Source organism: Allobosea sp. (assembly GCF_035999205.1).
Taxonomy (GTDB): Bacteria; Pseudomonadota; Alphaproteobacteria; order Rhizobiales; family Beijerinckiaceae; genus Allobosea.
Window position 1 is genome coordinate 1,013,694 of sequence record NZ_DASYHA010000025.1, and the last position, 113,856, is coordinate 1,127,549.

At 66.6% G+C, this 113,856-nt stretch carries 103 protein-coding genes and 1 tRNA gene (2 of these 104 running past the window's edge); 32 read left to right on the forward strand and 72 right to left on the reverse strand.

Features of this window, described 5'->3' with window-relative positions:
• Together VGN82_RS20205 and VGN82_RS20210 are read left to right on the forward strand one after the other, a co-directional pair.
• Positions 1–387, forward strand: the end of a protein-coding gene (locus tag VGN82_RS20205; RefSeq protein WP_327528835.1) for a M20 aminoacylase family protein. 786 nt of this gene lie to the left of the window's left edge; the window shows 387 of its 1,173 coding nt (coding positions 787–1,173); its start codon lies beyond the left edge, outside the window; it ends in the stop codon at positions 385–387.
• A gap of 13 nt (positions 388–400) precedes the next feature.
• Complete coding sequence (locus VGN82_RS20210) at positions 401–1,510, forward strand: NAD(P)/FAD-dependent oxidoreductase (protein WP_327528836.1); 1,110 nt, start codon at positions 401–403, stop codon at positions 1,508–1,510.
• Positions 1,511–1,512: 2 nt separating this feature from the next.
• On the opposite strand, the gene VGN82_RS20215 is transcribed toward VGN82_RS20210, so the two are convergent.
• A complete protein-coding gene (locus VGN82_RS20215; protein ID WP_327529189.1) occupies positions 1,513–1,845 on the reverse strand; it encodes a GIY-YIG nuclease family protein in 333 nt (110 codons plus the stop codon).
• Positions 1,846–1,935: 90 nt separating this feature from the next.
• On the opposite strand from VGN82_RS20215, the gene VGN82_RS20220 reads away from it, so the two are divergent.
• On the forward strand, positions 1,936–2,571 hold the full coding sequence (locus tag VGN82_RS20220) for a DUF2239 family protein (RefSeq protein ID WP_327528837.1): 636 nt from the start codon (positions 1,936–1,938) through the stop codon (positions 2,569–2,571).
• Position 2,572: 1 nt separating this feature from the next.
• Here VGN82_RS20220 and eda read toward each other — a convergent pair whose 3' ends face one another.
• The 8 genes from eda to VGN82_RS20260 all read right to left on the reverse strand — a co-directional run bounded on the left by eda (position 2,573) and on the right by VGN82_RS20260 (position 10,984).
• A complete protein-coding gene (gene eda / locus VGN82_RS20225) occupies positions 2,573–3,217 on the reverse strand; it encodes a bifunctional 4-hydroxy-2-oxoglutarate aldolase/2-dehydro-3-deoxy-phosphogluconate aldolase (RefSeq protein WP_327528838.1) in 645 nt (214 codons plus the stop codon).
• Positions 3,218–3,256: 39 nt separating this feature from the next.
• Positions 3,257–3,946, reverse strand: a complete 690-nt coding sequence (locus tag VGN82_RS20230) for a 6-phosphogluconolactonase (RefSeq protein ID WP_327528839.1) — start codon at positions 3,944–3,946, stop codon at positions 3,257–3,259.
• Entirely contained in the window at positions 3,946–5,448 is a 1,503-nt protein-coding gene (gene zwf, locus VGN82_RS20235) for a glucose-6-phosphate dehydrogenase (protein WP_327528840.1), read from the reverse strand. Before zwf ends, VGN82_RS20230 begins: the two co-directional genes overlap by 1 nt.
• A gap of 207 nt (positions 5,449–5,655) precedes the next feature.
• Entirely contained in the window at positions 5,656–6,408 is a 753-nt protein-coding gene (locus tag VGN82_RS20240; protein WP_414644337.1) for an ABC transporter ATP-binding protein, read from the reverse strand.
• Positions 6,405–7,256, reverse strand: coding sequence for an ABC transporter ATP-binding protein (locus VGN82_RS20245; RefSeq protein ID WP_327528843.1), 852 nt, complete (start codon positions 7,254–7,256; stop codon positions 6,405–6,407). Before VGN82_RS20245 ends, VGN82_RS20240 begins: the two co-directional genes overlap by 4 nt.
• Before the next feature lie 4 nt (positions 7,257–7,260).
• Positions 7,261–8,172, reverse strand: a complete 912-nt coding sequence (nikC, locus tag VGN82_RS20250) for a nickel transporter permease (RefSeq protein ID WP_327528844.1) — start codon at positions 8,170–8,172, stop codon at positions 7,261–7,263.
• 10 nt (positions 8,173–8,182) lie between these two features.
• Complete coding sequence (locus VGN82_RS20255; RefSeq protein ID WP_327528845.1) at positions 8,183–9,229, reverse strand: ABC transporter permease; 1,047 nt, start codon at positions 9,227–9,229, stop codon at positions 8,183–8,185.
• Positions 9,230–9,394: 165 nt separating this feature from the next.
• Positions 9,395–10,984, reverse strand: a complete 1,590-nt coding sequence (locus VGN82_RS20260; protein WP_327528846.1) for an ABC transporter substrate-binding protein — start codon at positions 10,982–10,984, stop codon at positions 9,395–9,397.
• A gap of 246 nt (positions 10,985–11,230) precedes the next feature.
• Here VGN82_RS20260 and VGN82_RS20265 point away from each other — a divergent pair, with 246 nt between their 5' ends.
• The 4 genes from VGN82_RS20265 (at position 11,231) to pobA (ending at position 19,320) form a co-directional block, all read left to right on the forward strand.
• Entirely contained in the window at positions 11,231–14,626 is a 3,396-nt protein-coding gene (locus VGN82_RS20265; protein ID WP_327528848.1) for a transglutaminase family protein, read from the forward strand.
• A gap of 19 nt (positions 14,627–14,645) precedes the next feature.
• Complete coding sequence (locus tag VGN82_RS20270; protein ID WP_414644338.1) at positions 14,646–17,165, forward strand: circularly permuted type 2 ATP-grasp protein; 2,520 nt, start codon at positions 14,646–14,648, stop codon at positions 17,163–17,165.
• On the forward strand, positions 17,162–18,040 hold the full coding sequence (locus VGN82_RS20275; protein ID WP_327528849.1) for a transglutaminase family protein: 879 nt from the start codon (positions 17,162–17,164) through the stop codon (positions 18,038–18,040). The genes VGN82_RS20270 and VGN82_RS20275 overlap by 4 nt, the downstream gene beginning before the upstream one ends.
• 107 nt (positions 18,041–18,147) lie before the next feature.
• On the forward strand, positions 18,148–19,320 hold the full coding sequence (gene pobA / locus VGN82_RS20280) for a 4-hydroxybenzoate 3-monooxygenase (protein WP_327528850.1): 1,173 nt from the start codon (positions 18,148–18,150) through the stop codon (positions 19,318–19,320).
• A gap of 9 nt (positions 19,321–19,329) precedes the next feature.
• On the opposite strand, the gene VGN82_RS20285 is transcribed toward pobA, so the two are convergent.
• Complete coding sequence (locus tag VGN82_RS20285; RefSeq protein ID WP_327528851.1) at positions 19,330–19,680, reverse strand: winged helix-turn-helix transcriptional regulator; 351 nt, start codon at positions 19,678–19,680, stop codon at positions 19,330–19,332.
• 100 nt (positions 19,681–19,780) lie between these two features.
• Between VGN82_RS20285 and VGN82_RS20290 the strand changes: the two genes are divergently transcribed.
• Positions 19,781–20,794, forward strand: coding sequence for a zinc-binding alcohol dehydrogenase family protein (locus VGN82_RS20290; RefSeq protein ID WP_327528852.1), 1,014 nt, complete (start codon positions 19,781–19,783; stop codon positions 20,792–20,794).
• A 53-nt stretch (positions 20,795–20,847) separates the two neighbouring features.
• Here VGN82_RS20290 and VGN82_RS20295 read toward each other — a convergent pair whose 3' ends face one another.
• Together VGN82_RS20295 and VGN82_RS20300 are read right to left on the reverse strand one after the other, a co-directional pair.
• A complete protein-coding gene (locus VGN82_RS20295) occupies positions 20,848–22,293 on the reverse strand; it encodes an aldehyde dehydrogenase family protein (protein ID WP_327528853.1) in 1,446 nt (481 codons plus the stop codon).
• A 112-nt stretch (positions 22,294–22,405) separates the two neighbouring features.
• Entirely contained in the window at positions 22,406–23,062 is a 657-nt protein-coding gene (locus VGN82_RS20300; protein WP_327528854.1) for a glutathione S-transferase family protein, read from the reverse strand.
• Positions 23,063–23,243: 181 nt separating this feature from the next.
• Between VGN82_RS20300 and VGN82_RS20305 the strand changes: the two genes are divergently transcribed.
• Positions 23,244–24,458 (forward strand): polyhydroxyalkanoate depolymerase, encoded by a 1,215-nt coding sequence (locus VGN82_RS20305; RefSeq protein ID WP_327528855.1) that lies wholly within the window; start codon positions 23,244–23,246, stop codon positions 24,456–24,458.
• Between the two features lie 30 nt (positions 24,459–24,488).
• Here VGN82_RS20305 and VGN82_RS20310 read toward each other — a convergent pair whose 3' ends face one another.
• Positions 24,489–24,641 (reverse strand): hypothetical protein, encoded by a 153-nt coding sequence (locus tag VGN82_RS20310; RefSeq protein ID WP_327528856.1) that lies wholly within the window; start codon positions 24,639–24,641, stop codon positions 24,489–24,491.
• A gap of 209 nt (positions 24,642–24,850) precedes the next feature.
• Between VGN82_RS20310 and VGN82_RS20315 the strand changes: the two genes are divergently transcribed.
• Entirely contained in the window at positions 24,851–25,339 is a 489-nt protein-coding gene (locus tag VGN82_RS20315; protein WP_327528857.1) for a pyridoxamine 5'-phosphate oxidase family protein, read from the forward strand.
• Positions 25,340–25,353: 14 nt separating this feature from the next.
• Here the strand turns inward: VGN82_RS20315 and VGN82_RS20320 are convergent, their stop codons facing one another.
• From VGN82_RS20320 to VGN82_RS20335, 4 genes are all read right to left on the reverse strand, one after another.
• Complete coding sequence (locus VGN82_RS20320) at positions 25,354–26,028, reverse strand: phosphatase PAP2 family protein (protein ID WP_327528858.1); 675 nt, start codon at positions 26,026–26,028, stop codon at positions 25,354–25,356.
• A gap of 58 nt (positions 26,029–26,086) precedes the next feature.
• On the reverse strand, positions 26,087–26,986 hold the full coding sequence (locus tag VGN82_RS20325; protein ID WP_327528859.1) for a diacylglycerol/lipid kinase family protein: 900 nt from the start codon (positions 26,984–26,986) through the stop codon (positions 26,087–26,089).
• A 76-nt stretch (positions 26,987–27,062) separates the two neighbouring features.
• Positions 27,063–27,956 (reverse strand): transglutaminase-like domain-containing protein, encoded by an 894-nt coding sequence (locus VGN82_RS20330; RefSeq protein ID WP_327528860.1) that lies wholly within the window; start codon positions 27,954–27,956, stop codon positions 27,063–27,065.
• A gap of 233 nt (positions 27,957–28,189) precedes the next feature.
• Entirely contained in the window at positions 28,190–28,585 is a 396-nt protein-coding gene (locus tag VGN82_RS20335) for a PRC-barrel domain-containing protein (protein WP_327528861.1), read from the reverse strand.
• A gap of 294 nt (positions 28,586–28,879) precedes the next feature.
• On the opposite strand from VGN82_RS20335, the gene VGN82_RS20340 reads away from it, so the two are divergent.
• Positions 28,880–29,143: a glycine zipper domain-containing protein gene (locus tag VGN82_RS20340; protein ID WP_327528862.1), complete on the forward strand. Its 264-nt coding sequence runs from the start codon at positions 28,880–28,882 to the stop codon at positions 29,141–29,143.
• A 122-nt stretch (positions 29,144–29,265) separates the two neighbouring features.
• Here the strand turns inward: VGN82_RS20340 and hutC are convergent, their stop codons facing one another.
• Positions 29,266–30,015 carry a histidine utilization repressor gene (gene hutC, locus VGN82_RS20345; protein WP_327528863.1) on the reverse strand — a complete coding sequence of 250 codons (750 nt, stop codon included), beginning with the start codon at positions 30,013–30,015 and terminating at the stop codon, positions 29,266–29,268.
• 5 nt (positions 30,016–30,020) lie between these two features.
• On the reverse strand, positions 30,021–31,388 hold the full coding sequence (locus tag VGN82_RS20350) for a formimidoylglutamate deiminase (protein WP_327528864.1): 1,368 nt from the start codon (positions 31,386–31,388) through the stop codon (positions 30,021–30,023).
• Positions 31,389–31,599: 211 nt separating this feature from the next.
• On the opposite strand from VGN82_RS20350, the gene hutI reads away from it, so the two are divergent.
• The 5 genes from hutI (at position 31,600) to VGN82_RS20375 (ending at position 37,511) form a co-directional block, all read left to right on the forward strand.
• A complete protein-coding gene (gene hutI, locus VGN82_RS20355) occupies positions 31,600–32,823 on the forward strand; it encodes an imidazolonepropionase (protein ID WP_327529191.1) in 1,224 nt (407 codons plus the stop codon).
• Positions 32,820–34,352, forward strand: coding sequence for a histidine ammonia-lyase (gene hutH / locus VGN82_RS20360; RefSeq protein WP_327528865.1), 1,533 nt, complete (start codon positions 32,820–32,822; stop codon positions 34,350–34,352). Before hutI ends, hutH begins: the two co-directional genes overlap by 4 nt.
• Entirely contained in the window at positions 34,349–35,155 is an 807-nt protein-coding gene (gene hutG / locus VGN82_RS20365) for an N-formylglutamate deformylase (RefSeq protein WP_327528866.1), read from the forward strand. Before hutH ends, hutG begins: the two co-directional genes overlap by 4 nt.
• Positions 35,152–36,819 (forward strand): urocanate hydratase, encoded by a 1,668-nt coding sequence (gene hutU, locus VGN82_RS20370; RefSeq protein ID WP_327528867.1) that lies wholly within the window; start codon positions 35,152–35,154, stop codon positions 36,817–36,819. Before hutG ends, hutU begins: the two co-directional genes overlap by 4 nt.
• A 125-nt stretch (positions 36,820–36,944) precedes the next feature.
• A complete protein-coding gene (locus tag VGN82_RS20375) occupies positions 36,945–37,511 on the forward strand; it encodes a HutD/Ves family protein (RefSeq protein WP_327528868.1) in 567 nt (188 codons plus the stop codon).
• A gap of 116 nt (positions 37,512–37,627) precedes the next feature.
• Here the strand turns inward: VGN82_RS20375 and VGN82_RS20380 are convergent, their stop codons facing one another.
• Complete coding sequence (locus tag VGN82_RS20380) at positions 37,628–38,707, reverse strand: citrate synthase/methylcitrate synthase (RefSeq protein ID WP_327528869.1); 1,080 nt, start codon at positions 38,705–38,707, stop codon at positions 37,628–37,630.
• 86 nt (positions 38,708–38,793) lie between these two features.
• Between VGN82_RS20380 and VGN82_RS20385 the strand changes: the two genes are divergently transcribed.
• Positions 38,794–39,951: a citrate synthase family protein gene (locus VGN82_RS20385; RefSeq protein WP_327528870.1), complete on the forward strand. Its 1,158-nt coding sequence runs from the start codon at positions 38,794–38,796 to the stop codon at positions 39,949–39,951.
• On the opposite strand, the gene VGN82_RS20390 is transcribed toward VGN82_RS20385, so the two are convergent.
• The 9 genes from VGN82_RS20390 to VGN82_RS20430 form a co-directional block, all read right to left on the reverse strand.
• Positions 39,909–41,123, reverse strand: coding sequence for a cyclopropane-fatty-acyl-phospholipid synthase family protein (locus VGN82_RS20390; RefSeq protein WP_327528871.1), 1,215 nt, complete (start codon positions 41,121–41,123; stop codon positions 39,909–39,911). The two genes, VGN82_RS20385 and VGN82_RS20390, sit on opposite strands and share 43 nt — an antisense overlap.
• Before the next feature lie 126 nt (positions 41,124–41,249).
• The gene (locus VGN82_RS20395; RefSeq protein WP_327528872.1) at positions 41,250–42,656 is read right to left on the reverse strand and encodes a TRAP transporter large permease; all 1,407 of its coding nucleotides are present in this window, start codon (positions 42,654–42,656) and stop codon (positions 41,250–41,252) included.
• A gap of 7 nt (positions 42,657–42,663) precedes the next feature.
• Entirely contained in the window at positions 42,664–43,248 is a 585-nt protein-coding gene (locus tag VGN82_RS20400) for a TRAP transporter small permease (protein ID WP_327528873.1), read from the reverse strand.
• Between the two features lie 86 nt (positions 43,249–43,334).
• Complete coding sequence (locus VGN82_RS20405; protein ID WP_327528874.1) at positions 43,335–44,306, reverse strand: sialic acid TRAP transporter substrate-binding protein SiaP; 972 nt, start codon at positions 44,304–44,306, stop codon at positions 43,335–43,337.
• 109 nt (positions 44,307–44,415) lie between these two features.
• Positions 44,416–45,195, reverse strand: coding sequence for a FadR/GntR family transcriptional regulator (locus tag VGN82_RS20410; protein WP_327528875.1), 780 nt, complete (start codon positions 45,193–45,195; stop codon positions 44,416–44,418).
• Between the two features lie 142 nt (positions 45,196–45,337).
• Positions 45,338–46,117, reverse strand: a complete 780-nt coding sequence (locus tag VGN82_RS20415; RefSeq protein ID WP_327528876.1) for an ABC transporter ATP-binding protein — start codon at positions 46,115–46,117, stop codon at positions 45,338–45,340.
• Positions 46,114–46,887, reverse strand: coding sequence for an ABC transporter permease (locus tag VGN82_RS20420; RefSeq protein ID WP_327528877.1), 774 nt, complete (start codon positions 46,885–46,887; stop codon positions 46,114–46,116). Before VGN82_RS20420 ends, VGN82_RS20415 begins: the two co-directional genes overlap by 4 nt.
• The gene (locus tag VGN82_RS20425) at positions 46,884–47,384 is read right to left on the reverse strand and encodes a mismatch-specific DNA-glycosylase (RefSeq protein WP_327529192.1); all 501 of its coding nucleotides are present in this window, start codon (positions 47,382–47,384) and stop codon (positions 46,884–46,886) included. The genes VGN82_RS20420 and VGN82_RS20425 overlap by 4 nt, the downstream gene beginning before the upstream one ends.
• A gap of 19 nt (positions 47,385–47,403) precedes the next feature.
• Positions 47,404–48,366 (reverse strand): ABC transporter substrate-binding protein, encoded by a 963-nt coding sequence (locus VGN82_RS20430; RefSeq protein ID WP_414644341.1) that lies wholly within the window; start codon positions 48,364–48,366, stop codon positions 47,404–47,406.
• Positions 48,367–48,595: 229 nt separating this feature from the next.
• Between VGN82_RS20430 and VGN82_RS20435 the strand changes: the two genes are divergently transcribed.
• The gene (locus VGN82_RS20435) at positions 48,596–50,152 is read left to right on the forward strand and encodes an acetolactate synthase large subunit (RefSeq protein ID WP_327528878.1); all 1,557 of its coding nucleotides are present in this window, start codon (positions 48,596–48,598) and stop codon (positions 50,150–50,152) included.
• Positions 50,153–50,309: 157 nt separating this feature from the next.
• Here VGN82_RS20435 and VGN82_RS20440 read toward each other — a convergent pair whose 3' ends face one another.
• Genes VGN82_RS20440 through VGN82_RS20450 form a run of 3 tightly spaced genes read right to left on the reverse strand, consistent with a single transcriptional unit; the run spans position 50,310 to position 53,239 of the window.
• On the reverse strand, positions 50,310–51,353 hold the full coding sequence (locus VGN82_RS20440) for a histone deacetylase family protein (protein ID WP_327528879.1): 1,044 nt from the start codon (positions 51,351–51,353) through the stop codon (positions 50,310–50,312).
• A gap of 60 nt (positions 51,354–51,413) precedes the next feature.
• Complete coding sequence (locus tag VGN82_RS20445; RefSeq protein ID WP_327528880.1) at positions 51,414–52,067, reverse strand: TetR/AcrR family transcriptional regulator; 654 nt, start codon at positions 52,065–52,067, stop codon at positions 51,414–51,416.
• Positions 52,064–53,239, reverse strand: coding sequence for an acyl-CoA dehydrogenase family protein (locus VGN82_RS20450; RefSeq protein WP_327528881.1), 1,176 nt, complete (start codon positions 53,237–53,239; stop codon positions 52,064–52,066). Before VGN82_RS20450 ends, VGN82_RS20445 begins: the two co-directional genes overlap by 4 nt.
• 221 nt (positions 53,240–53,460) lie before the next feature.
• Here VGN82_RS20450 and VGN82_RS20455 point away from each other — a divergent pair, with 221 nt between their 5' ends.
• Together VGN82_RS20455 and VGN82_RS20460 are read left to right on the forward strand one after the other, a co-directional pair.
• Positions 53,461–55,032, forward strand: coding sequence for an acyl-CoA carboxylase subunit beta (locus VGN82_RS20455; protein ID WP_327528882.1), 1,572 nt, complete (start codon positions 53,461–53,463; stop codon positions 55,030–55,032).
• Positions 55,033–55,040: 8 nt separating this feature from the next.
• The gene (locus VGN82_RS20460; RefSeq protein WP_327528883.1) at positions 55,041–57,047 is read left to right on the forward strand and encodes an acetyl/propionyl/methylcrotonyl-CoA carboxylase subunit alpha; all 2,007 of its coding nucleotides are present in this window, start codon (positions 55,041–55,043) and stop codon (positions 57,045–57,047) included.
• 3 nt (positions 57,048–57,050) lie between these two features.
• Here the strand turns inward: VGN82_RS20460 and VGN82_RS20465 are convergent, their stop codons facing one another.
• The 17 genes from VGN82_RS20465 to VGN82_RS20545 all read right to left on the reverse strand — a co-directional run bounded on the left by VGN82_RS20465 (position 57,051) and on the right by VGN82_RS20545 (position 74,986).
• Positions 57,051–57,545, reverse strand: a complete 495-nt coding sequence (locus VGN82_RS20465; protein ID WP_327528884.1) for a hypothetical protein — start codon at positions 57,543–57,545, stop codon at positions 57,051–57,053.
• 99 nt (positions 57,546–57,644) lie between these two features.
• Complete coding sequence (locus VGN82_RS20470; protein WP_327528885.1) at positions 57,645–59,081, reverse strand: amidohydrolase family protein; 1,437 nt, start codon at positions 59,079–59,081, stop codon at positions 57,645–57,647.
• 172 nt (positions 59,082–59,253) lie between these two features.
• Positions 59,254–60,843 (reverse strand): ABC transporter substrate-binding protein, encoded by a 1,590-nt coding sequence (locus VGN82_RS20475; protein ID WP_327528886.1) that lies wholly within the window; start codon positions 60,841–60,843, stop codon positions 59,254–59,256.
• 47 nt (positions 60,844–60,890) lie between these two features.
• Positions 60,891–61,778 carry an ABC transporter permease gene (locus VGN82_RS20480; protein WP_327528887.1) on the reverse strand — a complete coding sequence of 296 codons (888 nt, stop codon included), beginning with the start codon at positions 61,776–61,778 and terminating at the stop codon, positions 60,891–60,893.
• Positions 61,771–62,715, reverse strand: a complete 945-nt coding sequence (locus VGN82_RS20485; RefSeq protein ID WP_327528888.1) for an ABC transporter permease — start codon at positions 62,713–62,715, stop codon at positions 61,771–61,773. Before VGN82_RS20485 ends, VGN82_RS20480 begins: the two co-directional genes overlap by 8 nt.
• Positions 62,716–62,902: 187 nt before the next feature.
• A complete protein-coding gene (locus VGN82_RS20490; protein WP_327528889.1) occupies positions 62,903–64,528 on the reverse strand; it encodes an amidohydrolase in 1,626 nt (541 codons plus the stop codon).
• A gap of 149 nt (positions 64,529–64,677) precedes the next feature.
• On the reverse strand, positions 64,678–64,872 hold the full coding sequence (locus VGN82_RS20495) for a hypothetical protein (RefSeq protein ID WP_327528890.1): 195 nt from the start codon (positions 64,870–64,872) through the stop codon (positions 64,678–64,680).
• A 40-nt stretch (positions 64,873–64,912) separates the two neighbouring features.
• A complete protein-coding gene (locus tag VGN82_RS20500) occupies positions 64,913–65,434 on the reverse strand; it encodes a DUF934 domain-containing protein (RefSeq protein ID WP_327528891.1) in 522 nt (173 codons plus the stop codon).
• Positions 65,421–67,091 carry a nitrite/sulfite reductase gene (locus VGN82_RS20505; RefSeq protein ID WP_327528892.1) on the reverse strand — a complete coding sequence of 557 codons (1,671 nt, stop codon included), beginning with the start codon at positions 67,089–67,091 and terminating at the stop codon, positions 65,421–65,423. The genes VGN82_RS20500 and VGN82_RS20505 overlap by 14 nt, the downstream gene beginning before the upstream one ends.
• Positions 67,092–67,094: 3 nt before the next feature.
• The gene (locus tag VGN82_RS20510; RefSeq protein ID WP_327528893.1) at positions 67,095–67,451 is read right to left on the reverse strand and encodes a DUF2849 domain-containing protein; all 357 of its coding nucleotides are present in this window, start codon (positions 67,449–67,451) and stop codon (positions 67,095–67,097) included.
• A gap of 258 nt (positions 67,452–67,709) precedes the next feature.
• Positions 67,710–68,756, reverse strand: a complete 1,047-nt coding sequence (locus tag VGN82_RS20515) for a sulfate/molybdate ABC transporter ATP-binding protein (RefSeq protein ID WP_327528894.1) — start codon at positions 68,754–68,756, stop codon at positions 67,710–67,712.
• A gap of 14 nt (positions 68,757–68,770) precedes the next feature.
• Entirely contained in the window at positions 68,771–69,676 is a 906-nt protein-coding gene (gene cysW / locus VGN82_RS20520) for a sulfate ABC transporter permease subunit CysW (protein WP_327528895.1), read from the reverse strand.
• A complete protein-coding gene (cysT, locus tag VGN82_RS20525) occupies positions 69,669–70,520 on the reverse strand; it encodes a sulfate ABC transporter permease subunit CysT (RefSeq protein ID WP_327528896.1) in 852 nt (283 codons plus the stop codon). The genes cysW and cysT overlap by 8 nt, the downstream gene beginning before the upstream one ends.
• A gap of 3 nt (positions 70,521–70,523) precedes the next feature.
• A complete protein-coding gene (locus VGN82_RS20530; RefSeq protein ID WP_327528897.1) occupies positions 70,524–71,561 on the reverse strand; it encodes a sulfate ABC transporter substrate-binding protein in 1,038 nt (345 codons plus the stop codon).
• A 214-nt stretch (positions 71,562–71,775) separates the two neighbouring features.
• Positions 71,776–73,431, reverse strand: a complete 1,656-nt coding sequence (cysN, locus tag VGN82_RS20535) for a sulfate adenylyltransferase subunit CysN (protein WP_327528898.1) — start codon at positions 73,429–73,431, stop codon at positions 71,776–71,778.
• A complete protein-coding gene (gene cysD, locus VGN82_RS20540; RefSeq protein ID WP_327528899.1) occupies positions 73,431–74,333 on the reverse strand; it encodes a sulfate adenylyltransferase subunit CysD in 903 nt (300 codons plus the stop codon). Before cysD ends, cysN begins: the two co-directional genes overlap by 1 nt.
• Positions 74,330–74,986 (reverse strand): phosphoadenylyl-sulfate reductase, encoded by a 657-nt coding sequence (locus VGN82_RS20545; protein WP_327528900.1) that lies wholly within the window; start codon positions 74,984–74,986, stop codon positions 74,330–74,332. Before VGN82_RS20545 ends, cysD begins: the two co-directional genes overlap by 4 nt.
• On the opposite strand from VGN82_RS20545, the gene VGN82_RS20550 reads away from it, so the two are divergent.
• Positions 74,979–75,197 carry a hypothetical protein gene (locus VGN82_RS20550; RefSeq protein WP_327528901.1) on the forward strand — a complete coding sequence of 73 codons (219 nt, stop codon included), beginning with the start codon at positions 74,979–74,981 and terminating at the stop codon, positions 75,195–75,197. The genes VGN82_RS20545 and VGN82_RS20550 overlap by 8 nt on opposite strands.
• Positions 75,198–75,633: 436 nt before the next feature.
• On the opposite strand, the gene VGN82_RS20555 is transcribed toward VGN82_RS20550, so the two are convergent.
• From VGN82_RS20555 to VGN82_RS20570, 4 genes are all read right to left on the reverse strand, one after another.
• Positions 75,634–76,131 (reverse strand): hypothetical protein, encoded by a 498-nt coding sequence (locus VGN82_RS20555; protein ID WP_327528902.1) that lies wholly within the window; start codon positions 76,129–76,131, stop codon positions 75,634–75,636.
• 56 nt (positions 76,132–76,187) lie between these two features.
• On the reverse strand, positions 76,188–77,357 hold the full coding sequence (locus VGN82_RS20560) for a DUF937 domain-containing protein (protein ID WP_327528903.1): 1,170 nt from the start codon (positions 77,355–77,357) through the stop codon (positions 76,188–76,190).
• Between the two features lie 541 nt (positions 77,358–77,898).
• A complete protein-coding gene (locus tag VGN82_RS20565) occupies positions 77,899–78,216 on the reverse strand; it encodes a hypothetical protein (RefSeq protein ID WP_327528904.1) in 318 nt (105 codons plus the stop codon).
• Between the two features lie 113 nt (positions 78,217–78,329).
• Positions 78,330–79,250, reverse strand: a complete 921-nt coding sequence (locus tag VGN82_RS20570; RefSeq protein WP_327528905.1) for a LysR family transcriptional regulator — start codon at positions 79,248–79,250, stop codon at positions 78,330–78,332.
• Positions 79,251–79,378: 128 nt separating this feature from the next.
• Here VGN82_RS20570 and VGN82_RS20575 point away from each other — a divergent pair, with 128 nt between their 5' ends.
• From VGN82_RS20575 to VGN82_RS20595, 5 genes are read left to right on the forward strand one after another with little or no spacing between them, the layout of a single operon-like run.
• Positions 79,379–80,428, forward strand: coding sequence for an ABC transporter substrate-binding protein (locus tag VGN82_RS20575; protein ID WP_327528906.1), 1,050 nt, complete (start codon positions 79,379–79,381; stop codon positions 80,426–80,428).
• 29 nt (positions 80,429–80,457) lie between these two features.
• Positions 80,458–81,252, forward strand: a complete 795-nt coding sequence (locus VGN82_RS20580; protein ID WP_327528907.1) for an SDR family NAD(P)-dependent oxidoreductase — start codon at positions 80,458–80,460, stop codon at positions 81,250–81,252.
• Between the two features lie 8 nt (positions 81,253–81,260).
• Complete coding sequence (gene allB / locus VGN82_RS20585; protein ID WP_327528908.1) at positions 81,261–82,712, forward strand: allantoinase AllB; 1,452 nt, start codon at positions 81,261–81,263, stop codon at positions 82,710–82,712.
• On the forward strand, positions 82,709–83,569 hold the full coding sequence (locus VGN82_RS20590; protein WP_327528909.1) for an ABC transporter ATP-binding protein: 861 nt from the start codon (positions 82,709–82,711) through the stop codon (positions 83,567–83,569). Before allB ends, VGN82_RS20590 begins: the two co-directional genes overlap by 4 nt.
• An 11-nt stretch (positions 83,570–83,580) precedes the next feature.
• The gene (locus VGN82_RS20595; RefSeq protein WP_327528910.1) at positions 83,581–84,363 is read left to right on the forward strand and encodes an ABC transporter permease; all 783 of its coding nucleotides are present in this window, start codon (positions 83,581–83,583) and stop codon (positions 84,361–84,363) included.
• 85 nt (positions 84,364–84,448) lie between these two features.
• Here VGN82_RS20595 and VGN82_RS20600 read toward each other — a convergent pair whose 3' ends face one another.
• The 12 genes from VGN82_RS20600 to VGN82_RS20655 form a co-directional block, all read right to left on the reverse strand.
• A complete protein-coding gene (locus VGN82_RS20600) occupies positions 84,449–85,426 on the reverse strand; it encodes a Bug family tripartite tricarboxylate transporter substrate binding protein (RefSeq protein ID WP_327528911.1) in 978 nt (325 codons plus the stop codon).
• A 94-nt stretch (positions 85,427–85,520) separates the two neighbouring features.
• Positions 85,521–86,270, reverse strand: a complete 750-nt coding sequence (locus tag VGN82_RS20605; protein WP_327528912.1) for an SDR family NAD(P)-dependent oxidoreductase — start codon at positions 86,268–86,270, stop codon at positions 85,521–85,523.
• 3 nt (positions 86,271–86,273) lie between these two features.
• Entirely contained in the window at positions 86,274–87,662 is a 1,389-nt protein-coding gene (locus tag VGN82_RS20610; RefSeq protein ID WP_327528913.1) for an MmgE/PrpD family protein, read from the reverse strand.
• Entirely contained in the window at positions 87,659–89,155 is a 1,497-nt protein-coding gene (locus VGN82_RS20615; protein ID WP_327528914.1) for a tripartite tricarboxylate transporter permease, read from the reverse strand. The genes VGN82_RS20610 and VGN82_RS20615 overlap by 4 nt, the downstream gene beginning before the upstream one ends.
• Before the next feature lie 9 nt (positions 89,156–89,164).
• Positions 89,165–89,656 (reverse strand): tripartite tricarboxylate transporter TctB family protein, encoded by a 492-nt coding sequence (locus tag VGN82_RS20620; protein WP_327528915.1) that lies wholly within the window; start codon positions 89,654–89,656, stop codon positions 89,165–89,167.
• A 55-nt stretch (positions 89,657–89,711) separates the two neighbouring features.
• Positions 89,712–90,674, reverse strand: a complete 963-nt coding sequence (locus tag VGN82_RS20625) for a tripartite tricarboxylate transporter substrate binding protein (protein ID WP_327528916.1) — start codon at positions 90,672–90,674, stop codon at positions 89,712–89,714.
• A gap of 90 nt (positions 90,675–90,764) precedes the next feature.
• The gene (locus VGN82_RS20630) at positions 90,765–92,207 is read right to left on the reverse strand and encodes an MmgE/PrpD family protein (protein WP_327528917.1); all 1,443 of its coding nucleotides are present in this window, start codon (positions 92,205–92,207) and stop codon (positions 90,765–90,767) included.
• A gap of 31 nt (positions 92,208–92,238) precedes the next feature.
• A complete protein-coding gene (locus VGN82_RS20635) occupies positions 92,239–92,937 on the reverse strand; it encodes an FCD domain-containing protein (RefSeq protein ID WP_327528918.1) in 699 nt (232 codons plus the stop codon).
• A gap of 606 nt (positions 92,938–93,543) precedes the next feature.
• Positions 93,544–93,619 (reverse strand) — tRNA-Thr (locus VGN82_RS20640).
• A gap of 73 nt (positions 93,620–93,692) precedes the next feature.
• Positions 93,693–94,655, reverse strand: coding sequence for a prephenate/arogenate dehydrogenase family protein (locus VGN82_RS20645; protein ID WP_327528919.1), 963 nt, complete (start codon positions 94,653–94,655; stop codon positions 93,693–93,695).
• A complete protein-coding gene (gene hisC / locus VGN82_RS20650) occupies positions 94,655–95,755 on the reverse strand; it encodes a histidinol-phosphate transaminase (RefSeq protein WP_327528920.1) in 1,101 nt (366 codons plus the stop codon). Before hisC ends, VGN82_RS20645 begins: the two co-directional genes overlap by 1 nt.
• A gap of 172 nt (positions 95,756–95,927) precedes the next feature.
• Positions 95,928–96,761, reverse strand: coding sequence for a chorismate mutase (locus tag VGN82_RS20655; protein WP_327528921.1), 834 nt, complete (start codon positions 96,759–96,761; stop codon positions 95,928–95,930).
• A 200-nt stretch (positions 96,762–96,961) separates the two neighbouring features.
• On the opposite strand from VGN82_RS20655, the gene metX reads away from it, so the two are divergent.
• Together metX and metW are read left to right on the forward strand one after the other, a co-directional pair.
• The gene (metX, locus tag VGN82_RS20660; protein WP_327528922.1) at positions 96,962–98,131 is read left to right on the forward strand and encodes a homoserine O-acetyltransferase MetX; all 1,170 of its coding nucleotides are present in this window, start codon (positions 96,962–96,964) and stop codon (positions 98,129–98,131) included.
• A gap of 4 nt (positions 98,132–98,135) precedes the next feature.
• On the forward strand, positions 98,136–98,807 hold the full coding sequence (gene metW / locus VGN82_RS20665; protein WP_327528923.1) for a methionine biosynthesis protein MetW: 672 nt from the start codon (positions 98,136–98,138) through the stop codon (positions 98,805–98,807).
• Here the strand turns inward: metW and VGN82_RS20670 are convergent.
• Together VGN82_RS20670 and clpB are read right to left on the reverse strand one after the other, a co-directional pair.
• On the reverse strand, positions 98,774–99,382 hold the full coding sequence (locus VGN82_RS20670; RefSeq protein ID WP_327528924.1) for a class I SAM-dependent methyltransferase: 609 nt from the start codon (positions 99,380–99,382) through the stop codon (positions 98,774–98,776). The two genes, metW and VGN82_RS20670, sit on opposite strands and share 34 nt — an antisense overlap.
• 159 nt (positions 99,383–99,541) lie before the next feature.
• Entirely contained in the window at positions 99,542–102,160 is a 2,619-nt protein-coding gene (clpB, locus tag VGN82_RS20675) for an ATP-dependent chaperone ClpB (RefSeq protein WP_327528925.1), read from the reverse strand.
• A 174-nt stretch (positions 102,161–102,334) separates the two neighbouring features.
• Here clpB and VGN82_RS20680 point away from each other — a divergent pair, with 174 nt between their 5' ends.
• Entirely contained in the window at positions 102,335–102,679 is a 345-nt protein-coding gene (locus tag VGN82_RS20680; protein ID WP_327528926.1) for a DUF2293 domain-containing protein, read from the forward strand.
• An 83-nt stretch (positions 102,680–102,762) separates the two neighbouring features.
• Positions 102,763–103,548, forward strand: a complete 786-nt coding sequence (locus tag VGN82_RS20685) for an MOSC domain-containing protein (protein WP_327528927.1) — start codon at positions 102,763–102,765, stop codon at positions 103,546–103,548.
• A 60-nt stretch (positions 103,549–103,608) separates the two neighbouring features.
• On the opposite strand, the gene VGN82_RS20690 is transcribed toward VGN82_RS20685, so the two are convergent.
• From VGN82_RS20690 to VGN82_RS20710, 5 genes are all read right to left on the reverse strand, one after another.
• Entirely contained in the window at positions 103,609–104,580 is a 972-nt protein-coding gene (locus VGN82_RS20690; RefSeq protein WP_327528928.1) for a DUF4167 domain-containing protein, read from the reverse strand.
• 389 nt (positions 104,581–104,969) lie between these two features.
• Positions 104,970–106,172, reverse strand: a complete 1,203-nt coding sequence (gene prmC / locus VGN82_RS20695) for a peptide chain release factor N(5)-glutamine methyltransferase (protein WP_327528929.1) — start codon at positions 106,170–106,172, stop codon at positions 104,970–104,972.
• Positions 106,169–107,254 carry a peptide chain release factor 1 gene (gene prfA / locus VGN82_RS20700; RefSeq protein ID WP_327528930.1) on the reverse strand — a complete coding sequence of 362 codons (1,086 nt, stop codon included), beginning with the start codon at positions 107,252–107,254 and terminating at the stop codon, positions 106,169–106,171. Before prfA ends, prmC begins: the two co-directional genes overlap by 4 nt.
• 69 nt (positions 107,255–107,323) lie before the next feature.
• Positions 107,324–109,591, reverse strand: a complete 2,268-nt coding sequence (gene ptsP, locus VGN82_RS20705; RefSeq protein ID WP_327528931.1) for a phosphoenolpyruvate--protein phosphotransferase — start codon at positions 109,589–109,591, stop codon at positions 107,324–107,326.
• A gap of 233 nt (positions 109,592–109,824) precedes the next feature.
• Positions 109,825–111,354: an alpha,alpha-trehalose-phosphate synthase (UDP-forming) gene (locus tag VGN82_RS20710; RefSeq protein ID WP_327528932.1), complete on the reverse strand. Its 1,530-nt coding sequence runs from the start codon at positions 111,352–111,354 to the stop codon at positions 109,825–109,827.
• Positions 111,355–111,658: 304 nt separating this feature from the next.
• Here VGN82_RS20710 and otsB point away from each other — a divergent pair, with 304 nt between their 5' ends.
• Entirely contained in the window at positions 111,659–112,447 is a 789-nt protein-coding gene (otsB, locus tag VGN82_RS20715) for a trehalose-phosphatase (RefSeq protein ID WP_327528933.1), read from the forward strand.
• Between the two features lie 2 nt (positions 112,448–112,449).
• Positions 112,450–113,856, forward strand: partial view of a glycoside hydrolase family 15 protein gene (locus tag VGN82_RS20720; RefSeq protein WP_327528934.1) — the 5' portion only. 435 nt of this gene lie beyond the right edge of the window; only the first 1,407 of its 1,842 coding nucleotides appear in the window; it begins with the start codon at positions 112,450–112,452; the stop codon falls past the right edge of the window.

Sequence of the window (113,856 nt, forward strand, 5' to 3'; positions counted from 1 at the left end):
CTGACCCCGCAGATGCGCGACCTCGCCGAGAAGCGCGTTACCGAGATTACCGATGGGCTGATGAACGCCTTCGGCATGACCTATAGCTGCGAGTACCATCGCGGCTACCCGGTCACCTTCAACCATGCCGCCCAGGCCGACTTCGTGGTCGGCACGATCGATGCCGCCTTCGGCAAGGGCAAGGTCGATACGAGCGTGCCGCCGACCATGGGCTCGGAGGATTTCTCCTACATGCTGGAGGAGCGTCCCGGCGCCTTCATCAACATCGGCAACGGCGACTCGGCCGGGCTCCACCACCCGGCCTACGAGTTCAACGATGCGGTGATCCCCGTCGGCGTGACCTACTGGGCGAACCTCATCGAAACCGCGATGCCGCGCCAAGCCTGAAAGGTATCCCGGCATGCATGACATCGATTGCCTGGTGATCGGGGCCGGCGTCGTCGGCCTCGCGACGGCGCGGGCGCTCGCGCTCGCCGGCCGCGAGGTCGTTGTGGTTGACGCGGCCGAGGGCATCGGCACGCAGACCTCGGCGCGCAACAGCGAGGTCATCCATGCCGGGATCTACTACCCGCCGGGCTCGCTCAAGGCGCGGGTCTGCGTCGAAGGGCGCAAGCGACTCTACGCCTATCTGCGGGAGCGCAACCTGCCGCACAAGGCCTGCGGCAAGCTGATCGTCGCCACCTCTGCCGCGCAGAAGCCGGCGCTGGAGACGATCATGGCCCGCGCGCAGGCTTCCGGCGTCGATACGCTGCGCTGGCTCGATGCCGGCGAGGCCAAGGCGATGGAGCCGGAGGTGCGCTGCGAGATCGCATTGCTCTCGCCCGAGACCGGCGTCGTCGACAGCCACGCCTTCATGCTATCGCTCCTCGGAGAATGCGAGGCGGCGGGCGGCTCGCTCGCGCTGAACACGCCGATCGCCGGCTGGCGCCGCGAGTCCGACGGCTTCAGCGTCGATTTCGGCGGCGAGGAACCGGCGACCTATTCGGTCAGGACGATCGTGAATTCGGCCGGCCATGGTGCGCCGCGGCTGTTGCACAGCCTTGACGGCTTTCCGGCCGAGCACATCCCGAAGCAGTCCTTCGCCAAGGGCAACTATTTCGCGCTGCTGGGCAAGCAGCCCTTCTCGCATCTGGTTTATCCCGTGCCGGAAGCGGCCGGGCTCGGCATCCATGCGACGATCGACATGGGCGGGCGGGTGAAGTTTGGCCCTGATGTCGAATGGGTCGAGCATGACCAGGATCTCGTCGTCGATCCGGCGCGCGCAGAGAAATTCTATGCCGCAATCCGGACCTACTGGCCGGGCCTAGCGGATGGCGCGCTCGTCGCCGACTATGCCGGCATCCGTCCCAAACTGCACGGACCGACCGAGCCGATGCCTGATTTCCGCATCGACGGGCCGGCAGTCCACGGCGTGCCGGAACTCGTCAATCTGCTCGGCATCGAAAGCCCCGGGCTGACGAGTTCGCTGGCAATCGCGGAGCTCGTCGTGGAGAAGCTGTCGGTCCGCTGATCTCAGATCCGGGGCGCGCCGAGTGCGGCCGCCCAATATGTGAGCCGGTCTTTGAGGGAGCGGTCGCGAAGATAGGGATCGGTCTCCTCCTCGAGCTGCTCGACCGGCTCCAGCACGAAAGTGTCGGCGCCGTGACGCAGCCAGGCCTCCTGCAAGCCGCGGTGGCGATGCGTGCCTTGCTGCAATGTGAACCGGAGGCGGTTCTCGATCTTCTCGAGATTGGGCGCCTGCCCGACCCAGAACTGGCCGCTCGCCAGGCAGCGTATCCGATAAACCCCGGCCACGACCTTGCGTTCCTTGTAGGCGGCGATCGCCGCCTTCCTGTCCAAACCCATCATCGCACTCGCCCAGCTTCATCATTTTCGACTGGACGACAAATATCATCCGGGTATTAATAGGGCAATATTCTACCCGGATCAAAATTCATGACACAGACTCACAGGCCGGAAGGGCCTCACCGCCCTTGCACTGCCTTCCACGGCGACCGCCAACTGGCCCGCGGACCGCTCAGCGAAGTCGCACTTGCGGTTAAGGCAGCAGCAGGCGAGCAGCCGAGCGCACCGATCCTGACGTTCGACGATCAATCCGGCGCCGTCGTCGATCTCGATCTGCGCGGCTCGGCGGCAGAGGTGCTGGCACGGCTGGCGCAGACATCGGAGCCCGCATCAGGCTTCGCGACTGAAATCGACGCGGCCTCGACCGAAACCGGATCGCGCGGACGAGGCCGTCCGAAGCTCGGGGTCGTCGCGCGCGAGGTCACGCTCCTGCCGCGCCATTGGGACTGGCTTGCGACGCAGCCGGGCGGCGCCTCCCCTGCCCTGCGACGGCTGGTGGACGAGGCGCGGCTCCGCGACGGCGGAGAAAGCAGCCGGAGGCTCGCACGGGAGGCCGCCTACCGCTTCATGTCGGCAATGGCCGGCGACCGGGCCGGTTTCGAGGAAGCCTCACGGGCGCTGTTCGCAGGCGATGAAGCGCGGTTTCTGACGCAGGCCGCTGCCTGGCCTGCCGACATCCGCGACCATGCCCATCGACTCGCCTGGAAAGCGGCGCGGCCCGCCTGAACTATCCGCGTGCCGCCTTGAACGCTTCGCTCGCCTCTTTCGCGAGCTGCGTCACGCGCTTCCAGTCGCCGGTCGCAATCGCATCGGCGGGCACGAGCCAGGAGCCGCCGACGCAGATGACCTGCGGCAAAGCTAGGTAAAAGGACAGGTTCGCGAGGCCGACGCCACCCGTCGGGCAGAAGCTCATCTGCGGGAAGGGCCCCGACAGCGCCTTCAGCGCCGGCGGCCCGCCCGCAGTCTCGGCCGGGAAGAACTTGGCGACCGTCCGGCCCGCGGCGACGGCGCGCATGCAATCCGACGCCGTGGCGACGCCCGGCAGCCAGGGCAGCCCGGCCTCCTTCAGGGCGGCATCGACGCTCTCGCTGAAGCCAGGGCTGACGACGGCTTTCGCACCGGCATCCTTGACCTGCGCGACCTGAGCCGGCGTCACGACCGTACCTGCGACCGGCAGCGCCTTCGGCACCGACTTCGCGATGGCTTCGAGTGCCGCAAGCCCGGCCGGACGACGCAGCGTGACTTCGACGACATCGATGCCGCCAGCGACGAGGGCGTGCGCGAGGTCGATGGCGCGCGAGGCGTCCTCGATCACCACGACCGGAATGACGCCACAGGCCTTGAGCCGGGCAATCGCGGCAGTTTCGTCCATCGTCTCGTCTTTCAATCGATTTGATAGGATCGGGGCGGTCTACTCTTTCGCCCAGTAGACGTCGAGCCCCTGCGCGCGCGCCAGCAGCAGATCGACCGGCAACGGCAGGGGGTGCTCGGCAACGGCCGCCAGCACCGCTTCCTTCACAGAGCCGGCGATCAACAGGCTCGCCCAGCCTGCCCCGGTCAGGCGGGCGGGCGACAGCGACAGCCGCGGCGGCAGTCCGGGCGGATGCGCGATGACGATGCCGCTATCGGGTGCCGCGAGAAATGTCGCTTCGCTACCGGGGAATAGCGAGGCAATGTGGCCATCCGTGCCCATGCCGCTGACCAGCAGGTCGAGCGGCGGCGCCTGCGCCAGTTCGGCGCAGAGCACGGCCGCCGCGGCCTCGATGTCGCTGCCATGGCCATGGAAGGAGAGAAAGCCGACCCGCCCATTTTGCAAAGGCGCGAACTGCTCGCGGAACATGCGCTCGTTCGAGGCGACGTCATCGGCTGCTACGAAGCGCTCGTCCGTCGGCATCAGCATCACGTTCTCCCATGGGAGATCGATCGCGCCGAGGGTGGCGAGGAAGTGCGCCGGCGTCGTGCCGCCGGGAACGGCCAGCGAAGCCCTGCCCTGCTCCGCCAGCAGCGCCCGCAGGCGGATCGCGACCGCCTCGGCCAGCGCCTCCGAAGCATCCGGCAGGCTGGCGAAGCGATGCCAGGCGACGGTGCCGCGCGCCTCCATCAGACCAGGTCCGGATCAGCCCAGGAGCGGCCCTCGCGCTCGATCAGGCCGATCGCCTGCGAGGGGCCCCAGGAGCCGGCCACATAGCGATGCGGGTGCGGGGTGTAGTCCTGCCAGCCTGCAATGATCGGATCGACCCAGGTCCAGGCTTGCTCGACCTCGTCGCGGTGCATGAACAGGGTCTGGTCGCCGCGGATCACGTCCGTCAGCAGGCGCTCATAAGCATCGGGCGTGCGTTCATCGAAGGCGGTCGAATAGCGTAGATCGAGCTGGCGCGGCACGACCTTGAGCCGGCCGGAGCCCGGCACCTTCATCATCAGCTGGAGCTGGACGCCGTCATTGGGCTGGAGCCGGATGACGAGGCGGTTGGCATCGAGCCGGTCGCAGGAGCCGCTTCCGAAGATCGAATGCGGCACCGGCTTGAAGGTGACCGCGATCTCGGAATAGCGCTGCGCCATGCGCTTGCCGGTGCGCAGATAGATCGGCACGCCGGCCCAGCGCCAGGTATCGATCTCGCAGCGGATCGCAACGAAGGTCTCGGTGTTGCTGGCATGGCCGAGTTCCTCGGCATAGCCGCGCACGCGCTGGCCGTCGATCTGGCCCGCGACATACTGGCCACGGACGGTGTAGCGCTGGACGTCCGGCCCGACGATCGGGCGCAGTGCCTTCAGGACCTTGATCTTCTCGTCGCGGACAGCGCCCGCCTCCAGCATGTTCGGCGGCTCGATGGCGAAGAGCGTCAGCAGCTGCATGAGATGGTTCTGGACCATGTCGCGCATGTGCCCGGACTTATCGTAATAGCCGGCGCGGCTTTCCAGTCCCACTGTCTCGGCGACGGTGATCTGGACATGGTCGATGTCGCGGCTCGACCAGGAGCGCTCGAACAGCGTGTTGGCGAAGCGCAGCACCAGCAGGTTCTGCACCGTCTCCTTGCCCAGATAATGGTCGATCCGGTAGGTGCGATCCTCCGGCAGGATGCGCGCGACGGCGTCGTTGATCTCGCGCGCCGAGGCGAGATCGCGCCCGAGCGGCTTTTCCAGGATGACGCGCGAGGTCGGCGTCAGGATGCCGGCAGCGGCGAGGTTCTCGCAGATCGGGATGAAGAGGTCGGGCGGCGTCGAGAGATAGAAGGAGCGGACGCGGCCATTGGCCCCCAGTTCCGCTTTCAGCGCCGCATAGGTCTCGGGCTTGACCGCATCGAGCATGACTACGGTGAGGCGCTGCAGAAAGGCGTGGACGTCGTTCTTCGAAAGCCCTTCCTCTGACAGCCGCCTGGCGATCTGCTTCGGCAAGTCCTCGACGTCTTCGGCCTTGCGGACGATGCCGAGGATGCGGCTCTCGCCCGGCAGCACGCCCTCGCGGCTGCGCTGCGCCAGCGCCGGAAAGAGCTTGCGCAAGGCGAGATCGCCACCGGCGCCGAAAATCACCAGATCGAAGGGCGGAACCGGGGTCCGCTCCGGGGCCGTCTCTGGCCGTAACGTGCGATCGGCGATGGCGTCCATGTCTCTTACTTCTCCATGCCCGGCACCAGGCCCAAGCCCGACGGAAAATCCCGGCCCGGCAGTGATTTCCAGGCGACACCTATCAGGACGCCGGGCTTGCGACGAGAATGCGACCAAGGCGCTCGATTGCCAAACGCTTAGATCACAGGGCGGGTGTCACGTGCGGCGCACAGCTCAAGCCTTCGGCGCCCGTCCAGGCGGCGCGGCTCAGCCGCGCCTGAAACCCTCGCTCGCGGTGAGCAGTTGCTGCGCATAGGCCGTCTGCGGGTTGCGGGCCGCCAGCGTCCGCGCCGTCATCTCCTCGACGCCACGGCCGAACTGCATCACCAGCAGGCGCTCGCACATATGCGCCACGACCGCGAGATCGTGGCTGACGAGGATGTATGTGAGCTTTCGTTCCTTGCGCAGCGCCTGCAGCAGATTCAGCACCTCGGCCTGGATCGAGACGTCGAGCGCGGAGGTCGGCTCGTCGAGGAGCAGGATCGAGGGTTCGAGCACGAGCGCACGCGCGATCGCCACCCGCTGACGCTGGCCTCCGGACAGCTGGTGCGGGTAGCGGAAGCGGAAGGAGGCGGGCAAGCCGACCTCCGCCATCGCCCGGCCGATCCGCTTTTCGGCGTCGCCAATGCCGTGAATGGCCAGCGGCTCGGCCAGCGTATCGTCGACCGTCTTCTTGGGATGCAGCGAGCCATAGGGGTCCTGGAAGACCATCTGGACGTTGCGGTAGAAGGCCTTGTCACGGGCCTTCGGCTGCACGCCACCGTCTATCGCGATCATACCGCTCCAGTCGCGATTGAGGCCGGAAAGCACGCGCAGCACGGTCGACTTGCCCGAACCGGATTCGCCGACGATGCCGTAGCTCTCGCCCGATGCGACCGCGAAGGAGAGGTCCTTCACGACGTGGGAATCGCCGAAGGAGACGTTGAGTTTGTCGACCGCAATGGCGGGTTTCGTGCTCATGCCAGCCATGCCGGGTCGCGCTTGAGGGTGGCGAGTTCTGCTCGCGGATGGTCGAGATCAGGCAGGCAGCCGAGCAGCCCCAGCGTGTAGGGATGCCGTCGAGCGCGAGCCGCCTCGTCGGCAAGCTCGGCGGCCGGCAAGGTCTCCATCGCCTTGCCGCCATACATGACGATGACGCGGTCACAGAAGGACTGCACGAGGTGAAGGTCGTGGCTGATGAAGATCAGCCCCATGCCGCGCTGCGTGACGAGATCGTCGAGGATCTTCAGGATCTGGAGCTGCACGGTGACGTCGAGCGCCGAAGTCGGCTCGTCAGCGATCAGGATCTCGGGCTCGGCAATAAGCATCATCGCGATCATGACGCGCTGCCCCATGCCGCCTGAGACCTCATGCGGGTAGAGGTCGTAGACGCGCCCCGGCTCGCGAATCTGGACCTGCTCGAGCATGGCGAGGCTGCGCTCGCGCGCCTCGCGGGCGCCGGCCTTGTGGTGGATGCGATAGGCCTCGGCGATCTGGTGGCCGACGGTCTGCACCGGATTCAACGAGAATTTCGGGTCCTGCATCACCATGGAGATGTGGCGGCCGCGCAGCTTGCGCCGCGCACCCTTGTCCATCGTCGTCAGATCCTGGCCGCGGAACCTCAGGCGATCGGCCGTGACCACGCCGGGATGCGGGATCAGGTCGAGGATTGCGCGCCCGGTCATCGACTTGCCGGAGCCGGATTCCCCGACGATGCCGAGGCGCTCGCGGCCGAGCGTGAAGGACAGGCCCCGAACGGCATGCACGATGCCGGTCGGCGTGTGGAAATCGACGCGCAGATTGTCGAGTTCGAGGAGCGGCTGTTCCATCACCTCACCTCGCATCCATAACGTCGCGCAGGCCGTCGCCGAGCAGGTTGAAGCCGAGCGCGACGACGCAGATCGCGATGCCGGGGAAGGTCGCGACCCACCACTGGTCGAAGATCTGCTCGCGGCCGGCCGAAATCATAGCGCCCCATTCTGGGATCGGTGGCTGGGCACCGAGGCCGAGGAAGCCGAGTCCTGCGGCGGTGAGGATGATGCCGGCCATGTCCAGTGTGGACCGCACGATCAGCGACGGCAGGCACATCGGCACGACATGCTTCATGACGATCCGCCATTGCGAGGCGCCCTGCAGGCGGACCGCCGCGATGTAGTCAGCATTCCGGATCACCAGCGTCTCCGCGCGGGCCACGCGGGCGTAGGGAGGCCAGGCGGTGAAGGCGATGGCGATGACGGCATTCTCCAGTCCCGGGCCGAGCGCCGCGACGAAGGCCAGCGCCAGCACCAGGCGGGGAAAGGCGAGGAAGACGTCGGTGATGCGCATCAACACGGTGTCGACCCAGCCGCCGAGATAGCCGGCGGCACAGCCGATGAGCAGGCCGATCGGCCCGACCGTGACGACGACGAGCAGCACGATGACCAGCGTCACCCGCGTGCCGTAGACGATGCGGCTGAAGATGTCGCGGCCGAGCGAATCCGTACCGAACCAGTAGGTCGCGGACGGCGGCAACAGGCGCTTGTCGAGCGCCTGGGCGATCGGATCATGCGGCGAGATCACCGGCGCGAGCGCGGCGACGACCAGGAGCAGGACAACGATGGCGAGCCCCACCATCGCGGCAGGGTTGCGGCGAAAGGCGAGCCATTGGCGGTAGAGCTGGCCGAGGCGCGCCTGGCGCCGCGAGACCGGGTCGTTCGAGATCAGCCAGTCATGCCAGCTGGTGTGCGCGGTGGTTACATCCGACATCGTCGCCTCCTCAGCGGGTCCGCGGATCGGCGAGGCGGCCGATCATGTCGGAGATGAGGTTGACACCGATGAAGACGGCGCCGACGACCAGCGTGCCACCGAGCACGGCGTTCATGTCCGCGTTCAGCAGGGCGTTGGTCAGGTAGCGGCCGAGGCCGGGCCAGGCGAAGATCGTCTCGGTGAGCACCGAGCCTTCGAGCAGGTGCATGTAGGAGAGCGCGATCACGGTGACGAGCGGGACGATCGCGTTGCGCAGGGCATGCCGCCAGATCACGCCGAACTCCGACACGCCCTTCACCCGCGCGGCGATGACGTATTGCTGCTGCAGCTCGTTGATCATGAAGCTGCGCGTCATGCGGCTGATATAGGCGATGGACAGCAGGCCGAGCACGGAAGCCGGCAGGACGAGATGCGAGAAGGCGTCCCAGAACGCCTCCCACTCGCCCTGCATCGCAGCGTCCAGCATGACGATGCCGGTGACGGGCGTCACATAATCCTGCCAGACGACCGAAATCCGGCCCGGCCCGGAGACCCAGCCGAGCTTGGCATAGAACAGCAGGAGCCCCATCAGGCCGAGCCAGAAGACCGGGACGGAATAGCCGAGGAGCCCGACGATCCGCGCGATCTGATCGGGCCAGCGGCCCTGATAGACGGCTGCGACGATGCCGAAGGGGACACCGAACAGCACGCCGATCAGCGTGCCGAGCGTGGCGAGTTCCAGCGTCGCGGGGAACACGGTCTTGATGTCCTGCGTGACGGTCTGCGCCGTCAGGACGGAGGTGCCGAGATCGCCCCGGAAGACCTTGCCGATATAGATCGCGAACTGGTGCCAGAGCGGCTTGTCGAGCCCGAGATCGAGCCGCGCCTTTTCATAGACATCGGCGGGCGCGCGGTCGCCGACCACGGCCAGGACCGGGTCGATCGGCATCACGCGCGCGATCAGGAAGGTCACGAGCAGGAGTCCGAAGACCGTGATCACGACCGTCGAGAGCTCGCGTGCCGCGATGCGGCTCCAGCCTATGCCCCGTCCGGCCCAGCTTTTGGGTGCTACCGCCATTCAATCAGCCGTTTTGTACGAAATTGCTGCACTGCTGCGCGTCGAATACCAGCCCGCCCGAAAACGCAAGCCCGGCGACGCATCGTCAGCGGCAATTTGCCTCTGGAAAGCAGAAAACCCGCCGCGACCAGGCAGGGCGCGGCGGGTTCGTAACGCCAGGGCGGATCAGCCCTTGGTGATCGGAGCGTAGAAGTTCGTGTCGGAGCTCGGGCCGATGACCCAATCCTTCACGCCCTTGCGCTGCGCGGTGACCTCGACCTGCTGGAACATGATGACGAAGGGCGAGACCTTCTGATGCTCGCGCTGGAGATCGCCATAGACCACGGCGCGCTTGCTCGCATCGGATTCAAGCACGTTCGCCTTGGTGGTCTTGGTCATCTGCGGGATGTCCCAGGTGTTGCGCCAGGCCAGCGTCTTGGACTTCGCGTCCTCGCCATTGTCCTCGTTGATCGCGAAGGTCTCGGCATTGGTGTGCGGGTCGAGATAGTCCGGACCCCACTGGCCGATATAGATGTCGTGGGTACGGGCGCGGTACTTGGTCAGCGTCTGCTTGCCGTCGCCCGGGATGAGCTCGAGCTTGACGCCGGCCTGGCCCCAGGTCGACTGGATCGCCTGGGCGATGTCGGTGATCGGGTTGACCGAGCGGGTATCCATGGTGACCGTGAAGCCGTTCGGCAGCCCGGCCTTGGCGAGCAGTTCCTTCGCCTTGGCGAGATCGAACTTGTAGGGCTTGTCGTCGATCGCGCCGAGGAAGCCGTTCGGCAGGAAGGACTCGTGGTGCTTGTAGGTACCCTCGACGATGTTCTTCTCGATCGAGGTGTAGTCGACGAGGTACTTCAACGCCTCGCGCACCTCGGGCTTCGCCAGGTTCGGGTTCTTCTGGTTCAGACCGAGATAGAGGATGTAGCCCTTGTTGCCCTGGACGACCTGCACGTCCTTGTTGTCCTTGACGCCGGCGAGCTGATCCTTCGAGAGGTTGCGGGCCATGTCGACGTCGCCCTTCTCGAGCAGCAGGCGCTGCGAGGCGGGCTCGGCGACGTGGCGGACGATGACGCGCTTGTTCTTCGGCGCGCCCTTGTACCAGCCCTCATTGGCATCGAGCGCATACTGCTCGTTGGGACGATAGGCGCGGACCTTGTAGGCGCCCGAGCCGGCCGAGTTCAGCTTCAGCCAGCCATTGCCCCAGTCACTGTCCTTCTCGTTCGCCTTGACCAGCTTGGAGTCGACCACCGAGGCGACGCCGGAGGTGAGGCAGTTCAGGAAGAAGGTCGGCGCGAAGGGCTGCGAGACGGTAATGACGACGGTGGAATCGTCCGGCGCCTTGACCTTGTCGAGCACCGTGTCCTTGTTCAAGCCGAACTGGGTCAGGATGAAGCCGGGCGACTTGTTGAGCGTGACCGCACGCTGGATCGAGTAGACCACGTCGGCGGCGGTGAGCGCATTGCCGGAGTGGAACTTCACGCCGGGGCGCAGCTTGAAGGTGTAGGTCAGCTGGTCAGGGCTGACCGTCCAACTCGTTGCGAGCTCGCCGACGATCTTGTTGCCGTTTGCGAGGTCGACGCCGACGAGCTTGTCATAGACATTGGCACCAACTTCCACGCCCGAGAACTCGAAGGCCTCGGCCGGATCGAGCGAGATGATGTCGTCGATCTGCTTGGCCATGACCACCGTGTCCTTCGGCGTCTGGGCCAGGACGGGCGCTGCCATGAGCGCGGTGAAGGCGGATGCCGCGAGCAACTTTGCTACGTGACGCATCGAAATCCCCATCAGTTCAGGTTTGCGGCCGTGATCCCGGCCGTTCGGTCGAATGTGGAACCAATTTGCGGCCTATGTCCAGCAGAGCGGCACCGAAGTCCAGAGGCCGCCTGCTCACTTCTTGTGCACGGCAGGGCTTCCCCGGGTGCAGCGTTGGGCCAGTTGCTCCTTTGCGGGCTTCCCGCGCCTCGCTAACGTGAGGCTGCGCGGCGCTCCGCTGCGCCACGACCTGCAGGTGCTCAGCCCTTGGCCATCATCGCTGCGCTTCACCACGTCACCCACTACCGCTACGATCGGCCGGTCACGCTCGGTCCTCAGATCATCCGCTTGCGGCCGGCACCGCATTGCCGGGCCGCGATCAACAGCTACTCGTTGAAAGTCACGCCGGCCGAGCACTTCGTGAACTGGCAGCAGGATCCGAGCGGCAACTGGCTGGCACGCTATGTCTTCCCCGAGCCGGTGACCGAATTTCGCATCGAGGTCGATCTCGTCACCGAACTGTCGATCATCAATCCGTTCGACTTCTTCGTCGAGACCGACGCCGAAACCTTTCCCTTCTCCTATCCGGACGAGTTGCGGGCGGAGCTCGCGCCCTATCTCGTCACCGAGCCGGCCGGGCCGCTGCTGCAGGCGTTCCTCGCCACGATTCGGCGCGAGAAGACCAACACGGTCAACTTCATCGTCGATCTGAATGCGCGGCTGGCCTCGGGCATCGCCTATGGCATCCGCATGGAGCCTGGCGTCCAGGAGCCGGAGCAGACGCTCCACATCAAATCCGGCTCCTGCCGCGATTCGAGCTGGCTGCTGGTCCAGATCCTGCGCCATCTCGGCCTCGCCGCCCGTTTCGTGTCGGGCTACCTGATCCAGATGAAGGCGGACATCGATCCGCTGGAAGGGCCGCGCGGCACCGACAAGGATTTCACCGACCTCCACGCCTGGGCCGAAGTCTACATCCCCGGCGCCGGCTGGATCGGCCTCGATCCGACATCGGGCCTGCTGACCGGCGAAGGCCATCTGCCGCTGGCGGCAACGCCACATTACCGCTCGGCCGCGCCGGTCTCGGGCGTCGCGAGCTATGCCGAGACCAAGTTCGACTTCGACATGAGCGTGGCGCGCGTCCATGAGGTGCCGCGCATCACCCTGCCCTTCTCCGACGAGTCCTGGCAACGACTCGATGCGCTCGGCGAGCAGGTCGAGGCCGACCTCCAGGCTCAGGATGTGCGGCTGACCATGGGCGGCGAGCCGACCTTCGTCTCTATCGACGACCAGACCGGCGAAGAATGGAACACGGCCGCCGTCGGGCCGACCAAGCGCCATCGCGCCGACGTCATGATCCGCAAGCTGCGCGAGCGTTTCGCGCCCGGCGGCATGCTGCATTACGGTCAGGGCAAGTGGTATCCGGGCGAAAGCCTGCCGCGCTGGGCCTTCGCGCTCTACTGGCGCCAGGATGGTGAACCGATCTGGCGCGATGCGACGTTGATCGCACGCGAGCCCGGCGCACCAACTGGCGGGGACCGCGAACTCGAGGCCGGCGCGACGATCGCCGAGGCCGAGGCGCTGGCGGCCGGCCTCTCCGACAAGCTCGGGCTGGGCGCGGACTTCGTCGTGCCTGCCTATGAGGACACTGGCTACTGGCTGCTCAAGGAGGCGCAGCTTCCCGACAATGTCGACCCGCTCGACCCTCGCCTGGCAGATCCCGAGGAGCGCGCCCGCATGCAGCAGGTCTTCCAGCTCGGGCTCGGCAAGCCGCGCGGCTATGTCATACCTGTCCAACGCTGGCAGGCCCAGGGCGGCGATAGGCGCTGGCGCTCGGAGAAGTGGAAGCTGAGGCGGGGCAAGCTCTTCCTCGTGCCGGGAGACTCGCCGGTCGGCTACCGCCTGCCGCTGGGCTCGCTGCCGGTGGTGCCGAAGGCGGAATATCCGCATATCCATCCGCAGGATCCGATGGAGGAGCGGCCGCCGCTGCCGCGTTCGGCGGGCGGCTTCGGGCCGGCGGCCGACCCGCCCACGCCCGAGGCTCCGATCCGGCCTGAGGCGCCCTCGCCACAGCAGATGTCGCGCCCCGTGGAGGCCGCGGCCGGCTCCGGCGCGCAGGACCGGACCGAGCAGGAGATCGGCGGCGAGCATGTCCGCACCGCGATCAGCCTGGAGATCCGCGACAATGTGCTGTGCGTGTTCCTGCCGCCGGTGGAGCGGCTGGAGGATTATCTCGACCTGATCGCCAGCGTCGAGGAGGTGGCGCGCGAGCGCAACCAGCCCGTCCATATCGAGGGCTATGCCCCGCCGCATGATCCGCGCCTGAACGTGATCAAGGTCACGCCCGACCCCGGCGTGATCGAGGTCAACATCCATCCCGCCCGCAGCTGGAGCGAGGCGGTCGCAATCACCCGCGGCGTCTATGAGGAGGCACGGCAGTCGCGGCTCTGCGCCGAAAAGTTCATGGTCGACGGCCGCCATACCGGAACCGGCGGCGGGAACCATGTCGTGCTCGGCGGCGTCACCCCGCCCGACTCGCCCTTCCTGCGCCGGCCGGACCTGCTCAAGAGCATCGTGCTCTACTGGAACCGGCATCCCTCCCTGTCCTACCTGTTCTCCGGCCTGTTCATCGGTCCGACCAGCCAGGCCCCGCGCATCGACGAGGGACGCCACGACGCGCTCTACGAGCTGGAAATCGCACTGGCGAAGATTCCGCAGCCCGGCGAGCCCGCGATCCCGCTCTGGCTGGTCGACCGGCTGCTGCGCAACCTCTTGGTCGACGTCTCCGGCAACACCCACCGGACCGAGATCTGCATCGACAAGCTCTATTCGCCGGACGGGCCGACGGGCCGGCTCGGGCTGATCGAGTTCCGCGGTTTCGAGATGCCGCCGGATTCCCGCATGAGCCTGGCGCAGCAACTGCTGGTCAGGGCGCTGATCGCGTGGTTCTGGCGCGAGCCGCAAGCGGGCGGACTGGTGCGCTGGGGCACGGCGCTGCATGACCGCTTCATGCTGCCGGAGATGGTCTGGCAGGATTTCAGGGAGGTGCTCGCCGACCTCAACCGCGCCGGCTACGCCTTCGATCCGGTCTGGTTCGAGGCGCAGGCCGAATTCCGCTTCCCGTTCTTCGGCAAGGTCGAACATGGCGGTGTCGAGATCGAGATCCGGCAGGCGCTCGAACCCTGGCATGTCATGGGCGAAGAAGGCGCGATCGGCGGCACGGTGCGCTATGTGGACAGCTCCGTCGAGCGGCTACAGGTGAAGGCGAAGGGACTCGTGCCCGGCCGGCACCTGATCACCTGCAACGGGCGGCGCCTGCCGATGACGGCCGCGGGCACCTCGGGTGAGAGCATCAGTGCCGTGCGCTTCAAGGCCTGGCAGCCGGCCTCCGGACTGCACCCGACGATTCCGGTGCATGCGCCGCTGACTTTCGACATCGTCGATACCTGGGTCGGACGCTCGCTCGGCGGCTGCGTCTACCATGTCGCCCATCCCGGCGGTCGCAATTATGAGACTCCGCCTGTGAATTCCTACGAAGCGGAGGCCCGCCGGCTCGCGCGTTTCGAAGCGATCGGTCATACTCCCGGCGCGCTGGCGATTCCGCCGGAAGAGCGCAGCGCCGAATTCCCGCTCACACTGGATTTGCGGCGTCCCCCCGGATTGTAGAGGTCACCAGACGCAGGCGATGGCATTGCAGGGGCGATCACCATCGACGCGCACCCGAACGGAGCGGCGCAACGCTCTGTTGGCGGGTTATCGGCCGTTGGCAGGCGTGCATGACGAGCTGATCGGCGCGGACGGCCAGGTGCGGCCGCAATGGGAGCCGTTTCTCGCGGAGTGGTGCGCGTTCTCGCCCGACGAGCTGAACCAGCGCTTTGGCCTTGCGGATCGCCATGTCCGCGACACCGGCGTCTCCTATCGCGTCCATGGCGATCTGAACGATGGCGATCCGACTGCGGGCGAACGGTCCTGGCCGCTCAGCCATGTACCGCTCGTCATCACAGGCGCCGAATGGCAGACCATCGCGGCGGGCGTGGCCCAGCGCGCCCGCCTGCTCGGCACGCTGCTGGACGACATCTACGGCCCGGGCGAGATGATCGCCGACGGGCTTTTGCCTGCTTCGGTTGTCACAGGCAGCCCCGATTATCTCCGCCCGCTGCACGGCGCGCCGGGCGGCGGCGCTCTGCAGATCTACGCGGCCGATCTCGGACGCGGGCCCGACGGGCGCTGGTGGGTGTTGCAGGACCGGACGCAGGCGCCTTCCGGTGCCGGCTATGCGCTCGAGAACCGACTCGCCCTGTCGCGTGCCTTCCCGGACATGTTCCGCACGATGAATGTCGAGCGGCTGGCGGCCTTCTTCCAGGGCTTCCGCGCCGGCCTCGTCGCCAGTTCCAGTCGCGTCGAGCCGCGCATCTGCCTGCTGACGCCGGGGCCGCTCAACGAGAGCTACTTCGAGCAAACCTATCTCGCGCGCTATCTCGGCTTCCTTCTGGTCGAGGGCGGCGACCTCGTCATGCGCGAGGGCCGTGTGCATGTCCGCACCATCGCCGGACTCAAGCGGGCCGACGTGATCTGGCGCCGCATCGACGGCGATTTCTCCGATCCGCTGGAATTGAACGCGGCCTCGGCGCTCGGCGTCGCGGGTCTCGTCCAGGCGGTGCGCAGGGGCAGCGTCCATATCGCCAACGGGCTCGGCTCGGGCGTGGTCGAGGCCCGGGCGCTGATGAGCTTCCTGCCGAGGCTCGGCGAGCGCATCCTCGGCGAGGACATGATCCTGCCGAATGTCGCGACCTGGTGGTGCGGGCAGCCACGCGAGCGCGCGGCCGTGCTCGACCGCCTCGACGAGATGAGCATCGCGCCGGCATTCCGCAGCGCGGGCGGCGGCCACGATACCGGCCCGGTGATCGCCGGTGAGTTGCCGGCTGCCGAGCGCGACGCGCTGCGCGCGCGCATCGAAGCCCGTGGCATGGACTATGTCGGGCAGGAGGTGGTGCGGCTCTCGACCATGCCGGTGCTCGAGAACGGCCGGCTGCAACCGCGCCCGATGACGCTGCGCGTTTTCGCCGCCGCCACGCCGGATGGCTGGAAGGTGATGCCCGGCGGCTTCTGCCGCATCTCCGACGAACCCGATGCACGCGCGGTGAGCATGCAGAGCGGCGTGCGCTCCAGCGACGTCTGGGTCACCTCCGACGCGCCGGTCGAGCAGGTGACGCTGCTGCCGACGCCGGACCGAATCCCGATCCGCCGCATCACCGGCACGCTGCCGAGCCGGGCAGCCGACAACCTATTCTGGCTCGGGCGCTATCTCGAGCGGACGGAGGCGACGCTCCGGCTGGTGCGGGCTCTGCTCGGCCGGCTGATCGACACCGACCCGACGCAGGGACGCAACGAGACGTTGCGCCGGCTCGCCAATCTGCTGGTCGCCTGGGGCGCCTCGCCCGGCGGCAAGGCGCAGACATTGCTCGGCCAGGCCTCCGCGGCACTGCATGGGCTGGACCAGTACGGCTCGGCGATCGCCAGCATGCGCGAGGCGCGGCGGACGGCGTCGGTCATCCGTGAGCGGCTTTCGATCGACGCCTGGCGGCTGTTCGGCGACATGCAGCAGCAGCTGACTCTCGAGAACGGACATGAACCGAGCGAAGGCGAGGCCTATGAGATAGCCGACCGCGCGCTGAAGTCGCTGGCCGCCTTCTCCGGCCTGAGTCAGGAGAACATGGTGCGCGGCCCGGGCTGGCGCTTTCTCGACATCGGGCGGCGGCTCGAACGGGGCATCGCGACCTGCCGCTTCGCCCGCCATTTCGCCGAAACCACGGCGCCGATGGACTCGCTCGACGCGTTGCTCGACCTGACGGATTCGCAGATCACCTACCGCTCGCGCTACCTGCTCGGTGCGAGCCTGCAGCCGGTGCTCGATCTGGTGATGCTCGACCCCTATAATCCGCGCTCGGTCGCCTTCCAGGTCGATCGACTCGACACCGAGATCAAGGACCTGCCGTCATTGACCGAGGACGGCATGCTGGAAGCACCGCGTCGGCTGATCCTCAAGCTCGCCGCCGAATGCCGCACGGCGGAAGCCGCACGGCTCGACCGCACCTCGATCCTGCTGTTCGAGCAGCTCCTGATGGGTGTCTCCAGCGCGATCGCAGATCGCTATTTTCTCCAGAACACCGGCCCGGAAGGCTCCAGGCTGACAGGCATCGCGTGATCTACGACGTCCGGCACATCACCACCTACGGCTATAGCCGCCCGGTCCCGTTCGCGCGCTGCATCCTGCGGCTGCAGCCGCGCGACGACGGCGGCCAGCGCGTCGAGAAGAGCGAACTCAGTGTGACGCCGCGCCCGGCCGAACGCGTCGACGGGATCTGCTTCTTCGGCAACCGCATGTCGACCGTGACCATCTCGAAGCCGCACCGCGAGCTCAAGGTCGAGATGCGCGCGCGCGTCGAGGTGCGACGGACGCCGCCGCCCTTCCCCGGCCTGACGCGGACTTGGGAGGAGGTCGGGGCACTCGCGCTGGCCTCCGATAGCCTGGCTCCGGATTCGCCAGCGCATCATCTCTATCCGAGCCGGCTGGTGCCGCCCGTCGCGGCGGTCACGGACTATGCGCGCAGAAGCTTCGCGCCGTCGCGGCCGGTGCTGGAAGCCGCGAGCGAGCTGATGGCGCGCATCCGCGCCGATTTCACCTATGATCCGGAGGCGACGGAGGTTTCGACGCCGCTGGAGGAGGCTTTCCGCGAACGCCACGGCGTCTGCCAGGATTTCGCACATGTGATGATCGCAGGCCTGCGCGGCCTCGGTCTGCCGGCGGCCTATGTCAGCGGCTATATCCGCACCATCCCGCCGCCGGGCGAGAAGCGCCTCGAAGGCGCTGATGCCAGCCATGCCTGGGTCATGCTCTGGTGCGGGCCCGAGACAGGATGGATCGGCCTCGATCCGACCAACGACCTGATTGTTGCCGACGATCACATCGTCACCGCCTTCGGGCGCGACTATGCCGACGTCTCGCCGCTGGACGGGGTCCTGATCGGCCCGGGCTCGCAGAAGGTCGGCGTCGCCGTCGACGTCATCCCCGTCGGCTAGGGCTATCGCGGGACGCTGCCCTGCACAGGAAGCGCTTCCCTTTAATTGGTTGCCATGTCAACTTGTTTCCTGCAGAAGCGCCAGACGGGTGCTCGCCGGGACAATGCATGCGGACGCAGGTCGCCATCATCGGAGCCGGGCCAGCCGGCCTGCTGCTCGGGCAGTTGCTGCACCAGGTCGGGATCGACACAGTCATCCTGGAGCGCAAGAGCCGCGACTATGTGCTGGCGCGGATCAGGGCCGGCGTGCTCGAACAGGGCACAGTCGGCCTGCTCGACCAGGTCGGTGCGAGCGCAAGGCTGCATGCCGAGGGCCTGCCCCATCACGGCGTCGACCTTCTCTTCGGCGAACAACGCCACCGCGTCGCGCTCGACCGGCTGACCGGCGGCAAGCATGTCACCATCTACGGGCAGACCGAGGTGACGCGGGACCTGATGGACCAGCGCGCCGCGCAGGGAGCCGCCACCATTTTCGAGGCCGAGGATGTCGAGCCGCATGGCTTCGACGGTGCCCAACCCTTCGTCACCTATCGCGAGGGCGGCACGTCGAAGCGGCTCGACTGTTACGTCATCGCCGGCTGCGACGGCTATCACGGCATCTCGCGCGCCAGCGTGCCCTCCGAGGCGCTGCGGATCTTCGAGCGGGTCTACCCGTTCGGCTGGCTCGGCCTCCTCGCCGATGTGCCGCCAGTCTCCGACGAATTGATCTACGCCCGCAGCGAGCGCGGATTCGCGCTCTGCTCGATGCGGTCGCATACCCGCAGCCGCTACTACATTCAGTGCCGGCAGGACGAGCATGTCGACGACTGGTCCGACACGCGCTTCTGGGACGAGCTGCGCCGCCGGCTCGACCCCGCGACCGCGGCAGCGCTGACGACGGGCCCGTCTCTGGAGAAATCGATCGCGCCGCTGCGGTCCTTTGTGGCGGAGCCGATGCGGTTCGGGCGGCTGTTCCTGGCAGGCGACGCCGCCCACATCGTGCCGCCGACGGGCGCCAAGGGCCTCAACCTCGCAGCGAGCGACGTGCATTACCTGTTCGAGGCGCTGCGCGAACTCTTCCTCGACAAGTCGGAAGCCGGCATCGACGCCTACTCGCACAAGGCGCTGGCGCGGGTCTGGAAGGCTGAGCGCTTTTCCTGGTGGCTGACGTCGCTGATGCACCAGTTCCCGGAGCAGAGCCCGTTCGAGCAGCGCATGCAGCAGGCCGAACTCGACTATCTCGTCTCCTCCGAGCACGCGATGGCGGCGCTGGCGGAGAACTATGTCGGGCTGCCTTACTGACCAGTGCCGTCAGGCCGCCTGCGCGTCCTGCTGCCGCGCATGCGTCTCACCCCAGGCCTTGAGCGCCATGATCACCGGCTCCAGCGTGCGCCCCTTCGTCGAGAGGCTGTATTCGACGCGCGGCGGCACCTCCGGATAGACGACGCGCACGATCAGCCCGTCGCTCTCCAGCTCACGCAGTTGTGTGGTGAGCATGCGCTGCGTCACGCCCGGCATACGCTTGCGGATGGCGTTGAAGCGCAGCGTTCCGCCCATCAAGTGATAGAGCACGATTCCCTTCCATTTGCCGCCAATGAGGCCGAGCGCGGCCTCGACCGGGCAGCCTTCCGAGCAGAACGGCTCCTGGAAACGCGGCGGCATAACGGTATCCTTTTCGACACTATGAGCGAGAATTGTGCGTTCTTGCGAGGTTTTAGCATAAGGCGCATCTCGCCTGCATCGCAATGCAGGAGAGGTCGCCATGCGCGCCGTCGGATACCGCCAATCGCAAGCAATCACCGCCGAGACCAGCCTGATCGACCTCGAGCTGCCCGCTCCGGTCGCCACGGGCAGGGACCTGCTGGTCCGGGTCAAGACCGTGTCGGTCAATCCGGTCGACACCAAGGTCCGCAAGCGGGCACAACCGGCCGAGGGCGAGGTCAAGGTGCTCGGCTGGGATGCGGCAGGGATCGTCGAGGCCATCGGCCCGGACGTGACGAGCTTCAAGCCTGGCGACGAGGTGTTCTATGCCGGCGCGATCGACCGACCGGGCTCGAATGCAGAGCTGCATCTGGTCGATGAGCGCATCGCCGGGCCCAAGCCGAAGACATTAAGCTTCGCCGAGGCCGCGGCGCTCCCGCTGACCGCGATCACGGCCTGGGAGATGCTGTTCGACCGGCTGCGCATCCGGGACAAGGTGCCTGGCGCGGCCCATGCGGTGCTGATCGTGGGCGGTGCCGGCGGCGTCGGCTCGATCGCGGTGCAGCTCGCGCGCCAGCTCACCGACTTGACCGTCATCGCCACCGCCTCGCGGCCGGAGACGCAGGGCTGGGTGCGCGATCTCGGCGCACATCACGTGATCGATCACACCAAGCCGCTGGCGGCCCAAGTCGCGGCGCTGGGCCTCGGCGCGCCGGGACATGTCTTCTCGACGACGCACACCGACAGCCATCTGCCGGAAATCCTCGAGCTGATCGCACCGCAGGGCCGGCTCGGCTTGATCGACGACCCCGAGACGCTCGACGCAAACCCATTGAAGCGCAAGAGCATCTCCCTGCACTGGGAAATGATGTTCACGCGGCCGCTCTTCCAGACGGCCGACATGAGCGAGCAGGGCAAGCTCCTCGCGGAGGTCTCGCGGCTGGTCGAGGCCGGAACGCTGAAGTCGACGCTAGCGGACCATTACGGCAGGATCGATGCGGCGAACCTCAAGCGCGCTCATGGCCTGATCGAGAGCAACCGTGCGAAGGGCAAGATCGTGCTGGAAGGCTTCTGACGCAAAAGGGCCGCGCCTTGCGGCGCGGCCCTCATGATCTCGATCCCGGAGGATCAGGCCAGGGTGTAGGCCGTCTTGACCGTGGTGTAGAACTCCTTGGCGTAGGCGCCCTGCTCGCGCGGGCCGTAGCTCGAGCCCTTCCGGCCGCCGAACGGCACATGGTAATCGACGCCCGCTGTGGCGAGGTTGACCATCACCATGCCGGCCTCGGCATTGCGCTTGAAGTGCGTCGCATGCTTCAGCGACGTCGTGCAGATGCCCGACGACAGGCCGAACTCGGTGTCGTTGGCGAGGCTGAGCGCCTCTTCGTAATCCTTGACGCGGATGATGTTGGCTACAGGGCCGAAGACCTCCTCGCGCGAGATGCGCATGGCGTTGGTGGTCTCGGTGAAGAGCGCCGGCTGCAGGTAGAAGCCGGGCGTGTCGCGCTTCAGGAGCTCGCCGCCGAAGGCGAGCTTGCCGCCTTCGTCCTTGGCGATCTGGATGTATTTCAGGTCCTGGTCGAGCTGGCTCTGGTCGACGACCGGGCCGATATGCGTGCCGGCCTTCAGCGCATCATCGACGACGACGCCCTTCAGCCGCTCGATGCAGGCCTCGACGAAGCGATCATGGATCCCGGCCTGGACGATCAGGCGCGAAGAGGCCGTGCAGCGCTGGCCGGTGGAGAAGAAGGCGCCCTGAACAGCGCATTCGACGGCGATCTTGAGATCGGCGTCGTCGAGCACGACGAGCGGGTTCTTGCCGCCCATCTCGAGCTGGACCTTCTTCATCGGCGAGGAAGCGATGCAGGCCTCAGCGACCTTGCGGCCGGTCGAGACCGAGCCGGTGAACGAGATGGCGTGCACATCCTTGTGCTGCAACAGCGCCTGGCCGACGACCGAGCCGCGGCCCATGACGAGGTTGAGCACGCCCTTGGGCAGGCCGGCGCGCTGGAGGATGTCGACCAGGGCCCAGGCCGAGCCGGGGACGAGATCGGCCGGCTTGATGACGACGCAGTTGCCATGGGCCAGAGCCGGCGCGATCTTCCAGGCCGGGATCGCGATCGGGAAGTTCCAGGGCGTGATCATGCCGATGATTCCGACCGGCTCACGCGTGATCTCGACGCCGACGCCCGGGCGCACCGAAGGCAGCGCCTCGCCGGCCAGCCGCAGCGCCTCGCCGGCGAAGAAGGCGAAGATCTGGCCGGCGCGACCGGCCTCGCCGATGCCCTCGGCCAGCGTCTTGCCTTCCTCGCGCGAGAGCAGCTTGCCGAGCTCTTCCTTGCGGGCGAGGATCTCGTCCGAGGCCTTCTTCAGGATCTCGTAGCGCTCCTGCGGGCCAGAACGGCTCCAGGCCGGAAAGGCAGCCTTGGCGGCGGCAACGGCGTCATTGAGCTGGTCGACGGAGCCCTGAGCGTATTCGCCGACGACGTCGTTGGTGTTCGACGGGTTGATGTTGCGCGAGGCATTGCCCGACCCGGCCCATTCACCGGCGATCAGGTTCTTGAAGATCTCTGTCATAGGCTGCCTCCCACGGCTTGTCGCATTCGTGGGGGGTTTAGCGCCTTTGACGCCGGAAGACCAATGCCGCTGCGGGATCGCTCGATCCCGTTGGCGCATGATGGCCCGGCGCTCAGAACTCGGCGTCGAGCTCTTCCAGCTCTTCGGGCTCGGCCTTGGCCGCCTCGATCCAGCGCTTGAGAGCCGGCCAGCCGGAGATTGCCTTGCAATAAGCCTGGCTCTGCTCATCGAGCGGGACGTCATAGGTCCGGAAGCGCAGGCAGACGGGCGCATACATCGCGTCGGCCATGGTCAGGGTCTTGCCGAAGAGATAGGGCCCGCCATGGGCCCCGAGGCACTCGCGCCAGATCTCGGTGACGCGGTCGATATCGGCCTGGGCGCCCGCCCAGACCTTGAAGCCGGGATAATGCGCCTTGAGGTTCATCGGCAGCGCCGAGCGCAGATTGGCGAAGCCGGAATGCATCTCGCCGCAGATCGCGCGGCAATGGGCGCGTGCCGCGGCATCCTTGGGCAGGAGCCCCGCCTCGGGCCTGATCTCGTCGAGATAGGCGGCAATGGCGAGCGTGTCCCAGATCTTGATGCCGTCATGCGTCAGGCAGGGCACGAGGAAAGAGGGCGACAGCAGCAGGAGTTCGGCGCGCGCGGAGGGGTCGTCGACCGAAAGCATGTGCTCCTCGATCTCCAGCCCCGCCATGACGCAGAGCAGCCAGCCGCGCAGCGACCAGGAGGAATAATTCCGGCTGCTGATGGTGAGCGTGGCGGCGGTCATGGGCATCGTCCTCGGCCAAGAAGGCTCCAACGTAGCAAGAGATATTCCAAGGCGGGCGCAGCGTAGAAAGATTCTTGCGAAAGACTGATCTTGCGGTGCAGCATGAACCTTGCAGGCAGCCGCCTGACGGCATCGTCGCCGGCAGGCGGCGATGTTTTGCCCGGATCGAGGTCGCAGACTGATGCTCTATCTCGCCTATCAGGCCCAATCCGACTTCATGAATCCGGCCAGGATGCTGGCGCAGGGCGCCCTCGCCACGCTCGGCGCCCGGGCGATGGCAGGCAATCCCGTCGATCTCCGCGCCGCCTCGGCCGCCTACGAGATGGTGACGCGCGCGAGCCTGACCCATGAGCGCCCGTCCTACCACATCGACAGCGTGCGCGACGGCAATCGCGACGTGCCGGTGACGGAAGAGGTCGTGCTCAGCCTGCCATTCGGCAGCCTGCTGCGCTTCCGCAAGGACAGCGACACGCCGCAGGTGAAGGTGCTGGTGGTCGCGCCGATGTCAGGCCATTTCGCGACGCTGCTGCGCAACACCGTCGCAACGCTGCTGCGCGACCACGACGTCTACATCACCGACTGGCACAACGCCCGCGACGTCAGCCTGGAAGCCGGCGCTTTCGGCTATGACGACTATGTCGACACGCTGATCCGCTTCATCGAGACGCTGGGCGACCAGACGCATGTCGTCTCGGTGTGCCAGCCCTGCGTGCAGGTGCTCACCGCAGCGGCGGTGATGGCGCAGGCAGGGAGCGCCTGCCAGCCGCGCAGCATGACGCTGATGGCGGGACCGGTTGACACCCGCATCAATCCGACAGCCGTCAACAAGCTTGCCAGCGACAAGCCGATCGAGTGGTTCCGCAAGAACCTGATCGCTACCGTGCCGTCACGCTATGCGGGCGCCGGCCGGAGGGTCTATCCGGGCTTCGTCCAGCTCGGCGCCTTCATGACGATGAACATGCAGCGGCACATCAACGCCCATATCGACCTCTTCACCCATATGGCGACGGGCGAACTGGAAGAGGCGCAAAAGATCAAGACCTTCTACGACGAGTATTTTGCCGTGCTCGACCTGCCGGCGGAATTCTACCTCGAGACCGTCCAGTGGATCTTCCAGGAGGCCAGGCTCGCCGCGCGGACGCTGACCTATCGCGGCGAGACCGTCGACTGCCGGGCCATCCGAAAGACCGCGTTGCTGACGGTCGAGGGGGAACGTGACGACATCTGCTCGCTCGGGCAGACGTCGGCCGCGCACGATCTGTGCTCAGGCCTCAAGCCGTTCCGCAAGCGCCACCACATGCAGGCCGGCGTCGGACATTACGGCGTGTTCTCCGGCCGCAAATGGGACGGCCAGATCTATCCCATCGTCCGCAACATGATCCTTGCCAACAGCTGAGGCCCGGCAGCCGCCCTACCCGGCCCCGGATCACTTCTCCTTGATCGACAGGCCGTTCTTGCCGACGGAGATCTCGACGCCCTCGGGCTGCTTCTTCTCCTGATACAGCGCGTAGCCGGTTGCTGCGAGACCGGCGACGAGAACCACGACGAGAGCGACGAGCAGATTGCGGGATGCGAGCATCAGGTCTTTCCAAAATTGCAGCCGCAGACGTAGCGGCGCGACCTGAACTGCCGATGTGCCGGATTGTTCCGCGCCGCTGCAGGGCTTCCGAGGCGGATTGTCGCGATTGACAGCCGACCGGGCCGGGACATAGTCGCGGAACGCCCCGCGAGCGTCGGCGTTTCCAGACATGACGAACCGCCGCGACCACATCGCATCAGGAGTGCGCCATGCCGGAAACCGAACTCCAGCAGACAATCTGGAACGCGCTCGAGCGCCGCCCGGTCTGCATGGTGACGACGGCGGCCGACGGCGTCATCAGGACGAGGCCGATGTCCGGCCATGTCGATCGCGACCATCACCGCATCCTGTTCGTAACCCATCGCCATACCGGAGCGCTGGACGAGGCGCTGCGCTCGCCCAGCGTGTCGATCGCGATCAGCGACGAGGACCATAACTTCTACGCCGCCGTGTCCTGCGCGGCAGCCGGCATCGACGATCGCGATCTCATCCGGGCGATCTGGACCCCGCTGACCGGCGCGTGGTTTCCGGGCGGCCCGGACGACCCCGACGCGATGCTGTTGTCGCTGGCCCCGGTCTCCGCGGAAATCTGGAACGGGCCGTCGAGCGGTGTCCTTGTCGCCTTCAAGCTGGCGACGGCCAAGATCCTCGGTCGGCAGCCCGATCTCGGCGTCAACGAGACGATCGACATGCGCTAGGCCGGCGAGGCCCGTCAGCGAGGCGCGCCGGTGCCGGCATCGAGCGGGTCGGCCGCGGCCATCTTGCGCCCGAGCAAGGCGACCGCGAGGCTCGACCAGGCGATCCCCAGGCACCAGCCGCCGATCACGTCGGTGGGCCAGTGAACGCCGAGATAGACCCGGCTGACGCCGATCAGCACGATCATCACCCAGGCCAGCCAGATACAGAGCCGCGTGATGTCGTCCCGGCGCGAGGCGAGGCCGATGAAGCCGGCGATGCTGAGCATCGTCACTGCCGACAGGAAGGCATGCCCGCTCGGGAAGCTGGCGGTGAAGGTCAGTGCGGCGTGCTCGACGATATCGGGCCGCTCGCGACCGATCGCGATCTTGAGTCCGGTGCTGACCAGCGTCGCCGAGAGCACCGTGACAGCCAATCCGACGGCGAGGTGGCGATAGCGGCACAGCCATAATGTCAGGGTTGCAGCGATCGTCATCATGCCGAGCCCGACGAAGCTGCCGAGCGCGGTCACGTCGCGCATCGCCTCGCGAAACCAGGCGGGACCGAGCGGGACCGACGGGTCGCCGCTCTCGCGGAAGAGCAGCACGAGGCTGCGATCGAACGCAAAGCTGCGGCCAGAGGCGATGAAGAACGCGAGCCCGAGAAAAGCGAAGGCAGCGGCCAAGGGGAGGAGAATGCGCGGCTGAAGCAAGGAGGCAGGGTCTCCGGGGCGATGGACCTCGACCGACATAGACACTGCCTCGGCGCTTTCAATGGGCGCGCTCGCGCGCAGCGATTAGCTGAACCGCTCCCGGCAGCAGATTATAGACCAGCGGGCCCGCCTTGCGCTCCACCTCGCCATCGAAGGTGATGTGGCCGCGCCGCTTGTCCCGGCGCGTCAAGGTCACCGCGGATCCCGTGAGGGAAATCAGATTGGCCGAGTTGCGCCATTTCCCCGAAACGACCGACAAAGCGGCCTTGCAGCGTGAGTAGAGCCCGCCAGCATTGAGGATATGAACCTCGAAGACACCGCCGTCCAGACAGGGCCTGCGCCAGTCGGCCCCCTCGAAGCTGTTGACCGTGACCAGCACGGCATCGGCCTCCACCACCCTGCGCTCCGAACCGATCCCGATATCGACGGTGATCGCCCGGGTGAACAGGATCGAGCGCGTCGCGGCCACGAGAAAGGCCACCGCCCGGCTGAACGGAAAGCGGCGGCGCGCGTATTCGCGGTTGCGTGCCATCAGGCTGAAGAAGCCCATGCCCGAGATCGAATGGAACATTCGATCATTGACGCTGCCGACATCCATCACCACGGGCTCGCCCTTGCAGAGCGCGGCGATCTGGTGCTCGAGCGAGCCGGCAAGGCCGAGATCCCGCCCCAGGATGTTCACCGTTCCCAGTGGCAGGATGCCGACCGGTCGCCCCGCCCGGAGCAGCACCGGCAGCACGCCATTGATCGTGCCGTCGCCACCCGCGATCACCGGCACGCTGTCCGCATTCTCGATCGCGAGCGAAAGCGCGTCGTCCAGTTCGCGCGGATGCACCAGCCGGACCTCGGCCGCACAGCCGCCGGCTTCGAACGCAGCCATGATCCGGGCGGCAAAGGCCTCCGGCCCGGCCTCGAGGACCGTTCCGGCGCGGGCATTGACGATCACGGTGTGATGCATGGCGGCACACAGTAGAGGCCGGCTTCGGATCGGGGCAAGCAATGACGCCCCCGATTGCCACGGCCACGGTTGATCGTCAGGGGGCTGCCGGCTCCAGAGGCCGTGAGCTGGCGCGGGTCAATGGCGGCGCCTGCTCCGGAGGGGCCTCCTCGACCTCCTCGGTCGTGACCTCGAAGCGTTGCAGAGTGTGCGGGCCGAAGGAACTGACCATGGCCACATCGGTTGCGTCGCGCCCCCGGGCGATGACGACGCGGCCAATGCGGCGCATATTGTGCCGCGCGTCGAAGCTGTACCAGCGTCCGCCGAGGAAGACCTCGAACCAGGCATTGAAATCCATCGGCGCGGGATCCCGCGGCACGCCGATGTCGCCGAGATAGCCATTGCAGTAGCGCGCCGGAATATTGACGCAGCGGCAGAGCGCGACCGCCAGATGCGCGAAGTCGCGGCAGACGCCGACGCGCTCCTCGAACGCTTCCGCAGCCGTGCGCGTGGGACGGGCGAAGTGGTAGCCGAACGTCAGGTGATTATGGACGAAATCGACGATCGCCTGCACCCGCGGCCAGCCGGCCGGGAGATGCCCGAACAGATTCCACGCCTGGGCCGACAGCTTGTCCGTTTCGCAGTAGCGGCTGCCGAGCAGATAGACCAGCGCCTCGTCCGGCAGACCCGACGGAGGCACCTCGCCGGCCGCCGGATTGACTGGATCGAGCTCGCCTGAGTCGTAAACCAGCCCTTCGGCCCTCAGCGAGATACCGCCGGGAGGCGCGGTGATGCGCCGGCAGATGTTTCCGAACAGGTCGATGAATTGAGCCGTCGCGACCTGCAGCGACGGGTTCAGCAGCGACGTCACCACCATCTCGCCCGGTGCGACGAGGTCATGCCGGCGCGAGGGATGCACATCGAGCAAGGTGATGAGAGGCAGCTCCCGGTCGCAGACGATCTCGATATTGTAGCCGTAGCGGATGCGCATGACGCTCTCATGGGTTCGCATCGAAAGGCTTTCAGCCCTCGATGCCGGACGCGGCGGTCCGGAGCTTGCGGGAGTTACCTGCCGGCCTGAAAAGGCCGCTCGGGGGTCCGTCGACATGTCGGCCGTACGCGCCCTCATAAAAAGGAAGATGCGGGCCTTTCGGCCCGCATCCCGCCGCCACGACGGTTCGGCTGGGGGGATAGCAACCGCCGCGACCAGCAGCTTGGGCTGCCCTACATCATCCAGTAGGGCATCGTGCCGTAGTAATCGTGGACGCGCTTGCCATAGGCTCTGTCGTCCCAGTCGGGTTCGCCCTCGCTGTCATACATGGGCGCCGCCTCAAGCTTTTCCTTGGTCAGCGGAACGACGTAACCTCCGCGATCAGTGTCGAAATCGAGCACGCTCCAGGGAATCGGATGGTACTTCTCACCGAGACCGAGGAAGCCGCCGAAGGACATGATCGCGTAGGCAACCTTGCCGGTCTGCTTGTCCAGCATGACGTCATAGATCTCGCCGAGGTGATCGCCAGCCGTGTTGTAGACGTCGGTGCCGGCAACGCGCGCGCCGGCAATCAGCGGGTTCTTCATGGGCACAGGCTCTGAGAGCGGTGACGTGTCGTGCAGGGTCATATTCGCTTCCCCAGACAGGAGCAGCAGGTCGTGCTGCGGGATTGCCGGAACAACGCGGCCGCCCCGGGAAGGTTCCGCACCCGGACGACCGAATCTGAGCGAATTGTGAGGGCTTCAGCCAAGCCTTGATGGCATCGCACAAGGCCGCCTGGTGCGGGAAAGGGCCGTGGCTCGGAACTTTTGGGACAGGGGGACGTTGGGGTGGGACGGTCGGCCATGGCCGCGCCAGTGCAAATACCCTATTCTGAGTGCGCGCGGTTATCGCCACGCTCTTCAAGCGCCAAGGAAAACACGATGAAAAAGATCATGATCATCGCTGCGATCGCAGCGTCGCTTGGTGCCTGCACCGCCCATGAGGAACGGACCGCCGGCGGAGCTCTGATCGGTGCCGGAACGGGCGCGCTCATCGGTGGCCTTGCAACCGGGCGCGCCGGGGGCGCAGCGGCCGGTGCCGCAATCGGCGGCGTCGGCGGCGCGATCATCGGTTCTGCCACCTCGCCGACCCGCACCTGCGTGGGCCGTGACGAATGGGGCCGCCGCTTCCGCTACGACTGCTGAACGGCGAAACAGTTCCGGAGCCGTCCTCGGGACGGCTCCCTCAAGCCTGGGCGGCGCGAAAGGCGCGGCGCCCAGGCTTTTTTCGTTTTTTGGGGTGGTCCTCCGACGTAGGAAGGACCGGATCAAACCTGGCCGTAGGGGCCGAAGCGCCCGACGAAGCGATGCCGCGTGCCGGGGTAAAGCAGGCGCACCGCCGTGATCGGCGCATCCTGATTCCAGGTGCGGCGCTCGATCAGGAGGCAGGCCTCGCCGGCTTCGATGGCGAGAAGCCTGGCATCGTCGGGCTCGGCTGGAACCGCGCTGATCGCATGCTCGGCCTGAGACCAGAGACTGTTGCTTAGCAGCCAGTCGCCCGGCGGCGTCTCCCGGAAATCTTCATCGGCAGCAGCCGGAACCGCGGCGAGATGGATCACGCGCTCTTCCAGCACATGCGGCTTGCCGTCGGCGCGATGCAATGTGACGAGATGGGCAACCCGCTCGCCGCGCTTCAGGCCAAAACGCATCGCCAGTTCGGCCGAGGGGCGGCCATCCTCGCGTGACAGCACCTCGTGCTCATAGCGTTGGCCGAGCCGCTCGACCTCCTGCGGAATCGAGAGAATATCGAGCATGGCATGGCTCGCCGGTGGGCTGGCGACGATCGTTCCCGAGCGGCGGCGGCGCGTGATCAGCCCCTCGCGGGCCAATTGCACGAGCGCGCGGTGCACCGTCATCCGCGAGGCGCCGAGCTGCTCCATCAGCGCGTGCTCGGGCGGCACCGAGGTTCCGGGCGGCCAGGAGCCGTTCAGCACGAGATCGCGGATCGCGCGCCGGATCTGATCATAGATCGGCCCGGCGCCATCCAGCTTCACCGCAGCGAGTTGTGTCTGGTTCATGGCGTCTACAGCGCCGCCAAAAGCTTGCGCATGACCACGGCAAAACGCGCCTTCACGGTCGCGCGGGCCGGATGCTGCCCATTCGCTACAACCTGCCGCCCGCCGACGAAGACAGCCTGCACCGGCAGCGCGTTGGCGGCGAAGATCGCACTGTCGAGCGCACCCTCACCGGTCTTGCCGAGAATGGCCGGATGGTCGGCGTCGAGCGTGACCAGATCGGCCCGCAGGCCGGGGGCGAGAGCACCGAGCGCGCGGCCGCAGGCCTGTGCGCCGCCGGCTGCCGCGGCGCGCCAGAGTGCGACGCCGGTCGAGACGTCGGCCTCGGCCATGAGAGCGCGGCGACGATCACGGAAACGCTGCGAGTACTCGAGCAGCCGCAGTTCGGAGCCGGCATCGATCTGGATGTTGGAATCGCTGCCGACGCCATAGCGGCCACCGGAGGCACGGTAGCGCACCCCGTCGAAGATGCCGTCGCCCAGGCTGCCCTCGGTGATCGGGCAGAGCCCCGCGACGGCGCCGCTCGCCGCGATCGCGTCGCGCTCGCCATCGTCGAGATGGGTGGCGTGGATCAGGCACCAGCGCCGGTCGAGCTCGATCGTCTCCGCCAGCAGCGCGACCGGGCGGCGCCCCGTGATCGCGACACTATCCTCGACCTCTCGCATCTGCTCGGCGACATGGATGTGGAGCGGAGCATCCGGCCGCAGGGCTGCGAGCCAGCCGAGATCGTCGAGCGCGACAGCCCGCAGTGAATGCGGCGCGAGGCCGAGCCTGGCATCGGGCAGGTGACGAATGGCGGCGGCGCTTGCCTCGACCAGCTTCAGATAGGAATCGCGGTCATTGACGAAGCGGCGCTGGCCATGGACCGACGGCGCCTGGCCGAAATTGCCGAACCGATAGAGCACCGGCAGCAGAGTCAGTCCGAGCCCGGTCTCCTCGGCAGCTGCCGCGATCGCACCACCCATCGCGGCGATGTCCGCATAGGGACGGCCGTCCCTGTCGTGATGCAGGTAGTGGAACTCGGCCAGCGCCGTGAAGCCGCCTTCCAGCATTTCGACGAAGGCCTGGGCGGCCAGCGCCTGGACGTCGTCGGGGTCGAGCCGGTCGAGGAAGCGGTACATCACGTCGCGCCAGGTCCAGAAGGAGTCCTCGGCCGCGCCGCGACGCTCGGACAGGCCCGCCATGCCGCGCTGGAAGGCGTGACTGTGCAGGTTCGGCATGCCGGGAAGGGTGAGGCCGGCCAGCCGCGTATCGCCGTTGCACGCCGGCACACCCGCCTCGACCGAAGCGATCGCCCCGTCCGAGACGGTCATTCTCACATTGTCGGCGAAGCCGTCCGGCAGGAGGGCCTGCTCAAGATGCAGGGTCAGGGTCACGGCATCGCTCCAATCACCGGATCAAGGCACCGAATATCGCATTCGGCTCCTCGATCCAGCCTTCTGTTTCGCATTGGCTTCTTTCGAAAGCCGCATCCGCTCATCGGCCGGCGATCTAATTGCATATGCAATTACCTCTTGCCATTTGCATATGCAATTGGATAGCATGCTCGTTATCAAAGGATAGTCGAGAGGATCTGACGTGGCGACGATGTCCGGCGAGACTGCGGCCTGTGACAGGCTGTGGAACCAGGCGCGGCTGGCGACGATGTCATCCGCCGTCGCCGCCCCTTATGGCGCGGTCGAGGACGGCGTCGTGGCGGCCCGCGACGGGCGCATCCTCTATGCCGGCCCGCGCAGCGAGGCGCCCTCCTTCCGTGCCGCCGAGACGATCGACTGCGGCGGGCGCTGGATCACCCCCGGGCTGATCGATTGCCACACCCATCTCGTCTATGGCGGCGACCGGGCACATGAATTCGAGCTCAGGCTGAACGGGGCCACGTATGAGGAGATTGCGCGCGCCGGCGGCGGTATCCTGTCGTCCGTGAAGGCGACGCGGGCGGCGAGCGAGGACGAGCTTCTCGCGTCAGCCGACCGGCGCCTGGCCGAACTCGTCCGCGAAGGCGTCACCACCGTCGAGATCAAGTCGGGCTACGGGCTGGACACCGAGAGCGAGACCAAGGTGCTGCGCGTCGCGCGTCGCATCGGCCGCGAGCGCGACGTCACGGTTCGCACCACCTTCCTGGGCGCCCATGCCGTGCCGCCGGAATACAAGGGGCGCTCGGACGACTATGCCGCGCTCGTCGCCGGACCGATGCTCGATGCGGTCGTAGCCGAAGGCCTGGCCGACGCCGTCGACGTGTTCTGCGAGGGCATCGCCTTCTCGCCCGAGGAGACGCGGCTGGTGTTCGAGGCTGCAAAGGCCAGGGGCCTGGCGATCAAGATCCATGCGGAGCAGCTCTCCGATCTCGGCGGCGCCAAGCTCGCGGCGCAGATGGGCGCACTCTCGGCCGATCATCTCGAGCATCTCGACGAGGACGGTGTCATCGCCATGGCCCAGGCCGGCACGGTCGCTGTCGTGCTGCCCGGTGCGTTCTATTTCCTGCGCGAGACTGTGAAGCCGCCGATCGAGCTGCTCCGCAGGCACGGCGTGCCGATCGCGCTGGCGACAGACGCCAATCCCGGCACCTCGCCGCTGACCTCGCCGCTGATGACGCTGAACATGGGCTGCACGCTCTTCCGCCTGACGCCCGAGGAGGCACTGGCCGGCATGACGCTCAACGCCGCCCGCGCCCTCGGAATGCAGGACGAGACCGGCACCCTCGAAGCCGGCAAGGCCTGTGACCTCGCGATCTGGGAGATCGAGCGGCCTGCCGAGCTCGCCTACCGCATGGGCTTCAACCCTCTCCACGCCCGCATCCGGAACGGACAATGACCAGCATCTCCCTGAAGCCCGGACGGGCTTCCCTGACCGAATGGCGCGCGGTGCTCGACGGCGCCGCGACCGCGCTCTCCGACGACAGCGCGCGCAGCATCGAGGCAGGGCAGGCCATCGTCGAAGATATCGTCGCGGCCGGAGCTGTGACCTACGGCGTAAACACCGGCTTCGGAAAACTCGCCAGCGTGCGGATCGCCGACGCTGACCTCGCCACGCTCCAGCGCAACCTCATCCTGTCGCATGCGGTCGGCACAGGACCAGCCCTGCCCGACAGCGTCGTGAGGCTGATCCTCGCCATGAAGGCGGCAAGCTTGGCGCGCGGCGCCTCCGGCGTGCGGCCGCAGGTGATCGCAGCGCTGGCGGGTGCGCTCAAGGCGGACGCGCTGCCGGTCGTGCCGGCCAAGGGCTCGGTCGGCGCCTCGGGCGATCTCGCGCCGCTCGCCCATCTCACCGCCGCGCTGATGGGCTATAGCGAAATCCGGCTCAAGGGCGAGACCCTGCCGGCGGCCGAAGCGCTGCAACGCATCGGCCAGACGCCGCTGACGCTCGGCGCCAAGGAGGGCCTTGCCCTCATCAATGGCACGCAGGTCTCGGCCTCGCTGGCGCTGGCGGCGCTCGTCGATCTCGCCCGCGTCTTCGATGCGGCGCTGGTGGCGGGAGCCCTGTCCGTCGATGCGCTTAAGGGCTCGGACACGCCTTTCGACCCGCGCATCCAGGCGCTGCGCGGCCAGCCCGGGCAGATCCGGGTCGCGAAGATCCTGCTCGACCTGATCGCCGGCAGCGCCATCCGCGAAAGCCATCGCCACGGCGACACGAAGGTGCAGGACCCCTACTCCCTGCGCTGCCAGCCGCAGGTGATGGGCGCGGTCGCCGATCTCTTCGCCAACGCCGCCGCGACGCTTTCCATCGAGGCCAACGCCGTCACCGACAACCCATTGGTACTGGGGCCAGGCGAGATCGTCTCTGGCGGGAATTTCCACGCCGAGCCGGTCGCCTTCGCCGCCGACATGCTGGCGATGGGCATCTGCGAGGTCGGCAACCTGTCGGAGCGGCGCATGGCGCTGCTGGTCGACCCGGTGATGAGCGGGCTGCCGCCCTTCCTCGCGCGGGATGCCGGCCTGAATTCCGGCTTCATGATCGCGCAGGTTACGGCCGCAGCGCTCGCCTCGGAGAACAAGCAGAAGGCCTACCCGGCTTCCGTCGATACCATTCCGACCTCGGCGAACCAGGAAGACCATGTCTCGATGGCGACGCATGGCGCCTTCCGCCTGCTCGACATGGCGAAGAACGCGGCGAGCATCATCGGCGTCGAGCTGATGGCAGCGGCGGAGGCGATCGAGCATCACCGACCGCTGAAGACGAGCGCGCGGCTGGAGCCGGTGCTGGCGCTGCTGCGCGGGCGCATCGCGCCGCTGACCGAGGACCGCTATCTGGCGCCCGACCTCGCCGCGGCAACGGAGTTGGTGCTGTCGGGCGCCGTCGGCAGGGCCGCCGGGCTGGATTGCTTTGCGGAGTTCGGAGCGTGAGCGACATCGTCACCGTCACGCGGGGGCCCTCCCCGCTCATCCTCTCCATGCCGCACCCCGGCACCGGCCTGCCGCCGGAGGTCGCTGCCGCGCTCAACGACCGCGGCCGGCTCGTCGAGGACACCGACTGGCATATGCGGCAGGTCTATGCCTTCGCGGAAACATTCCAGCCGACCATCGTCGAGGCGAGGCTCTCGCGCTTCGTCATCGACCTGAACCGCGATCCCTCGGGCATTTCGCTCTATCCGGGCCAAGCCACGACCGAGCTCGTACCGACCACGACCTTCTCGGGCGAGCCGATCTGGAACACAGCGCCCGACGCGGCCGAGATCGAACGGCGCAAGCGCCTCTATTTCCAGCCCTATCACGACGCGCTCTCGGCCGAGATCGTGCGGGTGAAGGCCGCGAACGGCTTCTGCCTGCTCTGGGACTGCCACTCGATCAAGTCCGTGATCCCGCGGCTGTTTCCCGACACACTGCCGACGCTGAATCTCGGCACCAATTCGGGCGCGAGCTGCGCGCCGGAGGTCGAGGCCGCCGCGGTGAATGCGATGGTCGGCCAGCCGCAGACCCAAATCGCCAATGGTCGCTTCAAGGGCGGCTGGATCACCCGGCACTACGGCCAGCCGGCGAACCATGTCCACGCCATCCAGATGGAGAAGGCGCTGTCCGCCTATCTCGCAGCCGAGGAAGCGCCGTGGCGTTTCGACGATCCGAAGGCCGCCGCGCTCCAATCCGCCCTCTCCGCCATCATCGAGGCCGCGCTCGACGCCGCCGCCAAGCTCGAAGGGAAAGCCCAGTGACCCGCATCGACAACAGCCGCGTCATCCGCAGCCCCAAGGGCACCGAGCTGTCCGCCAAGAGCTGGCTGACCGAAGCGCCGCTGCGCATGCTCATGAACAATCTCGACCCGGATGTCGCCGAGAAGCCGGGCGAGCTCGTGGTCTATGGCGGCATCGGCCGCGCCGCGCGCTCCTGGGAGGATTTCGACCGCATCGTCGCGAGCCTGCGCTCGCTGGAGGCCGACGAGACGCTGCTGGTGCAGTCCGGCAAGCCGGTCGGCATCTTCAAGACGCATGCGGACGCGCCGCGCGTGCTGATCGCCAACTCCAACCTGGTGCCGGCCTATGCCAACTGGGAGCATTTCAACAAGCTCGATAAGGTCGGGCTGATGATGTACGGCCAGATGACGGCCGGTTCCTGGATCTATATCGGCACGCAGGGCATCGTTCAGGGCACCTACGAGACCTTTGCCGAGGTCGGCCGGCAGCACTATGGCGGCAGCCTCAAGGGCAAGTGGATCCTGACCGGCGGCCTCGGCGGCATGGGCGGCGCGCAACCGCTGGCCGCGACCATGGCCGGCGCCTCGATGATCGCCGTCGAGTGCAAGCCGTCGAGCATCGAATTCCGGCTGCGCACCCGCTATCTCGACGAGAAGGCCGACAGCATCGACGAGGCGCTGAAGATCGTCGAGGCCGCCCATGCCAAGGGCAAGGCCGTCTCCGTCGGCGTGCTCGGCAATGCGGCCGAGATCTTCCCGGACATGGTCCGCCGCGGCATCCGCCCCGACGTCGTCACCGACCAGACCTCGGCCCACGACCCGCTGAACGGCTACCTGCCGGCCGGCTGGACGCTGGAGGAATGGGAGGAGCGCAAGGAGCGCGATCCCGCCGGCACCGTCGAAGCCGCCAAGCGCTCCATGGCCGTGCACGTCAAGGCGATGCTCGACTTCCAGACCATGGGCGTGCCGACGCTCGACTACGGCAACAACATCCGCCAGATGGCGAAGGACATGGGCGTCGAGAACGCCTTCGACTTCCCGGGCTTCGTGCCGGCCTATATCCGCCCGCTCTTCTGCCGCGGCGTTGGCCCCTTCCGCTGGGCGGCGCTCTCGGGCGATCCGGAGGACATCTACAAGACCGACCAGCGTGTGAAGGAACTGCTGCCCGACGACAAGCACCTGCACAACTGGCTCGACATGGCGCGCGAGCGCATCCAGTTCCAGGGCCTTCCCGCCCGCATCTGCTGGGTGGGTCTCGGGGACCGCCATCGGCTCGGCCTCGCCTTCAACGAGATGGTGGCGAAGGGCGAGCTGAAGGCGCCCGTTGTGATCGGCCGCGACCATCTCGATTCCGGCTCGGTCGCCTCGCCCAATCGCGAGACGGAGGCGATGAGGGACGGCTCGGATGCGGTCTCCGACTGGCCGCTGCTCAACGCCCTGCTGAACACCGCCGGCGGCGCGACCTGGGTCTCGCTGCACCATGGCGGCGGCGTCGGCATGGGCTATTCGCAGCATTCGGGCGTGGTCATCGTCGCCGACGGCACGCCGGAGGCGGCCAAGCGCCTGGAGCGCGTGCTCTGGAACGACCCCGCGACGGGCGTGATGCGCCATGCCGACGCCGGCTACGAGATCGCGCGCGACTGCGCGGTCGAGAAGGGGCTGAAGCTGCCGGGGATTCTGGGGTAGCACGTCGTCGTCATGGTCGGGCTTGTCCCGACCATCCATGTCTTCGCTGGTCGAGGGCGGGGTTCAAGACGTGGATGCTCGCCACAAGGGCGAGCATGACGGGCGCAATGGAAGGACCGTATCGCATGCGCATCATCCGCGCCGCCGAGCATCGCGTCATGCCGTGGAAGAACGGCGGCGGTACCACCACCGAGATCGCGGTGTCGCCCGCCGGCGCCTCGATGGAGAATTTCGATTGGCGAGTCTCGATGGCCCATGTCGGGCAAGACGGGCCGTTCTCATCCTTCCCCGGCATCGACCGCACGCTTTCGGTCTTGTCCGGCAGCGGCATCCGTCTCGCGTTCGACAGCGAGACGGTGACACTCGACCGCTCGTCGCCGCCCTTCTTCTTCGCCGCCGACCGGGCGGTGGACGGGCTGCTGACCGCAGGCCCGATCGACGATCTGAATGTGATGAGCCGTCGCGGGCGCTGGTCGCACGCGGTCGAGCGGCTGGCGGGGCCGACGGAGCATCGCGTCGCGGCGGAGCGCGGGCTGCTCCTGCTCGTCGCGCCGGAGGGCGGCTGGTCGGTGGACGGCGAGGCGCTTGCGGCCGGAGACAGCGCGCTGGTGGAGGGGCCGGCGGAGATCGCCTGCGCGGCTACGGCGGCCGTAGCCGCGCTCTACGCAATCCGGTTGGCGCCCGCGGCGTAGGCTCACCCGTCATTCTCGGGCGAAGCGACGCTTCGGCCCGAGAATCTTAGGCGGCAGAAGGCGCCGGAGCCTCCTTGTCACGTGATGCTCGGGTCGCCCGGGCATCACGCACCGGCCTACGCGGCGGCCTTCGGCCGCGGCCCGACATAGACCGATTGCGGGCGGATCAGCCGGCCGCCGGCGATCTGCTCGTGGGCGTGGGCGAGCCAGCCGATGGTGCGCCCCATGGCGAAGACGCAGGTGAAGGCTTCGGGCGGGAAGCCGAGCGCCTCCAGCAACAGCGCCGTGTAGAACTCGACATTGGTCTCCAGCGCGCGGTTCGGCTTGCGTTCGCGCAGGATGGCCAGCGCCGCGCGCTCGACCGCCTCGGCCAGAACCAACCGGCCGGCATCGGCGCCGAGCCGGCGGATCGCGCTCTTCAGCGCATCGGCGCGCGGATCTCGCACGCGATAGATGCGATGGCCGAAGCCCATCAGCCTTTCGCCCCGATCCAGCGCCGCTTCCAGCCAGGGCCGCGCATTCACCGGTTCGCCGATGGCGTCGAGCATCTCGATCACCGGCCCCGGCGCGCCGCCGTGCAGCGGCCCCTTCAGCGCGCCGATGCCGGCAAGCTCGGCCGAAACCAGCCCGGCCCGGGTCGAGGCGACGACGCGCGCCGCGAAGGTCGAGGCGTTCAGGCCGTGATCGGCGACGGTGACGAGATAGGTGTCGAGCGCAGCCGCCTGCGCGGCCGAGGGTGCCGCGCCGCTCAGCATGCGCAGGGTGTCGGCCGCTTGCGGCAGGGCCGGATCGGGCGCGACCGGGGCCAGGCCGCGCTGGCGACGCACCGCCGCCGCGGTGAAGGCGGCAGGCGCGGCGAGCAGGCTCAGCACGGTGCCGACATCCTCGCCATCGGGGATCAAGGCAGTCCAGGCGCGCAGGGCCTCGACCGGCGAAAGCTCGCCCGGAAGCGCGGCGCGCAGCACGATCTCGTCGAAGAGCCGTGCGCGGATGCGTCCGAGAGCGACGGCCAGTGCCTCGCCGCGCGGCAGATCGGCCACGAAGCCGTCGAGCATCAGCGAGGCCATCTCCTCGAAGGAGGCGTGCCCCGCCAGGGCGTCGAGACTGTGCCCGCGCAGCACGAGGCGCCCGGCGGCTCCGTCCACTTCGGAGAGCACGGTATGGGCGGCGACGACGTCTTCGAGACCATCGGACATGGGCTGAACTCCTCAAAAGCAATGGCTTGAGGGTTGGCCGTCTCGGCATTAGAATCAATCTTGAACAATATAATCAATGTGTTTGCATGACCGATTGGCTCACGGCTCCGGAGGCGATGGCGCGGCTGAAACTCAAGCCGCAGACGCTTTACGCCTATGTCAGCCGCGGTCTGATCGAGAGCCGTGAGGAGGCCGGCGATTCCCGCCGCAGGCTCTATCGCGCCGAGGACGTCGCGCGTCTCGAACAGCGCAAGGCCCAGGGGCGGCGCCACGCGACCATCGCTGAGGGCGCCATCGCGTGGGGCGAGCCGGTCCTGCCCTCGGGCATCACCACGATCGCGCAAGGCAAGCTCTGGTATCGCGGGCAGGACGCAGAGCAACTGGCCGAGAGCGCCCGGCTCGAGGATATCGCCCGGCTGCTCTGGGATTGCGGCTCCCAGCGCTTTCCGACACTGACCCGGCCGGTCGCGGCGGGGCCGGCACGCGAACGAATGTTCAACGCGATCGCCACGCGCGCAGCGGCCGATCCGGCGACGGCGGGGCGGACGCGCAAGGCGCTCTATCTCGAAGCCGCAGCCGTGCTCGACACGCTGGTCGACGCGGTGGCGGGCGCCCCCGGCGAGGGGCCGATCCATCTGCGGCTGGCCTCCGCCTGGACCTGCGACGCGGCGGGTGCCGAGTTGATCCGCCGCGCCCTGGTGCTGCTGGCGGACCATGAGCTCAACGCCTCGACCTTCGCGGTGCGCGTCACGGCCTCGACCGGCGCCTCGCTCGCTGCGTGTGCGATGGCAGGGCTCGCCGCGCTGTCCGGCCCGCTGCATGGCGGCATGGCCCAGCGCGTCCTGACGCTGATGCGCGAGGCGGAGCGCGAGGGCATCGCGGCGGCAGCCGCGACGCGACTGGCGAGCGGCGCGGCCATCCCCGGCTTCGGCCATCCGCTCTACCCTGACGGCGACCCGCGCGCCCGCGGGCTGCTGGCGGCGTTCTCGCTCCCACCCGCCTACGCCGAGGCGCGACGCGTGGTGACCGGACAGACCGGTGAGGAGCCGAATATCGACTTCGCGCTGACTGCGCTGGCGGCGCATCTGAGGATCGACGAGGACGCGCCCTTCCAGATCTTCGCCGCCGCGCGCGCCACGGGCTGGCTGGCCCATGCGCTCGAACAGGGCGAGACCGGCCGGCTGATCCGGCCCCGCGCACGCTATACCGGGCCGCCGCCGTCCCGGCCGCAGTCAGCCATGTAGCTCCGCGTGATCGGCAGGCCGTCCAGCCGCTTCGCCAGCTGGAACTGGAAGACGACGAGGTCGTCATGCCTGAAGCTCGCTTCCGAGCATGAGAGGTAGAACTCCCACATCCGTGCAAAGCGCTCATCATACATGGAGACGACCTCGGCGCGGCGGGCGAGGAAGCGCTCGCGCCAGGCCTTCAGCGTCTCGGCATAGTGGAGGCGCAACACCTCGACATCGGTGATGACCAGCCCCTCCTTCTCGATCGCGGCGGCCATCTCGGACAATGCCGGGATATAGCCGCCCGGGAAGATGTACTTGGTGATGAAGGGGTTGGTCGCGCCGGGCGGCGTGCTACGGCCGATGGTGTGTATCAACGCGACCCCGTCGTCGGTCAAAAGCTCGGCGAGCTTGCGGAAATAGTCGCGATAGTAGCCGACGCCAACATGCTCGAACATGCCGACCGAGACGATACGGTCGAAGGGCCCGACCATGGCACGGTAATCCTGCAGCCTGAAATCGACCGGCAGGCCTGAATCCGCGGCACGTGCCTGCGCGACGGCGAGCTGCTCATCGGAAAGGGTAATGCCGGTGACGCTGGCATCGGTCTCGCCAGCGATGGTGAGCGCGAGGCCGCCCCAGCCCGAGCCGATGTCGAGCACCCTCTGGCCTGGCTCGATCGCGAGCTTCGCGATGATGTGGCGCTTCTTGGCGAGCTGAGCCTCTGCCAGCGACATGCCTGCCCGTGCGAAATAGGCGCAGGAATACTGCATGTCATCGTCGAGGAAGAGCCGGAAGAACTCGCTCCGCAGATCATAGTGATGGGCAACGTTGCGGCGGGCGAGCGCAGGCGTGTTGTGCTGATGGAAGCGGCGCAGCGCGGTGCGCAGGCCCTCCAGCGTCTTGCTCCAGCCATGTGGACGCGCCTTGTGCAGGCCCGCGATCAGCAGATCGAGCAGATCGTAGAGCGAGCCCTGCTCGACCACGACGCGGCCATCCATCACCGCCTCGCCGAGCGCGAGTTCCGGGTTCAGGGCCAGCTTGAATTCGGTCGACCGGTCAGCGATCCGCATCCGCACGGCAGGGACGGACCCCCGGCCGACCGATTGCAGCGATCCGTCGGCAAAGACCACATCGATGCGCGGCTCCTTCACCAGCCGCGACAGCATCCTGGCGACAAAGGCATGCATGGCTCCACCTCGATGGCAGCGCCCCTTTGGCCGAGAACATGGGTCTCCGCGAACCGGAGCGCAACTCCGGCCGCCGCGCAAGGCAGAACACCGCCCGGCTCATCGCCGATCCGGGCGGCGGGCAGCCTATCGGATCATCCCCATCTGCCGCGGCAGCCACAGCGTCAGCTCGGGAATGAAGGTGATCGCGAACAGCGCCGCGAAGAGAGGGATCAGCCAGGGCAGGATCGCCATGGTGGTGCGCTCGACCGAGAGCTTGGCGACGCGTGAGAGCACAAACAGCACCATGCCGAGCGGCGGGTGCAGCAGCCCGATCATCAGGTTCAGCGTCATGATCAGCCCGAAATGGATCGGATCGACGCCGAGCTTGAGGGCGATCGGCAGCAGGATCGGCACCACGATGGTGATCGCCGCGATGGTGTCGAGGAAGCAGCCGATGAAGAGCAGCAGCAGGTTCACCAGGATCAGGAAGACCCATTTGTTCTGGGTGAAGCCGAGGATGAGGTCGGACAGGATCTGCGCCGTCTGCGACACCGTCAGCAGCCAGGCGAAGATCGAGGCCGCAGTGACGATGAAGAGCACCGAGGCGGTCGTCTCGATGGTGTCGAAGGTCGCCTTCGTCAGGCTGCGCATCGTCATCGAACGATAGCGGACGAGACCCAGGAACAGCGACCAGATCACCGCCGCGGCCGCGGCTTCCGTCGGCGTGAACCAGCCCATGGTCATGCCGCCGATCAGGATGACCGGCGTCATCAGCGCCATCACCGCCGAGAAGTCGAAATAGTAGTCGAGCGCGAGCAGGGCCACGAGCGAGAGGCCGATCGCGAGGTTCACCTCGAGCCCGGCCCAGACGAGCCCATAGGCCAGCACCGGGAAGCCGAGCACGACCGCGACCTCGATGCCGGCGGTGCCGATCTCCTTGAGCGAGAACTTCGAGTCCGAGCCCCAGTTGTAGATCCGGGCGAAGATCGCGACGGTCGCCATCATGAACAGCGTCATCACGACGCCGGGAATGACGCCGCCGAGGAAGAGCGCGCCGATCGAGGTGTTCGACATCATGCCGTAGATGACGAAGGGCAGCGAAGGCGGGATGATCGGCCCCAGCGTCGCGGAAGCGGCGGTGACGCCGACCGCGACTTCGGCCGAATAGCCGTGATCCTTCATCGCCTTGATCTCGATCGTGCCGATGCCGGCGGCGTCCGCGATGGCGGTGCCGGACATGCCCGAGAAGATCACCGAGCCGATGATGTTGACCTGCGCCAGGCCGCCGCGCATCCAGCCGACCAGCGCGACCGCGAAGGAATAGATGCGGCCGGTGACGCCGGCGATGTTCATCAGGTTGCCGGCGAGGATGAAGAATGGGACGGCGAGCAACGGGAAGCTCTCGACGCCGGCAATCATGCGCTGGGCCAGGATGACGTCGGGAACGGAGCCAGACACCAGGATGAAGGCGAGCGAGGCGACGGCCATCGAGATCGCCACGGGCACGCCGAGGATCATCAGGCCGAGGAAGGAACCGAGCAGGATCAGCATGTTGGTCTCAGGCCTCCGAGCCGTCGAAAGCTTCCGGCTTCTCGAGCACGGAATAGCCGCGGCGCCAGTTCTGCCAGGCGACATGCAGCGAGCGCAGCGTCATCAGCGCGAAGGCGAGGACGACCGCATTGAAGATGACCGACTTCGGGAAGTCGACCGTCGTCATCATCTCGTCGGGGATGAGTGAGGCGTATTTGTACATGAGCCAGGTGCCGTAGCCGAAGAAGCCGACACGCACGACATCGACGCCGGTCGCCATGATCCGCCCCATCCGGGGCGACATGTAACGATAGAGGAAGTCGACCTGGATATGGCGCGAGGCCCGCACGCAGAGCGAGGCGCCGAGGAAGACGACGACGACCAGCGCGTAGATCGCGATCTCTTCCGTCCAGGCGAAGGAGTTGTTCAGGACGTAGCGGGTGAAGAACTGCAGGATGACGCAGCCGACCATCACCCAGAAGGCGGCAAGCGTGATCCAGTCCTCGACGCCGTAGCCGGAGAGATCGGCCGGCGGCGGCGCCTCGTCGAAGACGTGAGCGATCTCCTCGCTCGTGACCTGGGTATGGATTTCCGGCGTCGTGTCAGTGGCCACGGCAGACCTCGATGAAATCGGCCGCAGCGGGGCCGTGCGGGGCAGGATGCCCGGCGGCCTAGGCCGCCGGGCCAATCGATGAGCGATTACTTGATCGCCTGGATGCGATCCCAATCGGCCTTGCGGTAGCCGAACTGCTCGAAGGTGACGTTCTTCTGGACGTTGGCCAGGAAGTCGGCCTTGTCGATCTCGGTGACGGTCAGGCCCTTGTCCTTGAAGAACTGCACGAGCTTGACCTCGTCAGCCTGGATCTTCTTGGTAGCGCGGGCGGACGCCTCCTGGGCGACCTCGCTGAAGATCTTGCGGTCCTCGGGCGAGAGCTTGTCCCAGAGCTGCTTGGCAACCACCGTATTGAGGTGGTCGACGATGTGGCCGGTCAGGACAATGTGCTTCTGCACCTCGTAGAACTTCTTGGCCTCGATCGTGGTCAGCGGGTTTTCCTGCGCCTCGACAGTGCCGTTCTGGAGCGCGAGATAGACCTCGGCGAAGGCGATCGGCGCGGTGTTGGCGCCGCAGGCGCGCGGCATGGCGAGATAGGCCGGCACGTCGGGCACGCGGATCTTGAGGCCCTTCATGTCGGCGCAGCTCTTGATCGGCTTGTTCGAGGTGGTGTGGCGCGTGCCGTAATAGGTCACCGAGACGATCTGGTGGCCGCTCTTCTCCTGATAGCCCTTGGCCATGTCCGTGAAGACATCGCTCTTGGTGTAGGCGAGCAGATGGTCGGGGCCGCGGAAGGTGAAGGGGTAATAGGTCACGCCGATCGGCGGGAAGGCGCGCGCAGCAAAGCTCGAGCCCGAGATGATGATGTCGACGGTGCCGAGCGTCAGGCCCTGATTGATGTCGGTTTCCTTGCCAAGCTGCGAGGCCGGATAGACCGTGATCTCGTAGCGACCATTGGTGCGCTTCTTGAACTCGTCGGCGGCCCAGACCGACTCCGTGTGGAACGGCTCGGAGGTCTCGTAGACATGGGCCCATTTCAGCTTGGTCTGCGCCTGCGCCGGCGCGCCGGCGACGATCAGGCCCGCGGCCACGGCCGCCATCGTCAGATAGGTCTTCATCACAATGTCCCTCCCTGGGATCGGTCTTGTTGCTGTGCTTCTTGGGTTGGCGCCTTGCGGACTTCTTCTTGTTCCTGCCTCGGTTCTCGGTGCTTCAGCTCTTCCTGCTTCAATTCTTGCGGGTCAGGCGCTCCGCGGCGGCCGCGCGTCCGGTTTCGCGCCCGCCCGGCCTCGCCTTCGGTGGCCCCTCCCCGAAACTCTGCGAGAAGCGCTCCTGCGAGCGCTGGAGGTGACGGCGCATCGCGGCTTGCGCCCCTTCGCCCGCTCCCGCCGCGATCGCATCGCGAATCTCGCGGTGCTCGGCCAACGCCTCGCGCCAGGACTCGGCATTCTCGAAATAGCTCGCGAGCTGGCGGAAATAGGGATTGATGCGCTGGTCAAAGAGCAGGCCGACGAAGCGCGCCAGCACGGCGTTGCCGAGGATCGAGGCGATCGCGACATGGAAGGAGCGGTCGAGCGCGACGAGCTCGTCGCCGGTCAGTCCCGCCATCTCCATCCGGCTGAGGATGTCGTCGAGCGCCGCCAGATCGCCGGGCCCGGCGGAGGTTCCGACCTCGGCACAGACTGCGCTCTCGACCAGTTCGCGCGCCTTGAGCACCTCGAAGGGGCCCTCCGGCGCCTCGTCGAAGGCCGAGATCAGCGCCGGCTGCTCCGCAGGCCGGTCAACGACATAGACGCCCGAGCCCATCCGGATACGCACGCGCCCCTCGACCTCGAGCGCGATCAGGGCCTCGCGCACCGATGGGCGGGAGACGCCGAGCTTTTCCGCAAGCTCGCGCTCAGGCGGCAGCCGACCGCCAGCCGGATACTCGCGCCGATCGATGAGATGGCGGAGCTGGTCGGCGATCTGGCGATAAAGACGCGGCGACTCGACAGCCTCGAGCGGCACAGCTTGCTCCCGGTTTCCATCCCCTCGGCGCCCGTGATCGGGAGCTCGCTTTGGCCATGTGGTCAGGCCAATTGGAATGAAACCAATCATTATCCCGGCGGGCTGTCAATCGCCCCGCCGGCTTGACGTTAGGCCGGGCCGCTCAATGCGGGCTCGCCATCACCTCGGCGCGGATTTCCTCGACGAGGCGTTCCTTCAGCGCAACGAATTCCGGGCTGGTCTTGATGGTGTAGGGCCGCGGATGCGGCAGATCGACAGCGATGTCGGCCTTTATGCGGCCCGGCCGCGCGCTCATCACCACCACGCGGGAGCCGACGAAGATCGCCTCCTCGATATCGTGGGTAACGAAGAGCACGGTCTTGCGCTCGCGCTCCCAGATGCCGAGCAGCATTTCCTGCATCAATGCGCGGGTCTGGTTGTCGAGGGCGCCGAAGGGCTCGTCGAGCAGCAGGATCTTGGGATCGTTGGCGAGGGCGCGGGCGATCGCGGTGCGCTGCTGCATGCCGCCCGAAAGCTGCTTCGGAAAATGATCGATGAAGTTGGACAGGCCGACGCGATCGGCCCAACTGCGGGCAATGTCCAGCCGCTCGCGCTCGGCTAGGCCCTTTTCGCGCAGGCCGAAGGCGATGTTCTGTGCCACCGTCAGCCAGGGAAACAGCGTGTAGCTCTGGAAGACGAAACCGCGGTCGGCGCCCGGGCCGGCCACGGGGGCGCCGTCGAGCATGATCCGGCCCTCGCTCGCGGTCTCCAGCCCGCCGATGATGCGCAACAGGGTGGACTTGCCGCAGCCGGAGGGGCCGAGGATGGAGATGAAATCGTTGTCACCGACGTTCAGCGAGGTTGGCATCAGGGCGCGGGTCGGCTGGCCGCCGCGCTGGGCCGGGAAGACCTTCCCGACATTCTCGACCAGAAGCTTGCTCACAGTTTCGCCCACGGAAACAGGCGCTGGTTGACCGCCTTGAAGAGGAAATCCGAGACCAGCCCGATCAGGCCGATGACGATGATGCCGAAGATGATCTGCCCTGTGTTCAGCAGCGCCTGGCTGTCGGTGATCATGTGGCCGATGCCGGAGGAGGACCCGATGAGTTCCGCGACGATGACATAGGTCCAGGCCCAGCCGAGGACGAGGCGGAAGATCTCGGCGATCTCGGGCGCCGCGTTGGGCAGGAGCACGCGGCGCACCACGGACGTGTCGGTCGCGCCCAGCGTATAGGCCGCGTCGACTAGGTCGCGCCGGATCGACCCCACCGCAACGGCGATCATCAGGATGAGCTGGAAGACCGAACCGATGAAGATGACGAGCAGCTTCTGGGCCTCGCCGATGCCGGCCCACAGGATCAGCAGCGGGATGAAGGCCGAGGCCGGCAGGTAACGCGCGAAGGAGACGAAGGGCTCGAGGAAGGCTTCGACCGGCTTGTAGGCGCCCATCATGATGCCGAGCGGCAGCGCCACGATCACCGCGAGCACGAAGCCGCCGACGACGCGCCAGATCGTCATCATGATATCGAAGGAAAAGCCGTGCCGGACCAGCAGGTTGTAACCCTCTGCGACCATCGTCAGCGGGTCGGCGAGGAACAACCTCTGGACGTAGCCGCCGAAGGTGGCGACCGACCAGAGCGCCACGAAGAGCGCGAAGAAGGCGATGCCGTAGCCGATACGGGCCGGGGCGGAGACGGGTTGGAGTGGTTTCATCGCGTTCCGGTTCCGGCCAGATGGGCGGCCAGTTCTTTCCAGGGTTCGATCGACCAGAAGCCGCTAGCCGCGCCAGAGGTCGAGGGCAGGACGAAGATTTCGGCTCCGACGAGCTGGACCGGCTGCAAGCCGTAACTTCGCAGCGGACCGAGCACCGCCTGCGCGGCGCGCTTGCCGTTGAAGGCGACGATGCGAGGACGAACGAGCGCCATCCGCGCCATCAAGCCCTCCGCGTCGAAGTGAGCGCTGCGAAGGTCGGTATCGGGCCCCGAGGTCAGCTTGGCGACATCGGTGAGGCCGATGCCATAGTCCGGCAGCGTCGGGAAGGCTTCGGGCGCCAGCCGTTCCGGCGTCAGGCCGATCTCATGCAGGGTTTTCCAGAACTTGTTGCCCGGCCCCGCATAGTAGGCGCCGCGCCTGGCGGAAGCCGCCCCGGCCTGCGTGCCGCAGAAGACGACGCGCAGGCCGGGAACGAGGATGTCGGGAAGGACGGCCAGCCTAGGTCACTCGTCTCGTTCACTTGCCGGCGACGTACTTCGTCTCGACCAGATCCTTGAGATCGGGCTTGGCCTTGATCAGGCCGATCTCGAGCAGGAGGTCGGCCGCCTTGGCCGAGAAGGCCTGCCAATCGCCGGAGAAGAAGGCCTTGTTGCCCTCGGCATCCGACCAGCGCAGGAAGCTCGCCGACTTGCCGAACTGCTCGCCGCTCTGCTTCACGTCGGCGCCCATGATGCCGAAGGCCTTGTCCTTGTCGGCCTTGATCATGTCGAGAGCCTCGAAATAGCTCTTGGTCAGCGCAGCGGCGGCCGCGTCATTGGCGGCGAGGAAGGCCGGCGTGCAGCCGAAGGTGTCCATCACCATCGGATAGTCGAGCGTGGTGGCGATGATCTTCCCGGCATCGGGCTTCTCGCGCACGGCCGAGAGATAAGGCTCATAGGTCATGGCGGCGTCGTTCTGGCCGGCGATGAAGGCCTGCGCCGCGGGGCCGGGCTCCATGTTGACGACGGTCACGTCCTTCACGGACATGCCGTTCTCCTTCAGGAACCAGGCAAGCGCGAAATACGGCGAGGTCCCGGGCGCCGAAGCGGCGACGGTCTTGCCCTTCAGGTCCTTGATCGAGCCGGTGGCGCTGCGCGTCACCATGCCGTCGGCGCCATAGCTCTTGTCGAGCTGGAAGATCTGCTTGGTCTTCACGCCCGCGCCGTCCCAGACGATCCAGGTCTCGACGGTGGTCGCCGCGCACTGGATGTCGCCCGAAGCGATCGCCAGGTGGCGGTCCTTCTGCGGGATCTTCTTGATGGTGACGTCGAGGCCGTTCTTCGCGAAGATGCCGGCCTCCTTGGCGAGGACGAGCGGCGCGAAGCCGGTCCAGCCGGAAATGCCGATATTGACCTTGGTCTGCGCCTGCGCACCGCCGGCGGCTACCAACGCCGCGAGGCCGAGCCCCGCCATCGTTCCGAAACGCTTCAAACCCGTCATCACGACACCTTTCCCCTGTGTGCTGTCCGGCATACCACCGCCTCACGTGGCCAAGCCAGATGCAACCTTCGTTCCAGCCGAGGTTAAATGCATATGCAAATCCGTCAAGCCGTCGATCACCGGCACGCGGGTCAGCAATGACATTCTCTTGTTTGACAGGCGCGGGAACATCCCTTCCCCTGAGCGCCCCTCGAACGACCTGCCTCTTCTTCGCCTAGGAATCCTCAGAATGAATGGTGCCGACCTGCTCTGCGACACGCTGCTCGCCAACAGCGTGGATGTCTGCTTCGCCAATCCCGGCACCTCCGAGATGCATTTCGTCGCCGCGCTCGACCGCAAGCCACAGATGCGCTGCGTACTCGGGCTGTTCGAGGGCGTGGTGACCGGCGCGGCCGACGGCTATGCGCGCATGGCCGACAAGCCGGCCGCAACCCTGCTCCATTGCGGGCCGGGCATGGCGAACGCGCTGGCCAACATGCACAACGCCCGGCGCGCCTGGACGCCGATGATCAACGTCGTCGGCGACCACGCCACCTATCACCTGGTCCATGATGCGCCGCTGACCAGCGACATCGAGAGCCTGGCCCGGCCGATGTCGCATTTCGTGCGGCGGATCACGAGCCCGCAGGATGTCGGCCCCGCCATCGGCGAAGCCTATGCCGCCTCGCTCTCGCTGCCCGGCGTGACCACGGTGATCCTGCCAGCGGATTGCGCCTGGGGCTCGGTCGAGCCCACCGAACCGAAGCCGACACCCGTGCCGACCCTGAAGACGGTTGCAGCGGCGAAGCTCGCCGAGGTCGCGGCCGGCCTGCGCAAGCACGGCGCGCGCGCCGCGCTGATGATGTCTGGGCTCGCGCTGCGCGCGAAGCCGATGGAGATGGCCGCGCGCATCGGCGCCGCCACCGGCGCGCAGGTCTTCGGCCAGATGTCGAATGGGCGCATCGAGCGCGGCGCCGGTCGCGTCGCGATGCCCAAGGTGTTCTACCCCGTCGACAAGGCGCTCGAGCAGCTCAAGGACATCGACTATCTCGTGCTCATCGGCGCGCAGATTCCAGTCGGCTTCTTCGCCTATCCCGGCAAGCCCGGTCGCCTGATCCATGAGGGCTGCGAGGTCGCGACGCTCGCCATTCCCGGCGACGACCTGCCAGGCACGATCACGGCGCTGGCCGAGGAGATGGGTGCAGCGAAGGCGAAGCCTGCCTATATCGCTGCGCCACGCGGCGAGGCCCCTGCCCTGCCGACCGGCACGCTCGACGCCGACAAGGTCTGCGCCATCGTCTCCACCTTGCTGCCAGAGAACAGCATCATCTGCGACGAATCCGTTTCGTCGGGCCGGACGTTCTACGGCGACTGCCACAGCGCGCCGCAGCACGACTACATCCAGCTTACCGGTGGCGCCATCGGCGAAGGGATCCCGCTCGCCATCGGCGCAGCCGTCGCCTGCCCGGACCGCAAGGTCATCGGCATGCAGGCCGACGGCTCCGGCATGTACACCGTCCAGGGCCTGTGGACGCAGGCGCGCGAGAACCTCGACATCGTCACCGTCGTCTTCGCGAACCGGACCTATGCGATCCTGCATGGCGAGATGCGCGCCGTCGGCGTCAACGACTTCGGCAAGAACGCCACGATGATGCTCAATCTCGACCAGCCGGCGCTCGACTGGGTCTCGATGGCACGCGGCATGGGCGTGGAGGCGGCGCGCGCGACGACCGCGGAGGAGTTCACCAAGCTGTTCAAGGGCGCGCTCGGCCGGAAGGGCCCGTTCCTGATCGAAGCGGTGATCTGATCTCGTCCTTCCTCCCCAGGGGAGAAGGCGGCAGCGCGCAGCGCTGAAGAATGAGGGCGGCCCCGTCATCCGAAACAAGAAAGGGCCGCTTGCGCGGCCCTTTCGTTATCCGTCCCCTATGCAGACACTTCTCCCCGGAGAGGAGAGGGAAGCGGCTCTACTTGAACTTGCCCAAAAACGCATCGAGGCAGTCGCCAATCGCCTCGATGGCATAGCCGCCTTCCTGCACGACGAGCGTCGGCAGGCCGAAGCCCTTCACCTTCTCGCCGATCGTGCCGAAATCGGCCGCATCGAGCTTCAGCACGCCGATCGGGTCGTCCTTGTGGGCGTCGTAGCCGAGAGCAACGATCAGGACGTCGGCGCCGAACTCCCGGATCGCGCGGCCAGCCTTGTCGACGGCGGCCGCCATCTCCTTGCCTCCGCCGCCATGCGGCAGCGGCAGGTTGAGGTTGAAGCCCTCGCCCGGCCCGTTGCCGCGCTCGTCCTCATAGCCGGTGAAGAACGGGTAGTAGTTGGTCGGGTCGGCATGGACCGAGATCGTCAGCACGTCGTCGCGACGATAGAAGATCTGCTGCGTGCCGTCGCCGTGATGGGCGTCGACGTCGAGGATCGCCACCTTCTTGAACTTCGAGCGCAGGCGCTGGGCCGCAATAGCCGTGTTGTTGAGGTAGCAGAAACCCGAGGAGCGGTCGGCGCGGGCGTGATGGCCGGAGGGGCGGCAAAGCGAATACACCGCCTTCTCGCCGGCGAGGATCGCGTCCGCCGCGGTCACCGCCGTCTCAGCCGAAAGCAGCGTCGAGCGCCAGCAATGCTCGCCGATCGGCACCGACATGTCGCCGAGATACCAGCCGAGTTGGCCGAGAAAGCCGGTCGGGCGGCAGGGTGGGCGGACATCCTCGTCCGGCCGGCCGCTCCAATAGGGGAAAGTCGCCGGCCAGACCTCTGGACCGCGCTCGGCCGGCAAATCCTGCCACTTCGCCCAGGCCGTCTCGAGAAACTGCACCAGCCCGGCATCATGGACGGCGAGGACCGGCGCTGTGCCATGCGTGGCCGGAAGCTCGGGCGTCACGCCATGCTTCTTGAGGGCGCCGAGCAGCCGCGCCGTCCGCTCCGGCAGGTCCTTCGGCGCGACCACGCGCCCGAAGCGCATATATTGCTGGGGATCGTGCAGCGACTGGTCGGGATGATAGAAAGCGCGCATGCTGAAGCCATGTCCTTGTAAACCCCGGCACGCCCCCTTGCGTACCGGCCGGGCGGCAGGCTAGCCGCTCGCGCCCGCGGCGTCAGCGCCGATCAACGCCGCACCGCCCTGCTCGCCATGCGCAATCAACGCCGTGAACTCGCGCGCCAATGCCGCGACGTCGAAGCGGCCGGGGCGATACCAGTCGATCGAGCCGTTGAGCGCGCCGAGCAGAAACAGGCGCAGAGCGTCCGGCGAACGCTCGGGCGCGAGGGCTCCCTCCCGCTGCAGTTCGGCGATCAGCTCGCGCCAGACATCCTCATAAGCACGCCGAACCCGGCGCACGCTCTCTGGCGTCGGCGTCTCGCCGAAGGTGAAGACCTTGATGCTGGCGCTGGTGTAGTCGCCATGCCCGTGCAGCGCCTTGAGATGGGCGTGGATCGCTGCCTCCAGCCGCGCGCGCGGACTGGCGCCCTCGGTCGCGGCCAACGCCGCGACGACCGCTTCATGGACGAAGCGCACGCCGTCATTGACGACGGCCTCGACGATCTCCTCCTTCGAGGCGAAGTGGTAGTAGAGGCTCGCCTTGCGGATGCCGACCGCCTCGGCAATCTCGCGCAGCGTCGTCTGGTGGTAGCCGCCCGAACGCAGCAGGCGGGCCGCGGTGTCGAGGATGAGGCGGCGCGAGCCGCCTTCGACGCCCTCCCTCTGGCTCTTGTCGGGAGCTTCGCTCACAGCCGCTTCGCGACCTCTTCCAGCATGACTTCGGTGGCACCGCCGCCGATGGCCTGGACGCGGGCGTCGCGGGTCATGCGCTCGATCGTGCTTTCGCGCATGTAGCCCATGCCGCCATGGAACTGCAGGCAGGCATACATCACCTCGTTGACCAATTCGCCGCAGTAGGCCTTGACCATCGAGACCTCGCGGGTCGCGTCGAAGCCCTGCGCATCGAGCCAGGCGGCGTGATAGACGAGCTGGCGGCCGGCCTCGACCTTGCTCGCCAGCGTCGCGAGCTTTTGGCGGATCGCCTGCTTCTCCCAGAGCGGCGCGCCGAAGGCCTTGCGGGTACGGACATAATCGAGCGTCAGGTCGATCGCGGCCTGTGCCTCGCCGATCGCCATGGCGCCGATCACGGTGCGCTCGTTCTGGAAATTGCTCATGATCGCGTAGAAGCCGCGCCCCTCCTGCCCGAGCAGGTTCTCGGCGGGAATGCGGCAATCCTCGAAGACCAGCTCCGCCGTGTCCGAGGAGCGCCAGCCATGCTTGTCGAGCGCGCGCGAGACCTTGAAGCCGGGCGTGCCTTTCTCGACCAGGAAAATCGAGACCGACTGCGACGGCTTGGCCGCGAGATCCGTCTTGGCCGCGACGCAGTAGAGATCGGCGTGGACGCCGTTGGTAATGAACATCTTGGCGCCGTTCAGGACGTAAGAGTCGCCCTCGCGCCGCGCCGTGGTTCGGATGCCCTTCACATCCGAGCCTGCATCAGGCTCGGTGACCGCAACCGCCACGATCTTCTCGCCCGCGATGATCGCCGGCATAAGCCTGTCGCGCTGCGCCTGGCTGCCCGCATTGGCGATGTGGACGGACGCCATGTCGGTGTGGACCAGCGCCGTGATCGCAACGCCCGAGAAGGTCGAGCGGCCGAGTTCTTCCGCGAGCACGACAGTCGCCAGCGTGTCCATCTCGGAGCCGCCATACTCGGCGGGGAAGCGGATGCCGAAGAAGCCGAGCGAGCCCATCTTGCGCAACACTTCGCGCGGGACGAAGCCGGCTTCCTCCCATTGCAGCGCATGCGGCTTGATCTCGGCCTCGACGAAGCGGCGGACCTGATCGCGCAGCGCTTCGTGCTCCTCGGTGAAATAGGGCGAGCGGCGGGCTCCTTGGTTGAGCTTCTCGACGGCCGACATGGCGTTCTCCCTGCTTGACCGCTGCTTCACGATCTGACTACCTACCGGACGGTAGGTGAATGCGGTGACGAGATCAAGACGCCGTCTGCCTGCCGGAAGAATAGGTCATCCCGGACAAGCCGCGAAGCGGCGCCGATCCGGAATCCATGTCGGAACCGTTCAGGCATGGATCCCGGATCTACGCTGCGCTCCACCCGGGAGGACGGCAAGCGAGAGTCGAGATGTCCGAACCTGCGGCAAACACCTCCCCTCCCCCTCTCGCCGACATGATCGCGACGCTGCGTGAGCGCCATGCCATCGTCGCGCAAGGCGGCGGCGACCGCTTCCGCGAACGGCATGAGGCGCGCGGCAAAATCATGGTGCGCGAGCGCATCGACCTGCTGATCGATCCGCAGACGCCCTTCCTCGAACTCTCGCCGCTCGCCGCCTGGGGGCTCTACCGCAACGAGGTTCCAGGAGCGGGCATCGTCACCGGCATCGGCATCGTCCGGGGCCGTGCCTGCATGCTGATCGCCAACGACGCGACCGTGAAGGGGGGCTCCTTCTTCGCGGAGACCGTGCGCAAGCATCTGCGCGCGCAGGAAATCGCCGAGGAGCACGGCCTGCCTTGCCTCTATCTCGTCGATTGCGGCGGCGCCTTTCTCCCGGAGCAGGACCGGGTCTTTCCGGACCGCGACCATTTCGGCGGCTCCTTCTACAACCAGTGCCGGATGTCGGCGGCGGGCATCCCGCAGATCTCGATCGTCTTCGGCGGCGCGACCGCCGGCGGGGCCTATATCCCGGCGCTGTCGGACGAGGTGATCATGGTCAAGGGCACGGGCCGCATCCATCTCGGCGGCCCGCCGATCGTGAAAGCCGCGATCAATGAGGTCGTCGATGGCGAGGCTCTCGGCGGCGCGGAGATGCACAGCCAGGTCTCGGGCGTCGCGGACCATCTCGCGGCGACCGAGATAGAGGGGCTCGCCAAGCTGCGCGAAATCGTCGGATCGCTCGGCGACACCGGCATGCTGAAGGCTCCACCACATGTGCCGGCGGCGCCTAAATTCGGCCCCGACGATCTCGTCGATCTCGTTCCGACCGATCTGCGCCGGCCCTATGACGTGCGCGAGGTGATCGCCCGCATCGTCGATGACAGCGCCTTCAACGCCTTCAAGCCCGACTATGGCGCGACGCTGGTGGCGGGCTTCGCACGGATCCACGGTCATCCAGTCGGCATCCTCGCCAACAACGGCGTGCTGTTCTCCGAGAGTGCGGTGAAGGGCGCGCACTTCATCGAGCTCTGCGACCAGCGCCAGATCCCGCTGCTGTTCCTGCAGAACATCACCGGCTTCATGGTCGGGACGGAAGCCGAGCGCGGCGGCATCGCAAAGCATTCGGCCAAGCTGGTCTATGCGGTCTCGAATGCGCGTGTACCGAAATACACCGTGCTCATCGGCGGCTCCTATGGGGCCGGCAATTACGGCATGTGCGGGCGCGGTTTCAGGCCGCGCTTCCTGTTCTCCTGGCCGAATGCGCGCATCGCCACGATGAGCCCTGAAGTGGCGGCGAACGTCGTGACGGATCTGCGGCGGCAATCGCTGAACGGCGCCGCCGACGAGGCGGCGATCGCCGCGCTGGACGCGAAGACGCGGGCCCAGTTCGAGGAGCAGAGCGACCCGTATTATGCCACCGCGCGCCTCTGGGACGACGGCATCATCGAGCCGGCCCAGACTCGCGACGTGCTCGGCCTGTGCCTGGCGCTCGCGGCGGGCGAGCCGCGAGATACCGGCCCGCGCCCGGTGTACCGGATGTGATGCGCGCCGTGTTCGAAACCATCCTGATCGCCAATCGCGGCGAAATCGCCTGCCGCATCATCCGAACCTGCCGCAAGCTCGGCATCCGCACGGTCGCCGTGTTCTCCGACGCCGATCGCGAGGCGCTGCATGTGCGCCTCGCCGACACGGCCGTCCATATCGGCCCGGCTCCGGCGCGCGAGAGCTATCTGCGCGCGGACCGGATCATCGAGGCGGCGCTCGCGACGGGAGCGCAGGCGATCCACCCGGGCTACGGCTTCCTCTCCGAGCGGCTCGACCTCATCGCCGCCTGCGAGGCGCATGGCATCACCTTCATCGGGCCGTCGAGCACCGCGATCGCTTCCATGGGTGACAAGATCCGCTCCAAGCAGATCGCGCGCGAAGCCGGCGTGCCGGGCGTCCCGGGCTATGACGGTACCGACCAGGCTCCGCAGGTTCTGCGGGCGGAGGCGATGCGGATCGGCCTGCCGGTCATGATCAAAGCCTCGGCCGGCGGCGGTGGCAAGGGCATCCGCAAGGTCGAGGACGAGGCTGAACTCGACGGTGCGATTGTCGCCGCGGCACGCGAAGCGCAAGCAGCTTTCGGCGACGGGCGTCTGCTCATCGAGAAATTCGTGACGCGACCACGCCATGTCGAAGTGCAGGTCGCTGGCGACCGGCACGGCAACATCATCCATCTGTTCGAGCGTGACTGCTCGGTCCAGCGCGCCAACCAGAAGCTGATCGAGGAGGCGCCCGCGCCGAACCTTCGCGCCGACACACGCGCAGCGCTGCACGACAACGCGCTGCGGCTCTCGCGCACCATCGGCTACGACAATCTCGGAACGGTCGAGTTCCTGGTCGACGCCGAAACGCAGGACGTCTTCTTCCTCGAGATGAACACGCGGCTCCAGGTCGAGCATCCGGTGACGGAAGCGGTCACCGGGCTCGACCTGGTCGAATGGCAGATCCGGATCGCAGCCGGCGAGACGCTGCCTCTTGCGCAGGACAAGGTCACGTGTTCCGGCCACGCCATCGAGGCGCGGCTGACCGCCGAGCGCGCCGATGAGGGGTTCCGTCCCGATAGCGGCATGATCGGGCTCTGGCGGGAGCCCGCGGGACTGCGCATCGACAGCGGCGTCACGACCGGCAGCGTCATCTCCAGCCACTATGACTCGCTGCTCGCCAAGGTGATCGCGCATGCGCCGGACCGTCTCGCGGCCGCGCGCAAGCTCGCCGCGGGGCTCGACCAGATGGTCGTGCTCGGCACTGGCACTGTCAGGCCCTTCCTGATCGATGCGCTGCGGCAGCCCGCCTTCGCCGATGGGCGGGCCACGACCCTGTTCCTCAAGGAAATCTGGCCCGACGGCTGGCAGCCGACACAGGCGGCGGAGCCGGAACTATCCGCCGCCGCAGCAGCGCTTTGGCTCGCGACCGGCCGGACTGCTGCCCTGCCGGAGAGAATTGCCGGCCCATGGCAGTCGCTCGCGGGCTTCCGACTGCTTGGACCAGCGCAGCGGCCGGCCATTACCCATGTCTCGGTCGGCCGCGGCGCGGACAGGGTTCGGCTGCGTGTGCAGAGCCATGACGGCTTCCTGCGCGTGCTCGGCCCGAACGGCTCGCGGGATGTCGCATTGCGGCGCGCGGACGACGGCAATGGCTGGGTCGTTCAATGCGACGGCGTGACATGGCCGGCCCAGGCGCTGCGCGACGGCGACGGCCTGCTTTTGCGCTATCGCGACTTCGAAGGCCGGATCAGCGTGGCGCTGACCATTGAGGCCGAGGCTGCGACACGCAGCGAGAGCAGCGGCCAGGGCGGCAGCTTGCGGGCTGCCATGCCCGGCACGGTGGCGGCGATGCATGTCGCGGAAGGAGACGCCGTGGCTGCCGGGCAGGTTCTGGTCGTGCTCGAGTCAATGAAGCTGTTCATGGAGTTGAAGAGCCCGGCAGATGGCCGTGTCGGGCGGATCGCGGCCACGGTCGGTGCCACGGTCGCCGCCGGCGACATGCTTGTCGAGATCGAGGCTGGCGATTGATGTCTACGCCGCCCCCCTCGCCCACAGCAACCAGGCCGGCGCATCGCGCTTGACGATCGTCCTCAGCCGTGGCGGGAGGTCGGTGCGCTTGTAGACGTCCGAGATGTAATAGTGGTCGAAGTAGAGGCTGCAGACATAGTTGTTCAGCTCGAAGATCGTATAGGTGGTCTGGTGCAACCCCGGCACGGTCATGTCGCCGCGTGGCTTGTCGATGCAGCCGTCGCAGATGATCGGCGCGTCGTCGAGACAGGTGATCGCCTCCTGGAACAAGACGATGCAGTCCTTGGTCTTCGGGCCGATGATGCCGTCGACCGCCAGGCGGCGGCTTCTCGTGGGACCCGCAAGGGCCCGGACCCGGCCACTTTCGGGATGTTGCAGCCAGAGGTTCAGCAGATACTGGACGACCATCACGTCGTCGCGGTTGTTGGCCCGGCCGGGGCCGACGCCCATGTCGACCGTGAACATGTTGCCGAGATCGGTCTCGATCAGCCTCGCCATCACTGCCTCCCTGTCCCAGATGCGGCCGGACCAGTCCGCCGCTGGGATCAGGGATATGCTTGTCGTGACGGCCGCGCTGTTCCGCGCGGAACAGGCGCCTCAGTTCTTTGTCGGGAAGGTCAGCGGCGAAATCTCGAGATGGTCGCGCCTGGCCCAGTCGAGCCCCTGCACCTTTGGCTCAGCGCGGCGCTGAGCCTCCTCCAGCTCGGCGGCGGCGGCGGCATAATCCATGGTCAGGACCTTGCCGTTCTCGACCACGGTCACGCCATCGACGATGACCGTGGTCACAGCACGCTCGCCAGCGGCATAGATCAGGCTGCGGACGGGATCGCGCAGCGGGCGCATCATCGGATGCGTCACGTCGACCAGCACGATGTCGGCCTTGGCGCCCTTGGCGAGGCGACCGATATCGTCCCGGCCGAGCGCCTTGGCGCTGCCGAGCGTCGCGGCATTGAAGGCATCGGAGGTACGCAGGTCATAGACGTCCTCGGCCATCATGCGCGAGCCGATGCAGACGGCGCGCAGCTCCTCCAGCATGTGGTGGGGGTAGGTGTCCGTGCCGATGCCGACATTGATGCCGGCGGCGACATACTGCCCGAAGCTCTGCATCGCGATGCCACGGCGCTGGAACACGATCGGGCAATGGGCGACATGCGTCCCGGTCTCGACGAGGGCGCCCATATCGTCCGTCGCCGGCCATTTCACCGAGGAATGGTGATCGAGGAAGATGCCGTGGCCGATGATCGAGAAGGGCCCGAGCACATCGAGCGATTCCAGCCATTCGACCGGCGTCATGCCGTGGCGCCGGGTGATCTCGTGGAACTCGACGACGCTCTGGGCGGCATGGATCTGGAAGGGCAGCTTCCGCTTTTCGGCTTCGGCATAGCTCGCCTGGATGAGTTCCGGCGTGCAGGTGTCGATCTGCGAGGGCGAGACCATCCCCGAGAGACGGCCTGAATCATCGGCCCCGACCTGATCGAGCAGCTTCATGGCCGAAGCCATCGCAGCCTCGCCGGCCTTCTCGTCCCATTCGTATTTCGCCAGGTGGCCGTTGTCGGTGTACCAGCGTGCCGAGCGGTACATCGGCGAGAACACGGCGCGCAGGCCGGACGCCTTGAAGGTGTCGAACCAGCCATCCCAGGCCACGGACATGTCGACCAGCGTGGTCACGCCCGACATCAACAGCTCGGAGTAGGTCACCTGCGCGCAGGGTTTGATCCCCTGCGCGTCGCAGCGGAACAGCGGCATGAACTCGTACAGCGCCGTGCCGTACATCTTGGCGCTGCCGAGCTCGTCGTTCCAGCCCTTGCACATCGCCTCGGAGGACGGGTGGGAGTGGATGTTAACGAGGCCCGGCATGACCATCTTGCCGCGCCCGTCGATTGTGACGTCGGCCTTGCCCTTGTAGTCCCCGCCGACATGGATGATCCGGTCGCCATCATAGGCGACATCCCCGTCGCGCAGATAGACATGGCCCTTGGCCTTGGCGTCGTAGGCGACGATCCAGCTCGCGTTGCGGATGAGGGTGATCGGCATGAGAGGCTCCCGGCATCTTTTGCTTGTCAGCGGCCTCAGCCGCATGAGGCTCCGTCATCCCGGACGCAGCGAAGCGGAGATCCGGGATCCATCGTAGAGCGCAGAGCCCTTCGATGGATCCCGGGTCGACCTGCGGTCGCTCGGGATGACGCGGTGTTTCCGCGATTAGGCGTCAGCGCACGAACTTCAGGTCCAGGCCCTTGTAGAGCCCGCAACCATAGATGTTGTGGGCCTTGAAGGGGGCCAGGCGGGACGAAGCCGCGATCTTCATCGGCTCGTGGTAGAGCGGCAGCCAGACCGCCTCCTCGTGGACCTTCTTCAGCACCTCGCCATAGGCGGCGGCGCGGTCGGCATCGTTCAGCGCGGTGATGCCCTTGTTCAGCAGGTCGTCCGTCTGCGCGTCCTTCCAGTTCATCCGGTTCGGCGTCGGCGCATTGGCCGAGGGGAAGTAGAGGTTCAGCGCGTCTCCCGCCGAGATGTATGGGAAGCTCATCCCGAACATGTCGAACTCCTGCGTCGCCATCTTGCCCCAGGCGATTGTGGCATCGAAGAGCTGGATCCTGAGGTCGACGCCGACCTTGCGCAGATCGCCCTGGATCGCTTCCATCAGCTTCTGCCAGGTCGAGCCGGTGAAGCCGTAGACGACCGGCGAGAGCTTCTTGCCGTCCTTGGTCCGAAAGCCGTCGGCGCCCTTCACCCAGCCGGCGGCGTCGAGGATCTTGTTGGCCTCGGCGACGTTCGTCTTGATCGGGTTGACCGCCTTGTTCCAGTCCAGCGCCTCGGTCGAGATGTAGCTGTAGGCCGGCTCGACCTCGCCGAAATAGAGATTGTCGGCGATCGCCTTTTGGTCGACGGCCATCACCATCGCCCGACGAACCGCGGTGTCGTTGACGCCTTCCTTGTCGATCTTGAAGCCGACGAAATAGGTCCAGAACGCCTCCTTGGAATCGACCAGCTTGAGGTTCCGATTGGCGCGGATCTGCGACAGTCCCGAATAGGGCACATATTGCGTGACCTGGCTTTGCCCGGTCATCACGGCCGCAAGGCGCGTATTCTCCTCCGGCACGATACGCCAGACGATCTCCTCGATCTGGGCCGCGCCCTTGTTCTCGTAGATCGGCGGGCCCCACTTGTAGGCGGCGTGCTTCTTCAGGCGGAATTCGTTGCGCGGCTTCCAGTCTCCCCAGCAATAGGGGCCGGTCCCATTGAAGCCCTTGACGCCGAAATCAGCACCCAAGGCCTCGACATTGGCCTTGTCCATGATGACGGCGAAGCTCTGAGTGAGCTGGTAGAGCAGTTCCGAGAATGGCGCCGTCAGCTTGTACTCGACGGTGTAATCGTCGGTGGCGACGATGTCGTCGACCTTGCCCGCGCGCCAGCGCACAGGCGAGCGCGTGGCGGGATCGATCCAGCGCTTCATCGAATAGACGACGTCCTGCGCCGTCAGCTTCTTGCCGTCGCAGAAGGATACATCGTTGCGCAGCTTGAAGGTGTAGGTCTTGCCGTCCGGCGACATCGTCCAGGAAGAGGCGATGCCGGGCTTGATCGTCGACATGTCGTGATCGAGCGAGACCAGCGTATCGGCCATCATGAAGATGACCTCGGAGGCGGCGCGCGCCGTCGAGCGGTGCGGGTCGTAGCGGTCGCTGTCGACCTCGCGCACGATGGTCAGGCTGTTGTTGGCGCCCTGCGCCGAGGCCGGCCCGGCAAATGCCGCCAGGCCCAACAGGGCGCCGGCGGCGATGGATGTCAGATGCTTCACGATCGTTCTCCCCTTTTTGTCTTGAAACGAGCGGTCGAGCCTTTGCCTCACTGGTTCCGCATGCGCGGATCAAGCAGGTCGCGCAGGGCATCGCCCAACAGATTGACGCAGAGCACGATGGCGATGATCACCAGGCTCGGCAGCAGCGAGATATGCGGCGCGAAGAACAGGGCATCGCGGCCGAGCGAAGCCATCATCCCGAGCTCCGCCTCGGGCGGGCGCACGCCAAGCCCGAGGAACGACAAGGCCGCACCGATCAGGATGATCTGGCCGAAGCGCAGCGTCATGAAGACGAAAACCGGCGAAAGGCAGTTCAGCGCGAGATAACGCCAGATCAGGATGCGATCGGGCAGGCCCATGGCACGGCCTGCCTCCATGTAATCCTGGCCCATGATGACGATGGCGGCGCTGCGCGTGATGCGCGCCACATCGGGGATCGTCGCGATCGAGAGCGCGATCACGATGGCGGTCAGGCCCGGCCCGACGACGGCGGCGAGAGCAAGCCCGAGCAGGATCGCCGGGAAGGAGAGCAGGATGTCGGCGGCGCGCATGATGAAGGGATCGAGCCGGCGGTAATAGACCCCGAGCAAGGCCACGAGCGCCCCGATGCCGCCGCCCAGCACGATCGAGGCCAGGCCCATCACCAGGGTCAGTCGCGTGCCGTAGAGCAGGCGCGAGAGCATGTCCCGGCCCTGCCCGTCCGTGCCGAGCCAGTATTGCGGCAGGGAGCCTTCGCTCCAGCGCGGCGGGATGAAGGGCCGCCGCGTTGTCTCATAGGGGTCGAAGGGCGCGATCCAGGGTGCGAGCAGCGCTGCACCCACGATGATGAGCAGGATCAAGGCCGCCAGCAGGGCGAGCTTGTCCTTGACGATACGCCGGCCGAAGGCGGCGAGAGGCCGGCTCGGAGCCGGCGTGGAGGCGGCAATGTCAGCCATGCTTTTCCACCCGCGGATCGAGCACGGCATAGAGCATGTCGACGATCAGGTTGATCACCAGGAAGGCCAGCGCCAGCACGAGGATCGCGCCCTGCGCCAGTGGGAAGTCGCTCGCCAGGATGGCGCCGACGGCAAGCCGGCCGACGCCGGGCCAGGAATAGATCGTCTCGGTGACGACGGCACCGCCGAGCAGGTAGCCGGCCTGGAGGCCGATGAGAGTCACGACCGGGATCAGCGCGTTGCGCAGCACGTGGCGCAGCACCACGGCGCGCTCCGACAGGCCCTTGGCGCGGGCGGTGCGGACATGGTCGGCGCTCAGAACCTCAAGCGCCGCCGTGCGGGTCATTCGCGCGATCGGGCCGATGAAGATCAGGCCGAGCGTCAATGCCGGCAGGGCAATGGCGGCAAGCCCGTCGAGGCTCCAGAGCGGTCCGCCGCGCCCGATGAAAGGCAGCAAGCCCCAGTGGTAGCCGATATATTGCATCAGGATCAGCCCGATGAAGAAGACCGGGGTAGAGACGCCGGCGACCGAGATCGCGATCACGATCCGGTCGAGCAGGCGGCCGCGATAGACCGCGGCCAGCGTGCCGAGTGCGATGCCGAGCGGCACGGCCCAGACCAGGCAGGCGAACATCAGCTCGGCGGTAGGGCCGATAGCCTCGCCGAGTTCGGCGATGACGCTGGTGTTGGAGATCAGCGAGACCCCGAGATCCCCCTGTAGAACGCGTCCGAGATAGATGCCGAACTGCACGAAGACCGGCCGGTCGAGGCCGAGATCCTGCCGGATCTGGGCGACGAGTTCGGGCGACGCGGTCGGGCCGGCGACGATGGCGGCCGGATCGGCGGGGACCAGTTGCAGCAGCAGGAAGCCGAAAAGCAGCACGCCGAGCAGCACCGGCACCGACATCGCAAGGCGTTGGGCGACGTGATTCAGCATGGAAGGATGATGCCCGGATTTCTGCGGAAACGCGCCGTCATTCCGGACGCAGCGCAGCGTAGCTCAGCGATCCATCGCAACGCGCCGGACCCCTTCGATGGATCCTGCAGCTGCGCCGCCGACGCGGCTTGTCCGGGTTGACCGTGTGGCTTCCTGCCAAGCTCGACCAATGCCGCCTTCAAAGCCATCAACCTTCCGCCTCGAACACGATCTTGCCGTCGATGATCGTCATGTCGCAGCGGGTCTCGTGCAAGAGTTGTTCCGGCGTAGCCTTCGAGAGATCGCACGAGAAGACGGCGAGATCGGCCGCCATGCCCGGCAGGAGGCGGCCGCGCGTATCCTCGCAACGATTCACATAGGCGCCGAAATCGGTGTAGGCGGCGATGACCTCGTCGATCGTCATGGTCTGGCCGGGCGAGACCACCGTGCCTCGCGAAGTCTTGCGGGTCAGCATGGTGTAGATGTTCGGCCAGATGTTCACGTCGCAGACTGGCGCGTCGGAGGATGCCGCGGGCTTGAGCCCGGCCGCGATCCAGTCGCGCATCGGGTAGCAGGCCTCGACGCGGGACTGCTCCAGTACCGAGAGATAGAGATCGCCGAAATCATAGATGAAGACAGGCTGCGGCACGGGCTCGATGCCGAGCCGGACCATGCGGGCGATCTGGTCGGGCGAATTGAAGCCGCAGTGCTCGATGCGGTGGCGGCGGTCCGGATCGGGATGATCGTTCAGCCCGTTCTCCATCGCGTTCAGCGTCTGCTCGATCGCGGCGTCGCCGATGGCATGGACCGCAAGCTGGTAGCCCTTGGCGTGATAGTCGCGGGTCAGCGCATCCATCTCATCGTCGGTCAGGCAGAAGATGCCCTTCGTCTCGGGTTCACCGAGATAAGGCAGGCTCATCGCCGCGGTCTTGCCGCCGGCCGAGCCGTCGGTGAAGATCTTGACTGGGCCGACGCTGAGCCAGTCGTCACCGGCTCCCGTGACCAGACCGTCCGCGTAGCACTGTTCGACGATGCCGTTGTGCCCGCCGAGCAGGCACATATTGGTGCGGACCGGCAGGCGGCCCGTGCGCTGCGCAGTGCGGTAGGCCGCGACTTCGCGATATTGCGAGCGCATGCCGACGGCCGCATCCATCACGCTGGTGATGCCGAAGGAGTTGCAATAGCGCCCTGCCCGCTCGATCGCCGCGACGAGCTCCTCGTCGGTCGGATCCGGGATGACCTTCTTAACGGCATCGCGGCCGTTCTCGGCCATCAATCCGGTCAGCGAACCGTTGACCTGCTCGATTGCGCCGCCCGCCGGCACCGGCGTGGATTCGGTCACGCCCGCCAGCTTCAGCGCCAGCGAATTGGCGACCGAGAGATGGCCGCAGGCGCGCACAATGTAGACCGGGTTGTTCGGCGCCGCCCTGTCGAGTTCCGTGCGATGTGGATGGCGCTTCACATCGAGCTCGAAATGATCGTACCCGCGCGCCAGGATCCACTCGCCGGGCGTCGCCTGCGCGGCGGCCTTCGCGATCATGTCGAGCAGGCCGTCCAGCGTGCGCACGAAGCGCGGCCGGATGTCGAGCTCCTTCATGGCGAGGCCAAGCGGCAGCAGATGCAGATGTGCCTCGTAGAGGCCGGGCGTCACCATGCGGCCGGCGAGATCGACGACCTTCGTATCCGGGCCGATCAGCGGCTCCATGTCGGCAGGCGTGCCGGTCGCCAATACCTTCCCGGCCCAGAGCGCGACCGCAGTCGCGTAACCCTCCTTCAGCCCCAAATAGACTGGACCATTCCGAAGAATGAGATCGGCTTTAGGCAAGGTCGGCATAGAATTAGTTCCTCCGAGAACCAATTCATTGCACCATTAAATTCTCCGGGCAATCCGCCGCAGCGCAACAAACCCGGCGTGGTCCACAGGGCCGCGCCGGCATCAAGTTTCGAGCCTTGGAAGACCGGCGCGGGGGCGCCGCGCGCTGGTCAGCGCAGCGTCACCTGGGGCGCTGCGGGCCGTGCCTCATTGGCCGGCTGCGGCAGAAGCAGCCAGCCGCCGAGCAGCGCCGCAACGACCAGCCCGAAGCCAAGATCGAGCCAGCGCTCATAGGGCTTGCGCGGCAGGAACTCCGCGATCTGGCTCGGCGCGGTATCCTCGTCCCAAGCTGTCGCTCTAGCCATATCCGCCGCCTCCTTATCGTCGCCGCCTTGACTCATCGGTTCAGCTGAGCGCGCCAACCGACGCGAGCCGGGCAAGGCGGCGGCGGTCGAGGATATTGCCCTCGCGGCGGTAGCCACGCTGGTAGGTCTGGCTCAGTCGGCCGATCGCCTGCTGCCATTGCTGGACGCTCTGGCGATCGGCGCTGGCCTCGGGCAGCTCGATCTGGTCGAAGCCGCAGGCCAGCGCATAGTCGAACTGATCCGGGATCAGCGGCCCTGACGCCCGCAGCGTGCCATCAAAGCCCGCGCGGCGGATGGCCTTCGCCAGGCTGAAGCCCCGGCCATCGGCAAAGGCCGGGAAGGCAATGGCGACAAGCGACAGCCTCGACAGGTAAGGCTCCAGTTCCGACACCGAGAGTGCGTTGGGGATCAGCACCCCGACCTCCTGGCCGGGGGTTACCTGGGTCAGCGCCTCCGGCAGCACCTCGAATGCCACCAGCGCCTTCGGCACATTGCCGATCGCGGCGCCTTCGGTGCGCGTCCAGCCGTTCGTGACGGCGCCCTTTCGATCAAGCAGCAGCATCGGCCAGCTCCCTGAAGGCAGCCTTGAACGGCACAAGCCCGACGCGCTTGACCGTATCGATGAAGCGCTCGCCTGCGTCGCGCTCGCTCTCATAGACCGACACGATCCGCTCGATCGCATCCGGTACGGCCTCGGCGGGGAGGCCTGGCCCAAGAATCTCGCCGATCGCGGCGTTCTCGGTCGCGTCGCCCCCGAGCGTGATCTGGTAGGATTCGATGCCGCGCTTCTCCAGGCCGAGGATGCCGATATGGCCGACATGGTGATGGCCGCAGGCATTGATGCAGCCGGAGATCTTGATGTTGAGCTCGCCGATCGCCGCCTGCCGCTGCGCATCGGCAAAGCGCTGGGAGATCGCCTGCGCGATCGGGATCGAGCGGGCGGTGGCGAGCGCGCAGTAATCCAGGCCCGGGCAAGCGATGATATCGGTGATCAGGCCGAGATTGGCTGTGGCGAGCCCCACCGGAACCAGCGCCTGCCAGATCGCGAAGAGGTCGTCTTGGCGGACATGCGGCAAGACGAGGTTCTGCGCATGGGTCACGCGAAGCTCGTCGAACGAAAAGCGCTCGGCGAGGTCGGCAACGAGGCGCATCTGCTCGGAGGTCGCGTCGCCGGGTGCCAGGCCGACCGGCTTCAGTGAGATCGTAACGGCGGTGTAGCCGGGCACACGATGCGGCGTGAGATTGGTGTCGACCCAGCGCGCGAACTCGGGATTCGCCGCCTTCGCTGCGGCCAACGCCGCGCTGTCCTGCGGGAGCGTCTCATAGGCGGGCGGCGTGAAATAGCTGGCGATGCGCGCGAGCTCTTCCGGATCGGCATTGACCGAGGGGCCGTCGAGCAGGGCGAACTCTGCCTCGACGCGGCGGCGGAACTCCTCCGTGCCGATCTCGTGGACGAGGATCTTGACCCGCGCCTTGTACTTGTTGTCGCGCCGGCCTTCGAGATTGTAGACGCGCATAACCGCCTCGAGATAGGCGAGCAGATCGGCCCTGGGCAGGAAATCGCGTACCGCCTTGCCGATCATCGGCGTACGCCCAAGCCCGCCACCGACGCTGATCTCGTAGCCGACCTCGCCGCTCTCGGTGTGCCTGACGATGCGGATGCCGATGTCGTGCGCCTTGATCACGGCGCGGTCATGCTGCGCGCCGGTGATGGCGATCTTGAACTTGCGCGGCAGGTAGCTGAATTCGGGATGGGCGGTCGACCATTGCCGGATCAGCTCGCAGACCGGGCGCGGATCCTCGATCTCGTCCTGCGCGACCCCGGCGAAGTGATCGGCCGTGACATTGCGGATGCAGTTTCCCGAGGTCTGGATGCAGTGCATCTCGACATCGGCGAGCAGCTCAAGGATTGCCGGGACGTCGCGGAGCTTCGGCCAGTTGAACTGCAGGTTCTGGCGCGTCGTGAAATGGCCGTAGCCGCGGTCGTAGCGCTCGCCGATCAGCGCCAGTTGGCGAAGCTGCCGCGATGACAGCGTGCCGTAGGGCACGGCGATGCGCAGCATATAGGCGTGCAGCTGCAGGTAGACGCCGTTCTTCAGGCGCAGCGGCTTGAACTCGTCCTCGGTCAGGGAGCCGTCCAGCCGCCGGGCGACCTGATCGCGGAACTGCGCGACCCGCTCGCGCACGAAGCGCTCGTCGAACTCGTCATAACGATACATTGCTCACGCGCTCCGGCCGGTGGCGATGCCTTCGCCGGCCTGCTTGCCCAGATCGGGGCGGTTGCTCGGGCCGAGCGTCTTGAAGCGCTCGCGGAAATGCCGCGGCACCGGGCCGGCGGCGGTCAGGTCGACATCGACGAGGTAGGCATCGACGACCTGGTGGGTCGCCAAGGCGGTTGCCGCGAAGCCTTCGAGGCGCTCTGCCGCGGCGTCATCCGTCGCGACGATGGCGAGGCCCGGATCACGCGTCCAGCCAAGACGGCCATCGGCACCGGCGATGGCGAAGACGACATCACCGTCGAGCAGATCATTGGCGAGCAGGATCGCCGGCAGCGGCGGGCGCTTGACCAGAACGGCCATCACAGGCGCTCCAGGCGGCGCGCGACGGCCGCCGCCTCGCGAGTCAGGCGCCGTCTGCCGATGACATCAAGCATAGCCAAGCCGCCGTCCTCCCGTTCTCTATTCCGAACGGAATCTAGGCGAAGGGCCTTCGCGGATCAATTCACATCAAATGGATGTTTTTTCCAAATTTCCCATTTCTGGGAGTGAAATAAACCCCGCCCTGCGCCTGTGCTTTGCAGAGGCGGAAAGAATTTCTCACCCGAGGCGTGCGGCGGCTCAGGCCGTCGCGAAGGCCGTGGCATGGGTGATCTTGACCCGGACGCGTTCGCCGAGCGCAGGGGCGACCTGGCTGGTCAAGTCGAGGTCGAGCCGCTTGGTCAGGCCGGAGACCGCGATTTCCGCGCGCCGCAGCGCGCCGGTCCGGCGGACCTGCTCAACCACGCCAGGGATGGAGAGCGGCGCTTCGTCGACGATCTTGAGGTGGTGCGGCCGGACATAAAGCGCGGCCGGCCCGCCCTGGTTCTGCGTCAGCCCGCCCAGCACCGGCCTGTCGTCGAGGAAGGCCTGGCTGCCGACGATCCTGACCGGCAAGCGGTTGGCCTCGCCGAGGAACTCGCAAACGAAAGGCGTCGCAGGGTGGTCATAGACGTCATCGGGCGTACCGACCTGTTCGAGGCGCCCCTCATGCAGGATCGCGACCCGGTCGGCGAGTTCGAGCGCCTCCTCCTGGTCATGGGTCACGAAGACCGTGGTGTGCCCGGTCCGGCTGTGCAGGTCACGCAGCCAGGCACGCAGATCCTTGCGGATCTTGGCGTCGAGCGCGCCGAAAGGCTCGTCGAGCAGCAGCACCTGGGGCTCGATGGCAAGCGCCCTCGCCAGGGCGACGCGCTGACGCTGCCCGCCCGAGAGCTGGCTCGGATAGCGCTTTTCCAGGCCGGGAAGCTGGACGAGTTCGAGCAAGGTCTGGACGCGGCGCTTGATCTCGGCCGAGTCCGGCCGTTGCGCGCGGGGACGCGAGCGCAGCCCGAAGGCGATGTTCTCGGCCACCGTCATCGTCTTGAACAGCGCATAGTGCTGGAAGACGAAGCCGATGCGCCGGTCGCGCAGCGACAAATCACGGGTATCGACATCGCCGAAGAGGACGCGACCGGCTTCCGCCTGTTCGAGGCCGGCGATCAGCCGCAGCAGCGTGGTCTTGCCGGAGCCCGAGGGGCCGAGCAGTGCGACGAGTTCACCGGGCTGGATGTCGAGCGAGACGTTCCGGAGCGCATGGAAGCCCAGGAAGCGCTTCTCGATGGTTTCGATCGTGACAGCGACGGACATGAGCGTTCCCGCAATCAGTGGTGGCGCGCGGCGGCGATCGCGTCGCCATAGCGCCATTCCAGAAGGGTCTTGAGAGCAAGCGTCACGAGCGCGAGTCCCGCCAGCAGCGAGGCGACCGCGAAGGCCGCGGCGCTCATGTATTCGTTGTACAGAATCTCGATATGGAGCGGCATGGTATTGGTCAGGCCGCGGATCTTGCCGGACACGACCGCCACCGCACCGAACTCGCCCATTGCGCGGGCGTTGCAGAGCAGCACGCCATAGAACAGGCTCCATTTCACATTGGGCAGCGTGATCGAAAAGAAGACGCGCCAGGGCGAGGCGCCGAGCGTCAGCGCCGCTTCCTCGTCGGTCGAGCCGAGCACCTGCATGTGCGGAATGAGTTCACGCGCCACGAAGGGGAAGGTTACGAAGACGGTGGCCAGAACGAGACCAGGCAGCGCGAAGATGATCTCGATGCCGTTGGCCTTCAGGAACGGCCCGAAATAGCCCTGCGCGCCGAAGAGCAGCACATAGACCAAGCCCGAAATCACCGGCGAGACCGAAAAAGGCAGGTCGATCAGGCTTATCAGAAGGCTCTTCCCGCGGAACTCGAACTTGGCGATGGCCCAGGCGGCGGCGATGCCGACCACGACGTTGAGCGGCACGGCAATCGCGGCGACGAGCAATGTCAGGCGGATAGCGGCGAGCGCATCCGGCTCGGTGATGGCCTCGCGATAGGCGGCCCAGCCGCGCGCGCCGGCCTCGACGAAGACCGTGACCAGCGGCAGCAGCAGGAACAGCAGCAGGAAGGCGAGCGAGATCGCTATCAGCAGGAGCTGCACGGCCGGGCTCTCGCCACTGACACGGCTGTCCGCGCGCGGCTTTGTCGCGAGGGCAGGCAGATCGGCTTCGCGCTGAGGCAGGGTCGCGTCAGACATCGCCGAGCCTCCGTCTGGCACGCGCCTGGATCAGATTGACCACCAGGATCAGCGCGAAGGACACGAGCAGCATCAAGGTCGCGATGACGGCGGCGCCCGCATAGTCGAACTGCTCGAGCTTGATCACGATCAGCAGCGGTGCGATTTCCGAGACCATCGGCACATTGCCCGCGATAAAGATGACCGAGCCGTATTCACCGACGGCGCGCGCGAAGGCGAGGACGAAGCCGCTCAGCAACGCCGGCAGCACGGGCGGCAGCACGACCCGGAAGATCGTCCGCAGGCGGCTGGCGCCGAGAAGCGCCGCAGCCTCCTCGATGTCCCCTTGGGTTTCCTCCAGGACCGGCTGAACCATCCGCACGACGAAGGGCAGGCCGATGAAGATCAGCGCCACCATGACACCGAGCGGCGTATAGGCGACCTTGATGTCGAGCGGCGCGAGCAGGCTGCCGACCCAGCCATTGGGGGCGTAGATCGCCGCCAGCGCAATGCCGGCGACCGCCGTCGGAAGAGCAAAGGGCAGATCGACCGCGGCATCGACGAGGCGACGCCCGGGAAACTCGTAACGCACCAGCACCCAGGCGAGGATCAGGCCGAAAACGGCATTGACCGATGCGGCGATCAGCGCGCCGAAGAAGGACAGGCGCAGCGCCGCCAATGTGCGCCGCGAGGTCGCGATCGCCCAGATCTCGGCGGGGCCTGCGCTCGCAGCCTTGACGAACAAGGCCGCGAGCGGAATCAGGACGATCAGCGACAGAGCGGTGATCGTGATGCCCAGCGTCAGACCGAAACCCGGCAGGACACTCGGCTGACGCCAGCCCGATGCTGCGACGCTGGCGGCCATGGCTCAGCGCGCCGGCTTGTAGAGCTGGTCGAAGGTGCCGCCATCACCGAAATGGGTCGGCTGCGCCTTGCTCCAGCCGCCGAAGATAGCGTCGATGGTCACGAGCTCGACCTTAGGGAAATTGGCGATGTCCTTCGGATCGGCCGCCTCCGGATTGCGCGGACGGTAGAAGTTCTTGGCGATGATCGCCTGTGCCTTCGGCGAATAGAGGAAGTCGAGATAGGCCTGGGCCTCGGTCCGCGTGCCCTTGGCATCGACATTGGCATCGACCAGCGCGACCGGCGGCTCGGCCAGGATCGAGAGGCTCGGCACGACGATGTCGAACTTGTCGGCCCCAAACTCCTTCAGTGCGAGGAAGGCCTCGTTCTCCCAGGACAGGAAGACGTCGCCGATGCCGCGCTGGGTGAAGGTGGTGGTGGCGCCGCGCGCGCCGGTGTCGAGCACCGGGACATTGGCGAGCAGCTTGCCAATGTAGTCGCGGACCTTGGCCTCGTCCTTGTTGAAGGCCTTTTCGGCGTAGGCCCAGGCGGCGAGATAGTTCCAGCGGGCACCGCCGGAGGTCTTGGGGTTCGGCGTGATGATCTGAACGCCGGGCTTCACCAGATCGCCCCAGTCCTTGACCGCCTTGGGATTGCCATTGCGGACGAGGAACACGATCGTGGAAGTGTAGGGCGAAGAATTTTGCGGCAGGCGCGACTGCCAGTTCAACGGCAGCTTCTTCGAGCGCTCGGCGACGGCATCGATGTCGCCGGCAAGCGCCAGCGTCAGCACATCGGCATTCAGCCCGTCGATGACGGTCCGCGCCTGGGCGCCGGAGCCGCCATGCGACTGGCGGATCGTGGTGATCTTCCTGGCGTTCTTGGCGTTCCACTCCGCGATGAAGGCGGCGTTGATCTCGCGGTAGAGCTCGCGCGTCGGATCATAGGAAACGTTCAGGAGCTCGGTCTGGGCGCGAGCGCCGGCAACGACACCGAAGCACAATGAGAAGGCTCCGAGAACGAGGCCGGCTTGAACCAGGCGGCGAAATGCGGGGCGGGGCATCGTGCTCTCCGTTGTTGCCAACAGCCTGACCGACTGATCAGGCGTTCTTTTTACAGAACGAAGCGTATGCTGGACCAGATCGACCGACAACTGTTTGAGGCAGCACTGTGTTTCAAAGTTGGCCGGTTCCGGAGAACAGGCTGCTGAAGCTCACCCTCCTTGCAGAAGGCTGATTTTCCTCGCCTGAAACCTGCCGTCTTCCCCCTTCTCGTCTTCAGATCCCGTCGCCTAGAACATTTTCCGGCGCCGGTTGGTTCCGGCTCTGATGTCGGCGCCAGAGGGCATGCGCGGATGCCCACCCCGCTCCGAGCAGGAACGGCCGCAGCAGGAGATCAGCCACCGTCAAAGGCAACGCTATCGCGAGGCTGCCCGTCAAGCCGTAGATGCCGCCGCCTGTCAGAAGGCTCCCGGCCATATTGCCGCAGCTCAAGCCCCAAAGCGCAGCCCGCCGCGGCGACCCGGCCGGTCCTGCCGTGCCGCGGAGCTTCACAAACAGGGCCGCAAGCCGGCTTTCCGGGAGGCGGCCTGCCCCGGCCTGCTGTGGAACGCCCTCCGCGACGAAACCGAATGCGACGGTCTCGTGGCTGATGCGGTCGATCAGGATGAAGCCGCCGAGCTCGGTGCTCTCGGCGAAAGGCAGGGCACCGATCGGCCTGTCGAGATCGATCGCCACCAGGCCGATATCGTTCATCGCCAGCGTCGCGACAGGCGCCTGGGCGAGGGTTTCGATGTCGATGCCGTGATGGAGTGTGCGGACCACCGCATGGGCATGGCTGCTGGCGAGCTTCAGGGCGTAGCTGTTGCCCAGCACGAGCGGCGCCTCGCTGGTCCAGAGCAGCCGCGCCGTCAGATTTCGCCTTACGGCCGGGCGCTGCGCGGCGGCGACGATCAGGTCGCCGCGTGAAATATCGATCTCGTCCTCGAGCGCGATCGTCAGCGCCTGGCCGGCCGAGGCGTGTCCGGCATCGCCCGCCGGCGTCAGGATGCGCGCGATCCGGCTGGTGCGGCCAGATGGCAGGACGGCGACGGCGTCACCCACCTTGAGTTGGCCGAGGGCGAGATTGCCGGAATAGCCGCGGAAACTGGAATCGGGCCGGTTGACCCATTGTACCGGCAGCACCGCGCCAGGATGGGCCACGCTCGCGGGCTCGATCGCGACCGTCTCGAGAAGGTCGAGCAGCGGAGCGCCCTGATACCAACCCATCGACGCTGAAGCGCTGGTAACGTTGTCGCCATCGCGCGCCGAGATCGGGACGAAGCTGATCTGAGCAAAGCCCAACCCGGCGACAGTGCGGCGATAGTCCGAGCAGATGCGCTCGAACACGGCCCGATCGTAGTCGACCAGATCCATCTTGTTGACGGCGACGACGATGTGTCGGACGCCGACGAGCGAGACGATGAAGGAGTGCCGCAGCGTCTGCTTGAGCAGACCGAGCCGCGCATCGATCAGGATCACGGCGAGATCGGCGGTCGAGGCGCCCGTCGCCATGTTGCGGGTGTACTGTTCATGGCCCGGCGTATCCGCGACGATGAAGGAGCGTCGCGGCGTCGAGAAATAGCGATAGGCGACGTCGATGGTGATGCCCTGCTCGCGCTCGGCCGAGAGTCCGTCCACAAGCAGCGCAAAGTCTACCTTGTCGCCCTGCGTGCCGAACTTGCGGGAGTCCCGCTGCAACGCGCCGAGTTGGTCGTCGAAGACCGCGCCGGTCTCGAACAGGATGCGACCGATCAACGTCGACTTGCCGTCGTCGACCGAGCCGCAGGTGATGAAGCGCAGGAGGGAGCGTGGCTGGAGCCCGTCGTCATTGGCCGGGCCGTCTCCTGGCAGCGTCGCCTCGCGGGCACGCTGCCGGGCATTCAGGGCACTCATCAGAAATAGCCTTCCTGCTTCTTCTGCTCCATCGAGCCGGTCCCGTCATGATCGATGATCCGGCCCTGGCGCTCGGAACTCTGCGAGGCCCGCATCTCGGCGATGATGTCGGTCAGCGTGCTGGCGTCGCTCTCGATCGCGCCGGTCAGCGGATAGCAGCCGAGCGTCCGGAAGCGGACCATGCGGGTCTCGACGACCTCTCCCGGCAGCAGCGGCAGGCGCTCGTCATCACGCATGATCCAGGCATCGCCGCGGCGCAGAACCGGGCGCGGAGCGGCGAAATACAGGGGCACGACGGGGATGCTTTCGAGCGCGATGTAGTCCCAGACGTCGCGCTCGGTCCAGTTCGACAGCGGGAAGACGCGGAAACTCTCGCCCTTACGCTTGGCCGTGTTGAACAGCGACCAGGGCTCAGGCCGCTGGTTCTTCGGATCCCAGCGGTGATCGGCGCTGCGCAGCGAGAAGACGCGCTCCTTGGCACGGGTCTTTTCCTCGTCGCGCCTCGCGCCTCCGAAGGCGGCATCGAAGCCGTATTTGTCGAGGGCCTGCTTCAACCCTTGCGTCTTCATCACATCCGTATGGATGCGCGAGCCCGACGAGATCGGGTCGATACCGGCCCTCACTCCGTCCTGGTTGATGTGAACGATCAGGTCCAGCCCCAGCCGGCGCGCCGTCGCGTCCCGGAAGGCGATCATCTCGCGGAACTTCCAGGTCGTATCGACATGCAGCAGCGGGAAAGGCGGCTTGCCTGGCGCGAACGCCTTCATCGCTAGATGCAGCAGCACAGCTGAATCCTTGCCGATCGAATAGAGCAGCACCGGATTGTCGCAGGTCGCGGCGACCTCGCGCAGGATGAAGATCGCCTCGGCTTCGAGCTTCTGGAGATGGCCGGGCGCGATCACGGCGTGGCCTCCGCAGCGCGGACGCGGACGAGCCGACCGTCGCCGCCGACATGCAGACCGCATTCCTTCGCCGCATCCTGCTCCCACCACCAGCGGCCGGCGCGCTCCGGCTCACCGGGCGCAATCGCCCGCGTGCACGGCGCGCAGCCGATCGAAACGAACCCGCGCTCGTGGAGCGGATTGAGCGGAACGTCCTGGAGGTGGGCGAAATCCAGCGCCCGCTCGCGTGACCAATCGTAGAGCGGGCTGATCTTGACCAGGCCGCGCTCGGCATCCTCCTGCATGCAGGAGGTGTCGGCGCGAGCCTGCGACTGGTCGGCCCGCAGGCCGGTGATCCAGCCGGCCGCTCCCTTCAGGGCCTGATCCAGCGGAACGAGCTTGCGCACGGCGCAGCACGCCTTCCTCGCCTCGGGCGAGGTCCTGAAGCCGTTGATGCCCTGATCTTGCACGAGGCGCTCGACATCCTCGGCGCGCGGCAGATGCGCCCGGATGGAAACACCGTAGCGCTCCTCCGTCTGCGCCCAGAGATCATAGACCTCCGGAAACAACCGCCCTGTATCCAGCGTGACGAAAGACACCCTGTCGCCGAACCCGCCGCGTGCGATCACATGCGTCAGCACCTGGTCTTCGAGACCGAAGCTGGTCGTGAACACGATTTTCCCCGGGATCGTCGCGCAAGCTTCGTGCAATCGTTGCTCGACGTCACCGGCATCGGCGCCTGCGCGGCCGCCCACCCCGGCCGAACTGGCCGGCGACGACAGCGGCGAGAACGCCGTCAAGAAGGAACGGCGTTCGGCTGCAACCGACATCGTGGAGTTCCTGACACTGAATGCGCGGCTGCAACAACCGCGGTCAGGATTTTAGCTGACAGCCGGGAGAGAGAGTTTCCGTAGTTCGCTTGGGCCGGGGGACGTTCGTTTCCAGCGCGACAGGATTGCGGAAGGAAGACTGCGTCGGGGCAACGCTTCAGTCGAAGCTCTCCACTTCGTCGGCCTCATCATCATAGAGCATCTTGCCGAGCACGACGCAGCGGTTGATCGTTGCCGTCGTGACGTCGCGTCTGCACCTCTCCCGCAACTTCGGTGTACACGAAGCCGACAGCACGCCGGGGGGAAACCGCCAAGCAGAAAGCAGCGAGGTCCGGCGTTCAGCCCATCCAGCACGTGGGGCGGCGACTCAACATGCGCCCGCCGCCGCGCGAAGCTGCGCTCATCCAGTCGGCGCAGGCCACGCCGCAAGCCGGTCTCGATGACGAAGCACGCATCGAAGGCCTGCTGGGCCTGCTCGCGCGACGGCTCGATCAAGCGGCGCGCAAGGCCTTCGCCACATCCGTCAAGGTGGCCGTCTCCGCAGCACTCACCTGGGTTCCGCCAAACCCCATGAAGCCGCCCTCGCTCGAGGCATTAGCCACCGCCTCCGCTACCTGCGACAGCCACGTCTTGAACGCGGGAGCTTCGGCCGGAGCCTTGGCATCGACGATCGCCGCGACGCGCGTCAGCATCGCCAGAATGCTCTGCTTGGCATCCGCCGGAGACTTGCCGGCGAGTTCGGCGCGAAGCGTCTCTCGTGCCTCACCGCGACCCTCGGAACCTTCCATGTCCGCAACAATCGCTTGCGCGAGCGCGCCTGCCTTACCGTCGCCCTTGGCGCCCAACAGCGCCTGGCCACTGGCCAGGCTCTCCTTGAAGATCCCCCACAGCCCGCTGGGCTCGGCAAGCGTGACCGCCATGCCGGCCATAAACGGGCTACCTAGGATCAGTTTCCATTCGTCGTCCCCAAAATTGGCCTTGATCGCCATAAGCACCTCCTGCGCTCAGCGAGTTCACCATGCAGCGCCAACGGCCTGCCCATCTGCTAGGCTCGGGCCAATGCATCGAGATTGGCCCGCACGCCATCGATCGTCGGCTTGGCGATCTCGGCTACGCCCGGAATCGCAAGCACCTTGTTGAACAAACCCTCCAGCGACGGCCGCAGTGCGGTGATCAAAGTTGCGAGCGCAGTTCGAGCACTGGTGGGCATCTGGTCGACGACCGCCTTGACCTTGTCGAATTGGGTCGCCACGCCCTGCAGCCTTGGCAAAGCTGCTCGCGCCGAGGCCGCATCGGTAATGCCCCTGAGCGAATTTGCCAGCCCATCGACCGCGGATTGAACTTCCGTCCCGATGTTCACGCCGCCCGCAGTCACGTTTTGCAGAGTCTGCATCGCTTGCGTCGCGGTCGAGCCTAGCTGTCCAATGATGGATTGGGTCGACTGCATAGCCTGGCCCGGTATGGTCCGGGCCTGGTCGACGACGGAAGGCGTGTGGCGACCGAAAAACCACCAGCCGACGGCTAGCGCAGCAAGGACCGGCAGCCCCCATCTGAGCCAGCCCGGCATGCCGTCGGCTCTCGCTTGCGAGGTTGCCCGGTCGGCCACGGCGCCCGTCGCGTAAGCGGCGGACCTCGCAGTTTGCTCGACAGTGTTCACGCCGCTACCCACAGCCGTAAGCAGTCCAGCCTTACCGAGCAGGTCGGCGAAACCTGAAGGCAGGGCGGCCGAGATGTTCGACTTTTGGGACGTCAGCATTCGGGCCAGGCCCGCGGCATCCAAGCCCATCGCCGACTTTTGTTGTCCAAGCACCCCCATCACCACCGGTGTCAAAAGGCCTAGCAAGGAGGAACTTGCGCCCCCTGCCAGCCCCGCAAATTTCGAGACCGAACCGGCGAGATTCGACATCGCAGACCCTCCAAGAAGCGAGGAGAGCGAACTCGCTCCGTTCTCTGCGACGGCCTTCTGCTTTGGGTCACCGATCATGCCCGCGAGGCTGTCGAGGATGTCCGGCTTTTGATGCGAAACCGTGTCGAACAACTTCCGCGATCCATCCGGCGTTGCCGCCACACCGGCGAGCGTCGCCAGAACCCCCGGGATAGCGGCGCTGGCCGCCTTACCGACCGATGACTGATCCGTCCCCAATGATGCAGCGATCTTTGAAATCAGATCCGGCGATAAGAACTGCATAATGTCGGCTACGAGATTGGCACTCATGGCAGCGCACTCCGTTAAGGTCTACGCACAAATAATGAAATGCCAGAATTTCCCATGAATTCTGCTTCCACGAGAAATTCAGTTCGCCATCTGCAGGCCATCATTCTCCTTTTAAAATCAATCCGTCCATCGATAGACTTAGATTGATAAACTAATAGCGATGATATTGCGCCTTTTGAAGCGCATTATCTTGCAATCGATAGATTGCAGCTCCCGTCGCTACAGCGCGTTGCGATCGATTTTCTGGCGCGAACTTGAGATACCGCAGCGTTTCGCTCGGAGGCAGGACGCGGAACGACGACCGCGCAGCAATATCGGTATCCGTTAACGCTACACCCCCGTCGGATCGCTCGCAATTGAAAAATCCGTTTGCGCCAATCACGGTGAAGGTCGTCGCACCGCTGTCAGCCTTGGCGAACTGGTCCAGTGCCTTGCTGAGTCCGTTCGACGCCAGACAACAATAGCCGCTTGGCAGCCCCCCGCTCCTGCCTCGGCAAGCGACGAGACCAGATGCTGGAAGGAAGACCGCGTCGAAGGGACGTCAGTCGAAGCTCTCCACTTCGTCGGCCTCATCATCATAGAGCATCTTGCCGAGCACGACGTAGCGGTTGATCGTTGCCGTCGTGACGTCTCGTCTGCACCTCTCGCGCAATCGCGCCGCCTCAGCGCGTATCGTCGCTCGCAGCTCCGGAGAATGGATCGCATAGGCCTCGCTCCAGCCGAGCATCCGCTGCAAGCTCAAATCCCAGTTGAGGCATGCCTGCTGGATGCGGGTCAGTGGCTGCTCGGCGCGGATGGGCAGCGGAACCAGCACGAACCCCACTGCAATCGATATCGACAGACGCCGGCCAGAAAGCATTCGAGCCTCCTCGCAAATTGCGGCTTGTTCTGCGCCTTCTGCTTCGCATCCAGCTAGGATGCTCTGCGCCATCGGCCGGCAAGCATGAGTCGTGCCGTGCCGGTGTCCCTGCCCTAACCCGCAGCCGAGGCGGCGGGGCCGAGTTCCAGCTTGGCGGCCAACTGTTCCGCGAATTTCGCCGCGGCGACCGACAGCGAGCGCCCGTGAAGCTGGCCCATCGCAAAACGCGCCGGAGCAATGTCGCGGGCATCGACCGGGCGCGCGATCAAACCGTCGCGCTCGCGCAAGCTCGCGGGCGCGCCGATCTCGATCTGAAACGTGATCGCATCTTCAAGCCGCACATAGTTTCGCAGGAACTCGAAGGAGTTCGACTCAATCACCGGGGACAGCCTGAACGATGATTGCGAGACTGCCCGGTCGAGCAGCTCGCGTCCGCCATAGCTGCGGTCCGGCAGAGCCAGCGGATACGCTGCACAGTCCCGGAGGCGGATGCTTCCTGTTCCCGCCAGGGGATGGCCATCCCTCATGATCGCCATCAGCCGCTGCTCGGCCGATGCAATGATCTGGAAGCCGACCGTGTTGGACATACGAAAGACCAGCGCCAGGTCAACCTCATAGGCGCCAAGCGCGCGCAGCGCCTCGCCATGGCTCGCCACCCGTACGTCGAACTCCACCAGCGGGAAGGCGCGCCGATAGCTTGCGATCTCGATGGGCAGGAAATCATGTGCGAGTGCGTGGCTGCAGGCGATCGAGACCGTACCCCTCCGAAATCCCGACAGGTCCTCGATCTGCGAACGTAGACGGCCGACATCGGCGAGCTGACTGCGGATATGGCGGATCATCAGCTCGCCGGCCGCATTCAGACGAACGCCACGGGGAAGGCGTTCGAAGATCGGCGTCCCGAGTTCAGCCTCGAGATCCTGAATGCGCCGGTTCAGCGCCGATGCGGTGATGTTCAGTCGCTCCGCCGCCCTGCGAATGGAACCCGCCCGCGCGACCTCGTCGACATAGGTCAGGATTCGGAGATGTCGCATCCGACGTTCTCATGAGCGTTGCAGTTTTCGAAGCGCTCCGAGCAGAAATCAGCACAAGACGGCACCGGTCAAGCCCGCTTAGCTTCTCGCTACTGCAGCAGCCATCGCTCACGACCGAGAGGCCCCCGATGCCGAATTCGCTCAGCCGCCGCCAGTTCCTCGCCGCTTCGGGCTCGGCGGGACTCGCATCCCTGATCGCCAGCCCGGCCCTGGCGCAAACCCCTACCAAGCTCAAGATGGTCCTGAACTGGCGCTATCAGGGGCCGCAGGCCTTGTTCTTCCTCGCACAGGACAAGGGCTATCTGCGCGCGGAAGGCCTCGAGATCGAGATGGACCAGGGCAACGGATCGGGGGCCGCCGTCGGCGCCGTGGCCTCGGGCTCCTACGATCTCGGCTTCGGTGACATCAACGCCCTGATCACCTTGGCTGCCAAGGCGACGGCCGGCTCGACGCCATTGGCGATCGCCGCGCTCTACAACCGGCCGCCCTTCACGATTGCGGTGAAGGCCGACAGCCCGATCAAGACGCCGAAGGATCTGGAAGGCCGCACGATCGGCGGCCCGGCGAACGACGGAGCGCTGAAGCTGTTCCCGGCCTTCGCGAAGCTCGCCGGCATCGACGCCGCCAAGGTCAACATCACCAACATGCAGCCGAACCTGCGGGAGCAGATGCTGCAGCGCGGTCAGGTCGAAGGGGCCTTCGGCTTCGTCAACACCATCCGGTTCTCGGCCAAGCTGGTCAACATCGACCCCGACAAGGACTTCCGGTTCATCAACTACGGCGATTTCGGGATGGACCTCTATTCCAACGCCGTCATCGCATCCCGCAAGCTCGTCGCCGAGAAGCCAGAGGCTCTGCGCGGCCTGCTGCGGGCGTTCAACAGGGGCATCAAGGACATGATCGCCGACTACGACGCGGCGATCGAATCCGTGGCGAAGCGCGAGCCGCTGATCAACAAGGCGGTCGAGAAGGAGCGCCTGATCGCGACGCTCCAGGCCGAGATGAGCCATCCGGAAGGCAAGACGCTGGGCATCGGCGATGTCGACGATGCGCGCTTCGGGAAGTCGATCGCCATCGTTGCCGAGGCTGAAGGGCTGCCGCGTACGCCAGCGCCGGATGAGGTCTTCAGCCGCACCTTCCTCCCCCCGATGGCCGAGCGCGTGACCACGCTGGGTTGAGCCAAGCAGCAACGAGAAGAAGCGACATCATGGATTTGGGTCTGACAAAGCAGGTCGCGGTCATCACCGGGCCGGCGAAGGGAATGGGCGCGGCCGTCACGCGCGCCTTCGCGGCGGAGGGCTGCAGGCTCGTGCTGATCGGCCGGGATGTCGCGGCCATCGAGCCGGTCGCCCAGGAAGTGCGGGCGGCTGGCGGCGAGGCGATCATCGTTCCCTGCGACATCACCGACGGCAAGGCCTGCAATGCGGCGGTCGTGGAAGCGAAGGCGGCCTTCGGCGGACGCATCGACATCCTCGTCAACGTCGCCGGCGGATCGGGCCCGATCGGAAAGACCGGCTGGGAGACGAGCGAGGAAGAGTTCGACGAGATCGTCGATCTCAACATGCGCGGCTGCTTCAACACCATGCGCGCCTGCATGCCGACGATGATCGAGCAACGCGCGGGCAAGATCGTCAATGTCGGCGGTACCTTCGGCATGCGCGGCCGCGCCGGCCGCATGGCCTACTCGGCCTCGAAATGGGGGCTTCGCGGCATCACCAAGAGCTTCGCGCTCGAGGCCGGCCCCTACGGGATCAATATCAACTGCGTGGCGCCCGGCATGGTCGACGGCCCCCGCTTCCGCGGCAAGGTCGTACCCGAGATGGCCAGCCGGCTCGGCATCAGCGAGGAAGCGGCCGTGGAGAAGCACGCCGCCGATTACGCGCTCAAGCGTGTCTCGACCGACGAGGACGTGGCCAATGCCTGCCTCTTCCTGGCCTCTGATGTCTCGCGCCAGATCACCGGGGTCGACCTGCCGGTCGATGGCGGCTGGGCGATGTTGTGAGCCCGGTGATGAGCGAGACGCCCTTCACCGCGGACCTCGTCCTGACCGGCGGCACGGTCGTGACCGGCAAGACACGCTATCGCGCCGACATCGCCATCAAGGACGGGCTGATCGCGCTCCTGGGCAAGCCCGAGACCATGCCCGCGGCGCGCGAGATCGTCGATGTCTCCGGCAAGTTCCTGCTGCCGGGCGCGATCGACATGCATGTGCATTTCCGGGAGCCCGGCTACACCCACAAGGAGGATTGGCGAACGGGCACTGCGGCCGCCGCCATGGGTGGCACCACCACCGTGTTCGAGATGCCCAACACCAACCCGCCGACGCGCTCCGTCGTGGAACTCAGGCAGAAGCAGGAGGCGGCCAGGAAGGCGCATGTCGATTTCGGCCTCTACGGGCTTCTGGCCGAGGACAATATCGACGAGCTTACCGGCCTGATCGAAGGCGGCGTCAATGCCTTCAAATGCTTCATGGGCAACACCTTCGGCAATCTCCCGTCGCCCTCGACAGGCGCGATGCTGGAAGGCTTCGAGGTCATCGCCCCCTCGGGCCTGCGGATCTCGCTGCATGCCGAGACGGCCTCGATCATGGCCTGGCGCCAGCAGCGCCTGATGGCAGCCGGCCGCAACGACCCGCTCGCCCATATCGCGGCGCGGCCGGCGATCGTGGCGGCGGAGGCGGTGGCCAGGGCCGCCGAGCTGGCGGAATGGACGGGCGCGCGGATTCACGTCCTGCACATCTCGTCGGAGGCGGAACTGCGGCCGCTCGCCGATGCCAAGGCGCGTGGCGTCGAGATCACCGGCGAGACCTGTCCCTGCTATCTCCTGCTCGACACCCGCGACTATGCGCGGCTCGGTTCCGTCATCCGCGTCAACCCGCCGGTTCGCGAAGCGTCGGATTCCGAGGCGATCTGGAACGCCCTCCGGAACGGCGTGATCGACATGATCGCGACCGACCATGCGCCGCACACGCCGGAGGAAAAGCGCAAGGAGATCATCTGGCAGGCCGATTGCGGGTTCCCCGGCGTCGAAACCCAGATGCCACTGATGCTGAACGAGGTGTCGAGGGGGCGGATTTCGCTGGAGCACTACGTCCGGATCTCGGCAGAGAACCCCGCAATGGCTTTCGGGCTGTGGCCGGCGAAGGGCCGCATCGAGCCGGGCGCCGAGGCTGACATCGCGGTGGTCGACATGGAGCGCACCGAGACGATCCGCGCCGATGCGCTGCATTCACGCGGAAAGATCACGCCCTTCGAGGGCGTCTCGGTGACGGGTATCCCGATCCACACGCTGGTGCGAGGTCGCTTCGTCCAGCGCGATCGCAAACTCATCGAGCAGACGAGCGGCTGGGGCCGTCAGGTGACCGCAATTCAGCGGATGCCGGCGCCCAACCCGAAGCATGTCGATCAGACGCTGGCCGCCTGCTTGCAGGGACCGGTCGTCGCATCGGGGGCCAGCTCATGAACGCCCAGAATTTCATCCCACAGCATGCCGGTTCCCGCCCGGCCTTTATCGAGTTCGAGCATGCCTCGATCACCTATGGACGAGGCGACAAGGCGGTACAGGCCCTGGCGCCGACCTCATTGCGGATCGGAGAAGGCGATTTCGTCGCGCTCGTCGGGCCGTCCGGTTGCGGCAAGTCGACCATTCTCAAGATGGTCGGGGAGTTGCTGAAGCCCTCCTCGGGCAATGTCTTCGTGGCGGGACGCGAAATCGGCGCGACGCCGATCCGCATCGGCATGGCCTACCAGAACCCGACGCTGCTGCCCTGGCTCAACATCCGCGACAACGTCATGTTGCCGCTGAAGATCGTGCCGCCGTTCCGGCATGATTACCGCGCCAAGCGGAAATCCGAGTTTCGCGATCGCGTCGAGACGTTGCTCGCCCAGGTTGGCCTCGGTGGCTTCGGCGACAAATATCCGTGGCAGCTTTCCGGCGGCATGATGCAGCGTGCCAATCTCTGCCGTGCCCTGATCCACGATCCCGACCTGCTTCTCCTCGACGAGCCCTTCGGTGCGCTCGACCAGTTCACCCGAGAGGAACTCTGGTCGATCATGCAGGACCTCTGGCTGTCCAAGAAGCTGACCGTGCTGCTCGTCACGCACGATCTCAAGGAAGCAGCCTATCTCGCCAACCGCATCTGCGTGATGAGCGCGCGGCCCGGGCGAATCCTCGACGACAGCCTCGTCGACATGCCGCGCCCGCGCACGATCGAGATGACCTTCGAACCGGCCTTCGTCGCGCTGAACCAGCGGCTGAGAGCCATGATCGTCGACGCCCGCGGTGGAGCCGGCATCGTCAACGCCCCGATCCACGCCTGAGGACGACGGCCATGGAGCGCTTCAAGGACTTCATGCGCGACAACGGCGCGCCGGTCGCCCTCATCGTCGGGGTCTTCGTGCTCTGGGAGGTCTTCTGCCTCGTAGCGGGGATTTCGGACATCCTCCTGCCGCGCCCCACCCAGATCGTCGCTGCGCTGATCCGCTATTGGCCGGCGATCTGGCCCCATACCTGGCAGACGCTCTACACCACACTCGTTGGCTTCGGTATCGGCGTCCTCGTCGGGCTCTTGCTCGGTATCCTGATCGGCTCGTCCAGGCTCGCGTTCCGGACCGCCTACCCTCTGCTGGTCGGCTTCTCATCGATCCCGAAAGTCGCCGTCGTTCCGATCTTCGTGCTCTGGTACGGCGCCGGCACGGTCCCGGCGATCCTCACCGCGATGATCATCTGCATCTTCCCGATCGTGGTGAACGTCGCGACCGGAATCGCGACGGTCGAGCCTGAGCTGGAAGACGTCATGAAGACTCTCAAGGCCTCGCGCTGGGACATTCTCTGGAACGTCAGCCTGCCGCGGGCGATGCCGTACTTCTTCGCGGCGCTGAAGGTCGCGATCACGCTCGCCTTCGTCGGATCCGTCGTTGCCGAAACAGTCGCGTCCAACCGCGGCATCGGCAACATGATGATGATCGCTTCGTCGAGCTTCAACGTGCCGCTCGTCTTCGCCGGCCTCTTCGTTCTCGCGGGACTCGGCGTCGCGCTCTACCTGCTCTTCTCACTGATCGAGGCCCGCATCACCGGCTGGGCCCATCGCAAGACCGATCTCGCCACCGGCTGATCCTGTCGCCTATCCGCACCGACGAGAGAGACCGTAGATTGGCGTCACCGCCGGCAGCGCATGGCTGCCGAGCGCGCCTGTGGCTCTAGTTCGCCACGACGCCTGCCGCCTTGATCACCGGCGTCCATTTCTCGATCTCGCTGGCGACCAGGCTGCGCAGCGCCTCCGGACCGGTCTTGGCGGGGATCACAGCACCGATTTCCTCGAGGCGCTTGCGAGTAGCCGGGTTCTTGAGCGCGGCATCAACGGCGGCGGCGAGCCTGTCGACGATCGCCTTGGGGGTGCCCTTGGGGGCGAACATCGCGTTCCAGCCGGACGCGACGAAGGCCGGCATGCCGGCCTCCGCCGTGGTCGGCACGTTCGGGATGGCGGGCGAGCGCTCCGGTGTTGCGATGGCAAAGGCCTTGATGTTCCCGGCGAGGACCTGCGGAACGGTGTGCGGAATCTGGTCGCACATGAAATCGTGCATGCCGGAGATCAGGTCGTTCAAGGCCGGGCCGGAGCCGCGATAGGCGACCTGAGGCGGGCGGACGCCGATCATCGCGGTGAAGAGCAGGCAGCTCACATGCGAGGTCGAGCCCACGCCGCCATGGCCGTTGTTGAGCTTGCCCGGGTCGGCCTTGATCAGCGCGATCAGCTCCTGCAGCGTGTTCGCGGGCAGCGCCTTCTTGCCGAAAACAGCGATCGGCGTATCCGAGAGCTGGCTGACATGCTCGAAATCGGTGACAGGATTGTAGGACAGGTTCGGGTAGAGCGCCGGTGCGGCGCCATGCGTGCCCATCTGCCCGACAAGGATCGTGTAGCCGTCCGGCGCGGCCTTGGCGGCGCGGCTCGAGCCGGTCGTGCCACCGGCGCCGCCGATGTTCTCGATCGGCAAGGCCTGGCCGAGAGTCTGGCTCATGTGCTCGAGCACGATGCGCGCGACCACGTCGGTGTTGCCGCCCGGTGCATAGGGGACGATCACGTTGATTGGCTTCGTCGGATAGGCTTGCGCCATGGCCGGGGCTCCGCCGGCCAGGATCGCCGCCCCCAGCATGGCGGCGAGTTTTGCTTGCTTCCCCATGTCGTCCTCCCTCCAAGAAGCGGCTGGTTTTCCAGCTCGCGCGTTTTCTTGTTTCGCCGCCGGCGCCCTCAGTCGAAGTGAGCGCCTTGGCGGTTCACGGCAGATAGGCTCCGCCGTTCACATGCAGCGTCTGACCCGTTACGTAGCGGGCGGTCGGGCCTGCGAGATAGCGCACCATCGCCGCGACCTCCTGTGGCCGGCCGCGGCGGCCGACCAGCGTCGCGTGGCGCTTGTGATGTTCCGGCTCGGCCGCCGAATGGCCGCCGCGCACCGTGTCGATCAGCCCCGGCGAGACGAGGTTCACCGTGATCTGGCGCTCGGCCAGTTCCTGGGCCAGCGCCTTGGTCAGCCCGTCGAGCCCGGCCTTGGCGGTGACGACATGGGCGCGCTGCTTCGCCCCCGTGTAGGCGGTGAGGCCGCCGATGTTGACGATCGCGCCGGTGCCGCTAGCCGTCAGCGCCTCGAGGGCTGCCTGTGCGCACAGGAAAGGGCCGTCCAGCGTGACGCCAAGCACCTGGTGCCATTGCGCCAGTGTCATCGCCTCGAAGGCGACCTCGCCACGGATCGCCGCATTGTTGACGAGGATGTCTATGCGGCCGAAGCGTGCGAGCGTCGCCTCGACCGCGGCGCGCACGGAGGCGGGATCCGTGACGTCGGCGAGCTGCGACGCCGCCTGGCCGCCCTCGACGGCGACCGCTTCAACCATCTCGCCGAGCCCGGCGTTGTCCGAGAGCGCGACGCCCATCACCGCTGCGCCGCCGGCCGCGAGTTCAAGTGCGATCGCCCGACCGATATTGCGTGCCGCGCCGGTGACCAGCGCGACCTTGCCTGCGAGTTCAGCCATCGTTCAGCCCCGTGACACCGAAAGATCGACGCGGCCACCGGCGGCGATCGCGTCGAGATCGGCCGCGAGCCGCTGCGAGCGGTCCGGCTGCCAGCCGCCAAAGGCGGCGTTGTCGTGGAATTTCCTTAGGATATCGGCGGTGGAAAGCGGCTCATGCGCGCCGCCTCGCATGTGCGGCTGGCGAATTTCGCGCACCGAACCGTCCTTCAGCATCGCCTTGATGTGGCCGCTGAAATTGCGCGGATACTCGTTCTGCGGATCGACGACGTAGGAGACCTTGGCCGCCAGCGCCCGCACGCCGGCTTCCGCCACGCGCTCCTCGGTGAACTGACCAAGCCCAGCACCGCCATCCATGAAGCCGACCGCGATGCAGTAGGGCGTCGAGAACTTCGCCGCATAGGCGTTGGGCGGCGCCTGCTTCAGCGCCAATGGCTCCCAGAGCCGGTGCACCGTGCCTTCTCCAACCTCGCATTCGAGGCTGACAATGTCGTCGGAGCCGACGCCTTGCCTCGCCAGCGCAATCGCACAGTCAACGAAGGGCTGGGTCATCGTCCCGCAGGCATAGGGCTTGAAGGCGAGCGTCTCGAGGATCCAGCTCTCGCCGAGGCTGTCGAGCAGCGGGGCGAAGTCCGGCGTCCTCGATGGGGCGAAGGCACGGTAGAAGCCGTGCTGGCCCTCGATCACGCTCGCGGGGCCGAGAAAACCCGCCTCGGCCATGAAGGCGGCGCGGATGCCGGCCTGCGCCGCCGCCCCGGCATGCAGCCTCTTCGTCCAGCTGCCGTCGGCGAGGTACTCGATGATGCCCGAGGCCAAGCTTCCAGCGATGCCGATCGCATGGGCGATCGCCTTCGGCGGCAGGCCGAGCGTGCTCGCCACGGCGGCTGCGGCAGCCGGCGCGCCGATCACAGCGGTGGGGTGAAAGCACGCCTTGTGGATCGCCTGCGGAGCGACGAGGCTCATCCGGCACATCAGTTCGCAGCCGACCGCGATGCCGCGCACCACGGCCTCCCCGGCAAGCGCACGATGTTCCGCGGCGGCCAGCACAGCCGGCACGATCACCGCGCCGGCATGGATCGGCCCACCCTCGAAGGTGTCGTCGAAGTCCTCGCCATGCGCAGCAGTGCCGTTGACGAGCGCTGCATCATAGGGGCCGAGAGCGATCGCATGACCGATCGCGCTTGCCTTCCCCTGCGAGGCGGTCGACGCCAATGCGGCCCGGACATAGTCGGTGTCGCGTGCGGCGACGCAGAGGCCGGCGACGTCAAGCAACAGCAGGCGCACGGTCTCACGCGCCTTCTCGCTGACATCGGCATGGGCGGCAAAATTGGCGAGCCGCAGCGCGACAGGCTCGTCACGCGTCGCGAACGGAACGATGGGGCTCTGGTGGTTCACGCGTGGGCATCCTTGAGTCTGGCCTGGCGCGCGTCGCGGAATTCGCGGAAGAGCGACAGCGTGACGAAGAGGGTCGAAGCCAGCAGCAGGCCGACCGCGATCGGATCCTCGAGGAAGATCATGTGGTCGCCGCCCGAGAGCAGCAGCGAGCGGCGATAGCTCGACTCGACCATGTGCCCGAGCACGACGCCGAGGATCAGCGGCAGGAACGGGTAGCCGGCGCGGCGCATCAGGTAGCCGACAAGTCCCATGGCAAGCGCGATGCCGAGGTCGAAGAAGGAGGTATTGAGCGTGAAGATGCCCGACAGGATCAGCGCCAGGATGAAGCCGGCGAGATAGGCGCGCGGCCGGTTGACCAGCCAGACGCAGACCGGCAGCAGCAGGATGCCGACGATGATCTGCGCCAGCGTCGCGATGAACGAGCCGAGATAGAGCCCGACCACCACGTCGGCATTCTGTTCGAACAGCCGCGGGCCGGGCAGCAGCCCGTGGATCAGCAGACCGCCGAGCAGGACAGCGGTGGAGTTGGAGCTCGGGATGCCGAAGGAAAGCAGCGGAATCAGCGCGGTGCTGGCGACCGTGTTGTTGGCTGTCTCCGGCGCCGCGACGCCTTCCTCGGAGCCCTTGCCGAATTTCGCCGGCTCCTGCGACCAGCGCTTCGCCTCGTTGTAGGAAAGGAAGGCCGCGATCGAACCGCCGCCGCCGGGCGTCAGCCCTTCGAAGGTGCCGAGTAGGCAGCCGATGAACTGCGAGCGCTTGAGCCGGTTCATCATGTCGAGCGACGGCAGCCGCACCCGCACCTGCTCGTTGACGCCGCCGAGATCGCGCGAGCCGGATTGCACCATCAATTCGCTGACCGCGAAGACGCCGATCATGATCAGCACCGGCTCGACCCCGCCGAGCAACTCCGGGCTGCCGAAGGTGAAGCGCGTCACGCCCGAGATCGGGTCGGTGCCGACGGTCGAGATCATCAACCCGACGACCGCGGCCGCCAGCCCCTTCAGCAGCGAACCGTTGGTCATCGAGGCGATGACACTGAGGCCCAGGATGCCGAGGGCGAAATAGGAGGTCGGCTTGAAGGCGAGCGCGACCCAGGACAGCGGCTCGGTCATCATGATCAGCATCAGCAGTCCGAACAGGCTGCCGATGACGCCGGACCAGAGCGAGATGCCGAGCGCCTCGCCGGCGCGGCCCTGGCGCTTCATCTCGTAGCCGTCGATCACCGTCGCGGCGGCGGAGTTGGTGCCGGGCGTGCGGATCAGGATGGCCGGGATCGAGCCGCCATATTCGGCGCCGATATAGGTGCAGGCCAGCATCACGATCGCCTGCACCGGGGCCATGCCATAGGTGAAGGGCAGCAGCAGCGCCATCGTGATCGAGGCCGAGATGCCCGGCAGCGAGCCGCCGATGATGCCCCAGATCAGGCCAACGATCGAATAGAAGACGATCGGCGAGCCGGTCAGGAGATCGAACGCAATTCCAAGCGAATGCATCGCCGCCTCCTAGAAGAACCAGCCAGTGGGCTGGCGCACGCCGAGGAGCCTGACGAAGATCGCCCAGTAGAGGACGGCGCCGCCGATTGCGATCGCGACCGTCCTCCAGTTCGGCGGAGCGCCTTCGTAGAGCGCGACGGCTCCGATCAGCAGCGCGACCCCCGGCAGGTAGCCGATCACCGGGACGAGCGCGACATAGGCCGCGCCGAAGGCCAGGAAGCCGAGCGCACGCGGCAATGTCGCGCGCGGCTCGTCGTCATCTGTCGGTTCTGCCTCGGGCTTTCCGGCCGGGACGAGCGCACCGGCACGGATGGCGCGTAGCGTCAGGACGAGGCCGAGCCCGGCCAGCGTGATCGCGAGGATGCGCGGCAGGCCGCCCGCCCCGACCTCGTCCGAGAGCGTGCTCTCGGCGATTCCGGCAGTTGCCCAGTAGTAAAGGGCGGCGATAGCGAGCACGGTGATGCCGCCGGCGAGGTCCTTGGGAGCCGATTGGTCGCGCATGACGCGGGTCTTTCCGAACGGATTTCGGGCGTGGCGGCTGAGGCCGTCCGCGGCGTCACTTGAGGACGCCGCTCTCCTTCAGGAAGGCTTCGGTGGTCGATCCGAAATTCGTGACGAAGCTCTGGTACTTGTCGTGCGGGATGAAGTTGGCGACTAGGCTCTCGGCGGAATAGACCTTACGGTAGTCCGGATCGGCCAGAACCTTCGGCACCGTCTCGTCCCAGATCTTCGTGATCGCCGGCGGCAGGCCCCTGGGGCCGGCGAGGCCTCGGAATTTCTCGAGCACGACGGGATAGCCGGATTCCTTGACCGTCGGGACATTCGGAAAGGCCTCCATCCGCTGCGGATCGAAGGTCGCGAGCAGCCGGATCTTGCCAGCTTCGAGCTGCGCCCGAAGCTCCGGGATCTCGCCGACGCCGATGTCGAGCGTGCCGTTCAGCACATTGATCATCAGGTCGCCGCCGCCTTCGTGCGAGACGACCGCCGCGTTGACGCCCGCTGCCTTCTTGAGCTGTTCGGCGGCCTGGCGTTCGAGCGAGGCCGGATTGGCAGCACCCCAGCGGCCGCGCGCGCTCTGCGCCTTCTCGATCACGTCCTTCAGCGTCTTGAAGGGGCCGTCGGCACGCGTGTAGACCACCTCCGAGTCGGTGAAGAAATTCGCCAGCGGCTCGACGTCCTTGTAGCCATGCTGCGTCTTCGAGAGCAACGAGGTGTAAATGTAGGTCGGCGTCGTCGCGTAGAAGACGCTGCCATCGGCCGGCGCGGTCGCCAGCCGCGAGATCGCCCGCGCGCCGCTGCCGCCCTGTACGTTTTCAACGACGAAGGTCGCCTTGATGTATTTCGGCAGGTGCTTCGCCATCTCGCGCAGGAAGACGTCGCTGCCGCCTCCCGGGCTCGAATGGGTGACGAGCGTCACCACCTTGTGCGGGTAATCGACAGGCGTCTGGGCCGCGGCCCGGTCTGCCGAGCAGACCGAAATGCCAGCGGCGACGGCGGCGGCGATGGCCAGATGTCGCATGGTTCCCTCCCTGGGATGATGAAACGGACCGCCCTGCATCGGGGAGGTCTCGTTTGAGCGCCGCCGCGTCGTTGCGCGGTGGCGTGTCCGTCAATGTGCGGCGCGACGCAGCGGCACGGCCGCTTCTGTGGTGTCGAAGACAAGTTGGTCGACCAGCGTCTGGATCTGCGGCAGCCGATCGACCTCCCAGGCCAGCCCAAGCAGCTTGTCCTGCGCGGCCTCGGTGATCGCGCCCTCGGCACACATCCGGAACTTGGCTTCGAGATCGGTGTCGCTGATCGGGTTGTCCGGCCCGCCGCGATAGCGCTCATCGGCCCATTGCACGAGGGTGCGGCCGTCGCGGGTATCCACCTCGATACGGGAGCGGATCTTGTCGTAGCCGCGCGCGTCGATCTCGGGATCGCCGAGGACTTCAGTGCGCTTCTGCATGTCCTGCATCGCGGCGCCCGCAACGAAGGCATCGCTGAATTCATGATGGCTGGCGCGGCGGCACAGCACGATCATCGAGAGCAGGGCCGGCATCGAGAACTTGGCCTGCAGATGGTTCTGCGCCAGCGGGTAGCGGATCGGCTCGAGGATGTTCTTCCCGGCGAAGAAGCGAATGCGCTCAACCTGCTCCGGCTTGAGATCGTGCTTCAGCACCAGGGCCAGCATCGCATCCATCGACTGGTGGGTCAGGATGCCCGACGGATAGGGCTTGATGCTGATGCCGGGCTCGACGATCGTCAGCGTCTCGCCGAAGCCCTGCGGCAGCTTTTCCTCAGAGACGCCCTCACCCATCACCTGGAAGAAGCCCCAGCTGCCATCGAGCGCGGCGGGATCGGCCGTGAAGCCGCGCGCCGCCAGCAGCGCCGCCGTGACGCCGTTCTCCGAGGCGCGCCCGACATGAAGCGGCTTGGTCATCGTGCCGAAATTGCAGCGGATGCCGGCGGCGAAGCTTGCAGCGATCCCGAGCGCATGCGCGACCTGGGCGCCCTTGAGGCCGAGCAACTTGGCGGTGGTCGCAGCGGCGCCGAAGGTGCCGACCGTGCCGCTCGAATGGTGGCCGCGGCGGTAATGCCGTGGCGTCATCCATTCCGAGATCTTGCATTCGACCTCGAAGCCGGTCTGGAAGGCGAGCATGAAGCGCTTGCCGTCGACGCCGCCGAGGCGCTGCGACATCACCAGCGCAGCCGTCAGCGGCGGCACGGACGGATGCGTCAGCAGCCCGTAGACATGACGCGGATCGTTGGACACCTGCGTGTCGTCCCAGTCATGGGCATGGCCGGCCGTCCCCAGAACCCGCGCCGCGAGCGCGGCCGGGACGCGAGCCTGGCCCTGGCCGATCAGCAGCGCCTCGGCACGCCCCCCGGTCTCCAGCGCGTCGGCGGCAAGCATGCGGACCGAGTCCTCGAGGCCACCGGCGAGGTACAGGCCCAGCGTGTCGATGATGCAGCGCCGACCGATGCGCAGCGCCTCGCTCGACAGGCTGTCGTAGCGCGCCTGCTCGACGAACTCGACGGCGGATGCGGTGACGTGATGGAGTTCGCTCATTGCGCTTCCGGCTCTTGTTGTTGCGACGGGTTCAGTTGGTACGCTGCGCTTCGCCGGCCGCCCTTTGATGGGCGGCGAGCAGGCGCGCCTTGGCGCGAGCGACATGTTCGGCATGGGCGTGCTGCGCCCGCTCCGGATCGCGCGCGGCGATGGCCTCGACCATGGCGCGGTGCTCCGAATTGGAGACTTCGAGGCCGCCGCCCTGGACCAGGCTGCGGGCGCGGAAGAGATGAAGTTTCTTGACCAGCCCGCGATACTGCGCGGCGAGCGTTGCATTGCCGCAGGCATCGATGATGAATTCGTGGAAGGCGAGGTTCAGCGGATAGTAACGGTCGAAGTCACGGTCGCGCGCCGCCGCCTCCATCTGCTCAAGATAGTCGCACAGCTGCGCGATCTGCGCCTCGGTGGCGCGCCCGGCCAGGGTCTTGCCGGCGAGCCCGAACAGCACCGAGCGCACGTCGTAGATCTCGATCGCCTCCTCGATCGCGGGCTGACGGATGAAGACGCCGCGATTGGGGATCAGCTCGACTAGGCCGAGACCTTCGAGCGCGCGCAGCGCCTCGCGGACCGGCCCCCGGCTGGTACCGAAGCGCGTTGCGAGCAGGTTCTCATTGACACGCCGTCCCGGCGCGATCTCGCCGTTGAGGATCGCCTGCTCGATCTCGCGTTCCAGCACGCCAGACAGCGAGCGGGTCTTCAGGATGGTCAGGGCGTCAGCTGCAGCGTTCATGACGACGGACCTTAATCGTCGATCGCAAACTGTCAACAGTTTTCGATCAGCATTTGTGGCGACGAAGTGCGTCTACGCCCGCTCGCCGGATCGCGGCCCATGAGGAACGCGAAACGGTGCTGTCACTGAAATGCTGGAATGACCGCGGACGCCGCAAATGCATCGGGACGATCTCGCAAATCGCAGACTGTCACCGCCGCCCTCCCCTGACAATCATCGCGCATGCGGTGAGGCTGCATGACCCGCGCTGCCTAGTACAGGAGATCCCGCAGGGGCGCGGCGGCCGTTCAAGCGCTTGAGTTGCTTGCCGTCGAGCCGATCGGCAAGCTGCTACAACTGCGAGCCGTTGGGTGTGAGCCAAAACGGCAACTCCACACCGTCCGACAGCTTAACTGCCTTTCCGGAAAGCTTCGCATTTCAAGTTGCGGTGTCAGCTAGGCCCATCTGTTGGCCTCGAACATGTTGGCCTTGTTCAGCAGCCAGCATGCAGAACAACAATCCTGACGACCATCAATGGTCGCGCGCGAACGCCCACGAACAACGGATACGAAAAACCGGCCTCCGGGCCGGTTCACGAGAGTTGGCGAATGCCGAGGTGCGGGATTGTGGTGCCGCTTGAGGGATTCGAACCCCCGACCCCCTCATTACGAATGAGGTGCTCTACCAGCTGAGCTAAAGCGGCGACGGGTGGGGCTGTATCAGCAAGGCCGATTCTTGGCAAGACGAAGCCTGCCATCGGCCCGCTTTTCCCCACCCTAGTCCTTACGCAGCTTTTCCGTCTCCGGCTTCTCCTGGCCGAGCGCCACGATGCCGCGGCGGATGGCGCGAGTTCGGGTGAAGTGCTTGTGCAGGGTTTCGCCGTCGCCGAAGCGGATCGCCCGGGTCAGGACAGCGAGATCCTCGCTGAAGCGGCCGAGCATCTCCAGCACCGCATCCTTGTTGTGCAGGAAGACGTCACGCCACATCGTCGGATCGCTCGCCGCGATGCGCGTGAAGTCGCGGAAACCGCCGGCCGAGAATTTGATCACTTCCGACTGCGTCACCGTCGCGAGATCCTCGGCCGTGCCGACGATATTGTAGGCGATCAGATGCGGCAGGTGGCTGGTGACCGCCAGGACGAGATCGTGATGGCTCGCGGTCATGACCTCGACGATCGCGCCCATGCCCTCCCAGAGCTGGCGCGTGCGGGCAATCGCCGCCTCGTCCGTGCCCTCGGGCGGCGTCAGGATGCACCAGCGGTTGAGGAAGAGACTAGGGAAGCCGGCATCGGGTCCGGAATTCTCGGTGCCGGCGACCGGATGGGCCGGCACGAAATGCACGCCCTCGGGCAGATGCGGCGACACGGCATCGACCACTGCGCCCTTCACCGAACCGACATCGGACAGGATCGCGCCCGGCTTCAGCGAGGCCGCGATCTCGGCCGCGACCGCGCCGCAGGCGCCAACCGGCACGCAGAGCACGACATGGTCGGCCTCACGCACCGCATCGGCCGCGGCCTCGGCGATCTCGTGGCCGAGATCGAGTTCACGCGCCCGGATCCGCACGCCCGCGTCGCGGTCATAGAGCACGACGCGGGCGGCAAGGTTCAGGTCCTTGGCGGCATGGGCGATCGACGAGCCGATCAGCCCGATGCCGATGATCGCGAGTCGACCGAAGAGCGGCTCGGAGCGGCGCGGCGCGAAGCTCTGCTGAGCGAAATTCTGCGAGGCCTGCGCCATCACGCCGCCATGAACTCGGCGAGCGCGGCGACGACGAGGCGGTTGGCCTCCTCGCTGCCGATGGTCATGCGAAGCGCGGCGGGCAGCCCATAGGAACCGACGCCGCGCAGAATCAGCCCGCGCTGCGTCAGGAAGGCGTCGGCCTCCTTGGCGGTCTTGCCGGGCGTTTCCGGGAAATGAATCAGGACGAAGTTGCCGACCGACGGCGTGACGGTCAGGCCGAGCTTCTCGAGCTCCGCCGTGGTCCAGGCCAGCCATTTGTCATTATGCTCGATGGCGGCTGCGACATGCGCCTCGTCGGCGATGGCGGCGGCGCCGGCCTCGATCGCGGCGCCGTTGACGTTGAAGGGACCGCGGATCCGCTCCAGCGCATCGATGACGTGGGCGGGGCCGTACATCCAGCCGATGCGCAGATTGGCGAGGCCATAGATCTTCGAGAAGGTGCGCGTCATCACGACGTTCTCGCTCTCGGCGACGAGTTCGAGGCCCGAGGCATAGTCGTTGCGGCGGACATATTCGGCGTAGGCCGCGTCGAGCACGAGCAGGACATGCGGAGGCAGGCCGGCCTGCAGGCGCTTGACCTCGTCGAAGGGCAGATAGGTGCCGGTCGGGTTGTTGGGATTGGCGAGGAAGACGATCTTCGTCTTCGGCGTCACCGCCGCAAGGAGGCCATCGACATCGGCGGTGTAGTCCTTCTCCGGCACCACCACCGGCTTGCCGCCGGCCGCGAGGATGGCGATGCGGTAGACCAGAAAGCCGTATTGGCTATAGACGCCCTCGTCGCCCTCGCCGAGATAGGCCTTGGTAACGAGCTCCAGCAATTCATCCGAGCCGTTGCCGCAGATGATGCGGGCGGAGTCGAGGCCATAGCGGCCGGCGATCGCCTGCTTGAGCTTGGTCGACGAGCCGTCGGGGTAGAGTTCAAGCTTTCCGGCCAAGCCGGCGAAGGCCTCAACTGCCTTGGGGCTCGGGCCGAGGGGTGTCTCGTTCGAGGAAAGCTTGTGCAGCTTCACGCCGGCAGGAGCTGCCGACTTGCCGGGGACATAGGCCTGGATGTCGAGGACGCCGGGGCGGGGAACGGGACGCGAGGCTGCGGACATGGTGTTGCTCTCTCGGTTCTAACAGCCGCGCGGTCATCCCGGACGGAGCGAAGCAAAGATCCGGGATCCATTCCGGAGCGCTCGGCTGCAGCGCTCGGGCATGGATCCCGGGTCTCTCTGCGGTCGCCCGGGATGACCGCGTCGTGGATTCAGGTCGTTGATGTCATTGCGGCTAGCGAGCGGACTTGAAGGCGAAGCGGGCGGCGTGGCTGCCGATCTCGGAGAAGTCGCTGAGGCCGGCGGGCTCCAATGCCTTGCGGATCGCGGCCTGATCGACCTCGCCGGAGGCTGCGACGAGCAGGGACAGATGCGAGCCGTCGGCGGCCGAGGCCGAGACCTCGGCGAGATGCTGGGCGAGCCCGTGGCGCAAGCCTTCCGACCAGCGCTCGACGCGGGCGGCGTAGAGCACGATCTCGCGCACCGCCGCATCGGCCAGCGGCTTGGCGATGCAATAGACTGGAGTGCCGGCCGGATGGTCAGGCCGCTCGATGAAGGGTAGCCGCGCGATGATCTTGGGCGCGTCCGCGCCGATCAGGTCTCGCCACCAGATGCCCGCGCTGGCCCCCTGGTCCATGCGGAAGATGCCGAGATCGCCGGCAGAATCCGCGACGGCACGGATCACGGCGCGCGCATCCTCATGGGTGACGAAAGGAACCGTGAAGCCGAAATGGAAGCGGGCGGAATCGCGCATCGCCGCATCCCCGCCGGACACGTCGGCATGCACGGCATAATTCGCCTGCACATAGGTGAAGGTCGCGATGATGATGCGCCAGATGCCCTCGATCGTATCGAGCGGCAGCAGGCCCTTATGGCGCAGCGCCAGCCGCTTCATCATGTCCGCTTCGCGGCCGGGCCGGAAGGCGGAACCCGAGGCCTGGGTCTTCTTGACCGAGATCAGCGTCTCGATGATCGAGGAGCGCTCCATCAGCAGCGCGTGCATCTCCGCATCGATGCGGTCGATCTCGGCACGGAGATCGGCAAGAGTGGTCGGAGCGGCTTCGGTCATGATGGCAGCACGCGCTTCTGAGCTGAAGGCCCCAAGATGAGGGCTGAGGCCGGCTAGGCTCTTAGCGTTCCACAAGCGCCTTGGCAAAGCCGCCATATGCATCACTGCGTTGACAGAACGCGCGCATCGCGCCATCGCTAGGGTTCGATCTTTCGAACAGACTGACCGGCAAGACAAACTATCCCGTCAAAGCGGACAAGATGAGCGATTTCTCCTCGAGCCTGGCCGATCCGCTGAAGGAGGCCAACGAGCCCACAAGCGAGGTCGCGCGCTTCGGCCCCGACACGCCGCTGATGATGGATTGCGGCGTCGCGCTCGACCACTGGCAGATCGCCTACCAGACCTACGGTGCATTAAACGCGTCGAAGTCGAACGCGATCCTCGTCTGCCACGCGCTGACCGGCGACCAGCATGTCGCGAGCCGCAACCCGATCACCGGCAAGGGCGGCTGGTGGACGTCGATGATCGGCTCCGGCAAGCCGATCGACACCGACCGCTTCTTCGTGATCTGCGCCAATGTGGTGGGCGGCTGCACCGGCACGACCGGACCGGCCTCGACGAACCCCGAGACGGGCAAGCCCTGGGGCCTTTCCTTCCCGATGGTGACAATCCGCGACATGGTGCGGGCGCAGCGACATCTCATCGACTCGCTCGGCATTGACACGCTGTTCTGTGTCGCCGGCGGCTCGATGGGCGGCATGCAGGTCCTGCAATGGGCGGCGAGCTATCCGGCCCGCGTCTTCTCGGCGCTGCCGCTGGCGACTGCGGCCAAGCACTCGGCGCAGAACATCGCCTTCCATGAGGTTGGCCGCCAGGCGGTGATGGCCGACCCGGAGTGGCGGGGCGGGCGCTATCTCGAAGAGGGCACGCGGCCTTCCAAAGGTCTATCAGTCGCGCGGATGGGCGCGCACATCACCTACCTCTCGGAGCCCGCGCTGCATCGCAAGTTCGGTCGTAAGCTGCAGGATCGCGAAGCGCCGACTTTCTCCTTCGACGCGGATTTCCAGGTCGAGAGCTATCTCCGCTACCAGGGCCTGTCCTTCGTCGAGCGCTTCGACGCCAATTCCTATCTCTATGTCACGCGCGCGATGGATTATTTCGACCTCGCGGCCGACCATGACGGCGTGTTGGCCAAGGCCTTCGCCGGCACGAAGACGCGCTTCTGCGTGGCGTCCTTCACATCCGACTGGCTGTTCCCGACAGCGGATTCACGCGCGATCGTGCATGCGCTCAACGCGGCAGGCGCATCGGTCTCCTTCGTCGAGCTGGAGAGCGACAAGGGCCATGACGCCTTCCTGCTCGAGGAACCGAACCTGTTCGCCACGACGCGCGGTTTCATCGGCGCGGCGGCACGGGCACGGGGGATCTGACGCCATGGCCTTGCCCGATCTGCAAACCAACCGCATCGACCTCAAGCTCGTCGCCGAGATGGTGACGCCGGGATCGCGGGTACTCGATGTCGGCTGCGGCGACGGGCAGTTGCTCGCGCTGTTGGCGGAGACGCGTAATGTCGATGCGCGGGGGATCGAGCTGTCGCGCGAGGGCGTGGCCGACTGCGTGGCGCGCGGGCTTTCGGTCATCCAGGGCGACGCCGATACTGACCTGTTCGAGTATCCGGACGATTCCTTCGACTATGTCATCCTCTCCCAGACCATCCAGGCGACGCGCAATCCGCGCCTCGTGCTGGAGCAGATGCTGCGGATCGGCCGGCGTGCCATCGTCTCTTTCCCGAATTTCGGGCACTGGCGGATGCGCGGCCAGGTCTTCTTCCGCGGCCGCATGCCGGTGACGGAGGCCCTGCCCTACAGCTGGTGGGATACGCCCAACATCCATTTCTGCACGATCCGCGATTTCGTGACGCTCTGCGACACGATCGGCGCGGTGAAAGAGCGGGCGGTCGCGCTCGACGCGGCGGGAGGCCGCGTCGGGGTCAGCGCGCCCTGGTGGTTCTGGAACCTGTTCGGCGCGCAGGCGGTGTTCCTGCTGAAGCGCGGCCCCAATGGCGACGCGGATCAGGCAGCAGGCCGGCGGAACGCGACGTCGTAGAGACCGGCGGGCTGGTAGCAGAAGAACGCCATCGGCCAGCGATGGGTGACGGCGAACTCGGCCGCCGCCCTCTGGACGCCATAACGCCCGAGCCAGGGATCGATATGGGCGAAGTCGTTGAAGGCGAGATAGCCGCCGGGCTTGACCTTCGCAGCCGCCGCCTGCGCATCCCTCAGGCAGCCGGCATAGGAGTGGTCGGCGTCGATATAGACCCAGTCGAAATGCCCGTCCGGAAACGCCGCGATTGTCTCATGAGTGTAGCCGACATGGCGCGTGATGGCGGGGTCGTCCAGTCCCTCGCTGATGAAATGCGAATAGTCGATATCGATCAGGTGCAGCGCGCTCGGCTGGTTGAGACGCATGATGCTCCGCGCAAAATCGCCTCGATAGGTGCCGAGCTCGGCAACGACACCGGCTTGAGGCAGAAGCGACAGCATCGCCTCGCGTGAGCCGCAGAACCGGCAATCATCGAGCAGATCGGCCGGGATTGCCTGGATCGCGTCCACCGGGCCGAGGGAGCGTGCGAGCCTGTAGGTCCGCCTTATCACATCCGGCAGACGGGTGCGGATCTGCATTTCCGTCCGCTTCGCAAACTCACGCAGCAATTCCGTCTCCACCACCCCGGGCCCGGCCTAGGCAGTAGCGCATCGCGTTCCAAAACGCGATGCGCTGCCGGAGCGGAAAGCGTGGAACGCCCGCGGCCCGACGATCGGGCCACGGGCGAGCTAACACGATCAGTTCAGCGGCACACCGGCGGGACGTTTTTCCTTCACCGCCGCGATGTCGCCGAGCATCAGGCTCGATGGACCCACCGTGACCGGAACGGTCTCGCCGTCATGGATCTTGCCGGCCAGCAGCAGCTCGGCCAGCGGATCCTGAACCGACTTCTGGATGACGCGCTTGAGCGGGCGCGCGCCATAGGCCGGATCATAGCCCTTGTCGGCCAGCCATTCGCGCGCCTCCTTCGAGAGCTCCAGGGTGATCTTGCGATCGGTCAGGAGCTTGGCGAGGCGGGCCATCTGGATGTCGACGATCGCACCCATGTCCTGCCGCCGCAGGCGGTGGAACAGGATGATGTCGTCGATGCGGTTCAGGAACTCCGGCCGGAAGGCCTGCCTGACCACGCCCATGACTTCGTCGCGGACCTCCTCGCTGTCGTGCCCCTCGGCCTGGTTCACCAGGTACTCGGACCCGAGGTTCGAGGTCATGATGATCAGCACGTTGCGGAAATCGACCGTGCGGCCCTGGCCATCGGTCAGGCGGCCGTCGTCGAGCACCTGCAGCAGGACGTTGAAGACGTCGGGATGCGCCTTCTCGACCTCGTCGAACAGTACGACCTGATAGGGCCGGCGGCGCACCGCCTCCGTCAGGGCCCCGCCCTCCTCGTAGCCGACATAGCCGGGAGGCGCGCCGATGAGCCGGGCGACCGAGTGCTTCTCCATGTATTCGGACATGTCGATGCGAACCATCGCGGTCTCGTCATCGAACAGGAACGAAGCCAAGGCCTTGGTCAGCTCGGTCTTGCCGACGCCGGTTGGGCCCAGGAACATGAAGGAGCCGATCGGCCGGTTGGGATCCTGGAGGCCGGCGCGGGCCCGGCGAACCGCCGTCGAGACGGCCTCGACCGCCTCGCGCTGGCCGACGACGCGGGAGGCCAGGACCTCCTCCATGCGCAGCAGCTTCTCCTTCTCGCCTTCCAGCATCCTGTCGACCGGCACGCCGGTCCAGCGCGAGACGACCGCCGCCACATGATCGGGCGTGACCGCCTCCTCGACCATGCCGGAATCGTCGCCGCGCGCCTCGATCTCCGCCAGCGTCTTCTCGAGCTGCGGGATCTCGCCATAGGCCAGCTCGCCGGCGCGCTGGTACTCGCCCTTGCGCTGCGCCTGCGCGAGTTCGTTGCGAGCATTGTCCAGCTTCGTCTTCAGCTCGGCTGCGGCGCCGAGCTTGTCCTTCTCGGCCTTCCACTTTGCCGTGATCGTCGCGGAGCGGCTTTCGAGATCGGCCAGCTCGGATTCAAGCCGCTTCAGCCGCTCCTTCGAGCCGCTGTCGCTCTCCTTCTTGAGCGCCTCCTGCTCGATCTTCAGCCGCACGATCTCGCGGTCGATCGAATCCAGCTCCTCCGGCTTGGAATCGACCTGCATGCGCAACCGCGCCGAAGCCTCGTCGACGAGGTCGATAGCCTTGTCGGGCAGGAACCGGTCGGTGATGTAGCGGTTCGACAGCGTCGCGGCCGAGACCAGCGCCGAATCCGTGATGCGGACGCGGTGATGCTGCTCGTACTTCTCCTTCAAGCCACGCAGAATCGAGATGGTATCCTCGACGGTCGGCTCGTCGACGAAGACGGGCTGGAAGCGGCGAGCAAGCGCAGCGTCCTTCTCGACATACTTCCGGTATTCGTCGAGCGTGGTCGCGCCGACGCAGTGCAGCTCGCCGCGGGCGAGCGCGGGCTTCAGCAGGTTGGACGCGTCCATCGCACCGTCGGTCTTGCCGGCGCCGACGAGCGTGTGCATCTCGTCGATGAAGAGGATGACGCCGCCATCCGAGGACGAGACCTCGTTCAGGACCGCCTTCAGCCGCTCCTCGAACTCGCCGCGGTATTTCGCGCCGGCGATCAACGAGCCCATGTCGAGCGCGAGCAGTTCCTTGTCCTTGAGGCTTTCGGGCACGTCGCCATTGACGATGCGCAGCGCAAGGCCCTCAGCGATGGCGGTCTTGCCGACGCCGGGCTCGCCGATCAGGACAGGGTTGTTCTTGGTCCGGCGCGAGAGCACCTGGATCGTGCGGCGGATCTCCTCGTCGCGGCCGATCACCGGGTCGAGCTTGCCCTCGCGCGCCGCGGCGGTGAGGTCGCGAGCGTATTTCTTCAGCGCGTCATAGGCCTGCTCGGCCGAGGCGGAATCGGCCGTGCGGCCCTTGCGGATCGCCTCGACGGCAGCGTTCAGGTTCTGCGGCGTGACGCCGGCGCGTGCGAGCGCCTTGCCGGCCTCGCTGTCCTTCTCGATCGCGAGCGCGAGCAGCAGCCGTTCGACCGTGACGAAGCTGTCGCCGGCCTTCTCGGCGGCCTTCTCGGCGGTATCGAAGACACGGGCGAGGCCCGGCGTCAGGTTGAGGCCGCCCGAGCCGCCGCTGACCTTGGGCAGCTTGGCCAGGGCCGCGTCGGTGAACTGGAGCGCGAGCTTGGAATTGCCGCCCGAGCGGTCGATCAGACCGGCTGCCATGCCTTCATTGTCGTCGAGCAGCGCCTTGAGCAGATGCTCCGGCGTAAACTGCTGGTGCCCCTCGCGCAACGCGATCGTCTGCGCCGCCTGAAGGAATCCCTTGGCCCTATCGGTGTACTTTTCGATGTTCATTGCATCACTCCGCCCACCGGAACGCCCCGTAGCAGCGTGATCCGGTTGCCTTTCGTCAGGATGGAGCTCCCGTTCGGGCCGCCCCTCGCTCCCAGAGATAGGTGTGGCATCCGGGCAACGGAAGGGGGCGGGAACGGAATTGACCTACGTCAAGTCGCAGGCGCACCATGGGGCATGGCAGGGACGCAGCGACAGCAGTCGATCCGCAAGGCGCTCAGGGCGCTGGCTCCCGGGATTCCGCTTGCCGATGCCCAAGCCGTGGTCGCCCTGGCCGAGCGCCGCCACATGAAGGACCTGCCGCCGGCGACCGCGCTCTGGCTCGCGCTCGGCAGCCATGTCCGGCACGTTCACACCGATTACGAGCATCTGTTGGCCGACGGCTACGATCGCGAGGCGGCGCGCTTCTTCGTGGTGGAGGATACCGACGCGGTACTCACGGGCTGGGGCTGCCAGCGCTCGGTCGCCGAACTGCCGGAAATCGAGGAAGAAGCGATCCGGACCCGCATCTCCCGCCGTTGATGGCAACCATCCAAGGATTTCATCGCTTCCGCGGCGATCCTCGCGCTATCCTGCCGGCCCGTCTCGATCCTTAGGCCCTCCGCATGCGCATCGCCTCGCTCTACCGCTATCCCGTCAAGGGCCTCTCGCCGGAGCGCCTGAACTCGGCCAAACTCGAGAAGGGCGCCTATTTCCCGGGCGACCGGCTGTTCGCGATCGAAAATGGCTCGTCCGGCTTCGACCCGGCCGAGCCGGTGCACCAGCCCAAGATCAAGTACCTGATGCTGATGCGCAACGAGGAGCTGGCGACACTGCGCACGCGCTTCGACGATGCCAGCGGCGATCTCGTCATCGGTCAGGGCGGCAAGGAGGTGCTGCGCGCCAGCACGGCAACGCCAGGCGGGCAGGAGAGCATCACCGCCTTCTTCGAAGCCTTCATGCCGGAGGCGTTGCGCGGCAAGCCCCGGCTGCTGCAGGCGCCCTCGGGCTACCGTTTCACCGATTCGCGCTCCGGCTTTGTCTCGATCATCAACCTCGCCAGCGTCGCCGACCTGGAAACCCGCATCGGCGCTCCGGTCGATCCCCTGCGCTTCCGAGGCAACATCATGGTGGAAGGGCTGGAGCCCTGGGCCGAACTGGACCTCGCGGGGCGCGAGCTGACGACGGCATCCGGCGCGAGGCTTGAGGTCATCAAGCGGATCGAACGCTGCGCGGCGACCAATGTCGATCCGGAGACAGGCGCGCGCGACCTGCAGCTCCCGAAGGCGCTGATGACCGCCTTCGGCCATGTCGATTGCGGCATCTACTGCAGGGTCCTGGACGGCGGCCGCCTCGCCGAGGGCGAGCGCATCGAAATCGGCACGGCCCCGGCCACGCTCGGCATCGAATAGGCAACAAAAAAGGGGCCCTCGCGGGCCCCTCTTCTCATCTTGCCGGCACGATGACGGGGATCACTCGGTCGTGCCGTCCGTCTCGGAGCCCAGTGCGTCCATGACCTCGCGCGGCGAACGACGACGGCGCGGGCGCTTCGGCGCGCTCTCGGCCGGAGCGGCCTCCGGAACCTCCTGTGCGACGGCCTCGACAGCCGCCGGTGCCGGCTCGGCGGCGGGCACGCGCACCGGGGTCGTCAGGAAGGACGGCAGCGCCGCGGCGACATCGCCGCCATTGTCGGTATCGAGATCAGCCTCGCGCTCGCGGCGCGGACGACGCTCGGGGCGCGGGCCGCGTTCGGGACGCTCGAAGCGACGTTCGGCCTGCACCGGCTGCGGCGCCAATTCCGGCTGCTCGCCCGGAACCGGGATGTCGGAACGCGGCGCATCGGGGCGCGGAGTGTAACCGCCCTGCGGGTTCTGCCCGCCTTCGGGCCGGTCGAAACGACGCTCGCCACGATCCTGGCGATCATTGCGGTCGAAGCGGCGGTTGTTGCGGTCGTTGTTCTGACGATCGTTGTTGCGCGGCTGACGGTCGAAACGCTGGCCTTCGCCACCCTCGCCTTCCTGACGCTGGCCATTATAGCCATTGCCGTTGAGGCCACCAGGAGCGTTGCGGATCTCAGGCTGCGGGCTGCCCTGCGGGAAGGGCTGAGCCTCGTCGTCGCCACCCTCTTCCTCGCCCTCGTCGGCATCCTCGTTGAAGGCGCGATTCGGCGGGAAGCTGTGGCCGAACTGCTGCGCCATCTGCTCCTGGGCGGCGAGCAGGATCCGATAATAATGCTCGGCGTGCTGGAAGTAGTTCTCGGCCGCGACCGGATCGCCCGACGACTGGGCATCGCGCGCCAGTTGCAGGTACTTCTCCGCGACGTGCTGAGCGGTGCCACGGACTTTGACGTCCGGCCCGTTCGACTCGTAGCTCCGCTGCAGCGGGTTCGGCGCCTTCCGGTTACCACTGTTGTTATTGTTGTTATTGTTGTTGCGGCCGCGCATGCGCCGGTTCTGACCTGGTCTCATTCGCGTGAATCTCGCGCTTCTGTGCTCAAGGCAACCGTGGGGTCATCATGCGCGTTCCGGCGCACAGCGGGTTGCGGCGCTGCACCGGGTAAGAGTGACCTGAAGTGGCGTTACGCCGTTCCTGGTCTTCACGCGCTCTTTCCAAAAAGGGACCTTCAGTCCCATGAGCCGACTGGCGCCTCGACGCCTTCGGTATCCAACCTGGCTTGTCAGTTCCGTCGGTTCACGGACATGTCCGGATGAAACGGCCGGCTCCCGAAGGCATTGCCTGCGGCTCCGTGCTGACGACACCAGCTTCGGCTGGAATGCTGCATAGCGGCTTTTCAGCACTTCTCCAAGCAAAATCGCATGAACAGCCCCGATTATCAGTTCATCGTGAAGATCAGGGCGCGCGGGTGCCCGCCGAGATCGCGGCGCGAACCACGCCAGTCGAAGCCACCAGCGCGCATGAGCGCGATCACGTCCTCTTCCTGCCCTGCTCCGATCTCGAGCACGACGACGCCACCGTGCGCCAGCACAGCTGGCAGCGTCTTCGCGAATTCGCGATAGGGGCCCAGACCGTCATCGCCGCCGTCGAGCGCAAGCCTGGGATCGTGATCGCGGACGGAAACATCGAGCCCCTCGATGTCGCCTGTCCGGATATAGGGCGGATTGGACAGGATCAGATCGAAATGCCGCTCCAGGCCATCCGTCCACGAGCCCTGGCGGAACAACGCCCGGTCGGCCATACCATTCATGGCCGCGTTGCCACGCGCCGTTTCGCAGGCCTCAGGGGAGAGATCGACTCCGAGGCCGGTCGCATTCGGAAATTCGCTGAGGACGGCGATCAGCAGGCAGCCGGTTCCGGTTCCGAGATCGAGCACCGACAAGGGCTCCTGCCGGCGTCCGGCCAGATGAGCGATCGCCGCGTCGACAAGCGTCTCGGTATCGGGGCGGGGCTCCAGCGTCGCCGCCGCAAGCCTGAACGGCAGACCCCAGAACTCCCGCTCGCCGAGGATGCGCCAGACCGGCTCGCCTGCGAGCCGCCGAGCCGCAAAGGCCTCAAGGCGGGCTTCGGCCTCGTAGTCGAGCTTCGCAAACAGATCGGGATCGCGCTCCCCGACGACGCCTTCCATCAACAGTCGCGCATCGAGGGCGGCGCTTTCGCTGCCGCCCTCGAGCAATCGGACTGCCAGGGCTCGCCGCGCATCGGCGAGCGTTCGCGCGTCGCGCGCTCCGGCGGACTCAGGCGTCAGTTGCCCTGCATCTTTCCGTTCATGCAGATCGTCATCTTGCTGCGCAGTGCCGACTTGCTCTCCCGCGCGCCGGCCATCTCCTGCTGGCAAGCCCGACGTGCCTGAGACTGCGTCATCGCGCCCTGCAACTTGGCCGGCTCGCCCGCAGTCATCTTGCGAAACGTCCGCTCCTGAGCCTGCGAGGTGCCGCTGAGGGCCACCGTCACCAGTCCCGCCATAGCGATGCTTGAAAGCAACTTTGTCATCGGAGTTTCCCCCCGTTTGCGTTATCGACGTATCCATAACGCGGGATGGGCGAAGAGGTTTCATCCGCTCTCTCCGGGCATCGCTCAAGCGATTCCCTCCGTCGCGAGCAACCTAGCCTGATGCTCCGCAGTCAGGGCGTCGATGATATCGTCCAGGACCAGCCCCTGCATCATCTCGTCCAGCTTGTAGAGCGTCAGGTTGATGCGATGGTCGGTCACGCGGCCCTGCGGAAAATTATAGGTGCGGATGCGTTCCGACCGGTCACCGGAACCGACCTGGGAGCGCCGGTCTGCCGATCGCTCGGCCTCCAGCCTGCCGCGCTCGACATCGTAGAGCTTCGCACGCAGCAGATCAAAGGCTCGGGCCTTGTTCTTGTGCTGCGAGCGCTCGTCCTGGACCACGACGACGATGCCGCTCGGCATATGCGTCAAGCGCACCGCCGATTCGGTCTTGTTGACGTGCTGGCCGCCAGCTCCCCCGGCGCGCATCGTGTCGATGCGGATGTCGCTGTCGTTGAGGACGATGTCGACGTCGCCGGCGAGCGGCAGCATGGCGACCGTCGCCGCCGATGTATGGATGCGGCCGCTGGTCTCGGTGTCCGGCACGCGCTGGACGCGGTGCACGCCCGATTCGTATTTGAGTCGCGCGTAGACCCCCTTCCCCGAGATCTCCGCAATGACTTCCTTGAAGCCGCCGACCGTGCCTTCGCTCTCGGACAGGATGTCGACGCTCCAACCCTTCTGGGCGGCATAGCGCTGGTACATCCGCAGAAGGTCGCCGGCGAAGAGCGAGGCCTCGTCACCGCCCGTGCCGGCCCGGATCTCGAGGATGACGCCGCGCTCGTCGGCGGCATCCTTGGGCAGGAGCGCGATCAGGATCTCGCGGGCTCGCGCATCGATTTCGAGACGGGCGGCGTCGCGCTCCTCGAAGGCGAGCTCCCGGAACTCGGGATCGGTGGCCGGGTCCTCGATCAGCGTCTCGGCCTCGGCGAGGCTCGCCTGGGCCTGCCGCCAGGTCGCGATGGCAGCGACGACGGGGTCGAGCTCCGAGAGCTCTTTGGCGAGTTCGACGGTGCGTGCCGCCTCGGTGGCCGTATTGATCTCGGCCGTCGCGGCGGCATGGCGTGCCACGATGGCGTCGAGGCGATCCTGCGGGAGCTGAAGGGACATACGAAACTCGAAAGAACCTGGGAAAAGCGAAATCGAAAAAGACGGGCTCGGCCGGCGTCAGGCGCGTCGCTAGACCGGAACCTTGAACTCGGCCGCGAAGGCCGCAAGCTGCGGACGCAGGCTGGTCGCCCCCTCGGCATCCGCCAGCATCCAGTCCAGCCGCTCGGCGAGCTTGCCGGCGTCGAGCGCGCGCAGCATCGCCTTGACGGGACCGATCGAGGCGGCCGACATCGAGAAGCCGCGATAGCCCAAGCCGATTAGCGCCATCGTCTCGAGCGGCTTGCCGCCCATCTCGCCGCAGACCGTAACAGGGCAGTTCGCTTCCGCGGCCGCCTCGACGATGCTGCGCAGCGCCCGCAGCGCAGCGACGCCGAGCGGGTCGAAGCGGTCGGCAACGCGCTTGTTCTCGCGGTCGGCAGCAAAGAGGAACTGCATCAAGTCATTGGTGCCGATCGAGAGGAAATCTGCCTCGCGCACGATCTCCGGCAGCTCGAACAGAAGCGACGGCACCTCGACCATGACGCCGAGCTGGAGGCCAAGCGGCGGAACATGGCCCTGCTTCTCCAGCATCGCCAGCTCGCGCCGGACAATGGTGCGGGCGCGCTGGAACTCGTCCACGGTCGCGATCATCGGCAGCATGATCTTCAGGTCGCGACCGGAAGCGGCCCGCAGCAAGGCTCGCACCTGCGCCCGCAGCAGCCGCGGCTTGTCGAGACCAATGCGGATCGCGCGCCAGCCGAGCGCCGGGTTCTCCTCCTCGACCCGCTCCATATAGGGCAGCACCTTGTCGCCGCCGATGTCGAGCGTACGGAATGTCACCGGCCGTCCGTCGGCCTGGTCGAGCACGGCCGCATAGAGCGCCTGTTGCTCGGCCGTCGTCGGCATGTGCTCGGCCACCATGAACTGCAGTTCGGTGCGGAACAGGCCGATGCCCGATGCCGCCGTCGCCTCCAAGTTCGGCATGTCGACGATGAGGCCGGCATTGATCTGGAGCACGATCGGCACGCCGTCCTTGGTGACCGCGGGCAGGTCCTTGAGCTTGCGATACTGCTCCTGCTTGCGGGCGCGTAGCCGCGCCTTGTCCTTGTAGGCGTTTTCGACATCGGGCTGCGGGCGGATCTGCACGGCGCCGGCCTGCCCATCGACGATGACGGCATCGCCGGACTGGATCAGCGCCGTCGCATTGCCGATCTCGCCGACGGCCGGGATGCCGAGCGCGCGCGCCACGATCGCGATATGGCTGGTCGGGCCGCCCTCCTCCAGCACCAGGCCGCGCAGATGCGAACGGTCGTAGTCGAGCAGCGCCGCAGGCCCCATCGAGCGGGCGATCAGGATGGCGTTCTCGGGCAGATCCTCATGCGGCACGCCGTTCGCCTTACCGGCCAGCGTGCGCAGCAGGCGGTTGGCAAGATCGTCGAGATCATGCAAGCGGTCGCGCAGATAGGGGTCGGTCTGGCGCAGCATCTTGGCGCGCGTGTCGGACTGGACGCGTTCGACGGCAGCCTCTGCCGTCAGGCCCGTCAGCACGACCTCGCGCATGCGGCGCAGCCAGCCCTGATCATGGGCGAACATGCGGAAGGTTTCGAGGACGTCGCGATGCTCGCCGATATGGGCGACATCGCCGCGCTCGATCAGTTCGTCGATCGAGGCGCGCATATGGCCGATCGCCGCCTCGAGCCGCTTGATCTCGGCAGCTGGGTGTTCGGCGATCAGGTTTGTGATGGCGACGCGCGGCTCGTGCAGCACGGCATGGCCGAGGCCCACTCCGTCGGCCAGCGCGACGCCAATGCTGTGGATCGGACGGTCGAGGCCGATCGACGCACCCGGCTGGGCCAGCGATTTGAGGCCGCCGGCCGCGATCATCTCCGCCATGATCATGGCGGTGGTCTGCAGCGACTCGATCTCGTCGTCGCTGTAGAGGCGCGAGGCACGGTTCTGGATGACGAGCACGCCCATCACGGCACCGCCGCGCAGAATCGGCACACCGAGGAAGGAGTGATAGATTTCTTCGCCCGTCTCGGGACGGTAGGAGAAGGCCGGGTGATGCTGCGCGTCCGAAAGCGCCAGAGGTTCTGCTTCGCGCGCGATCAGGCCGACGAGCCCCTCGCCTGCACGCATCGTGGTGAGATGCACGGCTTCGCGCTTGAGTCCTTCGGTGGCGAAGAGTTCGAGCGAGCCGTCCTCGCGCAGGACGTAGACCGAGCAGACCTCAGCGACGAGATTGCCCGCGATCAGGACGACGAGCCGATCCAGCCGCTCCTGCGGTGCGATCGACGCCGCCATCACCTCACGAAGGCGGCGCAGCAGAACGCCCGATCCTCCGTGAGCGCCTCGCATCGATCCCAAATCCTCCGCCTGCCGCCTCAGCCCTCGCGGCCAACGTCCATCGCAGACCAGACACTTGTCCCAGCCGAGTCGCAAGCACCCTCGGCAATTCCGGCCTTCTAGCGAGCGAAGGCCACCCTCGGCAAGGCCCGAGTCCCCGAAGGGAAGGGATAGCCGTCGTTTCGGCCCGTCATGAGTCAAAATTCTCTCGGAGAACCGGCCGCGCAGAAAATGTCATGCGCCGGTCAGGACGATGCCGCCCCCCCGACCATCGTCATGGCGGGCGGCGACGCTTCGGCGGCGAGCTTGCCTGCCGGGGGTTTCCTGGCGGCTGGGCGAGGCACCTTGGCCTTGCTCCGCGCCGTCTGTGCCTTGATCGGCGGCACGATCGTCGGATGTGCCGTATCGGTGCCTGCCAGGGCATCGAGATAGCGCTGCGTCCACCAGCTGATATCGGTCGCTTCGATCGTCGCATAGAGATGCTCGAAGCGGCGGATGCGCTCGGATTTCGGCATGGCGAGGGCAGTCCGGATCGCTTCGGCGACCTCATGCGTGTCGAAGGGATTGACGATCAGCGCCTCGCCCATCTGCTGGGCCGCGCCGGCGAAACGCGACAGCACCAGCACGCCTGGATCCGCGGGATTCTGCGCTGCGATGTATTCCTTTGCGACGAGGTTCATGCCGTCGCGCATCGGCGTCACCAGCCCGACCTGAGCGCGCCGGTAGAAGCCGGCCAGCGCGTTGCGCGAGTAAGCCTTCTTCACGACACGGATCGGCGTCCAGTCGAATTCGCCCAGCGCTGCGTTCAGACGTCCGGCGACCTCGTCGGACTGCCTGTCGAGTTCGGCATATTCCGGCACGTCGGAGCGAGAGGGCGGCGCAATCTGGAGCATGCCGACGCGGCCGCGCTGGTCGGGGTGGCTGCGCAGGAACTGCCCGAACGCCTCGAGGCGCTGGACGATGCCTTTCGAGTAGTCGAGCCGATCGACGCCGATGACGAGCTTGCGTTCGCCCAGCGACTGGCGGGTCGTCCGCAGCGGTGTCGTGGCAGAACGGACGGAGGCCGCCGCCAGCTTGCGGAAGGCCTCGACATCGATGCCGATCGGGAAGGGTTGCACGATCGTTTCGCGGCGCCCGACGCGCACCTTGCGCCCGTCGCTCCTGCCCCCGCACATCGAAACGAGGCCGCCGATCAGGTTGTTGACGTCAATCGAGGTCTGCATGCCGACGAGGTCGTAAGCCGCGATCGTGCTGGCCAGCGTCGCGGCGAAGGGCAGCGCGCCGAAAACCTCCGCAGGCGGCCAGGGGATGTGATGGAAGTAGCCGATGCGGTTGGCGATGCCGCGGCGGCGCAGCTCGGCTGCCAGCGGAATCAGGTGGTAGTCATGGATCCAGATGATGTCGTCTGGCTGCAACATCGCGATCAGCGCCTTGGCGAAGCGGCGGTTGACGGCGAGATAGCCGGCGTAGTCCGACCGCGAAAACTCGGTGAGGCCGAGCCGGTAGTGCATCAGCGGCCAGAGGGCGCGATTGGAGAAGCCGAGATAATAGGATTGGCGCTCCGCCTCAGTCAGGTCAGTGACCGCGTAGGTGACCTTGCCACGCTGCACGACGCTGGGCGCAGCAGCGATCTCGCTGACCCCACCGCTCCAGCCGAACCAGAGCCCACCCTGCTTTTCGAGCGCCTCGCGCAGCGCGACGGCCAATCCTCCGGCGGCGGCCTTTTCGTGACGCTCGGGGATCGTGACGCGGTTAGAGACGATGACGAGACGCATGGCGGGGCGGTTCTCCCTTGGCAGCCCGGGGCCGGAACGTGGCGGATGCCCAAAATTCGACACCGGGGCAGGAACAGAACGCCGCTGAGAGCGTAATGTTTCCATGGACGCGCGCCGATCTTCGGCGACGCGATGTCGGCCTTGCGTTGAAATCGCGGCGACGGGGGCAAGCTGAAGGCAGAATGTGGCGAGTTCGAGAACGTGCCGCACGATTGGCGGCGGCCCTCGCGGATGAGGCTATGAGGCGTGCTCGCGTGCCGCGTTTCCGCCGGCTTTATTGGCCAGACAGGCTGGGATGATGACATTGAGTGAACTCGCAACCGCCAGCGATGCCCGCGACTTGGCTGCGGCCGAGCACGACATCGCGCTGTTTCTCGATTTCGACGGGACACTGGTGGAGATCGCGCCCTCCCCTGACGAAGTGCGGCTCGACCGACGGGTGCCGGCGGCTCTCGATTCCCTGCGCCAGACGTTGGGCGGGGCGCTCGCCCTGGTTTCCGGCCGGCCGGTCTCCTTCCTCGATGCCGTGCTAGATCCGTACCGCTTCGACACGGCCGCGCTGCATGGCGCCCAGATCAGGCTCGACGGCGAGATCCGGTCGCAGTCAGAGGCTCCCGCGGAGATGCGCGGCGCCTTGCGCGATCTCGTGCGTTTCGCCAACAGCAACGTCGGCATCATCGTCGAGGACAAACGCATCTCGGTAGCGCTGCACTGGCGGCTCGCGCCGCAACTCCATGACGAGGCGCTCGACCTGATGCGCGCGATCGCCGCCCGGATGGGCCCGACGATCCGGTTGCAGGAAGGCAAATCCGTTGCCGAGCTGGTTCCCGCCGAAGCCAGCAAGGGCACGGCCATCGCCCAGTTGATGCAGCTTTCGCCCTATGCCGGCCGCCTGCCGGTGTTCATCGGCGACGACATCACCGACGAGCACGGCTTCGAGGCTGTAAACGAGCTGGGAGGGCTCTCGATCCGCATCGGGGCGGGCGAGACCTGCGCGAAGCTTCGCCTGGATTCCCCGACTGTGCTGCGACGCCTTCTTCTCGACGCCGCCGAACGCGGCTGCCTGACCGCCTCCAGTTTCTCGCAAGGATGACGATGACAGTTTCGACGACGGCCGCGGGGCTGCATTCTGCCTCGCTCGACCTCGGCGTGATCGGCAATTGCTCGATCGCCGCGCTCATCGACCGGCGAGCGCGCATCGTCTGGGGCTGCTTCCCGCGCTTCGACCGCGATCCGGTGTTCTGCGCCCTGATCGACAACCAGGCCGAGGATGGCGACGCCATGCCCCGCAAGGGCGTCTTCGCGATCGAGCTCGTCGGCATGACGCGTTGCGAGCAGAGCTATCTTGACAACACCGCTATCCTTTCCTCGGTCCTGTCCGACGACCAGGGCAACGCGATCGAGATCCTCGACTTCGCGCCGCGCTACGTCCGCTATGAGCGCTTCTTCCGGCCGCCGCAGCTGGTGCGCCGCGTGCGCCGGATTTCCGGCCGGCCGCGAATCCGCACCGTGGTCAAGCCCTGCCTCGGCCTCGGCGAGGAACCCGACGAGATCACGCGCGGCTCCAACCATGTCCGCTTCGTCGGCGCCGACCAGACCATCCGGCTGACGACCGATGCGCCGATCTCCTATGTCGTCGACGGCGTGCCCTTCTCGGTCGACCGGCCGTTCTCCTTCTTCATCGGCTCGGACGAGGCGCTGCGCGCGGAGATCGAGCAGACCTCGCGCGAGTTCCTCGACAAGACGACCGATTACTGGCGTGACTGGGTGCGTTCGCTGTCGCTGCCCTTCGAGTATCAACGCGAGGTCATCCGCGCAGCGATCACGCTCAAGCTCTGCGCCTTCGAGGAGACGGGCGCGATCGTCGCCGCGCTGACGACCTCGATCCCGGAAGCGCCCGGCACGCAGCGCAACTGGGACTACCGCTTCTGCTGGCTGCGCGACGCCTATTTCGTCGTCCACGCCCTGAACCGGCTGGGCACGACACGGACGATGGAGGACTATCTCGGCTTCATCACCAACATCGTCGATACCTTCTCCGAGAACGGAGCCGAGCACCTGCCGCCGCTCTACCCGATCACCCGCGAGGGCGCGCTCGTCGAGTTCGAGGCACCGGGTCTTTCGGGCTATCGCGGACACCAGCCAGTGCGCTTCGGCAATGGGGCGGCGACTCAGATCCAGAATGACGGCTATGGCGCCGTGGTCCTGGCGGCGACGCACTCCTTCTTCGATCAGCGCCTGATCCAGCCCGGCAAGGAAGCGCTTTTCGGCCAACTCGAACGCATGGGCGAACTGGCGATCACCTATTTCGACAAGCCCGATGCCGGCCCCTGGGAGTTACGCGAGAAGGAGGCCGTGCACTCGTTCTCGAGCGTGATGTGCTGGGCAGCCTGCGACCGGCTGGCACGCATCGCCGGGACGCTCGGTCGCGCTGATCGCAAGGAATACTGGAAAAGCGAGTCGAAGCGGCTCAAGGCCTTTATCCTCGAACGCATCTGGAAC

Excerpts from the sequence above, each read along its gene's own strand:
- VGN82_RS20210 (WP_327528836.1), top strand. The coding sequence starts at position 401 with ATGCATGACATCGATTGCCTGGTGATCGGGGCCGGCGTCGTCGGCCTC.
- VGN82_RS20215 (WP_327529189.1), bottom strand. The coding sequence starts at position 1,845 with ATGGGTTTGGACAGGAAGGCGGCGATCGCCGCCTACAAGGAACGCAAG.
- VGN82_RS20220 (WP_327528837.1), top strand. The coding sequence starts at position 1,936 with ATGACACAGACTCACAGGCCGGAAGGGCCTCACCGCCCTTGCACTGCC.
- eda (WP_327528838.1), bottom strand. The coding sequence starts at position 3,217 with ATGGACGAAACTGCCGCGATTGCCCGGCTCAAGGCCTGTGGCGTCATT.
- VGN82_RS20230 (WP_327528839.1), bottom strand. The coding sequence starts at position 3,946 with ATGGAGGCGCGCGGCACCGTCGCCTGGCATCGCTTCGCCAGCCTGCCG.
- zwf (WP_327528840.1), bottom strand. The coding sequence starts at position 5,448 with ATGGACGCCATCGCCGATCGCACGTTACGGCCAGAGACGGCCCCGGAG.
- VGN82_RS20240 (WP_414644337.1), bottom strand. The coding sequence starts at position 6,408 with ATGAGCACGAAACCCGCCATTGCGGTCGACAAACTCAACGTCTCCTTC.
- VGN82_RS20245 (WP_327528843.1), bottom strand. The coding sequence starts at position 7,256 with ATGGAACAGCCGCTCCTCGAACTCGACAATCTGCGCGTCGATTTCCAC.
- nikC (WP_327528844.1), bottom strand. The coding sequence starts at position 8,172 with ATGTCGGATGTAACCACCGCGCACACCAGCTGGCATGACTGGCTGATC.
- VGN82_RS20255 (WP_327528845.1), bottom strand. The coding sequence starts at position 9,229 with ATGGCGGTAGCACCCAAAAGCTGGGCCGGACGGGGCATAGGCTGGAGC.
- VGN82_RS20260 (WP_327528846.1), bottom strand. The coding sequence starts at position 10,984 with ATGCGTCACGTAGCAAAGTTGCTCGCGGCATCCGCCTTCACCGCGCTC.
- VGN82_RS20270 (WP_414644338.1), top strand. The coding sequence starts at position 14,646 with ATGGCATTGCAGGGGCGATCACCATCGACGCGCACCCGAACGGAGCGG.
- pobA (WP_327528850.1), top strand. The coding sequence starts at position 18,148 with ATGCGGACGCAGGTCGCCATCATCGGAGCCGGGCCAGCCGGCCTGCTG.
- VGN82_RS20285 (WP_327528851.1), bottom strand. The coding sequence starts at position 19,680 with ATGCCGCCGCGTTTCCAGGAGCCGTTCTGCTCGGAAGGCTGCCCGGTC.
- VGN82_RS20290 (WP_327528852.1), top strand. The coding sequence starts at position 19,781 with ATGCGCGCCGTCGGATACCGCCAATCGCAAGCAATCACCGCCGAGACC.
- VGN82_RS20295 (WP_327528853.1), bottom strand. The coding sequence starts at position 22,293 with ATGACAGAGATCTTCAAGAACCTGATCGCCGGTGAATGGGCCGGGTCG.
- VGN82_RS20300 (WP_327528854.1), bottom strand. The coding sequence starts at position 23,062 with ATGACCGCCGCCACGCTCACCATCAGCAGCCGGAATTATTCCTCCTGG.
- VGN82_RS20305 (WP_327528855.1), top strand. The coding sequence starts at position 23,244 with ATGCTCTATCTCGCCTATCAGGCCCAATCCGACTTCATGAATCCGGCC.
- VGN82_RS20310 (WP_327528856.1), bottom strand. The coding sequence starts at position 24,641 with ATGCTCGCATCCCGCAATCTGCTCGTCGCTCTCGTCGTGGTTCTCGTC.
- VGN82_RS20315 (WP_327528857.1), top strand. The coding sequence starts at position 24,851 with ATGCCGGAAACCGAACTCCAGCAGACAATCTGGAACGCGCTCGAGCGC.
- VGN82_RS20325 (WP_327528859.1), bottom strand. The coding sequence starts at position 26,986 with ATGCATCACACCGTGATCGTCAATGCCCGCGCCGGAACGGTCCTCGAG.
- VGN82_RS20330 (WP_327528860.1), bottom strand. The coding sequence starts at position 27,956 with ATGCGCATCCGCTACGGCTACAATATCGAGATCGTCTGCGACCGGGAG.
- VGN82_RS20335 (WP_327528861.1), bottom strand. The coding sequence starts at position 28,585 with ATGACCCTGCACGACACGTCACCGCTCTCAGAGCCTGTGCCCATGAAG.
- VGN82_RS20340 (WP_327528862.1), top strand. The coding sequence starts at position 28,880 with ATGAAAAAGATCATGATCATCGCTGCGATCGCAGCGTCGCTTGGTGCC.
- hutC (WP_327528863.1), bottom strand. The coding sequence starts at position 30,015 with ATGAACCAGACACAACTCGCTGCGGTGAAGCTGGATGGCGCCGGGCCG.
- hutI (WP_327529191.1), top strand. The coding sequence starts at position 31,600 with ATGTCCGGCGAGACTGCGGCCTGTGACAGGCTGTGGAACCAGGCGCGG.
- hutH (WP_327528865.1), top strand. The coding sequence starts at position 32,820 with ATGACCAGCATCTCCCTGAAGCCCGGACGGGCTTCCCTGACCGAATGG.
- VGN82_RS20375 (WP_327528868.1), top strand. The coding sequence starts at position 36,945 with ATGCGCATCATCCGCGCCGCCGAGCATCGCGTCATGCCGTGGAAGAAC.
- VGN82_RS20380 (WP_327528869.1), bottom strand. The coding sequence starts at position 38,707 with ATGTCCGATGGTCTCGAAGACGTCGTCGCCGCCCATACCGTGCTCTCC.
- VGN82_RS20385 (WP_327528870.1), top strand. The coding sequence starts at position 38,794 with ATGACCGATTGGCTCACGGCTCCGGAGGCGATGGCGCGGCTGAAACTC.
- VGN82_RS20390 (WP_327528871.1), bottom strand. The coding sequence starts at position 41,123 with ATGCATGCCTTTGTCGCCAGGATGCTGTCGCGGCTGGTGAAGGAGCCG.
- VGN82_RS20395 (WP_327528872.1), bottom strand. The coding sequence starts at position 42,656 with ATGCTGATCCTGCTCGGTTCCTTCCTCGGCCTGATGATCCTCGGCGTG.
- VGN82_RS20405 (WP_327528874.1), bottom strand. The coding sequence starts at position 44,306 with ATGAAGACCTATCTGACGATGGCGGCCGTGGCCGCGGGCCTGATCGTC.
- VGN82_RS20420 (WP_327528877.1), bottom strand. The coding sequence starts at position 46,887 with ATGAAACCACTCCAACCCGTCTCCGCCCCGGCCCGTATCGGCTACGGC.
- VGN82_RS20430 (WP_414644341.1), bottom strand. The coding sequence starts at position 48,366 with ATGACGGGTTTGAAGCGTTTCGGAACGATGGCGGGGCTCGGCCTCGCG.
- VGN82_RS20435 (WP_327528878.1), top strand. The coding sequence starts at position 48,596 with ATGAATGGTGCCGACCTGCTCTGCGACACGCTGCTCGCCAACAGCGTG.
- VGN82_RS20440 (WP_327528879.1), bottom strand. The coding sequence starts at position 51,353 with ATGCGCGCTTTCTATCATCCCGACCAGTCGCTGCACGATCCCCAGCAA.
- VGN82_RS20450 (WP_327528881.1), bottom strand. The coding sequence starts at position 53,239 with ATGTCGGCCGTCGAGAAGCTCAACCAAGGAGCCCGCCGCTCGCCCTAT.
- VGN82_RS20455 (WP_327528882.1), top strand. The coding sequence starts at position 53,461 with ATGTCCGAACCTGCGGCAAACACCTCCCCTCCCCCTCTCGCCGACATG.
- VGN82_RS20465 (WP_327528884.1), bottom strand. The coding sequence starts at position 57,545 with ATGGCGAGGCTGATCGAGACCGATCTCGGCAACATGTTCACGGTCGAC.
- VGN82_RS20470 (WP_327528885.1), bottom strand. The coding sequence starts at position 59,081 with ATGCCGATCACCCTCATCCGCAACGCGAGCTGGATCGTCGCCTACGAC.
- VGN82_RS20480 (WP_327528887.1), bottom strand. The coding sequence starts at position 61,778 with ATGGCTGACATTGCCGCCTCCACGCCGGCTCCGAGCCGGCCTCTCGCC.
- VGN82_RS20485 (WP_327528888.1), bottom strand. The coding sequence starts at position 62,715 with ATGCTGAATCACGTCGCCCAACGCCTTGCGATGTCGGTGCCGGTGCTG.
- VGN82_RS20490 (WP_327528889.1), bottom strand. The coding sequence starts at position 64,528 with ATGCCGACCTTGCCTAAAGCCGATCTCATTCTTCGGAATGGTCCAGTC.
- VGN82_RS20495 (WP_327528890.1), bottom strand. The coding sequence starts at position 64,872 with ATGGCTAGAGCGACAGCTTGGGACGAGGATACCGCGCCGAGCCAGATC.
- VGN82_RS20500 (WP_327528891.1), bottom strand. The coding sequence starts at position 65,434 with ATGCTGCTGCTTGATCGAAAGGGCGCCGTCACGAACGGCTGGACGCGC.
- VGN82_RS20505 (WP_327528892.1), bottom strand. The coding sequence starts at position 67,091 with ATGTATCGTTATGACGAGTTCGACGAGCGCTTCGTGCGCGAGCGGGTC.
- VGN82_RS20510 (WP_327528893.1), bottom strand. The coding sequence starts at position 67,451 with ATGGCCGTTCTGGTCAAGCGCCCGCCGCTGCCGGCGATCCTGCTCGCC.
- VGN82_RS20515 (WP_327528894.1), bottom strand. The coding sequence starts at position 68,756 with ATGTCCGTCGCTGTCACGATCGAAACCATCGAGAAGCGCTTCCTGGGC.
- cysW (WP_327528895.1), bottom strand. The coding sequence starts at position 69,676 with ATGTCTGACGCGACCCTGCCTCAGCGCGAAGCCGATCTGCCTGCCCTC.
- cysT (WP_327528896.1), bottom strand. The coding sequence starts at position 70,520 with ATGGCCGCCAGCGTCGCAGCATCGGGCTGGCGTCAGCCGAGTGTCCTG.
- VGN82_RS20530 (WP_327528897.1), bottom strand. The coding sequence starts at position 71,561 with ATGCCCCGCCCCGCATTTCGCCGCCTGGTTCAAGCCGGCCTCGTTCTC.
- cysN (WP_327528898.1), bottom strand. The coding sequence starts at position 73,431 with ATGAGTGCCCTGAATGCCCGGCAGCGTGCCCGCGAGGCGACGCTGCCA.
- VGN82_RS20555 (WP_327528902.1), bottom strand. The coding sequence starts at position 76,131 with ATGGCGATCAAGGCCAATTTTGGGGACGACGAATGGAAACTGATCCTA.
- VGN82_RS20560 (WP_327528903.1), bottom strand. The coding sequence starts at position 77,357 with ATGAGTGCCAATCTCGTAGCCGACATTATGCAGTTCTTATCGCCGGAT.
- VGN82_RS20565 (WP_327528904.1), bottom strand. The coding sequence starts at position 78,216 with ATGCTTTCTGGCCGGCGTCTGTCGATATCGATTGCAGTGGGGTTCGTG.
- VGN82_RS20570 (WP_327528905.1), bottom strand. The coding sequence starts at position 79,250 with ATGCGACATCTCCGAATCCTGACCTATGTCGACGAGGTCGCGCGGGCG.
- VGN82_RS20575 (WP_327528906.1), top strand. The coding sequence starts at position 79,379 with ATGCCGAATTCGCTCAGCCGCCGCCAGTTCCTCGCCGCTTCGGGCTCG.
- VGN82_RS20580 (WP_327528907.1), top strand. The coding sequence starts at position 80,458 with ATGGATTTGGGTCTGACAAAGCAGGTCGCGGTCATCACCGGGCCGGCG.
- allB (WP_327528908.1), top strand. The coding sequence starts at position 81,261 with ATGAGCGAGACGCCCTTCACCGCGGACCTCGTCCTGACCGGCGGCACG.
- VGN82_RS20590 (WP_327528909.1), top strand. The coding sequence starts at position 82,709 with ATGAACGCCCAGAATTTCATCCCACAGCATGCCGGTTCCCGCCCGGCC.
- VGN82_RS20595 (WP_327528910.1), top strand. The coding sequence starts at position 83,581 with ATGGAGCGCTTCAAGGACTTCATGCGCGACAACGGCGCGCCGGTCGCC.
- VGN82_RS20600 (WP_327528911.1), bottom strand. The coding sequence starts at position 85,426 with ATGGGGAAGCAAGCAAAACTCGCCGCCATGCTGGGGGCGGCGATCCTG.
- VGN82_RS20605 (WP_327528912.1), bottom strand. The coding sequence starts at position 86,270 with ATGGCTGAACTCGCAGGCAAGGTCGCGCTGGTCACCGGCGCGGCACGC.
- VGN82_RS20615 (WP_327528914.1), bottom strand. The coding sequence starts at position 89,155 with ATGCATTCGCTTGGAATTGCGTTCGATCTCCTGACCGGCTCGCCGATC.
- VGN82_RS20620 (WP_327528915.1), bottom strand. The coding sequence starts at position 89,656 with ATGCGCGACCAATCGGCTCCCAAGGACCTCGCCGGCGGCATCACCGTG.
- VGN82_RS20625 (WP_327528916.1), bottom strand. The coding sequence starts at position 90,674 with ATGCGACATCTGGCCATCGCCGCCGCCGTCGCCGCTGGCATTTCGGTC.
- VGN82_RS20630 (WP_327528917.1), bottom strand. The coding sequence starts at position 92,207 with ATGAGCGAACTCCATCACGTCACCGCATCCGCCGTCGAGTTCGTCGAG.
- VGN82_RS20635 (WP_327528918.1), bottom strand. The coding sequence starts at position 92,937 with ATGAACGCTGCAGCTGACGCCCTGACCATCCTGAAGACCCGCTCGCTG.
- VGN82_RS20645 (WP_327528919.1), bottom strand. The coding sequence starts at position 94,655 with ATGGCGCAGGCCTCGCAGAATTTCGCTCAGCAGAGCTTCGCGCCGCGC.
- hisC (WP_327528920.1), bottom strand. The coding sequence starts at position 95,755 with ATGTCCGCAGCCTCGCGTCCCGTTCCCCGCCCCGGCGTCCTCGACATC.
- VGN82_RS20655 (WP_327528921.1), bottom strand. The coding sequence starts at position 96,761 with ATGACCGAAGCCGCTCCGACCACTCTTGCCGATCTCCGTGCCGAGATC.
- metX (WP_327528922.1), top strand. The coding sequence starts at position 96,962 with ATGAGCGATTTCTCCTCGAGCCTGGCCGATCCGCTGAAGGAGGCCAAC.
- metW (WP_327528923.1), top strand. The coding sequence starts at position 98,136 with ATGGCCTTGCCCGATCTGCAAACCAACCGCATCGACCTCAAGCTCGTC.
- VGN82_RS20670 (WP_327528924.1), bottom strand. The coding sequence starts at position 99,382 with ATGCAGATCCGCACCCGTCTGCCGGATGTGATAAGGCGGACCTACAGG.
- clpB (WP_327528925.1), bottom strand. The coding sequence starts at position 102,160 with ATGAACATCGAAAAGTACACCGATAGGGCCAAGGGATTCCTTCAGGCG.
- VGN82_RS20680 (WP_327528926.1), top strand. The coding sequence starts at position 102,335 with ATGGCAGGGACGCAGCGACAGCAGTCGATCCGCAAGGCGCTCAGGGCG.
- VGN82_RS20685 (WP_327528927.1), top strand. The coding sequence starts at position 102,763 with ATGCGCATCGCCTCGCTCTACCGCTATCCCGTCAAGGGCCTCTCGCCG.
- VGN82_RS20690 (WP_327528928.1), bottom strand. The coding sequence starts at position 104,580 with ATGCGCGGCCGCAACAACAATAACAACAATAACAACAGTGGTAACCGG.
- prfA (WP_327528930.1), bottom strand. The coding sequence starts at position 107,254 with ATGTCCCTTCAGCTCCCGCAGGATCGCCTCGACGCCATCGTGGCACGC.
- ptsP (WP_327528931.1), bottom strand. The coding sequence starts at position 109,591 with ATGCGAGGCGCTCACGGAGGATCGGGCGTTCTGCTGCGCCGCCTTCGT.
- VGN82_RS20710 (WP_327528932.1), bottom strand. The coding sequence starts at position 111,354 with ATGCGTCTCGTCATCGTCTCTAACCGCGTCACGATCCCCGAGCGTCAC.